General features: G+C 32.5%; 110 protein-coding genes (2 of these 110 only partly in view). 53 read left to right on the top strand and 57 right to left on the bottom strand.

Annotated features, from left to right (window positions below; all coding sequences use genetic code 11):
* On the top strand, window positions 1-1,150 hold the 3' portion of the coding sequence (locus tag V1T75_RS01895) for an MFS transporter (protein ID WP_330486959.1). It extends 146 nt beyond the left edge of the window; only the last 1,150 of its 1,296 coding nucleotides appear in the window; its start codon lies beyond the left edge, outside the window; the stop codon is at window positions 1,148-1,150.
* An 87-nt stretch (window positions 1,151-1,237) separates the two neighbouring features.
* On the opposite strand, the gene V1T75_RS01890 is transcribed toward V1T75_RS01895, so the two are convergent.
* The 5 genes from V1T75_RS01890 to V1T75_RS01870 all read right to left on the bottom strand — a co-directional run bounded on the left by V1T75_RS01890 (window position 1,238) and on the right by V1T75_RS01870 (window position 8,474).
* Window positions 1,238-2,860, bottom strand: a complete 1,623-nt coding sequence (locus tag V1T75_RS01890) for an RluA family pseudouridine synthase (RefSeq protein WP_330486861.1) — start codon at window positions 2,858-2,860, stop codon at window positions 1,238-1,240.
* Between the two features lie 105 nt (window positions 2,861-2,965).
* Window positions 2,966-4,738 carry an AMP-dependent synthetase/ligase gene (locus V1T75_RS01885; protein WP_330486860.1) on the bottom strand — a complete coding sequence of 591 codons (1,773 nt, stop codon included), beginning with the start codon at window positions 4,736-4,738 and terminating at the stop codon, window positions 2,966-2,968.
* Window positions 4,739-4,810: 72 nt separating this feature from the next.
* Window positions 4,811-6,583 carry an AMP-dependent synthetase/ligase gene (locus tag V1T75_RS01880; protein WP_330486859.1) on the bottom strand — a complete coding sequence of 591 codons (1,773 nt, stop codon included), beginning with the start codon at window positions 6,581-6,583 and terminating at the stop codon, window positions 4,811-4,813.
* A 66-nt stretch (window positions 6,584-6,649) separates the two neighbouring features.
* A complete protein-coding gene (locus V1T75_RS01875; protein ID WP_330486858.1) occupies window positions 6,650-7,351 on the bottom strand; it encodes a LytR/AlgR family response regulator transcription factor in 702 nt (233 codons plus the stop codon).
* The gene (locus tag V1T75_RS01870; protein WP_330486857.1) at window positions 7,344-8,474 is read right to left on the bottom strand and encodes a sensor histidine kinase; all 1,131 of its coding nucleotides are present in this window, start codon (window positions 8,472-8,474) and stop codon (window positions 7,344-7,346) included. Before V1T75_RS01870 ends, V1T75_RS01875 begins: the two co-directional genes overlap by 8 nt.
* 207 nt (window positions 8,475-8,681) lie before the next feature.
* Here V1T75_RS01870 and V1T75_RS01865 point away from each other — a divergent pair, with 207 nt between their 5' ends.
* On the top strand, window positions 8,682-9,563 hold the full coding sequence (locus V1T75_RS01865) for an ABC transporter ATP-binding protein (RefSeq protein WP_330486856.1): 882 nt from the start codon (window positions 8,682-8,684) through the stop codon (window positions 9,561-9,563).
* Window positions 9,564-9,566: 3 nt separating this feature from the next.
* A complete protein-coding gene (locus tag V1T75_RS01860) occupies window positions 9,567-13,124 on the top strand; it encodes a M1 family aminopeptidase (RefSeq protein ID WP_330486855.1) in 3,558 nt (1,185 codons plus the stop codon).
* Between the two features lie 38 nt (window positions 13,125-13,162).
* On the opposite strand, the gene thrC is transcribed toward V1T75_RS01860, so the two are convergent.
* The 4 genes from thrC to thrA are packed head-to-tail and all read right to left on the bottom strand — an operon-like array spanning window position 13,163 to window position 18,493.
* Entirely contained in the window at window positions 13,163-14,443 is a 1,281-nt protein-coding gene (thrC, locus tag V1T75_RS01855; RefSeq protein ID WP_330486854.1) for a threonine synthase, read from the bottom strand.
* 49 nt (window positions 14,444-14,492) lie between these two features.
* Complete coding sequence (locus tag V1T75_RS01850; RefSeq protein ID WP_330486853.1) at window positions 14,493-15,422, bottom strand: homoserine kinase; 930 nt, start codon at window positions 15,420-15,422, stop codon at window positions 14,493-14,495.
* On the bottom strand, window positions 15,419-16,048 hold the full coding sequence (locus V1T75_RS01845) for a class I SAM-dependent methyltransferase (protein WP_330486852.1): 630 nt from the start codon (window positions 16,046-16,048) through the stop codon (window positions 15,419-15,421). Before V1T75_RS01845 ends, V1T75_RS01850 begins: the two co-directional genes overlap by 4 nt.
* A 3-nt stretch (window positions 16,049-16,051) precedes the next feature.
* Window positions 16,052-18,493, bottom strand: a complete 2,442-nt coding sequence (thrA, locus tag V1T75_RS01840) for a bifunctional aspartate kinase/homoserine dehydrogenase I (protein WP_330486851.1) — start codon at window positions 18,491-18,493, stop codon at window positions 16,052-16,054.
* A gap of 424 nt (window positions 18,494-18,917) precedes the next feature.
* Here thrA and V1T75_RS01835 point away from each other — a divergent pair, with 424 nt between their 5' ends.
* A complete protein-coding gene (locus V1T75_RS01835) occupies window positions 18,918-20,132 on the top strand; it encodes a POT-type proton-dependent oligopeptide transporter (RefSeq protein ID WP_330486850.1) in 1,215 nt (404 codons plus the stop codon).
* 128 nt (window positions 20,133-20,260) lie between these two features.
* Window positions 20,261-20,656 (top strand): hypothetical protein, encoded by a 396-nt coding sequence (locus tag V1T75_RS01830; RefSeq protein ID WP_330486849.1) that lies wholly within the window; start codon window positions 20,261-20,263, stop codon window positions 20,654-20,656.
* A gap of 77 nt (window positions 20,657-20,733) precedes the next feature.
* Here V1T75_RS01830 and V1T75_RS01825 read toward each other — a convergent pair whose 3' ends face one another.
* Both V1T75_RS01825 and V1T75_RS01820 read right to left on the bottom strand, forming a co-directional pair.
* Window positions 20,734-21,912, bottom strand: coding sequence for an aspartate aminotransferase family protein (locus V1T75_RS01825; RefSeq protein ID WP_330486848.1), 1,179 nt, complete (start codon window positions 21,910-21,912; stop codon window positions 20,734-20,736).
* A gap of 5 nt (window positions 21,913-21,917) precedes the next feature.
* Window positions 21,918-23,564, bottom strand: a complete 1,647-nt coding sequence (locus V1T75_RS01820; RefSeq protein WP_330486847.1) for an OstA-like protein — start codon at window positions 23,562-23,564, stop codon at window positions 21,918-21,920.
* Window positions 23,565-23,702: 138 nt separating this feature from the next.
* Here V1T75_RS01820 and V1T75_RS01815 point away from each other — a divergent pair, with 138 nt between their 5' ends.
* The 4 genes from V1T75_RS01815 (at window position 23,703) to V1T75_RS01800 (ending at window position 28,253) form a co-directional block, all read left to right on the top strand.
* Window positions 23,703-25,133, top strand: coding sequence for a pyridoxal phosphate-dependent decarboxylase family protein (locus V1T75_RS01815; RefSeq protein ID WP_330486846.1), 1,431 nt, complete (start codon window positions 23,703-23,705; stop codon window positions 25,131-25,133).
* Window positions 25,134-25,276: 143 nt separating this feature from the next.
* The gene (gene nirK, locus V1T75_RS01810) at window positions 25,277-26,731 is read left to right on the top strand and encodes a copper-containing nitrite reductase (protein ID WP_330486845.1); all 1,455 of its coding nucleotides are present in this window, start codon (window positions 25,277-25,279) and stop codon (window positions 26,729-26,731) included.
* 83 nt (window positions 26,732-26,814) lie between these two features.
* Window positions 26,815-27,537, top strand: coding sequence for a formylglycine-generating enzyme family protein (locus V1T75_RS01805; protein ID WP_330486844.1), 723 nt, complete (start codon window positions 26,815-26,817; stop codon window positions 27,535-27,537).
* A complete protein-coding gene (locus V1T75_RS01800; RefSeq protein ID WP_330486843.1) occupies window positions 27,534-28,253 on the top strand; it encodes an SCO family protein in 720 nt (239 codons plus the stop codon). The genes V1T75_RS01805 and V1T75_RS01800 overlap by 4 nt, the downstream gene beginning before the upstream one ends.
* 55 nt (window positions 28,254-28,308) lie before the next feature.
* On the opposite strand, the gene V1T75_RS01795 is transcribed toward V1T75_RS01800, so the two are convergent.
* The 4 genes from V1T75_RS01795 to V1T75_RS01780 form a co-directional block, all read right to left on the bottom strand.
* Window positions 28,309-28,842, bottom strand: coding sequence for a DUF1572 family protein (locus tag V1T75_RS01795; protein WP_330486842.1), 534 nt, complete (start codon window positions 28,840-28,842; stop codon window positions 28,309-28,311).
* Window positions 28,843-28,874: 32 nt separating this feature from the next.
* Window positions 28,875-30,146, bottom strand: coding sequence for an adenylosuccinate synthase (locus V1T75_RS01790; RefSeq protein ID WP_330486841.1), 1,272 nt, complete (start codon window positions 30,144-30,146; stop codon window positions 28,875-28,877).
* A 25-nt stretch (window positions 30,147-30,171) separates the two neighbouring features.
* Entirely contained in the window at window positions 30,172-30,621 is a 450-nt protein-coding gene (locus V1T75_RS01785; protein ID WP_099214482.1) for a Fur family transcriptional regulator, read from the bottom strand.
* A 74-nt stretch (window positions 30,622-30,695) separates the two neighbouring features.
* The gene (locus tag V1T75_RS01780; protein WP_330486840.1) at window positions 30,696-32,912 is read right to left on the bottom strand and encodes a RelA/SpoT family protein; all 2,217 of its coding nucleotides are present in this window, start codon (window positions 32,910-32,912) and stop codon (window positions 30,696-30,698) included.
* A gap of 154 nt (window positions 32,913-33,066) precedes the next feature.
* Between V1T75_RS01780 and V1T75_RS01775 the strand changes: the two genes are divergently transcribed.
* From V1T75_RS01775 to V1T75_RS01760, 4 genes are all read left to right on the top strand, one after another.
* Window positions 33,067-34,443, top strand: coding sequence for a TPM domain-containing protein (locus V1T75_RS01775; RefSeq protein WP_330486839.1), 1,377 nt, complete (start codon window positions 33,067-33,069; stop codon window positions 34,441-34,443).
* Window positions 34,444-34,715: 272 nt separating this feature from the next.
* Window positions 34,716-35,276 carry an RNA polymerase sigma factor gene (locus tag V1T75_RS01770; RefSeq protein WP_330486838.1) on the top strand — a complete coding sequence of 187 codons (561 nt, stop codon included), beginning with the start codon at window positions 34,716-34,718 and terminating at the stop codon, window positions 35,274-35,276.
* Window positions 35,263-36,045, top strand: coding sequence for a hypothetical protein (locus V1T75_RS01765; protein WP_330486837.1), 783 nt, complete (start codon window positions 35,263-35,265; stop codon window positions 36,043-36,045). The genes V1T75_RS01770 and V1T75_RS01765 overlap by 14 nt, the downstream gene beginning before the upstream one ends.
* A 66-nt stretch (window positions 36,046-36,111) precedes the next feature.
* Window positions 36,112-37,182: a hypothetical protein gene (locus V1T75_RS01760; RefSeq protein WP_330486836.1), complete on the top strand. Its 1,071-nt coding sequence runs from the start codon at window positions 36,112-36,114 to the stop codon at window positions 37,180-37,182.
* A gap of 13 nt (window positions 37,183-37,195) precedes the next feature.
* On the opposite strand, the gene V1T75_RS01755 is transcribed toward V1T75_RS01760, so the two are convergent.
* Window positions 37,196-38,092 (bottom strand): sterol desaturase family protein, encoded by an 897-nt coding sequence (locus V1T75_RS01755; protein ID WP_330486835.1) that lies wholly within the window; start codon window positions 38,090-38,092, stop codon window positions 37,196-37,198.
* Window positions 38,093-38,215: 123 nt separating this feature from the next.
* Here V1T75_RS01755 and rpsF point away from each other — a divergent pair, with 123 nt between their 5' ends.
* From rpsF to V1T75_RS01735, 4 genes are all read left to right on the top strand, one after another.
* A complete protein-coding gene (rpsF, locus tag V1T75_RS01750) occupies window positions 38,216-38,557 on the top strand; it encodes a 30S ribosomal protein S6 (RefSeq protein WP_330486834.1) in 342 nt (113 codons plus the stop codon).
* A gap of 3 nt (window positions 38,558-38,560) precedes the next feature.
* Complete coding sequence (rpsR, locus tag V1T75_RS01745) at window positions 38,561-38,857, top strand: 30S ribosomal protein S18 (protein ID WP_028892048.1); 297 nt, start codon at window positions 38,561-38,563, stop codon at window positions 38,855-38,857.
* A gap of 15 nt (window positions 38,858-38,872) precedes the next feature.
* On the top strand, window positions 38,873-39,319 hold the full coding sequence (gene rplI, locus V1T75_RS01740) for a 50S ribosomal protein L9 (RefSeq protein WP_330486833.1): 447 nt from the start codon (window positions 38,873-38,875) through the stop codon (window positions 39,317-39,319).
* Between the two features lie 106 nt (window positions 39,320-39,425).
* Window positions 39,426-42,623 carry a TonB-dependent receptor gene (locus V1T75_RS01735; protein ID WP_330486832.1) on the top strand — a complete coding sequence of 1,066 codons (3,198 nt, stop codon included), beginning with the start codon at window positions 39,426-39,428 and terminating at the stop codon, window positions 42,621-42,623.
* Window positions 42,624-42,870: 247 nt separating this feature from the next.
* Here V1T75_RS01735 and lysA read toward each other — a convergent pair whose 3' ends face one another.
* The 3 genes from lysA to V1T75_RS01720 all read right to left on the bottom strand — a co-directional run bounded on the left by lysA (window position 42,871) and on the right by V1T75_RS01720 (window position 46,740).
* Window positions 42,871-44,076 carry a diaminopimelate decarboxylase gene (gene lysA / locus V1T75_RS01730; RefSeq protein ID WP_330486831.1) on the bottom strand — a complete coding sequence of 402 codons (1,206 nt, stop codon included), beginning with the start codon at window positions 44,074-44,076 and terminating at the stop codon, window positions 42,871-42,873.
* Window positions 44,077-44,357: 281 nt separating this feature from the next.
* Window positions 44,358-45,596: a peptidase T gene (gene pepT / locus V1T75_RS01725; RefSeq protein WP_330486830.1), complete on the bottom strand. Its 1,239-nt coding sequence runs from the start codon at window positions 45,594-45,596 to the stop codon at window positions 44,358-44,360.
* A gap of 70 nt (window positions 45,597-45,666) precedes the next feature.
* Complete coding sequence (locus tag V1T75_RS01720) at window positions 45,667-46,740, bottom strand: DUF3810 domain-containing protein (RefSeq protein ID WP_330486829.1); 1,074 nt, start codon at window positions 46,738-46,740, stop codon at window positions 45,667-45,669.
* Window positions 46,741-46,867: 127 nt separating this feature from the next.
* On the opposite strand from V1T75_RS01720, the gene dnaB reads away from it, so the two are divergent.
* Both dnaB and V1T75_RS01710 read left to right on the top strand, forming a co-directional pair.
* Window positions 46,868-48,382 (top strand): replicative DNA helicase, encoded by a 1,515-nt coding sequence (gene dnaB, locus V1T75_RS01715; RefSeq protein WP_330486828.1) that lies wholly within the window; start codon window positions 46,868-46,870, stop codon window positions 48,380-48,382.
* Window positions 48,383-48,529: 147 nt separating this feature from the next.
* Window positions 48,530-49,714 carry an asparagine synthetase B gene (locus V1T75_RS01710; RefSeq protein ID WP_330486827.1) on the top strand — a complete coding sequence of 395 codons (1,185 nt, stop codon included), beginning with the start codon at window positions 48,530-48,532 and terminating at the stop codon, window positions 49,712-49,714.
* A 93-nt stretch (window positions 49,715-49,807) separates the two neighbouring features.
* Here the strand turns inward: V1T75_RS01710 and V1T75_RS01705 are convergent, their stop codons facing one another.
* A complete protein-coding gene (locus V1T75_RS01705; protein ID WP_330486826.1) occupies window positions 49,808-50,137 on the bottom strand; it encodes a hypothetical protein in 330 nt (109 codons plus the stop codon).
* A 318-nt stretch (window positions 50,138-50,455) separates the two neighbouring features.
* Between V1T75_RS01705 and V1T75_RS01700 the strand changes: the two genes are divergently transcribed.
* Together V1T75_RS01700 and bshA are read left to right on the top strand one after the other, a co-directional pair.
* A complete protein-coding gene (locus V1T75_RS01700) occupies window positions 50,456-51,301 on the top strand; it encodes a transketolase (RefSeq protein ID WP_330486825.1) in 846 nt (281 codons plus the stop codon).
* A 150-nt stretch (window positions 51,302-51,451) separates the two neighbouring features.
* The gene (gene bshA, locus V1T75_RS01695; RefSeq protein WP_330486824.1) at window positions 51,452-52,582 is read left to right on the top strand and encodes an N-acetyl-alpha-D-glucosaminyl L-malate synthase BshA; all 1,131 of its coding nucleotides are present in this window, start codon (window positions 51,452-51,454) and stop codon (window positions 52,580-52,582) included.
* A 44-nt stretch (window positions 52,583-52,626) separates the two neighbouring features.
* Here the strand turns inward: bshA and V1T75_RS01690 are convergent, their stop codons facing one another.
* The 3 genes from V1T75_RS01690 to V1T75_RS01680 all read right to left on the bottom strand — a co-directional run bounded on the left by V1T75_RS01690 (window position 52,627) and on the right by V1T75_RS01680 (window position 53,867).
* Window positions 52,627-53,079 carry a ferritin-like domain-containing protein gene (locus V1T75_RS01690; protein WP_330486823.1) on the bottom strand — a complete coding sequence of 151 codons (453 nt, stop codon included), beginning with the start codon at window positions 53,077-53,079 and terminating at the stop codon, window positions 52,627-52,629.
* Between the two features lie 71 nt (window positions 53,080-53,150).
* Window positions 53,151-53,351, bottom strand: coding sequence for a hypothetical protein (locus V1T75_RS01685; RefSeq protein WP_124588554.1), 201 nt, complete (start codon window positions 53,349-53,351; stop codon window positions 53,151-53,153).
* A gap of 42 nt (window positions 53,352-53,393) precedes the next feature.
* Window positions 53,394-53,867 (bottom strand): hypothetical protein, encoded by a 474-nt coding sequence (locus V1T75_RS01680; RefSeq protein ID WP_330486822.1) that lies wholly within the window; start codon window positions 53,865-53,867, stop codon window positions 53,394-53,396.
* Between the two features lie 148 nt (window positions 53,868-54,015).
* Between V1T75_RS01680 and V1T75_RS01675 the strand changes: the two genes are divergently transcribed.
* Both V1T75_RS01675 and V1T75_RS01670 read left to right on the top strand, forming a co-directional pair.
* Window positions 54,016-55,071 (top strand): helix-turn-helix domain-containing protein, encoded by a 1,056-nt coding sequence (locus V1T75_RS01675; protein WP_330486821.1) that lies wholly within the window; start codon window positions 54,016-54,018, stop codon window positions 55,069-55,071.
* A 17-nt stretch (window positions 55,072-55,088) separates the two neighbouring features.
* Window positions 55,089-55,883, top strand: a complete 795-nt coding sequence (locus V1T75_RS01670) for a patatin-like phospholipase family protein (RefSeq protein ID WP_330486820.1) — start codon at window positions 55,089-55,091, stop codon at window positions 55,881-55,883.
* 23 nt (window positions 55,884-55,906) lie between these two features.
* Here the strand turns inward: V1T75_RS01670 and V1T75_RS01665 are convergent, their stop codons facing one another.
* Window positions 55,907-56,536, bottom strand: coding sequence for an SOS response-associated peptidase family protein (locus tag V1T75_RS01665; protein WP_330486819.1), 630 nt, complete (start codon window positions 56,534-56,536; stop codon window positions 55,907-55,909).
* 395 nt (window positions 56,537-56,931) lie between these two features.
* Between V1T75_RS01665 and V1T75_RS01660 the strand changes: the two genes are divergently transcribed.
* From V1T75_RS01660 to V1T75_RS01645, 4 genes are all read left to right on the top strand, one after another.
* Window positions 56,932-57,093, top strand: coding sequence for a DUF1328 domain-containing protein (locus V1T75_RS01660; protein WP_330486818.1), 162 nt, complete (start codon window positions 56,932-56,934; stop codon window positions 57,091-57,093).
* A 293-nt stretch (window positions 57,094-57,386) separates the two neighbouring features.
* Window positions 57,387-57,935, top strand: coding sequence for a hypothetical protein (locus tag V1T75_RS01655; protein WP_330486817.1), 549 nt, complete (start codon window positions 57,387-57,389; stop codon window positions 57,933-57,935).
* A gap of 167 nt (window positions 57,936-58,102) precedes the next feature.
* Window positions 58,103-58,606 (top strand): Dps family protein, encoded by a 504-nt coding sequence (locus V1T75_RS01650; protein WP_330486816.1) that lies wholly within the window; start codon window positions 58,103-58,105, stop codon window positions 58,604-58,606.
* A 56-nt stretch (window positions 58,607-58,662) separates the two neighbouring features.
* Window positions 58,663-59,550 carry a mechanosensitive ion channel family protein gene (locus V1T75_RS01645; protein WP_330486815.1) on the top strand — a complete coding sequence of 296 codons (888 nt, stop codon included), beginning with the start codon at window positions 58,663-58,665 and terminating at the stop codon, window positions 59,548-59,550.
* Between the two features lie 28 nt (window positions 59,551-59,578).
* Here V1T75_RS01645 and aroB read toward each other — a convergent pair whose 3' ends face one another.
* Complete coding sequence (gene aroB, locus V1T75_RS01640; protein WP_330486814.1) at window positions 59,579-60,637, bottom strand: 3-dehydroquinate synthase; 1,059 nt, start codon at window positions 60,635-60,637, stop codon at window positions 59,579-59,581.
* A gap of 105 nt (window positions 60,638-60,742) precedes the next feature.
* Between aroB and V1T75_RS01635 the strand changes: the two genes are divergently transcribed.
* The 15 genes from V1T75_RS01635 to V1T75_RS01565 all read left to right on the top strand — a co-directional run bounded on the left by V1T75_RS01635 (window position 60,743) and on the right by V1T75_RS01565 (window position 75,198).
* Window positions 60,743-61,906 (top strand): proline dehydrogenase family protein, encoded by a 1,164-nt coding sequence (locus tag V1T75_RS01635; RefSeq protein WP_417799729.1) that lies wholly within the window; start codon window positions 60,743-60,745, stop codon window positions 61,904-61,906.
* Window positions 61,906-62,214 (top strand): LETM1 domain-containing protein, encoded by a 309-nt coding sequence (locus V1T75_RS01630; protein ID WP_330486813.1) that lies wholly within the window; start codon window positions 61,906-61,908, stop codon window positions 62,212-62,214. The genes V1T75_RS01635 and V1T75_RS01630 overlap by 1 nt, the downstream gene beginning before the upstream one ends.
* A 191-nt stretch (window positions 62,215-62,405) precedes the next feature.
* Entirely contained in the window at window positions 62,406-64,178 is a 1,773-nt protein-coding gene (gene typA / locus V1T75_RS01625; protein WP_330486812.1) for a translational GTPase TypA, read from the top strand.
* 306 nt (window positions 64,179-64,484) lie between these two features.
* A complete protein-coding gene (hisG, locus tag V1T75_RS01620) occupies window positions 64,485-65,342 on the top strand; it encodes an ATP phosphoribosyltransferase (protein WP_330486811.1) in 858 nt (285 codons plus the stop codon).
* 88 nt (window positions 65,343-65,430) lie between these two features.
* Window positions 65,431-66,720 (top strand): histidinol dehydrogenase, encoded by a 1,290-nt coding sequence (gene hisD / locus V1T75_RS01615; RefSeq protein ID WP_330486810.1) that lies wholly within the window; start codon window positions 65,431-65,433, stop codon window positions 66,718-66,720.
* Window positions 66,713-67,789 carry a histidinol-phosphate transaminase gene (hisC, locus tag V1T75_RS01610; protein WP_330486809.1) on the top strand — a complete coding sequence of 359 codons (1,077 nt, stop codon included), beginning with the start codon at window positions 66,713-66,715 and terminating at the stop codon, window positions 67,787-67,789. Before hisD ends, hisC begins: the two co-directional genes overlap by 8 nt.
* A complete protein-coding gene (gene hisB / locus V1T75_RS01605; protein WP_330486808.1) occupies window positions 67,786-68,916 on the top strand; it encodes a bifunctional histidinol-phosphatase/imidazoleglycerol-phosphate dehydratase HisB in 1,131 nt (376 codons plus the stop codon). Before hisC ends, hisB begins: the two co-directional genes overlap by 4 nt.
* Before the next feature lie 84 nt (window positions 68,917-69,000).
* A complete protein-coding gene (gene hisH, locus V1T75_RS01600; protein ID WP_330486807.1) occupies window positions 69,001-69,582 on the top strand; it encodes an imidazole glycerol phosphate synthase subunit HisH in 582 nt (193 codons plus the stop codon).
* A gap of 11 nt (window positions 69,583-69,593) precedes the next feature.
* Window positions 69,594-70,310 carry a 1-(5-phosphoribosyl)-5-[(5-phosphoribosylamino)methylideneamino]imidazole-4-carboxamide isomerase gene (gene hisA / locus V1T75_RS01595; protein ID WP_330486806.1) on the top strand — a complete coding sequence of 239 codons (717 nt, stop codon included), beginning with the start codon at window positions 69,594-69,596 and terminating at the stop codon, window positions 70,308-70,310.
* A 3-nt stretch (window positions 70,311-70,313) separates the two neighbouring features.
* Window positions 70,314-71,066, top strand: a complete 753-nt coding sequence (hisF, locus tag V1T75_RS01590; protein ID WP_330486805.1) for an imidazole glycerol phosphate synthase subunit HisF — start codon at window positions 70,314-70,316, stop codon at window positions 71,064-71,066.
* Window positions 71,063-71,650, top strand: a complete 588-nt coding sequence (gene hisIE / locus V1T75_RS01585; protein WP_330486804.1) for a bifunctional phosphoribosyl-AMP cyclohydrolase/phosphoribosyl-ATP diphosphatase HisIE — start codon at window positions 71,063-71,065, stop codon at window positions 71,648-71,650. Before hisF ends, hisIE begins: the two co-directional genes overlap by 4 nt.
* An 18-nt stretch (window positions 71,651-71,668) precedes the next feature.
* Window positions 71,669-72,823 (top strand): class I SAM-dependent methyltransferase, encoded by a 1,155-nt coding sequence (locus tag V1T75_RS01580; RefSeq protein WP_330486803.1) that lies wholly within the window; start codon window positions 71,669-71,671, stop codon window positions 72,821-72,823.
* Window positions 72,824-72,832: 9 nt separating this feature from the next.
* On the top strand, window positions 72,833-73,402 hold the full coding sequence (locus V1T75_RS01575) for a Crp/Fnr family transcriptional regulator (RefSeq protein WP_330486802.1): 570 nt from the start codon (window positions 72,833-72,835) through the stop codon (window positions 73,400-73,402).
* A 76-nt stretch (window positions 73,403-73,478) separates the two neighbouring features.
* The gene (locus tag V1T75_RS01570; RefSeq protein ID WP_330486801.1) at window positions 73,479-74,153 is read left to right on the top strand and encodes a type 1 glutamine amidotransferase domain-containing protein; all 675 of its coding nucleotides are present in this window, start codon (window positions 73,479-73,481) and stop codon (window positions 74,151-74,153) included.
* Window positions 74,154-74,274: 121 nt separating this feature from the next.
* Window positions 74,275-75,198, top strand: a complete 924-nt coding sequence (locus V1T75_RS01565; protein ID WP_330486800.1) for an EamA family transporter — start codon at window positions 74,275-74,277, stop codon at window positions 75,196-75,198.
* A 62-nt stretch (window positions 75,199-75,260) separates the two neighbouring features.
* Here V1T75_RS01565 and V1T75_RS01560 read toward each other — a convergent pair whose 3' ends face one another.
* Window positions 75,261-76,775: a hypothetical protein gene (locus V1T75_RS01560; protein WP_330486799.1), complete on the bottom strand. Its 1,515-nt coding sequence runs from the start codon at window positions 76,773-76,775 to the stop codon at window positions 75,261-75,263.
* A gap of 150 nt (window positions 76,776-76,925) precedes the next feature.
* Here V1T75_RS01560 and yiaA point away from each other — a divergent pair, with 150 nt between their 5' ends.
* Window positions 76,926-77,414, top strand: coding sequence for an inner membrane protein YiaA (gene yiaA, locus V1T75_RS01555; protein WP_330486798.1), 489 nt, complete (start codon window positions 76,926-76,928; stop codon window positions 77,412-77,414).
* A 73-nt stretch (window positions 77,415-77,487) separates the two neighbouring features.
* On the opposite strand, the gene V1T75_RS01550 is transcribed toward yiaA, so the two are convergent.
* The 11 genes from V1T75_RS01550 to V1T75_RS01500 are packed head-to-tail and all read right to left on the bottom strand — an operon-like array spanning window position 77,488 to window position 87,320.
* Window positions 77,488-77,886 (bottom strand): hypothetical protein, encoded by a 399-nt coding sequence (locus V1T75_RS01550; RefSeq protein WP_330486797.1) that lies wholly within the window; start codon window positions 77,884-77,886, stop codon window positions 77,488-77,490.
* 42 nt (window positions 77,887-77,928) lie between these two features.
* Window positions 77,929-78,750, bottom strand: a complete 822-nt coding sequence (locus tag V1T75_RS01545) for a DUF1853 family protein (protein WP_330486796.1) — start codon at window positions 78,748-78,750, stop codon at window positions 77,929-77,931.
* 7 nt (window positions 78,751-78,757) lie between these two features.
* On the bottom strand, window positions 78,758-79,261 hold the full coding sequence (locus V1T75_RS01540; protein WP_330486795.1) for an OmpH family outer membrane protein: 504 nt from the start codon (window positions 79,259-79,261) through the stop codon (window positions 78,758-78,760).
* 58 nt (window positions 79,262-79,319) lie between these two features.
* Entirely contained in the window at window positions 79,320-80,228 is a 909-nt protein-coding gene (miaA, locus tag V1T75_RS01535; protein WP_330486794.1) for a tRNA (adenosine(37)-N6)-dimethylallyltransferase MiaA, read from the bottom strand.
* The gene (locus tag V1T75_RS01530; RefSeq protein ID WP_330486793.1) at window positions 80,229-81,044 is read right to left on the bottom strand and encodes an ion transporter; all 816 of its coding nucleotides are present in this window, start codon (window positions 81,042-81,044) and stop codon (window positions 80,229-80,231) included.
* A gap of 32 nt (window positions 81,045-81,076) precedes the next feature.
* A complete protein-coding gene (locus tag V1T75_RS01525) occupies window positions 81,077-82,174 on the bottom strand; it encodes an exonuclease domain-containing protein (protein ID WP_330486792.1) in 1,098 nt (365 codons plus the stop codon).
* Between the two features lie 33 nt (window positions 82,175-82,207).
* Window positions 82,208-82,876, bottom strand: a complete 669-nt coding sequence (locus tag V1T75_RS01520) for a YggS family pyridoxal phosphate-dependent enzyme (RefSeq protein WP_330486791.1) — start codon at window positions 82,874-82,876, stop codon at window positions 82,208-82,210.
* Between the two features lie 24 nt (window positions 82,877-82,900).
* Window positions 82,901-84,139, bottom strand: coding sequence for a DUF1015 domain-containing protein (locus V1T75_RS01515; RefSeq protein WP_330486790.1), 1,239 nt, complete (start codon window positions 84,137-84,139; stop codon window positions 82,901-82,903).
* A gap of 6 nt (window positions 84,140-84,145) precedes the next feature.
* Window positions 84,146-85,096: an NAD(P)-dependent oxidoreductase gene (locus tag V1T75_RS01510; RefSeq protein WP_330486789.1), complete on the bottom strand. Its 951-nt coding sequence runs from the start codon at window positions 85,094-85,096 to the stop codon at window positions 84,146-84,148.
* Between the two features lie 45 nt (window positions 85,097-85,141).
* Window positions 85,142-86,206, bottom strand: coding sequence for a 3-phosphoserine/phosphohydroxythreonine transaminase (gene serC / locus V1T75_RS01505; protein ID WP_330486788.1), 1,065 nt, complete (start codon window positions 86,204-86,206; stop codon window positions 85,142-85,144).
* Window positions 86,207-86,258: 52 nt separating this feature from the next.
* On the bottom strand, window positions 86,259-87,320 hold the full coding sequence (locus tag V1T75_RS01500; RefSeq protein WP_330486787.1) for an acyl-CoA reductase: 1,062 nt from the start codon (window positions 87,318-87,320) through the stop codon (window positions 86,259-86,261).
* A 70-nt stretch (window positions 87,321-87,390) separates the two neighbouring features.
* Here V1T75_RS01500 and V1T75_RS01495 point away from each other — a divergent pair, with 70 nt between their 5' ends.
* Window positions 87,391-87,741 (top strand): 4Fe-4S dicluster domain-containing protein, encoded by a 351-nt coding sequence (locus tag V1T75_RS01495; protein ID WP_330486786.1) that lies wholly within the window; start codon window positions 87,391-87,393, stop codon window positions 87,739-87,741.
* An 84-nt stretch (window positions 87,742-87,825) separates the two neighbouring features.
* On the opposite strand, the gene V1T75_RS01490 is transcribed toward V1T75_RS01495, so the two are convergent.
* The gene (locus tag V1T75_RS01490; RefSeq protein WP_330486785.1) at window positions 87,826-90,513 is read right to left on the bottom strand and encodes a TonB-dependent receptor; all 2,688 of its coding nucleotides are present in this window, start codon (window positions 90,511-90,513) and stop codon (window positions 87,826-87,828) included.
* 179 nt (window positions 90,514-90,692) lie between these two features.
* Here V1T75_RS01490 and ychF point away from each other — a divergent pair, with 179 nt between their 5' ends.
* A complete protein-coding gene (ychF, locus tag V1T75_RS01485) occupies window positions 90,693-91,784 on the top strand; it encodes a redox-regulated ATPase YchF (RefSeq protein WP_330486784.1) in 1,092 nt (363 codons plus the stop codon).
* Between the two features lie 82 nt (window positions 91,785-91,866).
* A complete protein-coding gene (locus V1T75_RS01480; RefSeq protein ID WP_330486783.1) occupies window positions 91,867-92,541 on the top strand; it encodes a DUF2461 domain-containing protein in 675 nt (224 codons plus the stop codon).
* On the opposite strand, the gene V1T75_RS01475 is transcribed toward V1T75_RS01480, so the two are convergent.
* Window positions 92,538-93,875: an MATE family efflux transporter gene (locus V1T75_RS01475; RefSeq protein WP_330486782.1), complete on the bottom strand. Its 1,338-nt coding sequence runs from the start codon at window positions 93,873-93,875 to the stop codon at window positions 92,538-92,540. The two genes, V1T75_RS01480 and V1T75_RS01475, sit on opposite strands and share 4 nt — an antisense overlap.
* Before the next feature lie 89 nt (window positions 93,876-93,964).
* Here V1T75_RS01475 and V1T75_RS01470 point away from each other — a divergent pair, with 89 nt between their 5' ends.
* The 4 genes from V1T75_RS01470 to V1T75_RS01455 are packed head-to-tail and all read left to right on the top strand — an operon-like array spanning window position 93,965 to window position 96,594.
* Complete coding sequence (locus V1T75_RS01470) at window positions 93,965-94,351, top strand: acyl-CoA thioesterase (RefSeq protein ID WP_330486781.1); 387 nt, start codon at window positions 93,965-93,967, stop codon at window positions 94,349-94,351.
* Between the two features lie 35 nt (window positions 94,352-94,386).
* Window positions 94,387-95,505: a DEAD/DEAH box helicase gene (locus V1T75_RS01465; protein ID WP_330486780.1), complete on the top strand. Its 1,119-nt coding sequence runs from the start codon at window positions 94,387-94,389 to the stop codon at window positions 95,503-95,505.
* Complete coding sequence (locus tag V1T75_RS01460; protein ID WP_330486779.1) at window positions 95,506-96,126, top strand: trimeric intracellular cation channel family protein; 621 nt, start codon at window positions 95,506-95,508, stop codon at window positions 96,124-96,126.
* A 6-nt stretch (window positions 96,127-96,132) separates the two neighbouring features.
* Entirely contained in the window at window positions 96,133-96,594 is a 462-nt protein-coding gene (locus tag V1T75_RS01455; protein WP_330486778.1) for a MaoC family dehydratase, read from the top strand.
* Window positions 96,595-96,645: 51 nt separating this feature from the next.
* On the opposite strand, the gene V1T75_RS01450 is transcribed toward V1T75_RS01455, so the two are convergent.
* Window positions 96,646-97,077 carry a hypothetical protein gene (locus V1T75_RS01450; RefSeq protein ID WP_330486777.1) on the bottom strand — a complete coding sequence of 144 codons (432 nt, stop codon included), beginning with the start codon at window positions 97,075-97,077 and terminating at the stop codon, window positions 96,646-96,648.
* Window positions 97,078-97,383: 306 nt separating this feature from the next.
* Window positions 97,384-98,595, bottom strand: a complete 1,212-nt coding sequence (locus V1T75_RS01445) for an RsmB/NOP family class I SAM-dependent RNA methyltransferase (protein ID WP_330486776.1) — start codon at window positions 98,593-98,595, stop codon at window positions 97,384-97,386.
* 61 nt (window positions 98,596-98,656) lie between these two features.
* Between V1T75_RS01445 and V1T75_RS01440 the strand changes: the two genes are divergently transcribed.
* Window positions 98,657-101,191 carry a DUF559 domain-containing protein gene (locus V1T75_RS01440; RefSeq protein WP_330486775.1) on the top strand — a complete coding sequence of 845 codons (2,535 nt, stop codon included), beginning with the start codon at window positions 98,657-98,659 and terminating at the stop codon, window positions 101,189-101,191.
* A 9-nt stretch (window positions 101,192-101,200) separates the two neighbouring features.
* On the opposite strand, the gene nhaA is transcribed toward V1T75_RS01440, so the two are convergent.
* The 5 genes from nhaA to V1T75_RS01415 form a co-directional block, all read right to left on the bottom strand.
* Window positions 101,201-102,532 (bottom strand): Na+/H+ antiporter NhaA, encoded by a 1,332-nt coding sequence (gene nhaA / locus V1T75_RS01435; protein WP_330486774.1) that lies wholly within the window; start codon window positions 102,530-102,532, stop codon window positions 101,201-101,203.
* Between the two features lie 111 nt (window positions 102,533-102,643).
* Window positions 102,644-104,167, bottom strand: a complete 1,524-nt coding sequence (locus V1T75_RS01430; RefSeq protein WP_330486773.1) for a hypothetical protein — start codon at window positions 104,165-104,167, stop codon at window positions 102,644-102,646.
* Between the two features lie 11 nt (window positions 104,168-104,178).
* On the bottom strand, window positions 104,179-104,814 hold the full coding sequence (locus V1T75_RS01425; RefSeq protein WP_330486772.1) for a hypothetical protein: 636 nt from the start codon (window positions 104,812-104,814) through the stop codon (window positions 104,179-104,181).
* 101 nt (window positions 104,815-104,915) lie between these two features.
* Window positions 104,916-105,719, bottom strand: coding sequence for a formate dehydrogenase accessory sulfurtransferase FdhD (gene fdhD / locus V1T75_RS01420; RefSeq protein ID WP_330486771.1), 804 nt, complete (start codon window positions 105,717-105,719; stop codon window positions 104,916-104,918).
* Between the two features lie 164 nt (window positions 105,720-105,883).
* Complete coding sequence (locus V1T75_RS01415; RefSeq protein WP_330486770.1) at window positions 105,884-107,065, bottom strand: THUMP-like domain-containing protein; 1,182 nt, start codon at window positions 107,063-107,065, stop codon at window positions 105,884-105,886.
* A 132-nt stretch (window positions 107,066-107,197) separates the two neighbouring features.
* On the opposite strand from V1T75_RS01415, the gene V1T75_RS01410 reads away from it, so the two are divergent.
* A complete protein-coding gene (locus V1T75_RS01410) occupies window positions 107,198-108,040 on the top strand; it encodes an outer membrane beta-barrel protein (protein ID WP_330486769.1) in 843 nt (280 codons plus the stop codon).
* Between the two features lie 73 nt (window positions 108,041-108,113).
* Here the strand turns inward: V1T75_RS01410 and V1T75_RS01405 are convergent, their stop codons facing one another.
* Genes V1T75_RS01405 through V1T75_RS01390 form a run of 4 tightly spaced genes read right to left on the bottom strand, consistent with a single transcriptional unit; the run spans window position 108,114 to window position 110,927 of the window.
* Window positions 108,114-108,800, bottom strand: a complete 687-nt coding sequence (locus V1T75_RS01405) for a hypothetical protein (RefSeq protein ID WP_330486768.1) — start codon at window positions 108,798-108,800, stop codon at window positions 108,114-108,116.
* Window positions 108,784-109,701: an ATP-grasp domain-containing protein gene (locus V1T75_RS01400; protein WP_330486767.1), complete on the bottom strand. Its 918-nt coding sequence runs from the start codon at window positions 109,699-109,701 to the stop codon at window positions 108,784-108,786. The genes V1T75_RS01405 and V1T75_RS01400 overlap by 17 nt, the downstream gene beginning before the upstream one ends.
* A 38-nt stretch (window positions 109,702-109,739) precedes the next feature.
* Window positions 109,740-110,399, bottom strand: coding sequence for a pyridoxamine 5'-phosphate oxidase family protein (locus V1T75_RS01395; protein WP_330486766.1), 660 nt, complete (start codon window positions 110,397-110,399; stop codon window positions 109,740-109,742).
* 6 nt (window positions 110,400-110,405) lie between these two features.
* Window positions 110,406-110,927 carry a DinB family protein gene (locus V1T75_RS01390; protein ID WP_330486765.1) on the bottom strand — a complete coding sequence of 174 codons (522 nt, stop codon included), beginning with the start codon at window positions 110,925-110,927 and terminating at the stop codon, window positions 110,406-110,408.
* Window positions 110,928-111,008: 81 nt separating this feature from the next.
* Here V1T75_RS01390 and pdxR point away from each other — a divergent pair, with 81 nt between their 5' ends.
* Window positions 111,009-112,496: a MocR-like pyridoxine biosynthesis transcription factor PdxR gene (gene pdxR, locus V1T75_RS01385; RefSeq protein WP_330486764.1), complete on the top strand. Its 1,488-nt coding sequence runs from the start codon at window positions 111,009-111,011 to the stop codon at window positions 112,494-112,496.
* A gap of 6 nt (window positions 112,497-112,502) precedes the next feature.
* On the opposite strand, the gene V1T75_RS01380 is transcribed toward pdxR, so the two are convergent.
* From V1T75_RS01380 to prmC, 7 genes are all read right to left on the bottom strand, one after another.
* On the bottom strand, window positions 112,503-112,694 hold the full coding sequence (locus V1T75_RS01380; RefSeq protein ID WP_330486763.1) for a hypothetical protein: 192 nt from the start codon (window positions 112,692-112,694) through the stop codon (window positions 112,503-112,505).
* Window positions 112,695-112,704: 10 nt separating this feature from the next.
* On the bottom strand, window positions 112,705-113,079 hold the full coding sequence (locus tag V1T75_RS01375) for a hypothetical protein (RefSeq protein WP_330486762.1): 375 nt from the start codon (window positions 113,077-113,079) through the stop codon (window positions 112,705-112,707).
* Between the two features lie 44 nt (window positions 113,080-113,123).
* Window positions 113,124-113,453 carry a roadblock/LC7 domain-containing protein gene (locus tag V1T75_RS01370; protein ID WP_330486761.1) on the bottom strand — a complete coding sequence of 110 codons (330 nt, stop codon included), beginning with the start codon at window positions 113,451-113,453 and terminating at the stop codon, window positions 113,124-113,126.
* A 256-nt stretch (window positions 113,454-113,709) separates the two neighbouring features.
* Complete coding sequence (locus tag V1T75_RS01365; protein WP_330486760.1) at window positions 113,710-113,964, bottom strand: hypothetical protein; 255 nt, start codon at window positions 113,962-113,964, stop codon at window positions 113,710-113,712.
* Entirely contained in the window at window positions 113,951-114,325 is a 375-nt protein-coding gene (locus V1T75_RS01360; RefSeq protein WP_125067551.1) for a hypothetical protein, read from the bottom strand. The genes V1T75_RS01365 and V1T75_RS01360 overlap by 14 nt, the downstream gene beginning before the upstream one ends.
* A gap of 37 nt (window positions 114,326-114,362) precedes the next feature.
* A complete protein-coding gene (locus V1T75_RS01355) occupies window positions 114,363-114,701 on the bottom strand; it encodes a hypothetical protein (protein ID WP_330486759.1) in 339 nt (112 codons plus the stop codon).
* A gap of 215 nt (window positions 114,702-114,916) precedes the next feature.
* Window positions 114,917-115,343, bottom strand: partial view of a peptide chain release factor N(5)-glutamine methyltransferase gene (prmC, locus tag V1T75_RS01350; protein ID WP_330486758.1) — the 3' portion only. 422 nt of this gene lie beyond the right edge of the window; the window shows 427 of its 849 coding nt (coding positions 423-849); its start codon lies off the right edge, out of view; the stop codon is at window positions 114,917-114,919.

Below are 115,343 nucleotides of genomic sequence, written 5' to 3'. Positions count from 1 at the left end.
AATGAACTGGGAGCATCCTGATAGTTTGTATAGCTATGCGTTGTCTTTTTCGTTTTTAGTAGTGGCGTTTATCTCTCCAATATTGTCGGGTATTGCAGATTATACGGGAAGTAAGAAAAAATTTATGAAGTTTTTCTGTACCCTAGGAGCACTATCGGTAATGAGTTTGTACTTTTTTGATGGAATTGATACTGTATGGATAGGTATTTTATTTACTGTTTTAGCAAGTATTGGCTTTTGGGCAAGTTTGGTGTTTTATAATGCTTATTTACCCGAAGTAGCCCATCCTGAACAACAAGATAGAGCCAGTGCCAAAGGTTTTGTATATGGTTATGTAGGTTCTGTAATTTTATTACTCATCAATTTGGCGATGATTATGTTCCCAGAAACTCTGGGAATTAGTGCAGGAATGGCGTCTAGAATTTCTTTCGTAATGGTAGGTTTATGGTGGCTTGGGTTTGCCCAAGTAACTTTTAAACGATTGCCAGGAAACGTGTATAACAAAAAGCCTGAAAAAGATTATATATGGAAAGGGTACAAAGAATTACAAATTGTGATAAAGGAGGTATTAAACTACCCAACCTTAAAACGCTTTTTAATTTCTTTCTTTTTGTTAAGCATTAGTGTACAAACTATTATTTTAATGGCTGCTATTTTTGGTTCTTCAGAATTAGGCTTGTCTTCTACGAGTTTAATTATTACCATTTTATTAGTACAAATAGTCGCAATTTTAGGAGCGATTTTATTTTCAAGGTTTTCAGAAAAATGGGGTAATATTACTGCTTTAAAAGTAACTATTGTGGTGTGGATGTTAGTTTGTTTCTGTGCTTTTATGTTAGATAAATCTCAAGAACATGTAGCAGTTTATTTTTATGGACTAGGTGGTTTACTGGGGTTGGTGCAAGGAGCAATTCAAACCTTAACACGTTCTACCTATTCTAAATTATTGCCAGAAACAGAAGATCATGCTACCTATTTTAGTTTTTATGATGTTACTGAAAAAATAGCCATTGTTTTAGGAACTGCTGTATATGGAACATTAAATTGGATTACAGGTTCTATGCAATGGAGTGTATTGTGTTTAGCAATTTTCTTTTTAGCCTCGTTTATCATTTTAAGTACACTTAAAAAGACAAAATACGTAGTATAAAATTGTGCAATATTAGCTACACAAATAATACTTAAAACTATTTTAAAATAAGTTTAAGGAATTTTTTGGCTATCTATCGCCCTGCGATTAAAAAGGTGCAGGAGCAATAAAACTTACTTGTTCTTTTGAAGTAGGGTGTATAAATGTGATTTTTTCAGCATGTAAATACAACCTATCTGCTTTTTTTCCGTACAAATCATCACCTACAATAGGAGTGTTTAGTCCCAAATTATGTGCAGCATGCACACGTAATTGATGCGTGCGTCCAGTTATAGGATAAAAGTATACTTTTGTTTTGTTGTTTAGAACTTCAACTTTTTTCCAAGTAGTCAATGCTTTTTTTCCGTGTTGGTAACACACAAGCTGTCTAGGGCGGTCGTTTAAATCTACTCTAAGGGGTAGCTCAATTTTTCCCTCATCTTCTTTTAAAACACCGTCTAATAAAGCTACATAGCGTTTTTGTATAGTTTTGTGAATAAACTGTGCCTGTAAAGCTTTATAAGTGTCTTCATTTTTTGCTATTAGTAGTATTCCAGAGGTTGACATGTCTAAACGATGCACAACTAATGGACCTGTAGCACTTGGATATAGCTTTTGAATACGACTGAACACAGCGTCTTTTATTTCTTTTCCAGCTACCGATAATAACTCATGTGGTTTGTTGATGATTAACAAATCAGAATCCTCATGAATAATTGTAATTTCTTTTTCTTTCTTTAATTGAGCAACTAACGGATTTTCTTCTACTGTAATCCCTTGTAACATATGTGTTAGAATAGGTTTGCATTTCCCTGTGCACGCAGGATAAAAATATTGATGTTTTCTTATGGAAGTTTTCAAAGGTTTTCCCCACCAAAATTCAGCCATACAAATAGGTTTTAATTGATGTTTGTATGCATATTGAAGTAATTTAGGAGCGCAACAATCACCAGCACCAGCAGGAATATTTTGGGTGGAGTCTGTAAAAACATCTAATAAGTTTTTAGTTTCTCCTCGATCGTTAAGAAACGCATACTTTTTAAATATTTCTTGTTGTGCCCAAGCTGAAAGGTTTGCGCGTTGTTGTTTTAACTCCTCAATTTGATGTTGCTTTTCTTGATACTTTTTTTTTGATGCTGCTATTTTATCGTTTAAATACACTTCATATTCACGTAAGTAAAACTCTTCATTTATGTTTAGTTGATTATTTTGTTGCCCTAGTTTTTTTCTAAGTTTTCTCCGTTGTTTAATTTTTGATTGTTCTTCAGCTAAAAGCTTTTTGTGCAGTTGTTGTGTTTTTTGATATGCTTTTTTTGTTTCAATAAAATTAGAGGAGCTTTCTAGACTCTCTATTTTATGGGTTAATTCATTAAGTCGTTCTTCTGTTGTAAGGTAGAACTCATTTGTATCTAAAACATCAAAAACAGGGGGCACAAAATGTTTGTGTTGTGTGCTTTCAGCTAGTTTACCAGAGAATGCAGCTAAATAGCCTAAGGTTCCATTTTGATCTTGCACGACTAAGACTCCAAACATTTTTCCTAGTGAGTTAGTATCCTTAGGGTTTTTAATTCCAAAATTGTGCGAAAAATCAGTTTGATTTGTTAAATATTCTTGTAATTCCTCAGTAGCTATTTGGGCTAGAGTATGAGGTGTATAATTATAAGGATAATCGAATTTTTCAGGTAATTCAATAGTAGAAACATCCGAAGAAAAAGAAATAATTTTAGTCATAATCAATTGCCTATGGACTAGTTTACGAGGTGTTCAAAGGAAATTAAGCTTTAACTATCCTGTGAATAAAAAGAAAAAGTGTTGCTTTCACAACACTTTAAACGATTAGTTTCTATAAATTTTATCGTATAAGTCTTTATACATTTCTTTGATAATATTTCGTTTCATTTTCATGGTAGGGGTAAGCTGTCCTCCGTCAATAGACCATTCTTCTTCAGTTAATTCAAACTTTTTAATAGTTTCCCATTTACCAAACTTAGTATTGGCATAGTCTACTTCTTCTTGAATACGTTCTATTACTTTAGGGTTGCTTACCAAGTCTTTGTTATCTCCTACGGTAACGTTATGTCTTTGTGCCCATTCACGTACAAACTCAAAGTTTGGTTGAATAAATGCAGCAGCCATTTTTTCGCCTTCACCAATAACCATTACTTGCTCAATAAAACGAGATTGTTTTAATTGACCTTCTAATAAAGGTGGAATAATATATTTACCTCCAGACGTTTTAAACATTTCTTTGGTACGTCCGGTTATTTTTAGGAATCCATCTTCACTTAACTCACCCTTATCTCCTGTGTGGAAATATCCATTTTGTAATGCCTCAGCAGTTTTTTCAGGATCTTTGTAATATCCTTGCATTATGTTTGGCCCTTTTACTAAAATCTCTCCATTATCGGCTATTTTAACCTCAACACCCTCAATCAATCTACCTACAGTTCCTAATCTAAAACCTCCATCACGCATATCGTTTACAGCAATTACAGGAGAAGTTTCAGTAAGACCATAACCTTCCATTACAGGCATTCCAGCAGCTGTAAATACTCTAGTTAAACGTGGTTGCAATGCAGCAGAACCAGAAACCATTATTTTTAATTCTCCACCTAAGGCAGCTTGCCATTTAGAGAAAATAAGTTTTTTAGCAATGCTTAGTTTCTTTTCATACCACCATCCGTTCGCTCCATAAGGTTCGTATTGTAAACCTAATTCTATCGCCCAAAAGAATAATTTCTTTTTAATACCTGTTAAGTCAGCTCCCTTGGCATAAATCTTATCGTAAATCTTTTCATACAGCCTTGGCACCGCAGTCATTACATGTGGCTTTATTTCTTGAGCATTTTCACTCAATTTATCAATAGCTTCAGCAAAATAGATAGAAATACCACAGTATTGATATAAATATAAAATCATACGTTCAAAGATGTGGCAAACAGGTAAGAAACTCAAAGCTCTCCCTTGACCGTATTCTAACGGAACACGTTTTTCACTGCTCAGTACATTTGAAACTACATTTTTGTGGCTTAACATAACTCCTTTTGGACGTCCTGTTGTTCCAGAAGTATAAATTAAGGTAGCTAAATCATCAGTTTGAATAGCATTTTTACGCTCTTCAACTTCATTCTGATTGCTTTTATCTTTTCCTAAATCTAAAACTTCTTGCCAGCTTTTTTCTCCTTGGATATCATCAAAAGTAAAAACTTCTTTCAGCTTAGTATTTGCTTTTATTTGATTTAGTTTTTCTAGAATAGTATCATCAGAAACAAAACAATAAGTAGCTTCAGAATGGTTTAAAATATATTCGTAGTCTTCTTTAGAAATAGTTGGATAGATAGGAACGTTTTGCGCTCCTGTTTGTAATATTCCAATATCACAAACATTCCATTCGGTTCTATTATTAGTTGAAATTACAGCGATTTTATCGTTAGGTTGTACACCTAATCGTAACAAACCTCTACTTATGGCATTGGCTTGTTTAATGTATTCACTTGTTGAAATAGATTGCCATTTTCCATCTTTTTTTGTGGTAAATGCTTTATCTAATTTATAATTTTCTTGTTGATAATAAGGAAAGTCAAAAAGACGCGTAATTTCAATCGACATATGTTCAAATTTTTGGGCTTTGCAAAGTATGAAAAATACCCCGATTGCACAAGTTGTAGTTTACTGGTTGATTTATTGAGGATTATATATTTTTTGATGCAAACTGTTGTATTTTTCTAAGATTATTTTTCGTCTCATTTTCAATGTCGGAGTTAAATGCCCCGAATTGGTGGTCCATTCATCGGGAGTTATTTCAAAGCGTTTTATTTGTTCCCACTTCCCAAATTTTTCATTGCAAAGATCAATCTCTTTTTGAATTCGTTTGAGTAGTTTCTCATCTGTAGTAATATCCGCAATTATATGATTGTGCCTTTTCGACCATTCTCGAACAAACTCAAAAGCAACTTGAATTAATGCAGCGGGCATTTTTTCGCCTTCACCAATCACCATAACTTGTTCAATAAAGCGTGATTTTTTCAACTCACTTTCTAAAGTAGCAGGAGCAATATATTTACCTCCAGAGGTTTTGAAAATTTCTTTTTTTCTATCCGTAATTTGTAAAAAGCCGTCATTGTCTAGTTCTCCAATATCTCCTGTATGGAAATAGTTATTTATAATTGATTCGTTAGTTTTTTCTGAATCTTTATAATAGCCCATCATTACATTAGGTCCTTTGACTAAGATTTCCCCATCCTCAGCTATTTTTACTGTTGTGTTTTCAATCACTTTACCAACCGTTCCTATTTTAAAACCGTTGTTTCGCATATCGGTAACAGAAATTGCAGGAGAGGTTTCGGTAAGTCCATAGCCTTCAAAAACAGGAATTCCAGCCGCAGTGAAGATTCTTACAAGTCTGGCTTGCGTAGGTGCACTACCCGCTAACATAAACTCTAAGTTACCTCCTAAAGCTTCTTTCCATTTAGAAAAAATAAGTTTGCGTGCTATAGAAAGTTGAAATTCATACCACCAGCCGTTTGTCTTATAAGGTTGGTACTCTTCCCCTAATTGTAATGCCCAAAAGAACAGTCGTTTTTTTAAACCAGATAGACTACTTCCTTTATCTACAATTTTATCAAAAACTTTTTCTAATAAACGTGGTACAACTGCCATAAAATGAGGTCGAATCTCTCGTAAATTCTCTCCAACTTTATCAATACTTTCCGCAAAATGAATTTCAAAGCCCATATATTGACAATAATAAGAGGCAGCACGCTCAAAAATATGACAAATAGGTAAGTAGCTTATCACTCTTTTTTGATTGCCTTGTAAATCGAGCCTTTTGCCTACCGCAAAGACGTTACTAACTATGTTATTATGTGAAAGCATCACTCCCTTGGGCGTACCTGTAGTGCCTGAGGTATAGATAATAGTAGCTAAATCAGATGGGTTTATAGACTCTTTTAATTCGTTTACTTTTGTTTGAAGAGCTGTTTCGTTACCAAGACTTAAGAAAGAACTCCACCCATAATCTACATCTAATTCTTCAAAAGTAAATACTTTTTTAAGTAGTGTTTGTTCTTGAATTTTGATTACTTTTTGATAAAGTTCATCATCAGAAACAAAACAATACATACTATCAGAATGGTTTAAGATATAGGCATAATCTTTTTCTGAAAAAGTAGGATATAAAGGTACATTTACAGCGCCAATTTGCATTACTCCAATATCCAGCAAATGCCATTTTGGTTGATTTACAGAAGTAATTACAGCAATTTTATCGCCAGGTTTAACACCAAGGTTTAGTAATGCCTTACTTATGGTATTGGCGTCTTCAATGTATTTTTGAGTAGCAATACTTTTCCATTCATTATTCTCTTTGGAAACTAAGCAATGTTGTTGTGGATAGTTTTCTAATTGATGATAAGGAAAATCAAAAAGACGCGTAACTGTTGAAGATATATGCATGTAAATAATTTTGAATATGCATAAATCTATGAAAATAAATGAGATAAATAAAAAAATAAAACAGTGCTAACTATATAGTTTACTAACCGTGCTTTTATAGGTTTGACCAATAGGTATTTTATGCTCGTGAATTATAATGCGATTACCTTCCACAAATTTAATTTTATCAATAGCCACAATAAACGATTTGTGTACTCTTAGAAAATTATTTTTATCTAAGATAGTTTCATAATGAGAAATCTTTTCGTGGCTCACAATCATTTCATCTGCTAAAAATAACTTTGTATAGTTTCCGTAAGCTTCTATGAATAACAAATCACTTAAATCAATTTGGTGGTGTTTTTTATCTCCTTTAATAAAAAGTCGGGTATTGGCTATGCTTGGTTGTACACTTTCCTTGTGGATTGTTTTGGTAGATATAGCATCAGATACTTTATTGACCGCTTTTACCAAACGGTCAAAGCTAAAAGGCTTTAAAAGGTAATCTATAACATTGAGTTCAAAGCCTTCAAGAGCGTATTCTTTGTAGGCAGTGGTAATAATGGTTTTTGGTGGGCTAGATAGCGTCTTTAAAAAATCCAATCCTTTTAATTTGGGCATGTTGATGTCTAAAAACATAAAATCAACCGCATGTTCATTTAAAAACTGCATAGCCTCCATAGCATTATAGCAGTTTTTTACTAATTGAACATGCGGGAGCATGCTGCAAAATTCTGTTATAATTTCATGAGCCAAAGGCTCATCATCAATAATTATATAGTTAAGCATGCTTTGGAATTTTTAATTGTGTTTTATAGATATTATTTGTGGAACTAATACTTAGTTCGTGTTGTTGCTTGCATAGCAAAGATAATCGTCGTTTTAGGTTTTGTAATCCAATCCCTTTAGAATTATTGAGTTCACTAGGATCAAAATTGTTTTCTATGTCAAAGTAAATAAAATGAACATCTTCGTATAAATTGATATGTATAAAAGCATTTTCTGCAAGTGTTTCTATACCGTGTTTAAAGGAATTTTCAAGTAAGATAATATACAGTAAGGGAGGAATATTTAAAGAGACATCGATGTGGTGATTAAAAGTAATTTCTACAGACTTTTTATAGCGTATTTTATGGAGTTCGATGTAGTTGTTTAGGTATTCTATTTCTTCTGAAACTTTTACTGTTTCTTTTTCTCCATCGTAAATGGTATAACGCATCATGTCAGATAGTTTTAAAATAACTTCTGGTGCTTGAGGGGAATTTTTGACTGTAAGTGCGTACAAGTTATTTAACGTGTTGAAGAAAAAATGCGGGTTTATTTGTGTTTTTAAGAGTGATAATTCAGTTTTAGATTTTTCTTTTTTTAACTCTTGTACCCATTTCCATTGTTCAAAAATCCAAAGAAAAAAGAAAATAGGAATAGGTAAGAAAAAAATATAGAAAGGAGTTTCTTGTTTTACTTTTAAATAAGCTTCTAAATCACCAGAAAATAATCTGAGATAAAAAAAGTATAAGAGTAATGGAGTATATAGAAGGGCTATGAATTTCCAATATTTTTTAATGAAGTTAGGTGCTAAAAAATAAGCTAACCCACACCAAAATATTATTAATAAAATGAAGGTGATTGGATTGTCTGGAAGTTTCATAAAAGAATCAATCAACACCGTAATAAACAACAGTAGAAAAAGCAAAAGAATACCCATTACTGCTTTCTTTTTCCTTTTTAAATACTGATAATTATGTATGGGTAAGGCAACAATTAGCGCCCAAAAAAGAGTGATTACGATAACTTCAGCAGGTTGATCATTTGGGATGTTTATAAAATCGACATAATCTAATAAAATGAACAACGGAATTATAATTAGAAGTCCAATAAAAAAGGCTTTGTATTTCTTTAAAAAATCAATCATACTTCAAAATTACTCATGTAAAACTGTTTTCACAATTATATTGACAAACACTATTGTTTTTTAGATGAACAAGTAGCTTTTTTAGTTGAGTTTTAGTTAGTGTTTAAATAAATATCATGTGTGTTAAAAATAAGTTGATATATCATTTTTAATTTATCAGAAAGGCAAGGTAGTGGAGATTTGCTGAAAACAAATACCTAACCACATATGAATACATTAACAATTAGAAACCTTACCAAAACATATCCTAACGGTGTTAAAGCATTAAACGGAATCAACTTAAAAATATCAAACGGTATGTTTGGCTTGTTAGGAGCCAATGGAGCAGGGAAATCTTCTTTAATGCGTACCATAGCTTCTTTACAGGAGCCTTCTTCAGGAGAGCTTGTCTTTAACAATCATGATATTATTCAAAAACCAGAGGAGATAAGAAAACACTTAGGCTATTTACCTCAAGAATTTGGTGTATATCCTAAAATATCAGCCGAAAGATTGTTAGATCATTTAGCCGTTTTAAAAGGGATAACTAACAATACAGAACGCAAAAACCAAGTCGCTTCATTATTACAACAAGTAAACCTATATCAGCATAGAAAAAAAGCGGTGCATACATTTTCAGGAGGTATGCGGCAACGTTTCGGAATAGCGCAAGCTTTGTTGGCAAATCCTCAGATAATCATCGTAGATGAACCCACTGCGGGCTTAGATCCAGAAGAAAGTAATCGGTTTTTAAATTTACTAAGTGAAATAGGGGAGAATGTGATTGTCATCTTATCTACGCATATAGTAGAAGATGTTCGAAACTTGTGTACGAAAATGGCAATCTTATCAGAAGGTCAAATTATTTCTCAAGGAAATCCGAAAGAATTGGTAGCGAGTATTCAACATGCTATTTGGACAAAAATTATTACTAAGGATGAAGTTGAAGATTATAAAACATCGTATAAGGTTATTTCTACAAAACTAGTTGCAGGTGAAACACAAATAAGAGTTTTTTCTGAAACGCCTTTATCCAATGATTTTGAGAACATTATTCCCAACCTTGAAGATTATTACTTCGCTACATTGTTTCACCATAAAAACGCCTAAGCTATGTTTAAGAAATTAGTACAGTTTGAAATCTACTATCAATTAAAACAACGAGCATTTCCCCTTTTTTCAATTTTATTTTTAGGCTTAGGATACTTTACAGGAAGTCAAGAACACGCTCCTACAGGAGTCCATTTTAATGCTCTTTATCAAGTCTATTTTCATACAGGACTTTTTACTTTAGGAAGTGTTTTTATTATTATGTTTTTTGCGGTAACAGCTGCCATAAGAGACAAACAGTATCATATGGAAGGGTTGGTTTATAGTACTTCAATAACCAAACAGCATTATTTTTGGAGTCGATTTTTAGGAACCTTTATTTTTAGTGTTCTGGCATTTTCTCCTTTTGTAGTTGGGTATATTTTAGGAAATTATTTTTCTGGTTTGGATACGGAAAGATTGGGGGCTTTTAGATTGCTTAACTATATGCAGCCATGGTTTTATATAGTATTGCCGAATATTTTTATATGTACAGCTTTGATATTTTCTGTGAGTGTATTTACCAAAAAAAGCATTGCCACCTATGCAAGTGCAGTAGGGATATACATGTTGTATTTTGTGAGTTCTATTTTTTTAAACTCACCTTTGTTAGCACAATCCGTTCCTGCATCACCAGAAATGATGTCGGTAGCTGCTATAGCAGATTCTTTTGGAATAGCAGCTTTTTTTGAGCAAACTCAATACTGGACTGCTCATCAAAAGAATACGCAGCTACTTTCTTTTTCTGGATTATTTTTATGGAATAGAGCTGTGTGGATACTTCTTTCTGTAGGAATATTGTTACTTACTTACAAGAGTTTTTCTTTTAGAAAAATAACCAAGAAAGTAAAGAAAGAAAAAACACTAAAAAATGAGACGAAACAATTCGTTTCTTACAAACCGACAGATGGAGCATACAATTTTTCAGCACAAATAAAATCGCTTTTGTCGTTGGTGCGATTAGAGTTAAACAGTGTGTGTAAAAGCTTGCCTTTTTTAGTAATTGTAGCTATGTGGTTGCTAATTGTTTTTTCTGAACTGTATGCAAATGTTGTAGAAGGACGTGAATATGGAGTAAGTATATACCCATTAACAAATCAGTTGATAGAACTTATCACAAGTCCGTTAACTCTTTTCGGACTCTTACTGCTCATCTTTTATGGTTCAGAGATTGTATGGAGAGCACATAGCGTAAATTTTAATTTACTTATGGGGGCTACTCCTACAAAGAACTGGGTGTTTTTTATGGCTAAATTTATCAGTTTATCGCTGTTACCCATGTTATTAATAGGATTAGGTGTGTTGATGTGTATCGCTTTTCAAATTAGTCTTGGTTTTAAAAATATAAATATCAGCATGTATGTCTCTATCTTTTACTATTACGGTTTGCAACTAATTATATACGCAATGTTTGCTGTATTTATAAATAGTATAGCTAAGAGCAAGTATGTAGGAATGGGAGTTTTTGGTTTGTTGGTTATCGCAAGTATGAAAGCGAGTGTTTTAGGACTAGCACACCCCTTAACAAGCATAGGTTTTATGCCCAGAGTGAGTTTTGGAGACATGACTATGTATAACAGTAACGTGACACAGTTTAATCATCTAGGACTGTATTGGCTAGCCATAGGAATCTTATTCGTTTTAATAGCTTTTAAAGTTTGGAATAGAGGAATGCTAAAAGGTCTTTTGTATAAAATGAAACAACTAAAGCAAGGTGGTAGCTTAATAGAAAAGGTATTGTTGCTAAGCTTTTCTTTATTGGTTATTGGAATTGGAAGTTTAGTATTTTACAATACCAATGTTCTTTCAGATTATCAAACGGCTAAGGATAATTTAAATTTTAGCGAAAGTTATGAACGCAGGTATAAACAGTATGAAGTCTTAGAAAAGTTATACCCAATTTCTCAAAAAACAGAAGTCGCTATTTTTCCGAAGGAAAGAAAATATACCGTTAAGGCAAACTATGTTTTAAAAAATAAGAGTAATGAAGCAGTAACTAAACTGTTATTAACTGAACGAATACCTATAAAACAAATTCATATTGAAAAAGCGCGTTTGTCTACGAAAGATACCATACATGGAGCGTATGTATTTGAATTTGAAGAAAAACTACAACCCAACGATTCTGTAGCTTATACTTTTGTTATAGAAAAAAAACTAAAAGGGTATGAAGAAGACAAAAGCATTGTTTATAATGGAACTTACATTACATCTAGGAGTTTTGAGCCTATTATAGGGTATGCTTCAGGATTGGAAATTAGGGATAAAACAGAACGTAAAAAAAGAGGATTACCAGCAAGAGAAGACGAAGACAATTCAGAGGTTCACATAGCACTTGAAGATATTCAAATTGAAAAGGTGGTATTTGAAACGGTGGTATCTACAAATAACGATCAAACGGCTATAAGCTCGGGAGAATTGCTACGAACTTGGTCTGAGAATAACAGAAACTATTACCACTACAAATCAAAAGGTAAAATATTTCCTATAATAGCCTATTTTTCTGCCAAATATGAAGTTCAAAAAACAATACACGAAGGAATAGCAATTGAGCAGTATTACAACCCTAGCCATAATTTTAATATCAACACAATAGAAAATAGTACAAAAGAAGCGTTAACATATTGCCAGGAAAACTTTGGTTCGTACAATTTTAATTACATCCGTATAGCAGAAATACCTTCACATTGGGGATTTGGTGGATTTGCGCATCCCGGAGTTATTAGCATGACTGAAGATCGTTTGTATTTGTCGGATGTACGTGATGAAAACACCTTTAATTTAGTTGCTAAAAGAACGATTCATGAAGTAGCTCATCAATGGTGGGGACATACGTTAACAGCCAAACCAGTTGCGGGTGGTTCTTTATTAGTAGAAGGGTTTGCGAAATATACAGAAGGAGTGGTATTAGAAAAGATGTATGGAAAACGCGCTTTGTATGCGTTAGCTGAAGATGCACGACGAAGGTATTTCTTAGGAAGAGCATTTGGTGAAAATATTGAACCTCCCATTTATAAAGTACAAGAAGAAGGTTATATTTCTTATGGTAAAGCGTACACAATGTTAATGGCATTGAGAGATTTACTAGGAGAGGAGCAAGTAAATCATGTTTTAAAAAACATGACAGAAAAACACCGATTAGATAGTACTCCTAAAGGACATACCATAGAGTTACTTGAAGAAATATATAAGATTACTCCAAAAGGATATCACCGCCTGGTAAATGATTGGTTTAAAAAAGTAATTTCTTACGATATAGCTGTAGAAAAAAGTTCGTATAAGAAGTTATCTGATGGAACCTATGAAGTTATCGCCACCATAAAAGCAAAACGGTTTGAAACAATGGAAAACGGAGATATTAAAGAAATTGGGATTAATGAGCCTATCAAAATAGGAATTTTTTCAACCCACCCCTCAGAAGTAAAAGACAATAGTACAGTGTTGCATTATGAGTCTAAACAAATCAACAAAGGGCTCACTGAGGTTTCATTCATCGTAAATAAAAAGCCTAATTATATTGCTATAGATCCTTACGGAACAAGAAATGATGAAAATTTAGTAGATAATATAGTTAGATTGTAAGAATAAAAAATGCCTCATATTTGAGGCATTTTTTTGTGTTAAGCATTTAAAAAATCTTTCAATTCTTGGTAAGAGCTAATTTGTATCGCTTCTTTTTGTTTGTCTATTACAGATGTTATTTGCGAAGGGATTTCAACAGTTACATTTAAAACCTCTTCAACAATATCTAAAAATTTTACGGGATGTGCAGTTTCTAAGAAAATTCCATACTCGTTTTGTAATCCGTACTTTTTCAAGCCTAAATATCCAACAGCTCCATGCGGATCTGCAATATAATTAGAGTTATCATAAATGTTTTTCATGGCTGTACGAGTTGCATCATCAGAAAAAGAAAAAGAAGAAAATGCAGCTTTTAAAAGCGCTAAATCGTTATTAAATAATTCTTGAATTCTGATAAAATTACTCGGATTTCCAACATCCATGGCATTCGATATGGTTGCTTTAGATGGTTTAGGGTGGTATTCACCACTTGCTAAATAATTAGGAACGGTATCGTTTACATTGGTCGCAGCTATAAAATGTTTGATAGGCAATCCTAGTTTTTGCGCCATAATTCCTGCACAAATATTTCCAAAATTTCCACTAGGCACTGAAAAAACTACTTCTTTATGCTGTTTGTATACGTGTTTATAAGCAAAGAAAAAGTAAAACATTTGTGGTAACCAACGCGCAATATTAATAGAGTTTGCTGAGGTTAAGGTACGATTGATATCTGCATCTAAAAAAGCAGTTTTTACCATGTCTTGGCAATCGTCAAAAACACCGTCAACTTCTAAAGCAGTAATATTTTGTCCTAAGGTTGTTAATTGCTTCTCTTGAATATCACTTACTTTTCCATTAGGGTAGAGAATGACCACATCTACACCTTTTACTCCTAAAAAACCATTAGCAACAGCACCTCCAGTATCACCAGAAGTCGCAACCAATACGGTTACTTGTTGATTTTTATTACGATTAAAATAACCTAAACAACGAGCCATAAAACGAGCACCCACATCTTTAAAAGCCATGGTAGGTCCGTGAAATAATTCTAGTGTACCGATATTTTCTTCAATAGATACCACAGGAAACTCAAAATTGATGGTTTCTTTAATGATTTTTTGTAAAACGTCTTTCGGAATTTCATCACCCACAAATTGCTTAATGGCTTTATACGCAATTTCTTCATTAGAATATTCATCAATGTTTTCAATAAACTCTTTTGATAGTGGCGTAACGTTTTCAGGAAAATACAATCCTCTATCTGGAGCTAATCCGTTTACGACAGCTTCTTCAAAGCTAACGTTGGATGATGTATGATTGAGACTATAATAGTTCATAATTTTGTGTTTGTTTTTCACTTCGACTACGCTCAGTGAACATTTTATATTAGTTAGTGTCTAAAATTTTAATTCCTTCTGTGTTGATTTTTGAAAGAATCATATTAAACTCAATTTGTTTGTCTTGGTAAGTGTTTTGTATGGTTTTGTATACATTCTCAGCGGTTTCATCTCCTTTACACAATGTGAAAATAGTTGGACCCGAACCTGAAATTCCTGCCCCTAAAGCTCCAGCCTCTATAGCTGCTTGTTTTACGTCATCAAAATGTGGAATCAGATGTTTACGAGCAGGTTCAACAATGATATCGGTTAAGGAGTCTGCGATTAATTGATAATCATTGGTATGCAATCCACTAATCAATCCGCCAACATTCGCCCATTGTGTAACTGCATCTTTTAAAGGAACTTCTTTCGGTAATACCTCCCTGGCATCTTTGGTTTTTACTTCAACTTGAGGATGGATTGCCACCACTCTTAAATTAGCAGGTACAGGAATTTTTACAATACTCAAAGGTTCGTAACTACGTACCAACGTAAACCCACCATAAATAGCGGCAGAAACATTATCAGCTATCGGAGTTCCGCAAGTAGCTTCTTCTCCTAACATTGCAAACTGAGTCAATTCAAGGAGCGAGAAGCTATTTCCTAATAATTGATTTACTCCAAATGCAGCTCCCGCAGCACTGGCAGCACTGCTACCTAAACCACTTCCTGGAGTATATCCTTTGTGAATGGTGATGTCGATACCAAAATCAACTGGATGTTTTTCTAGCATAGCTAGTGCAACTACTCCCGCAGCATTTACTTTAGGGTCAGATGGTAAATCAGCCCCGGTTATTTGGGTAATTTTGACACCTTTTGTAGTTGTTTTAGTAAAAGTCATGGTATCACCAACCGTTTCGAGCGCTAAACCTAAAGCGTCAAATCCGCAGGAAACATTAGCAACAGTGGCCGGTGAAAATATTTTTAAATAGTTCATTTTTTTGCGATTAAAAACAAGTCGGTATCACCACCTTCTTGATATAGTTTGGTGTAATTTTCTAAAATTTTGAATCCTTGTGCTTTTAGAGCATCCATCAAATATGCTGGTTCATGATAGTGAATAAACATCGAGTTTTTCCCGTCCGAACTAGCAGTGATACGAGAGTCTTTTTTGTAATCCCCAATCACGGTACTGATGTAGAGTAATCCGTTTGGAGGTAACATCGTAACAGCATCCTTTATAAGTTTTAGAGCATCCTCTTTGGTAAGATATGGAAAGCAAAATCCGAAGACAATTACATCAAAACCTTGTTGTAAACTGTTAATTTCTCTACAATCTAGCACTTTAAAAGAAGCTTTCGGATTGTTTTGTTTTGCTAAATCCACCATATTTTCAGCAGCATCCACTCCTAAAATGCTAAGTGCAGGATTGTGACGTAAGAGATACTTGGTAATCTTCCCAAAACCACAAGCTACGTCCAACACATTATGATGAGTTGATTCTAGATGTTTTAAAAGAAGGTCATAACTATGGTTGTACACGGTATCATTGATAAATTTATCTTGATACGCCTGTGCTACATTGTTATAGATTTGTATGATATTTTGATAACGTTTTTTCATATACTATTGATTTCCAATTCGTATCACATCAGCAAATATTCCAGAAGCGGTTACTTCAGCACCCGCACCAGCTCCTTTTATTTGTAGTGGATTTACAGGATATCTATCTGTAAAAAACAATACGATGTTGTCGCTACCTTCTAAATTATAAAAAGGATGGTCAAACGGAATGTGTTGTAAGCCAACACTTGCTTTTCCATCATTGAATTCAGCAACATATTTTAAACGACAATTTTTATCGGCAGCTTCTTTATATATTTGTTGAAATTGTGTCTCAAACTCAGTCAAAGAAGCATAAAAATCATCATTATTCGTAGTTTTTAAACTCTTTTCAGGTAAAAAAGCATTGTTTTCGATGTCTGAAAGTTCTAACTCATAACCACTTTCACGTGCAAGAATTAATATTTTTCTGGCTACATCCACACCACTTAAATCAATTTTAGGGTCGGGTTCTGTATATCCTTGTTCTTGCGCTTGTTGTACGACATCATGAAAAGAAATACTTTCATTAAAATTATTGAAAACAAAGTTTAAAGAACCCGATAACACCGCTTGTATTTTATGCACTCGATCACCAGAAGCAATTAAGTTTTTAAGCGTATCAATAATAGGCAAACCAGCACCCACATTGGTTTCAAACAAAAATGGAACGCTGTACTTTCGAGAGATGTGTTTTAACTTTTTATAATTGTTAAGTTCAGAAGCACAGGCTATTTTATTACACGTAACCACTCCAATATTGTTGACTAAATAGTGTTCGTATATTTCAGAAACTTGTTGATTGGCCGTATTGTCAATAAAAACCGAATTACGAAGGTTTAACGCTTTTGTTCTTTGGAAAAAAAGCTCTAAAGAACTTGCTTCTCCGTTTTGTAATTGTTCTTTCCACGATTTTAAGCTGATACCCCCTTCATTAAAAATCATTTGTTTGGAATTAGAAATCCCCACAACACGTACATTTAGTTTTAACTGCTCTTTTAAGTACTTTTTTTGTTGATGGATTTGTGCTAAAAAGCGTTCACCCACATTTCCTACACCCGTAACAAACAAGTTTAATTGTTTTATTTTTTCTTCAAAAAACTGTTCGTGTAGCGTATTCAATGCTTTTTTTGCATCTGAACTGTTGATAACCGCAGAAATGTTTTTCTCTGAAGCACCTTGGGCAATGGCACGAATATTCACGTTGTTTTTGCCTAAAGAACTGAACATTTGTCCGCTTAACCCTTGGTGATTTCTCATTTTATCGCCTACCAAAGCGATAATTGCCAAACCTTGTTCTACAATAATTGGGTCTATTTTATGACGCTCTATTTCAAAAGCGAAAGCTTCATTAATTTTTAAAGCTGCTTTTTCAGCATCGTCGTCATAAATTCCCACGCAAATAGAGTGCTCAGAAGAAGCTTGCGTGATTAGCACCACATTGATGTTGTGTGTCGATAAGGTTTCGAACAAACGTTTAGAAATGCCAGAAACGCCTACCATGCCACTTCCTTCTAACGTTAATAGCGTAATATTTTCTATATGCGATATTCCTTTTACAGGTTTTCCGTTTTCGGTAATTTTAGAAATAAGGGTTCCTACATTTTCAGCTTCAAAGGTATTTTTTATGCGAATAGGAATTTCTTTTTCCAATACTGGTTGAATGGTAGGAGGGTAGATAACTTTAGCCCCAAAATGTGACAATTCCATGGCTTCTTGATACGAAATATGTGGAATAGGAAATGCCTGTTTTACTAGATGCGGATTCGCAGTGTACATACCACTAACATCTGTCCATATTTGCAATTCATCAGCATTGACAGCCGCCGCATAAATAGCCGCAGAATAATCGGATCCTCCACGCCCTAAAGTAGTTGACTTTCCTTCTTTAGTGCGAGCTATAAATCCAGGTAATAAAGTTACTTGGTGTTTGTTATTTTCAAAATAGGCTTTACAATTAGCGTTGGTTAGTTGAAAATCAACTTGTGCTTTATCAAAGGCGTTGGAAGTGAAGATTAGCTCTCTACTGTCTTTATATACGACATCCAGTTCCTTACGAGCTATGCTTGCAATGATATAAGAAGATAACAATTCACCAAAACCACTAATGGTAGCTAAAGTCTTGGGTGTAATTTCATTCAATAAATAACAACCTTCTAATAAGGTTTTTAATTGTTTAAAAAGGGAAGTAATATGCTTTTTAACTTCTTCTTGCTGATTTTCAGGGACTAATTTTTCAATTACTTCAAAATGTACTAACTCAACTTCTTTATAGTTTTCAAGATAATTCGCATTGTTTTGAGCAGCTTGTTCTGCCGATGCAATAAGTTTATTCGTTGTTTTACCAAAAGCAGAAACCACCACAATAAGTGGACTGTTTACAGAGGCATTGGCAATGATTTGTACTACTTTTTCTATGTTTTGAGGGTTGGCTACTGAGGAACCACCAAATTTTAAAACGTTCATTTTAAAATGAATAATAAATTAAAAATAAGATTTTTTAAGCTATTTATCTGTTTTCAAGTCTTTTGAAAAAATAAATATATACGGAGATGATATGTAGAAAAATAACCCCTAAAGGGTTGTAGTAGTAATTGTAGTTGTTGTGCCAACAAAAGAAGCCGTAGTTACAGCTGGAATAGAAATGATATGTCTTTTGTTGTTAAACATTGAGCCAAATGTATACATTATGTTCTAAAAAACAAGAAAAGTTGTTGTTTTTTTGTGAAAAGCCTTTTTTGACAGTTTCTAAAATACACCTATATTGCTAAAAAATAAGAAGAATAAAATTGCTAAAAATTGCTGCTTATCCTGTCAAAATAGGAGTATACCAGTAAGTTTATTCTTTGTATAAATTAGTTGTAGGTAATTTACCAACCCAATAAACTGAATGGAAAAAATTCAAAATCAGAAACACACAAAAGAAACTCTCTACTACTCTATTTCAGGAATGTTGGAAAGAGCATCTTATTATGGATTTCGTGCTCTTGTAGTTCTTTATATGGTAGGAGAAACACTGAATATGGAAAGAACTGAAGCCTTAACGATTTACGGTTGGCTTGTAGGTTCGTTAGTTTTCTCTCAAATTATCGGAGGTCTTTTTGGAGACTTACTTATTGGGAATAAAAAAACAATTATAATTGGTGGAATTATTCAAGCAATCGGAGCTTTCAGTTTATGCATTCCTTCCACAATTGGACTTTATTTAGGTTTATTTCTTGTCGTTTTAGGTAGCGGATTTTTCACGCCAAATATCATCTCAAATTTCGGAAAAACATATCTGAATAAGACTAAACTATTAGATTCAGGATTTACGATATTCTATCTCGCAATAAATTTGGGTTCTTTCCTGGGAATTTTACTAATTGGATATTTAGGAGAAACATATGGCTACAATATCGGATTTGTAATATCTGGAATATTAATGTTAATCTCAATAATTCCTATCATCCTTTCAAAAGAAAAAGGGATGGATGAAATTGAGAAAAATGAGTTTCCAATAGGTAAAAGAATTTTAAACATCTTAATTGCATTTATTGTTGTTGGTTTATTTTGGGGATTTTACGAATTATCAAGGATTCGGACTTTTGATTTACAGTTACAATTGAGTGAAATATCAACTTTAGGTATCCTAAATCATTTATGGCAATCAATCAACTCTATTTTCATTTTACCTATTAGTATAATTGCAATTGTTTTGTGGACTTACTTTTACAGCAGTCAGTTCTTTAAATTAATGCTTGGGTTTGTTTTTGGAGTAATATCATTCGGAATATTATTCTTAATTCCAGAAGTACCGACTGAACAGCATACAGTAACTTATTTGATTTCATTACTTTTTCTTGTAATTTCGGAAATTCATATTGCACCAATAATCCATTCAATTTTGACAAAATATTCTAATCCAAAATATTTAGCAATTTTAATTAGTTTGGCATTTTTACCAACAAGATTGATTTCTTTAATTTTTGGTTTGTTTAACGATAAATTATTTGACAATCCAATGTTAGGACTGAAAATTGGAATAGCAGGAATGGCAGTTGTTGGAATTGGATTGATTGGATATGTATGGTGGAATAAAAAAACTACCTATAACACGGTATAAAATTAATTGCTAGTGCAAGCTTATTTATGAAAATCCTCGCGGATTTTCTATTCGGTTTGTATTTGCTAAATTAGGTGCTTAAAACACGCAACTAATCTAATACAAACACGTTGTGTGTAATTTGAGGAATGAGACAAACTATAACCAAAAGTGATAAAAATTTAAGAATTCTAAACAAGTTAATTGTGAACGGATTCTATAATGGATATATCGGAACTGAAAAGTTTGAATTAATGCGGAATCGTTTCCCGAACAATCACAGACTAATCGGAATTGTGAATAACACAGGGAATTATGATTTGAAATTTGACTTTAAGTCACCAATAAATATTTTAGCGAAAGTTTTACTCGGACTCGGAATTCTGATTTCAATAATTTCGTTGATTAAAGAAAATTGGATTTTGCCGATTGTGTTTGTTGTTTTCGGATTGATTATGTTTGCGGATTTCAAATTAAAAGAGAAAAAAGAAATAAATCTTTTCATGGATAAACTATTGGAATTCCACAAAACGGAATTTGACTAAAATAAAAAACTACACACAACACCGTATATGAAAAATTACTAACTTAAGATGTATAACTGTAATTAGACATATTTTAACTACAACTTATCCAACTCACTTACAATAAGATCACATCCTTTTTTTAGTTCTTCGTCAGAAATGGTGAGTGGAGGCGTAATACGAATGGCTCTTCCTTCAAAAAGTAACCAGAATAAAATTAAACCTTTATCTAAACACTTTAAAATTACTTGAGAGGCAGTTTCAGGAGTATCTACTAATAAGGCAAGCATCAATCCTTTTCCTCTAATTTCTTTAACTGCGGAATGATTTTTAAAAGCATCGCGAATAATTTTTTCTTTTCGTAAGGCTTCTTCCATTAAGTTAGAGGAAGTGATTTCTTGTACGGTAGCTAAACCAGCACTCGCAACTACAGGATGCCCACCAAACGTAGTAATATGTCCTAATTTCGGGTATTCTTTTAAACAATCCATCACTTCAAAAGAAGCAATAAAAGCGCCGATTGGCATTCCGCCACCTAAACCTTTACCTGTAATAATAATATCTGGAGTAACGTTGTAATTTTCAAATCCCCAAAATTTTCCTGTACGTCCAACTCCAGACTGGATTTCATCCAAAATTAACAAGGCACCAACTTCTTCACAGCGTTGTTTTACTTTTGTTAAGTAGTTGTTTTTAGGCTCAATAAAACCAGCACCTCCTTGAATAGTTTCTAGGATAACACCCGCTGTATTGGTAGTAATTTTTTCTAAATCTACTTCGTTGTTGTATTCAATAAACTTACTACCTGGAATTAACGGACGAAAAGCACGATTTTGTTGTTCTGCTCCACACACACTCATAGCGCCTTGTGTATTTCCATGATACGCATTTTTAGCCGCAACAATTTCACTTCTACCCGTAAAACGTTTGGCTAATTTTAAAGCTCCTTCAGTCGCTTCGGTACCCGAATTTACCAGATATACCGACGATAGGTTAGGAGGTAAGGTAGCAGCCAAGGCTTTGCACAGCTCTAATTGAGGTTTTTGTATAAACTCTCCATACACCATTACATGTGTATATTGTTCCAATTGATTTTTTATGGCTTCATTTACCTTAGGGTGGTTGTGTCCTAAACTATTGGCAGAAACTCCAGCAACAAAGTCTAACATCGCTTTTCCGTTGCTATCATAAATATAACTACCCTTAGCGTGTGAAATTTCAATCGCTAAGGGATGAGGAGTGGTTTGCCCTTGGTATTTTAAAAAATCGTCTTTCACAGAAATTATTTTAATCCTTTAAGGTTTGGTTTCTTTTGTTTTTCTTCTTTTTTGGTAGTTTCATCAATAAACTGTTTTCTCGCCTTTTTAACAACATCGAGTTGCTTTTGGGTTTTTAAAGGAGCAGTAGCAGCGTTAGTTGTATCTTTTACAAAAATATCTTCGACTGTTTTAGGCTGTTCATCACCACGCCACAAGAAACCTTTAAATTTTTTCTCACCAGGGGGGAATTCGGAGGGAGGATAGGTTTTTCCTTCAGATTTTTTAAAATAGGTAGTCTGAATTATTGCTCCATCTTCTAAAATAAACTCTATATCACTCGCAATTTCTTTGGTAATGGTTTCCAGCTTATGAGTACCTTCATTATTGTTATGATACAACGATTCTGCATTTCCTTTAACCATCATAGTCCGCAAGTCATCATCTTCAAACTTACCATAAATATTTCTTCCTTTTATTTGATTGTAATTATCTGTGTTTACCGAGTCTTGTTGAATCATGAATGCATTTTGCAATACTTTTAAAGAGTCTAACTTATTGCTCTCTTTATGAGTAAGTAGTTGGATGCTATCACCCGTTATTTGACTGTTATTAGACCATAAAATAGGTCTGTTAAACATTCTGGTTAATCCTGTTTCTTGACTTGTGTGTATAGAGTCGCATTTACCTTGTAAATCAGATTTAAATATTTTTACATTGTTAAAAATGCGAGCAATGCGTTTTTCTGGTTTTCCAGTAAGTAAAATTTTGTCGCCCGCTACATACATAGAATCTTTTTCTAATACAGAAATGGCAACGGCTCTATCAATAATAAATAAAGAATCCTTTTGTTCGTATAGTTCAGCATAATTCCCTTTAGTAACCATATGTTGTACAGTATCTACCACTTTTATATTGTTGGTTGCTGAAGCAAAACCATTACGCTTGTCATAATACAAACTATCGGCAGAAACAGTTCGTTCTTTTAAAAATAATTTTGCGCGTTTTACAAAGTAAGAAATATCAGTATTCGTGTCGTAAAAACCTCTTTCAGAATATACTTTTGTGCTATCTTTTAAATTGGTAATGGTACTTGGTCCGTATAAATAAGCCAAGTTGGTATTGGTATAATAGTCTAAATGGTCAGATTCTAAATGATTATCAGGATTAACAACTGTTACTTTAGATTGTGCCGTAAATTTTTTCTCTCTTAAAAGATAAGTTCCTTTTACGCTCTTTAAAGTGTTTTTTGTGTCACGTATGGTTCCTCCATTAGGATAGTATAATACTTGGTTGATTCTGTCAAAATGAAGCGTATCAGTTTTTAGCGTCATTTCTTTATCATTAATTTCTACGTTTCCCCAAGATTTGGCCTTTTTTGTATTTCCATTATAAGTAGCAAAATCACTGTATTGAATAATACTATCTCCTTGCTCAATAATTACTTCACCAATGGCCTTAAATAAGTTTTTGTCTTTGTAAAGTAGGGCTCTTTTACAGTCTAGAGTAGCTCCTTCGTGCGACATTTTAACTTTTCCTATCAGTATAGTAGCTCCGGGATATTTGCTTTCATCAGCAGTACTTAATTCGGTAGAAAGTATTTTGATTTTTTTGGTTTGAGAAAAACTTACAACAGAGAATAATACAAAAGTTAGTAGAAATAGTTTTTTCAAAATAATACGATTTAATGCACAAAAATAATGAAAAGAACATGCCAAAATCTTAATAAAGAAATAAAATTATCAAGATAAATAAAAGGCTGTCATTTAGTAAATGGTTAATTTTGCAACAAATTAAAAAATTATAAAGATATGAGCGCTCATTTTGATTTATCAAAAGAAGAGATGAAATCTTACGGATATAAAATAGTTGATATAATTGCTGAACATTGGGCTACTTTAGAGCAACAAAAACCTGTGGCTAGTGCTTCAAGAAAAGAAATGGATAGTATTTTCTTACAAGAAGCCCCCAACAATGGTATGCCTGCAGAAAAAGTGTTAGATTTTGTAATGGACAATGTAATACCTAACAGTACCGTTATTTCACACCCTAAAGCATATTCATTTGTACCTGGACCTAGTAATTTTATTAGTACTATGGCAGATAGTTTGGCTACAGGATTCAATATTTTTTCAGGCGGATGGATGGTGTCTCCAGCAGCAGCTGAGTTGGAAATTGTAACGATGAACTGGTTATTAAAAATGTATAATTTCCCTGTTGAAAAAGGAGGAGGAATTTTTACCAGTGGTGGTTCTATGGCAAACCTAACAGCTCTAGTTACCGCGAGACGCTTAAAATGTGGTGATGATTTTTCGAAAGCGGTAATTTATTTGTCAGATCAAGCACACTCTTCAAATATTAAAGCAATTCGCGTTTTAGGGTTTAAAAAAGAGCAAATTAGAATCTTACCAACCGATTTAGAGTTTAGAATTAGTATCAACAAATTAAAAAATGCAATAGCAAAAGACCGATTAGAAGGCTTACAACCATTTTGTTACATCGCTTCTGCGGGAACCACGAATACAGGAACTGTAGATCCTTTAAATGAAATAGCAGACATTTGTGAAGAGGAAGATTTATGGTTTCATATCGATGGAGCGTATGGTGGAGCCGCTATTTTAGCTGAAAAAGGAGCAAAAGCTTTACGAGGAATTGAAAGAGCTGACTCTCTTACTGTAGATCCGCATAAATGGTTTTATCAACCATATGAAATAGGTTGTTTATTAGTAAAAGATGCTTCTTGGTTAAGTGGTACTTTTAGTGAAAAACCAGAGTATTTACGTGATATTGAAGGAAATGAATCTGAAATTAACTTTTACGATTACGGAATTCAGTTAACAAGACGTTTTAGAGCCTTGAAGTTTTATATGTCTATTAAAACCTATGGGTTAGATGCTTTTAAAGAAGCGGTTACTTACAACATCCAATTAGCTGATGACGTAGAAAAAATGTTGCGTAAAAGTAGAAATTGGGAAATTATTTCACCAGCTACGTTGGCAGTAATTAACTTTAGATACAATCCTATTGGATTAAACCTATCAGAAAAAGAAATTGATGAATTGAATCAGAAAATTTCTCAAAAAATAATGGAATCAAGAGAAGCGTTTTTAGTAACTACAATCTTAAATAAACAAGTAGTGCTTAGAATGTGTTTGATAAATCCAAAAACAACCATAGATGATGTGAAAGAAACCTTGGAGTTGTGTCACCATTTTGGTAAAGAAATTTTAAAAGAAAAATAAATCAAAAAAGGAGCTATCAGCTCCTTTTTTTGTTTTCATGATAAAAGTCATATTTCAAAAGCATTTCTCTTAGTAGTTTTGTTTATATAAAAGATAAAAAAGTCTTTTATGTAAAATTATTAATAACTACATCAATAGAAGAGATGAAACAAGTGAAAACAATTTCAATGGTTTTGGCAGCTATGTTTTTAATGGCAAGTTGCAAGAATGAAAAATCTGAAAGTATTGCAATGAAAAGCGCTTCAGATATAGCAGTTAAAGGAACAATAGAAGCAGAATTAACAGCTCCGCCTCATGTTCCAACACCTGTTGGCAATAGATCAGCCAAAAAGTTACTGGTAAATATGGAAATTCTTGAAAAAGAAGGAACTATGACAGATGGTGTAGAATATGTGTATTGGACGTTTGGCGGTTCTGTTCCAGGTAGCTTTATAAGAACCAGAGTAGGAGATGAAGTAGAATTTACCTTATCTAATCACCCAGATAATAGATTACCTCACAATATCGATTTACATGCAGTTACAGGGCCAGGTGGGGGAGCAACTTCATCATTTGTAGCGCCTGGACATGAAAAAACATTTTCATTTAAAACGTTAAACCCTGGATTATATGTATATCACTGTGCTACTGCACCTGTGGGAATGCATATTGCGAACGGAATGTATGGACTAATTTTAGTAGAGCCTGAAGGAGGTTTACCAAAAGTAGATAAGGAGTACTATATTATGCAAGGAGATTTCTATACAAAAGGAGAAAACGGAGAACCAGGCCTACAAGCTTTTGATATGAGAAAAGCTGTAGACGAAGATGCAGATTATGTAGTGTTTAACGGAAGTGTAGGAGCCTTAACAGGAGATAATGCAATTACCGCTAATGTTGGCGAAACAGTACGTTTATTTGTAGGTAATGGAGGACCTAATTTAACATCATCTTTCCATGTTATTGGTGAAATTTTTGACAATGTGCATATAGAAGGAGGAGATGTAATTAATAAAAATGTTCAAACAACCTCTATTCCGGCAGGAGGAGCAGCAATTGTTGATTTTAAAGTAGATGTTCCAGGTACTTTTATTTTAGTAGACCATGCTATTTTTAGAGCGTTTAACAAAGGAGCTTTAGGAATGTTAAAGGTAAAAGGAGAAGAAAGTAAAAAGATTTATTCAGGAGTAAAACAAGAAGGTATTTATAACCCAGAAGGAGGTACTATTCAAGAAATGCCCAATGGTAAAGAAGATAAAGCTGTAGCTTCTAAGCAAGAAAAATCATTAGCGCAAAAAATAGCAGATGGTAAACAGATTTATACAAAAACATGTTTTGCTTGTCACCAAGCAAATGGAGAAGGAATTCCCAATGCATTTCCTCCTTTAGCAAAATCAGACTACTTAAATGCTGATGTAAAAAGAGCTATCGATATTATTTTACATGGTAAAACAGGTGAAATTACGGTAAACGGTCAAAAATACAACAGTGTAATGACCAAACAAGCGTTGAACGATCAAGAAGTAGCAGATGTACTAACCTATGTATACAATTCTTGGGGTAATAATAAAACCAACGTCAGTGTAAATACGGTAATGGAAGTAAAAAGTGCTCACTAAAATTGTAGTTAAACGTTAAATTATAAGAAATGAAAACTATTTTAAGATTGACAATTTGTATATTTTTTTTAGGCATTTCCCATATGAATTGTCAATCTAAAATGGTTGCTATTAAAGGAGGGAGTTATATTCCTTTGTATGGAAGAGATTCAGCAAGAGTTACGATTCAAGATTTTTTAATAGATGTATACCCTGTAACCAATGAAGATTTTTTACAGTTTGTAAAAGAAAACCCAAAGTGGAGAAAATCTAAAGTAATTAAACTTTTTGCAAATAAAAGTTACCTGATTAATTGGAAAAATGATACAGAAATAGGGGAGAAGCTTAACTTAAAATCACCAGTTACGAATGTTTCATGGTTTGCTGCAAAATGTTATTGTGAACAGCAAGGAAAACGATTACCTACTGTAGATGAATGGGAATATGTTGGAATGGCTAATCAGAAATTACAAGATGCAAGAACTTTAAAAACCTACAATGAATACATTTTAAGTTGGTATGAAAAACCAAGAACATTTACTAATGTTATAGGGTCAACATTTAAAAACTATTGGGGGGTGTATGATATGCACGGATTGGTTTGGGAATGGACCTCTGATTTTAATTCAGTATTGGTATCGGGAGAATCTAGAAAAGATGTTGATAACGATAGCAATTTGTTTTGTGGTAGTGCAGCAGTAGGGTCAACAGATTTAATGAATTATGCAGCTTTTATGCGGTATGCTACCCGTGGAAGTTTAAAAGCTAAATACACGATGCGAAACTTAGGTTTTAGATGTGTAAAAGATAAAAATATAGCACAATGAAAGTAGTAAAATATATAACGATACTTCTTTTTTCAATTACGTTAGTAAGTTCTTGTAAAAAAGAAAAAAGCAACACAAATTTAGCAACTGTATATGAATGTCCGATGTTTTGTGAGGGAGACAAAACATATACAGAAGAAGGAAGTTGTCCTGTTTGTAAAATGGATTTAACACAGAAAGATCAAAAAGAGGCTAAAGAGTTAGCTTTAGCTACTGATATCTCTGAAAGTTCTATATTCAATTTAGCATCAGAATGGAAAACCGAAGAGAATAAAACGATTCATTTAGAAGATTTAAGAGGAAAAACGCTGGTAATGGTCATGATTTATACGACGTGTAAAGCAGCTTGCCCCAGGTTGGTTGCTGATATGCGTAATATTGAGGCTAAAATACCTAAAGAATATAACGAAGACTTACAATATGTTTTAATTAGTATAGATCCTAAAAACGATACCCCAGAACGATTAAAAGCTTTTGCGAAAGAAAACTTTATGGATGATGAGCATTGGACTTTTTTACAAGGTACCGAAGAATCTGTTAGAGAATTTGCCAATGTACTGGCTGTGAAATACAAACAAATTTCTCCATTAGATTTTTCACACTCAAATATTATAAGTGTATTTAATCCGGAAGGGGAGTTAGTGCACCAACAAGAAGGTTTAGGTGTAGATAATAAAGAAACCGTTGCAAGTATTTTGGAAACAGTAAAAAATTAGTTGCCATATGTTTCCTATTAAAAACGTCTTTTAGGAATTTCTAAAAGACGTTTTTTTATGAGTTGTTTTTTTCAAACTGAGCCTGTATAAACTCTTTAGATTTTCCTTTAGCTATAGAAGCGGTTTGCCATTTGTCGTTTAAAATCATCTTACCTACATAAGCAATTTGACCAATGTGATAGGGAAAGTGAGCTATTTGCCTCGTAATGCTTTCAAGTAACTTAACTTGTTTATTTCTGATGAGAATAGGCTGATTGAAGTTTTCTTCATTTAATGAATCTAAAGCAGTAAAAAGACAGTTCCAACCCTTTTCCCATTGAGCAATCAATTCTTTTTTTGATAAATCATGAGTTTCAAACTCAGCATCTCTATCTCTCCACTCTTTTTCTCCATCAGAAGTAAAAAAGTCCGTCCAACGCGATAACATGTTTTCAGATACATGAACAATAATAGCAGCAATGCTGTTACTTTCTTCATTGTATTTCCAGTGTAAGTCTTTTTCTTCTAGTTGAGCAATTGTTTTATCAGCTACTTCTTTGTACGATGTAAATTGGGCAGTGATATTCTCTAAGTATTCTTTTACCATCATAAAAAAGGAGCTCTATTGAGCTCCTTTAAATTTTATCTGTTAATAGTTTGTTTTCTATCAGGTCCTACAGAAACTATTTTTACAGGTACACCCGTTTCTTTTTCAATAAACGCAATGTAGTCTAATAAGTTTTGAGGCAAATCATCGGCAGAAGTCATTTTTGTTAAATCATCTTCCCAACCTTTGAATTCTGTATAATTTACACTTACATTTTCTGGCTCAATATTATAAGGTAAGTGCGAAATTTCTTCTCCTTTATAGTTGTAAGAAGTACAAACTTTTAAGGTATCGAAACCAGATAATACATCACCTTTCATCATCATTAATTGCGTAACACCGTTTACATCAACAGCATATTTTAACGCAACTAAATCCAACCATCCACAACGACGAGCACGTCCAGTTGTAGCTCCAAATTCATGACCAACTTTCGCCATAGTAGCTCCATCTTCGTCAAATAATTCAGTAGGGAAAGGTCCAGAACCTACACGAGTAGTATAAGCCTTGAAAATACCGAAAACTTCACCAATTCTGTTAGGAGCAACTCCTAAACCAGTACAAGCACCAGCAGCGGTAGTGTTAGATGAAGTTACGAATGGATAGGTTCCAAAATCAATATCTAATAACGATCCTTGAGCTCCTTCAGCTAAAATAGTTTTCCCTTCTTTAATAGCGTTGTTTAAAAACTCTTCAGAATCAATAAACTGTAATGTTTTTAATTTTTCAATCCCTCTAGAAAACTCAGCTTCTAACTCATCTAAATCGTAATCGATTTGAACATTAAAGTAGGCTAACATACTTAAATGTTTTTCAGTTAAAGCTCTATATTTTTCTTTCCAGTTATCTAATTCTAAATCACCAACACGCATTCCGTTTCTACCTGTTTTGTCCATATAAGTAGGCCCAATTCCTTTTAAAGTAGATCCGATTTTTGCTTTTCCTTTTGAAGTTTCAGAAGCCGCGTCTAATAATCGGTGAGTTGGTAAAATTAAATGTGCTTTACGAGAAATTAATAATTTAGAAGTATAATCAATGTTATGTTTATCTAAGTTTTCTAATTCTTTTTTAAAGATAACAGGGTCAATAACCACTCCATTACCTACTACGTTTAAAGCTGTTTTATGAAAAATTCCTGAAGGAATGGTGTGTAATACATGTTTGTTTCCATCAAAAATTAGGGTATGACCAGCATTTGGGCCTCCTTGAAAACGCGCGATTATATCGTAGTTTTTTGTTAAAACGTCTACAATCTTACCTTTTCCTTCGTCTCCCCATTGTAGTCCGAGTAATAAATCTACTGCCATTTAGTGTGTTGTTAAGTGTTGTGTTTTATTTGTTGTTTCTTTTTGTTCCGTAGAAATAAAGCGAGTGATTGTGAATGTCTATATCAAAAACATCTTCAATTGTTTTTTTGATGATTTGAATTCTTGGGTCACAAAACTCTTTTACTTCGCCACTATCAGTAAGTATCACATGGTCGTGGTTTTTATCGAAGTAACTTTTTTCGTAACGCGCCATCGATTGTCCGTCAAACTGGTGTTTACGAACCAACCCGCAATCCAATAATAAATCCATCGTATTGTATAAGGTAGCCCTACTAACACGATAGTTTTTATTTTTCATTTTAATATATAAAGATTCAATATCAAAATGTTCATCAGCATCATAAATCTCTTGTAAAATAGCGTAGCGTTCTGGTGTTTTACGATGCTTATTCTCTTCTAAAAAAGAAGTGAATACTTTTTTTACAATTTCTTGATTTTCGGCTGAATTACTCATTTATATTTAAATTTTACGAAAGGACAAATTTACGTTTATTTCTTGATAAAATACAAGGATGTTAAATACGAAATTTACAAAGTATTAACGCGTTCAACTTTTTGAACGCCTTCCACTTGTTTCATGTTGTTAATTAATTTATCAAGTTGGTTTTTATTTTTTACACTTAACGAGAGTTTTCCGTCAAAAACACCATCATCTCCAGAGATATTGATACTGTGAATAAACACATCCATACTGTTAGAAATGATTTTCGTAATGTTGTTAACAATTCCTTTATTATCTATTCCTGAAAGATGCAAAATAGCCGTAAACTCTTGCTTGGTAGAATCAATCCATTTGGCAGGCATGATTCTATAAGCATAGTTTGATTGTAACGAAATAGCATTCGGACAATCGTTTTTGTGTACTTTAATACCTTCATTAATTGTAACAAAGCCAAAAACTTTATCACCAGGAATAGGAGAACAACATTTAGCTAAAGTATAATCTAATGTTTGTTCTTCTTTACCAAACACTAAAGCATCGTATTTGTTGGTAACCTCTTCTTTTTCTGATATTTCTTTGGAAGGAGAACGTCTAAAAGTGTTTTTAATGAAACCCATGAAACGATTGCTTCTCTGAGCAACAAAGTCTTTAAGTTGCGTGTTGTCTATGGCTCCATTACCAACTCTATAAAATAAATCGAAGCTCGTTTTTAGTCCAAAATAACTAGCCAATTCATGAATGATTTTTTCACTAGAATTGATTTTTAAATGGCGTAATTTTCGTTGTAAAATGGCTTTTCCTTCTTCCGCTATTTTCTTTTCTTCTGCTTTTAAGGCCGATTTAATTTTAGCACGAGCTCTGGCAGTAATCACAAAATCTAACCATCGTACATTAGGCTTGTTATTTGACGCCGTAAGTACTTCTACTTGATCGCCACTTTTTAACCCGTGACTTAGCGGAACTAACTTTCCATTTACTTTTGCTCCACGACATTTTAAACCGACATCGGTATGCACTGAGAAGGCAAAATCTAACGCCGAAGCTCCTTTAGGAAGCGATTTTAAATCTCCTTTAGGAGTAAAGACATAAATTTCTTTAGCATAAAGGTTCAGTTTAAAATCTTCAACAAAATCTACAGCATCTAAACTTTGGTTTTCTAAACTTTCTTTCAAGCGATTTAACCATCCTTCTAAACCATTTTCTTTAACAGATCCTTGTTTATATTTAAAGTGAGCCGCATAACCTTTTTCGGCTATTTCATCCATTCTTTCGGAACGGATTTGAACTTCTACCCATTTAGCTTGAGGACCAATAACAGTAATGTGCAATGCCTCATACCCAGTTGATTTTGGCTGAGAAATCCAATCTCTTAATCTGGCAGGGTTGGGTTTAAAGAAATCGGTAACGATAGAATATATTTTCCAAGCATCAAACTTTTCATCGTCAGAAGTGGGTTTGTATATAATACGAATGGCAAATTTGTCGTACACTTCATCAAAAGTTACGTTTTGTTTGCGCATTTTTCTACGGATAGAAAAAATAGATTTAAAACGTCCTTTTATTTCATAAGCAAATCCTTCTTTGTTTAAAGCTTCTTTTAAAACACTAGTAAAGCTATCAATATATTTTTGTTGGTCTTCTTTACTTTCTTTTATCTTATTGGCAATATCTCTATACACATCAGGTTCTGTGTATTTTAACCCAAGATCTTCAAGCTCAGTTTTAATATTATACAGTCCTAAACGATGGGCAAGGGGAGCATAAATATACAAGGTTTCAGAGGCTATTTTTACCTGCTTGTGAGGCGGCATAGAATCCATAGTTTGCATATTGTGCAGTCTATCGGCAATTTTAATAAGTATTACTCTAACGTCATCATGTAACGTAAGTAACATCTTTCTAAAATTCTCTGCTTGAATTGAGTAGTCTTGCTCTTGTTTTAGGTTTGATATTTTAGTCAATCCACTTACAATACGAGCGATATTTTCCCCAAATAAGCGCTCCATATCATCCAACGTATAGTGCGTATCTTCAACAACATCGTGTAATAGAGCAGCAGCAATAGATGTTGCTCCTAAACCAATTTCATCTGCAACTATTTTAGCGACAGCTATAGGGTGATAAATATAAGGTTCTCCTGATTTTCTGCGTTGTTCAGAATGTGCTTCTACAGCAATGTCAAAAGCTTTACGTATCAATTTTTTATCCTCTTCCGATAATGTTTGATATGTTCCTTTTAATAAGTTTTTATACCTGTTGGCTATCTCTTTGTTTTCCTCTTCTATCGTTACATTATAATTCATATAATAAAAACTCTTTTGCTTATTTAGGTTTAAAATAAAAGTAGTACAAAGAATTATATTGGGCAAGTTTTGTAAAGAAATGTTTAACGTAAACTTATTACTTTTACTTGCAATTAAAAAAAACAGTGAACTAGAAAAAAAATTGAAAATATAAATGATGAAAAAGTATGTATTGAACTGCCTGTTGTTATTTGTTGTTTTTCAAATGTATAGCTTTCAGGAGATTGTTGAAGAAGAGCTTGTCGTAACAGCATCGCAACAAGGAGAAGTAAAAAAAGAAGAAAAAGCTCAATTAAACTATCCTGATAGTTTTATTCCTCCAAAATATATTCAAAAAGAGGTTTATTTGGTTAAAGAAGTACCAAACCCTAAAAAGAATGGAGCTAATGGGTTTATATCAGATCCTAATAATTACATAAATGAAATTGAAGAACAACAATTAAACTTAAAGCTTTGGGAGATTGAACAAAATACAACAGCACAAGTAGCTATTGTTATTCTTAAAAGTATAGGAAAAGAAGTACCTAAAAATTTTGCTGTTAAATTGTTTGAAGAATGGGGTATTGGTGATAAAGAAACCGATAATGGATTACTTATTTTAACGGTAATAGACCAACGAAGAACAGCGTTTGAAGTTGGGTATGGCTTAGAACCTGTTTTAACTGATATTGTTTGTCACAGGATAGGAACAGATGAAATTGTACCATACTTTAAAGAAGGAGAGTTTGGTAAAGGATTATTATCTGCTGTTTCTAGAGTTCAAGAAATCATTAATAAACCTGAAATCATTGATGAAATTTTTGGACAAGACATTAATTATTATGAAGAGACAAAAACAAGTAAAGGTCCTTTTCTTATTTACTTAACTTTTTATGCTGTTTTTAGTTTGTTTATAGGAGGTTGGTTTAGTATAAAAGTAACATCAATAGATAGATCTAAAGAAGACCTCTACGATAAATACCAAGACATGAATAAGCTAGGTTTAGGTTGTTTGCTTTTCTTATTTCCATTGCCACTTTATTTTATTAATAGATACGTGAAATCTAAGCTTAAACGATATAGATTTTCTCCTCGTTTTAGTAAAAAGAACGGAAAACAACTTTATTTAAAAGAGGAGTGGAGTGAAAACAGTTTTTTAGAAAAAGCTCAAATTCTTGAAGAAAAAATTCAATCAAAAGAATATGATGTATGGGTAACAGAAGATGAAAGTGACATTTTAATTTTAGCATATGAAGGTTCTAGTAGGAAGTATACAAACTGTAAAGAATGTGGTTATAAAACCTATGGAAGAATTGGTACGAAAATTATACGTAGAGCAACGTACGATTCTAGTGGTGAAAAACAAGAAGATTATTTGTGTAAAAATTGTAATTATAAAGAAAGTAAAATAATAATAATTCCAAGATTAGAAAGAAGTAGTACTTCTTCTTCTGGTAGTTCAGGAGGATCTTCTTGGTCTTCTTCTTCCTCATCTTCTTCAAGTTTTGGAGGAGGTAGTTCTGGTGGAGGTGGAGCAGGAGTAAGTTGGTAAAGATATTTACTCGTGTTTAGGATATAAATAAGTTCAAAAGGTTAAAAACATCTAGGCTTTTTCCTGTGAAAATATTTGTAGATATAGCATAACTTTGCAGCATAATTCAGAGGAGACTCAAAAGAACTAGTCCCCCTGAAATATCATTTAATTATGGTATTTGAACCTCCGGTCTTGTAACAAGTTCGGAGGTTTTTTTTATGCTTTGGGCAACCTTTTTCCAAATTAGGGAGTCTTTATATTTGTAAGGCGATAAAACCGTAACTATTGATTTGAAAATTATTTCATTACATAACAAAGAAGCTTCACTTATCAAACAAGCAAAAAAACAGAGTAGAGAAGCTCAGCAGCAAATATTTGAGCAGTATTCTCCAAAAATGTTAGGAGTTTGTAGGCAGTATGTTAACGATTTACATCATGCAGAAGATTTAATGTTGCAAGGTTTTTTTAAAGTTTTTACCAATATTGAAAAATTTAAAGGAACAGGAAGTTTTGAAGGTTGGATTCGTAGAATTATGGTAAATACTTGTATAAGTTATTTACGAAAAAAGAATCCTGTTCAAGTATCGGATGAAGACTTTGTTTTTAATGATGCTGCAACAGAAAGCCTTGAAAACACATCGGTAGCAGATATACAAAAGTTAATAGATGAGTTACCTGAAGGGTATAAGTTAGTTTTTAATTTATATGCTATTGAAGGATATAAACATTCAGAGATTGCAGAAAAATTACAAATTTCTGAAAGTACCTCAAAGTCACAATTATTTAAAGCTCGTAAATGCTTACAAGCTAGTTACGAGAAAATTAATCAAGTAAGAAATGTCAAGCAATAATATAGATAAACATATAGCAGGAAAGCTAAAAAACAGAGAACTTACCCCATCCCATTCAGCTTGGGAAAGGTTAGAGGCTCGTTTAGATAATGAGAAAGCAGCAAAGAAAAAGAACTGGTTTTTATATGTAGGTTATGCAGCTAGTTTGGCTTTGTTAATAAGCTTTGTAGCTCTATATTTTACAGGTTCAGAGTCAAAAGAAACGATAGAAGAAGTTATCGTTACTACTCCAATTGATACCTTAAAAATTAATACTAAAGGCATAGAAAAGTTTCTTAGAAATACTGACGAAGCTGTAGTGGAAATAGAAGAAAACCAACAAGAAAAGCAATTGCTTAAAAAGAAGAAAAAGATTACCACAACTAAGAATTCTACCTTAAAAGAAAAAGATATAATCTTTAAAAAGATACAAAATAAAGAATTGCCAAAAGAAGAGGAGGTAGTAGCAAAGTTAGATAAGCCACTAGTAACAAAGAAGAAAGAGTTTAATTCAAGAGTTAGGGTAAATAGTGATGACTTACTATTTGCAGTAACACATAGTTCTGAGGAGGTTAAAGAATACTATGCGAAAAATAAAGTAAAGCGAGAAGATGTGTTAAAAACTATTGAAGATGAGTTGAAAAAGTCAAACTTAAAAATAGACCCAAATATTATTTTAGCAGAAGTTGAAAGAACGATTGATGATGAAGAGTTTAAAGGAGACTTTATGCAAAAACTAAAATCAAAAATATCAGATATTGCTGTAGCAATTGTTGATAGAAACAAATAAAGCGCTTATTAATTATCGATAATTAACCATTCCAAATTATTATCAATTTAATTTAAAATTATTAAAATGAAAAGAATACTATTATTAGTGTTGTTTGTAACAACTATTGCCCAATCTCAAGAAAAAATATTTGAGAAAGAAGTAAAGAAAATATCAATGAGTATTGATAGTATTACTAAGCAGCAAAAAGACTCTTTAAAGATGAGAGTAAAAGAGATTAATACAAAATTAGAAAAGAATAAAATAACATTTGATGAAGCAACAACATTAAAAAAAGAAGCAGCAGCCTACCATGCAGCTCAAATAGAGAAAAAAGTTAGTTTTCAGGAACAAAAACTACAACAATTGGTACAAGACAAAATTGACGGTAAAATATTTAGCAATGAAGAAGAATCACGAGAGCAAACTTTTGAAATAGCAAAATTTAAGTTCAGACTAAATTTTTCTGACAATGAAGAAGATGAAGTTGAAAGAGAAAAGAAAAGAAGAAGAAAAAGAACCACAACACAATTTGTTTTTGCTTTAGGAGCAAATAATACATTGACAGGTAGTAAACTAAGTTCTTTAGACGATTCAGACTACAAATTTTGGCAATCGCATTTTTATGAATTAGGTTTTACTTGGAAAACACGCTTATCAAAAGAACCATCAAAAACATATTTTAAATATGGTTTTTCTTTTCTGTGGAATAATTTAAGAGCCAAAAACAATCACTATCACACTGTAAATGGAAATGAAACAACCTTAAGTATGCATCCAGAACAACTTTCTGAAAGCAGGTTGCGACATGTGCAAATGACCTTTCCAATGCATTTAGAGTTTGATTTTTCTAAAAATAAAAAATATTCCGATGGAGAAATTGTAGACAGAACACATCAAAGCTTTCAAATTGGAATAGGTGGTTTTTTAGGTTTCAAATTAGGAACCCGTCAATACTTAGAGTATAAAAATGCAGAAGGAGTTACTGTTGAGGAAGTTCAGAAGAATAATTTTAATATGAACAAATATAACTACGGACTAAGTGCTTATGTAGCTTATCAAGGCATTGGATTGTATGCTAAATACGATTTAAATCCTTTATTCAAAAATACTGATACGAGAAATATCTCATTAGGTCTTCGATTTGATATTAATTAATAAAAGGAGAAGTTTAAACTTCTCCTTTTCTATTTTCTTCCCATTGTTTCCGTAAATCGGTAGAAAGTTTTCCCGTTCCATCGTGTTTCCATCCCGGAGGTTTGATAAAATACAAAAGCTTTTTACTAACAGAAGTCTTACTTTTCAACACATCGGTAAACATAGTATACCATTCAATAAAAGCAATCTTTATAGGATTATAAGTATTGATATTTGTTACCAAACCATACACAGGCTTTTCAACTTCTGGTTCAAAAGTCCCGAAGAGTTTGTCCCAAATAATAAAAATCCCTGCATGATTTCTATCTAAATATTGTGGATTGGTAGCATGATGAACTCTATGATGGCTAGGGGTGTTAAAAACTGCCTCAAACCATTTAGGCATTTTATCAATCAATTCAGTATGAATCCAGTATTGGTATAGTAAGCTAATACTCATTTGTGTGAGTATCATTAAAGGGTGAAAACCAATAATAGCCAAGGGAGCCCAAAATATAAATGTATAAAAGCTTCCAGACCAAGTTTGTCGTAGAGCAGTACTCAAATTGTATTTAGTAGAAGAGTGATGCACCACATGGCTAGCCCAAAATAGTCTACTTTCGTGTGCTATTCTGTGGTTCCAATAATAGACAAAATCTTCCGCAAATAATAAGATAATCCACGACCACCAAGTAAACGGAATGGTAAACAGATGATATTGATATAGAAATAAAAAAACACCAAAAATGATCCCTTTGCTAAGTAATCCTATAAAAACATTCCCCAATCCCATTGTTATGGATGTAAGAGCATCTTTAAATTCATAATCGTCCATTTTTATTGTAACAGTTACAATAGCTTCAATAATAACTGTTATTACAAAGAATGGAATAGCGTAGTGAATTAAGTTAGGAATTTCGGGAATATGCATAAATAAAGGCGTTTAATTACAAACATACACAAAATCATGAAATTATTTAAAGCGAAGAGTTTGTTTGTGGAGTAAAAAGCAGTATATTTGCAGGCTTAAAAATAAATTTTAAATAATTTAATTATGAATCATTACGAAACTGTTTTCATTTTGAATCCCGTTTTATCTGAAACTCAGATAAAGGAAACAGTAAAGAAGTTTGAGGACTACTTACTTTCTAAAGGTGCAGAAATGATTTCTAAAGAAGATTGGGGCTTAAAAAAATTAGCGTATCCAATCGAAAAGAAGAAAAGTGGATTTTACCACTTATTTGAGTACAAGGTAGCAGGTGAAGCAATCGCTCCGTTTGAATTAGAGTTTAGACGTGACGATAGCGTTATGCGTTATTTAACTGTAAAGTTAGACAAGCATGCTGCAGCTTGGGCTGAAAAGAGAAGAGAACGTGTTAAATCTGCAAAAAAGTAAGAAATGGCATCTATAGAACAACAAGCAAAAGGAAATAAGCAAGGAGAAGTACGTTACTTAACTCCGCTTGATATCGAAACTAAAAAAGAAGCTAAATACTGTCGTTTCAAGAAAAACGGTATTAAGTACATCGATTACAAAGATGCAGACTTCTTAATGTATTTAGTAAACGAGCAAGGTAAAATTTTACCAAGACGTTTAACAGGAACATCATTAAAATATCAACGTAAAGTGGCTCAAGCTATTAAAAGAGCACGTCACTTAGCTTTAATGCCATACGTTGGAGATATGTTAAAATAATAAAGAAGTAGAAACATGGAATTGATATTAAAACAAGACGTAGAAAACTTAGGTTTTAAAGACGATATCGTAACTGTTAAAAATGGTTATGGACGTAACTACCTAATACCTCAAGGATATGCAATTTTAGCTACTTCTTCAGCTAAAAAAGTATTAGCAGAAAACTTAAAGCAACGTGCTTTTAAAGAAGCTAAATTAATAGAAGATGCTAACAAAGTAGCGGAAACTATTAAAGGATATGAAATTAAAATAGCTTCTAAAGTAGGTTCAGGTGATAAATTATTCGGATCAGTAAACAACATAGATGTTGCTGAAGCATTAGCTAAGGCTGGTACTGAAGTAGAAAAGAAATTTATCAAAGTTACTGGAGGTAACGTAAAAAGATTAGGAAAATATAACGCTGCTGTACGTTTACACAGAACTGTTGTAGCTGACATCGTATTTGAAGTAGTTGCTGAATAGTAACTAAATTGTTAAATACATGTTAATAAAGTAGAAATCCGCTCGGTCGAGCGGATTTTTTTTATGCTTAAATTTGAGTTGTAACATAAACAAAATCAGAACTATTATGAAGAAATTACTAATTTTTTCTTTTGTTTTTTTGAGTTTATCCATCTATTCCCAGGTAACTACATCAAAAATAAAAGGAATCGTAACAGACAATCAGGGAGCACCATTGTTTGGTGCTAACATTGTTGTTTTACATGAGCCTACAGGTACCATATCTGGAGCTGTAGCTCAAGATAATGGTCGATACACCATACCAAACCTGAGAGTAGGAGGGCCATATAAAGTAACGTTTAGCTATATAGGGTTTGAATCGCAAGAAGTAACCAATGTTTATTTAACTTTAGGGAAAACAACTAATATAGACGGTGTTTTATCTGAAGATGGTGAGCAATTGGAAGAAGTTGTTATTTCTTCTTCAGGAAGCAAAGTTTTTAATAATGATAGAACAGGAGCACAAACTAGTGTGAGTGCTGTTCAGTTAAAAACCTTACCAACTATTTCTCGTTCCGCTGCAGATTTTACGCGTTTAGAACCTACTGCGAGTGGAAACTCTTTTGGAGGAAGAAACGACCAGTTCAACAACTTTTCTTTAGACGGATCTATTTTTAACAACCCTTTTGGTTTAGATTCACCAACACCAGGAGGTCAAACAGGTTCACAACCAATTTCGTTAGATGCAATTGAACAAATTTCGGTATCTACTGCACCATACGATGTTACTTTATCTGGTTTTACAGGAGCTTCAGTAGATGCGGTAACTAAAAGTGGTACCAATGAGTTTACCGGTACAGTTTATGGTTTTTATAGAAACCAAGACATGACCGGAGGGGAGATTAAAGGAGAAGAAGTTGTAAAACCAAAGTTAAGCCAAAGCCAATATGGAGCAAGCTTAGGAGGTCCAATTATTAAGGACAAATTATTCTTTTTTGCAAACTTTGAAAAAGATGACAGAGAAGATTTAGGTACAGCAGGTTGGGTACCAAACTCAGGAAGTGGTGCCATTAATGAATCAAGAGTGTTAGAAGCAGATATGATCGCAGTTCGCGATGCTTTAGCAGCCTTAGGATATAATACGGGAGCTTATGAAGGGTTTACCTACGGTTCTGAGTCTACCAAAGGAATTTTTAAATTAGATTGGAATATCAATGATAAAAATAGATTGGCATTAATTTATAATTTCTTAAGAGCTTCAAAAGAAACTCCTGCACATCCAACAGCTTTAGGAAATAGAGGACCGAGTTTTTCTACATTGCAATTTGAAAATTCAGGATACGAAATTAATAACAACTTAAATTCTTTCCAGTTAGAATTAAACTCTAACTTATCAGAAACAACAACCAATAAATTACAAATAGGCTATACGCATTTTGATGATTTTAGAAACCCCTTATCTGCACCAGCACCAGTAATTACTATACAAGACGGTAATGGTAGTAATTATATCATAGCAGGCCACGAACCTTTTTCTATTAATAACAAGTTAGATCAACGAGTTTTTCAGTTGACCAATAATATGCATTTTTTTAAAGGAGATCATACCTATACTGTGGGCTTCTCATTTGAACAATTTGAATTTGAAAATTCGTTTAACTTAACAAATTACGAGTCTTTTAATTTCGGAATTTTTCCATATTATGGCTTGTTTAGTCCCTATCCGGATGTAGCAACCTTTTTATCTGCAGCTCAACCAGGTGGAGTAGTAGAGCAGTATTTAGCAGCTACTCAAAATGCTTACGATTCATTTAACGCAAATGGAGATGGAAATGATGGTGGTTGGAAATTATCTGAATTAAATGTAGGTCAATTGGCCTTTTACGTACAAGATGAATGGGAAATGACAGATAGGTTTAAGTTAACGTACGGGGTTCGTTTTGATAAACCATTATACTTTAATACTTCTAGTTTAATTCAAAAATTTATAGATACTGATAATGGAGCAACAAGAGATAATTCAGTTTTATATTACAACCCTAATACAGGAGAAGAACAACAATTACTGTCAACTAAAATGCCTACTAACCAATGGTTAATTTCACCAAGAGTAGGATTTAATTGGGATGTAAAAGGTGATAATACGATGCAGCTTCGTGGAGGTTCTGGGGTGTTTACAGGACGTTTACCTTTTGTATGGATTGGAAATCAAGTAAGTGGAGCTGATGATGGTTTCTTCCAATTAGTAGATCCTGAGTTTAAATTTCCGCAAGTTTGGAGAACAAACTTAGGCTTAGACTGGAAGTTTGAAAATGGAATTATAGCAACTACTGATGTTTCATATACAAAAGATATTAATGGAGCTCATGTACAAAACTGGGGGCTAAGAGCACCTAGTGCTACTTTAAATACACCATTTGATAATAGAGAAATATATGACGGAAGTGATAAAGGAAATAATGCTTATGTGTTTACCAATTCTGACAAAGGTCGTGTATGGAATGCTTCTGTAAAGCTCCAAAAAACTTTTGATAATGGCTTGTATACAAGTGTTGCCTATAACTACTTAAATGCTAAAGATGTCAACTCTATTGAAGCAGAAATTACAGGAGATGCTTTTGCTTTTAATCCAGTAGTAGGAAATGCTAATAATGATGTTTTATCATATTCTAAATATGGAGACACTCATAGAATTATAGGGGTAGCGTCTAAGAAGTTCACTTACGGAGGAGATAAGTTTGCTACAACTATTTCTACATTTTTTGAATATGCTCAAGGTGGACGTTTTAATTACACTTACGGAGGAGACATTAATAATGATGGTTCTACTGTAAATGATTTATTATATGTACCTACAAGCTCTGAACTCAATCAAATGCAATTTAATGATCCTGCTCAAGCAGCTGCCTTTGAAAGCTATATCCAACAGGACGACTACCTAAGTGAAAGAAGAGGACAATATGTAGCGCGTTATGGAGCTTTAGCACCTTGGAGAGGTAAGTGGGACTTAAAGATATTACAAGATTTTAATTTTAACGTATCAAATGAAAAACAAAATACCATCCAATTAAGTCTTGATATTTTAAATGTAGGAAATTTACTAAGTTCTGATTGGGGAGTTGTACAACAACCCAATAACCTACAACCTTTAGGGGTTAGATTTCCTGATGTAAATCCTGCGAATACCAATCCGGCAAATTATGTTCCCGATTATTCACAGGCACCAATATATTCGTTTACACCAAATTCAACAAAAACATTTGGTTTCGATTCTAGTTTACTTTCTCGTTGGCAAATGCAAATAGGACTGCGTTATATATTTTAATCGTAAAGAATAAAAAAAAAACGTAAAAAACCACTCATTTTTTGAGTGGTTTTTTTGTTTTTTAATTATCTTTTTTGTAATAAAGGGGGGTTTTCCTGTGAAAACTATAAAATAAATAAGTGATATTTGTACATGTAAATAAAGATAGGGGACTTTAATTACAACGTTTTAAAATATAGTCTTTGAGGGGTTGATTATATTTTAAAAAAACTCTGACCTTACTAGGTCAGAGTTTTTAAATGTTAAGCTATAGTGTAATACTCTCTTGGTTTCGTAGAAGATCTTCCATCGTTTCCCTCTTCCTAATTAAGTAATCTTTTCCTTTGTAAATCATAACTTCGGCTGGTCTATATCTTGAGTTATAATTTGAAGCCATAGAGAAACAATAGGCACCTGCATTGTGGAAACATAATATGTCATCTTCAGATATTTCATTAATCCTTCTATTAGAGCCAAAAGTGTCAGTTTCACAAATGTACCCTACGATGCTGTAAAATCGTGCCCTTCCTTTTGGGTTCGATAAATTTTCTATATAGTGATAAGAGTTGTAAAACATAGGACGTATTAGGTGATTTAAACCACTATCTATACCCGCGAAAACAGTTGACGTTGTTTGCTTAATAACATTCACTTTTGCTAAAAAATACCCTGCTTCACTTACTAAAAATTTACCAGGTTCAAACATTAAGGTAACTTCTTTTCCGTAGTTCTTACAAAACTCATTAAATCGTGTAGATAGCTTTTTACCCAACTCATTTATGTCAGTTGAAATATCGTCTTTTTTATACGGAACCTTAAATCCACTACCGAAATCAATAAAATCGATATCCTTAAATTGTCTTGCAACATCAAATAAAATTTCTGTAGCTCTTATAAAAGTATCAATATCTAAAATATCAGAGCCTGTATGCATGTGAATTCCATTGATATGCATCCCTGTATTTTCAACAACTCTTTTTATGTGTGGGACTTGGTGGATAGATATTCCAAACTTAGAATCAATATGCCCTACAGAAATCTTGCTATTTCCACCTGCCATTACGTGTGGATTGATACGAATGCAAACAGGAATTTTAGGATGTTTTTGTCCAAACAATTCTAAAATAGATAAATTGTCGATATTAATTTGCACGCCTAATTTAGCAACCTCTTCTATTTCTTGTAAAGAAACTCCATTAGGAGTGTATATAATTTCGTGAGGTTCAAACCCCGCCAACAAACCAAGGTTAACTTCTTGAATAGAAACGGTATCTAAACCGCTATTAAGCGTATTGAAAACCTTTAGAATATTGATGTTAGATAATGCTTTTACTGCGTAATTAATTTTTACATTTTTTACTTTAGAAAAAGCAGATGTTATCTTTTTATACTGAGAAATAATCTTTTCAGTATCGTAAACATACAAAGGAGACTGATACTTATCAGCTAGCTTTAAAAGGTCTTGTCTATTCATTTACTTTAGTATTTATCGGCAAAAGTATAGAGGTGGACGATTACAAAAAATAAAATGAAAGAAATTCACAAATTTGTGTTTTTTTGTGAAATTAGGGGTTTTACGTCTAGGCAAAAGGGAATTTTCCTATAACATTATCTTGTAAAAAAGATCATATTTGCTACGAAATAAAATTAAGGGGATTTATTTCAAACAGAATGATATTTTTTTAAAGGGGTAAAAATATCATAAAAAAACTCTAGCGAAAGCTAGAGTTTTTGAGCTTATTAAAGGAAAGAAAATTACTTAAATTTTACCGCCACTTTTTGAGCAATACCAACAATTACTTCACTGGCTTTTACAATACTTTCAGCAGGAACGTATTCGTAACGCCCATGGAAGTTATGTCCGCCAGCAAAAATGTTAGGGCATGGTAAGCCTTTATAAGATAATTGCGAACCATCTGTACCACCTCGAATAGGCTTAATTAAGGGAGTAATTCCCATATCTTTCATTACTTCTTCAGCAATATCAACAATATGCATAACAGGAGTTACTTTTTCTTTCATATTGAAATATTGATCTTTAATTTCAACAGAAACTAATTTTTGCCCACGTTTAGCATTTAAAACTTCAGCTAAATCAAGCATTGCTTTTTTACGGTTGTTGAACTGATCCATATCATGATCTCTAATAATATAACTCAATGTTGTTTGTTCAACTTTACCTTCCATATGGTGTAAGTGGAAGAAACCTTCATAACCCGTTGTTCTTTCAGGAACTTCATCTTCAGGTAAAGCATTGATAAACTCACTAGCAATAAGCATTGAATTAATCATTTTACCTTTTGCATACCCCGGATGTACAATTTTACCTTGAATAGTAACTGTAGCACCGGCAGCGTTAAAGTTTTCGTACTCTAACTCGCCTATTTGGCTTCCATCCATAGTATAAGCCCACTCAGCTCCAAACTTTTCTACATCAAACATGTGAGCTCCTTTACCAACTTCTTCATCAGGAGTAAAGCAAATACGGATGTTTCCATGTTTAATTTCTGGATGTTGGATTAAGTATTCCATTGCAGAAACAATTTCAGTAACCCCAGCTTTGTCATCAGCTCCTAATAACGTAGTACCGTCAGTAGTAATAATAGTTTGACCTTTGTATTGTAATAAGTCTTCAAAATAATCAGGAGATAAAACGATGTTTTCTTCTTTGTTTAACAAGATATCTTTTCCGTCGTAATTTTCATGAATTTGAGGGCTAACATTAGCGCCAGTAAAATCTGGACTCGTATCAATATGAGCAACAAAACCAATAGTTGGCACTTCATAATCTAAATTACTTGGTAACGTTGCCATCAAATAACAGTTCTCATCTAATTCAACATCTTCCATTCCTATTTCCTTTAGTTCTTCTTCTAGAACCTTTGCTAAATTCCATTGTTTTTCAGTACTAGGAAAAGCAGGGTTGTTCGGATCACTTTCAGTATCAATAGTTACATACTTTACAAATCGGTCGATTATATGTTGTTTGTTCATTGTAGTATTTTTAAAGCCTCAAAAATAGCCATTTCTAATGTATTTTGTCAATTGAAATACAATGAAATTTTTAAGAATCCATCTTTTTAAAATAGGCTATCAATAAATCGACAACATAACTATACGATTGAATTCCTTTAGCTTGATTATTGGCTTTAAGGTAAGAATTATATCCTTTCTTCAAATACGGTTCAATTGGGTTTTTAAACTGCTTCCAGTGTACATAGGTAGCCTTGTAATCTTTATAAATACCTTTATTTACTGTTGTAGCAATTTCTTTACCTGCTGCTTTATCTCTTTTGTAAACTTGACCAATGCAGTAATTATAGGCCATACGATACCCAGAATATTTAAAATATAAATCTTTGTTGGCTGTGGAGGCTAAAAAACTTACAAAATTAGCATCGTTTTCTGCGGCCCATCCAATTTGATGTGCCATTTCATGACAGGTGGTTGCCGGATATCCCGTTTTCGGAATCATAGTATTTACTTGTGCTTCTCCGGTTATTGGATTTAAATATCCAGATGTACCATTATACGATTGAAATAAGCTAACCAATGAACTTTTTACCGAGGCAGTTTGATAGGTTAACTGTGGGTATGTTTTAGAAAGCTCTTGAAACCCGTTGGGGGCTAAGTTGTAAATTTGCTTGTGAGTATAAGGAACTACTACTGCCACAGAATCATTTTTTGTTATCTGTAAATGAATTTTGTTGAGTTCTGTTACAATTTGTTTTGTAGTTGAAATAAGCGCTTCTGTAGTGTAATTAGATTGCTTTAGTTTGAGGTTTTTAGCCAGAGGCTCTCTAAAGTAATTTAATCCCCAAAACACATAAAAACAACCGTAAATAATTGACAGTATTGCTGTAAGATTTATGACCTTAGAAAAGAAGTTTTGAAATCGTTTTTTTATTAAAAAATAGATAGATTTTAATAAAAGAAACAATACGATTAAACCAATGATATCTCCAACAGAAAAGGGAATCCAACCAAGAATAGCTCTGAAGAATTGAGAAATATACAGGTATACTCCATTGCTATAATAAGATTCTATCCACAGAGGCTTTTGGCTTAAAAATTGCACTAAAATTATTTGAATAGGCAATAATAAAGCAATTAAAATATTTTTTTTGTCGCTGCGCATGCTTCCAAAAATAAGAAAGTTATAAGGTTATCAACAAGTTAATAACAGTTTATTTACAAAAAATGTGCATAAAGAAATTTGAGTGTAGTGCCTACAAATATCATCTTAAAAAATTACATTTGCTGTCATGGAAAGAACCCAATCTCTCAAAGGAACAAAAATAGATAAAGCTAGAATTATAAGCTTAGAAAAAGGGAAGTTACCACCTCAGGCTCTAGAGTTAGAAGAGGCTGTTTTGGGGGCTATGATGATTGATAAAAAAGGGATTGATGAAGTAATTGATATTTTACATCCTGAAGCTTTTTATGATAAGAGGCATCAAGAAATTTATGCGGCCATTTATGCGCTTTTCCAAAACTCTGAACCTATTGATTTACTTTCTGTATCCAATCAGTTAAAGAAAAATGGAAAGCTAGATTTAGCAGGAGGAGATTTTTACTTAATTGGATTAACTCAAAAAGTAGCCTCATCTGCCCATATTGAATTTCACTCTAGAATTATTCTAGAAAAGTTTATCCAACGCAAACTAATTACCATTTCATCAGAAATTATAGAAAATGCATACGACGAAACTGTTGATGTTTTTGATTTGTTAGATGATGCCGAGGGAAAATTATTTGAAGTAACACAAGGAAACCTTAAAAAAGGAGCCGAAAGAGCCGATTCGTTAGTACAACAATCAATTAATAAGATTCAAGAAATTTCAACCAAAGAAGGAATGAGTGGTTTGGCAACCGGATTTACCAAACTAGATGCATTAACCTCAGGTTGGCAACCTACCGATTTAATCATTATTGCAGCACGTCCCGGTATGGGTAAAACCGCTTTCGTAATATCGATGGCGAAAAATATGGCGATTGATTTCGGACATCCAGTAGCATTATTCTCACTAGAGATGTCATCGGTACAGTTAATTACCCGTATGATTTCTTCGGAAACAGGGTTAACTTCTGAAAAATTACGTAAAGGAAACTTAGAACCACACGAATGGGAGCAGTTGAACGTAAAAGTGAAGAGACTTTCAGACGCCCCTATATTTATTGATGATACACCAGCACTATCTATTTTCGATTTACGTGCAAAAGCACGTCGTTTGGTATCGCAACACGGAGTTAAAATCTTAATTATTGACTACTTACAGTTAATGACAGCAGGTGGAGCAGGAGGTAACCGTGAACAAGAAATTTCGATGATTTCGCGTAACTTAAAAGCACTAGGTAAAGAATTGAATGTACCTGTAATTGCTCTTTCTCAGTTATCGCGTGCGGTTGAAACTCGTGGAGGAAGCAAGCGTCCGTTACTATCTGATCTTCGTGAATCTGGAGCGATTGAGCAGGATGCCGATATTGTATCATTTATTTATCGTCCTGAATACTATGGAATGACCGAATGGGATGACGACGATCATTCGCCATGTGAAGGACAAGGAGAGTTTATCGTAGCAAAACACCGTAATGGTGGATTGGATAATATTCGCTTGAAGTTTACAGGACACTTAGCAAAATTCTCAGATTTAGAAGAAGGATTTAGCAGTGAATTCCAATCGAGTATGAACTCAGGATTTAACGATGAAGTAGCATCTAGTAACTTTGCTTCACCAGAAGATGCTTTTGGTCCAAGTGACGATGATGTTCCGTTTTAATCTTTAAATAAAACTTAAAATATAACTGAATACACAATTGCTAAAAAGTAATTGTGTATTTTAGTTTTTTATATGAAACAATTTCTCTACATACTAACATTTTCCCTTTTTTCAAACACCATTTGGGCATCTTTTATTTATGTACCGATGAGTAACGAAAATCAAAAAAATCATTTAAAAGCCTATGGTATTGTATACTATGCTATAGAAAATGGGTTGAAGGCAAAATGGTTGTTAAATTATGATGGAGGTGCTTTTTTAATTGAAAATAATGAAGCAGTAGAAAAGGAATGTAAAATACGAGGTGTATCCTATCAAATTATTTCAGATGCTAAATCAGCCTTAATTTTAGAAGAAATTTCATCACCATCTAAAAACCAAGAAGCAGTAACGTTAGAAAAAGCTCCCAAAATAGCGGTGTATTCGCCGAAAGATAAAATGCCCTGGGACGATGCAGTAACGATGGTACTGACCTATGCTGAAATTCCGTTTGATGTAATCTATGATGAAGAAGTATTGAATGATAAATTGTTACTTTATGAGTGGTTACACTTACATCATGAAGACTTTACAGGACAATATGGACGCTTTTATGGAGCTTTTAGAACCGCACCTTGGTATATTCAACAAAAAAAAGATGCAGAAGCCTTAGCTAAGAAATTAGGGTATAATAAAGTATCAGAAGAAAAAGGAGCCGTAGCGAAGAAAATTCGTGATTATGTAGTAGGAGGTGGGTTTATGTTTGCGATGTGCTCTGCAACCGATAGCTTTGATATTGCTTTAGCAGCTGATGGTGTAGACATTTGTGAAGGAATGTTTGATGGTGATGCTTCAGAGCCTAATTATCAATCGAAAATAGACTTTAATAAAACCTTTGCTTTTAAAGATTTTGAATTGATTCGAAATCCTACTACGTATGAGTTTTCTTCAATAGATATGACTCGTAAACGAAGAATAAGAAAAGAAGTAGATTATTTTGTGTTAAAAGAGTTTTCTGCAAAATGGGATCAGGTACCGACCATGTTGACCCAAAATCACACCATGTTAGTGAAAGGGTTTATGGGACAAACAACATCGTTTGACCCCAATACTATAAAATCTACTATTATTGTTTTAGGAGAAAATAAAACCAATAGAGAAGGACGCTATATTCACGGAACCAAAGGAAAAGGAATGTTTACTTTTTATGGGGGGCACGATCCTGAAGATTATCAGCATAGAGTGGGAGATCCTAAAACAGAATTAGATTTGCATCCAACCTCGCCAGGATATCGCTTAATATTGAATAATGTACTGTTTCCCGCAGCTAAAAAGAAAAAACAAAAGACTTAGGGAATAGTTATATATGTTTGGAAGAAGTTATTCTTTGAGAAAAGAATAAAAAAGGAAAGTAATTTTACTTTCCTTTTTTATTTGATATAAGTATTATTCATTTTCACCAACAGGTTCTTTTGATGTGTTTAACCCAGCATTTGATGGACTATGATAATATAAATATATAGGACTCTCATTTCTTAATATATCCAATACAGCATCAAACTGTGATAAATTATAATGAACAAAAACTTGCCCTGTACTTGAATTATATACAGGTTGAGCTAAAGGAGTGTCTTCTGCAAAAAAATACGCATATCCACGATATTTTGTACCTTGATATAAATAAATACCAGCTAAAGCAACCCCAGGGTTCAAATTATTTGTTTTTCTACTAGACCATATTCTCACAGAATATTTGTCAATTTTAAATGAAGGCATAACTAAGTTTTTAATGATTAATGATTTTTCAAATTTAAAATGATTATTTTGTTTTATTTACCTGTTTTTATTGGGGTGAAAAGACTTAATAGTACTCGTTTTTTATAAAATCCGTGTACTATTGTTTGTATTTCAAATAAACAAACAAGTTCTTTGAACCACGTAAATAAAGGTTTAGTAATTATTCAATTAGAAAGGGAAAATTAAACGAAAAAGAAAACTTAACTCATATGAACCCTTTTTCTTTTACTTAAATAAAAAAGTAATTGCTCATTTTTTTATAATCAATTACATTTGTGGGCATAAAACAAAACAATAATGCCAACAACACAACAATTACAAGAGTTTACACAACAAGTTCGTAGAGATATCGTTCGTATGGTACATGCTGTAAATTCAGGACACCCTGGAGGTTCTTTAGGATGTGCAGAGTTTCTTACCTGTTTGTATCAAGAAATTATGGAGTATTCTACTGATTTTACCATGGATGGTACAAATGAAGATTTGTTCTTTTTATCTAATGGTCATATTTCACCAGTTTATTACAGTGTTTTAGCTCGTAGTGAGTTTTTTCCCGTAGCTGAGTTAGCTACTTTTAGAAAATTAGATTCTCGTTTACAAGGGCATCCAACTACACACGAGGATTTACCAGGAGTACGTATTGCTTCAGGATCGTTAGGGCAAGGTATGAGTGTTGCTATTGGTGCAGCTCAAGCAAAAAAATTAAACGGAGATAACAAAACGGTATATTCATTACATGGTGATGGAGAGTTACAAGAAGGTCAAATTTGGGAAGCGGTAATGTATGCAGCTGCTAAAAAGGTTGATAATTTAATTTCTACCGTAGATGTAAATGAAAAGCAAATTGATGGTTCTACAGATGAAGTGTTAGCTATGGGAAGCTTGAGAGCAAAATTTGAAGCTTTCGGTTGGGATGTAGTAGAAATTACAGAAGGAAATAATATAGAAGCTGTTTTAACAGGAATGGCAGAAGCAAAATCACGTACAGGTAACGGAAAACCAGTTTGTGTATTATTACGCACAGAAATGGGGAATGGTGTTGACTTCATGATGCATACACATGCATGGCATGGTAAAGCACCTAACGATGAGCAATTAGAAGAAGCTTTAGCCCAAAATCCAGAAACACTTGGAGATTACTAATTAAGAAAGTAAAAACATAAGTATCCATAAAAATGCTATTACAGTTTTGTAATAGCATTTTTATTTTATGAAAATCTTTACAAAAAAGAGTAAGTAATACCGTAAATTTACGTCTGTAACTATATTCAAAAAAATAATCAAATAAGACACATGAAAATAGGAATTGTATGTTATCCTACCTTCGGAGGAAGTGGAGTAGTAGCAACGGAGTTGGGAATGGCATTGGCAGATAAAGGACACGAAGTACACTTTATAACGTACAATCAGCCAGTTCGATTAGATTTTTTTTCTCACCGGTTGCATTTTCATGAAGTCGTTTTAGAAGAATATCCATTATTTCAATACCAACCGTATGAATTAGCATTGTCGAGTAAAATGGTAGAAGTAGTACAAAAATACGATTTAGAAGTATTGCACGTTCACTACGCCATTCCACATGCCTATGCTGCTTATATGGCAAAAAAAATGCTTCAAGATAAAGGAATTGACGTAAAAGTAGTAACCACATTGCACGGTACAGATATTACTTTGGTAGGAAGTCATCCAACCTACAAAACCGCAGTAGAATTCAGTATAAATAAATCAGATGAAGTTACAGCGGTATCTAACAGTTTAAAAGAAGATACTTTGAGGCTATTCACGATTGAAAAAGACATTAAAGTTGTTTATAATTTTATTGATGGTGAAAAATACGATAAAGCACATGAAGGAGAATGTAAAAGAGTAGCTTTAGCACAACCAGAAGAAAGAATTCTTACTCATATAAGTAATTTTAGACCAGTTAAACGTACCGAGGATGTAATTCGAATTTTTAATACGGTACAGAAAGAAATTCCTTCAAAATTACTCATGGTTGGTGATGGACCAGAACGCTTAAAAGCAGAAAATTTAACGAAAGAATTACAAATAGAAGATAAAGTGCTTTTTATGGGAAACAGCACAGAAGTAGCAAAAATACTATGCTATACAGATGTGTTTTTATTGCCCTCTGAAACGGAAAGTTTTGGTTTGGCTGCTTTAGAGGCTATGGCAGCAAGTACACCTGTTATCTCTACTAATACAGGAGGGCTACCAGAAGTAAACATTCATGGTAAAACAGGTTTTTTAAGTAATTTAGGAGATGTGGATCAAATGGCCAAAAATGCAATAAGTATTTTAGAAGATGAGGCTGTTTTAAACGAATTTAAAGAGAACGCTAAAGAACATATCAAGCTGTTTTCATTAGAGAATATTCTTCCAGCTTATGAAGATTTGTATAAAAAATGTTCTGTAGAAGCATAAATAAAAAAGGAGCGTTTCAAAACGCTCCTTTTTTTATGATTATTTTATTGAATTTCTTCAAGCTTCTTAACTAAAATAGCATCGCTCAAAATAGTATCTCTTTGCGTTTTTAAAAGCGTTGCAGTTGAATTAGGTAAGTGTTCTTTCGAATTAATAACCTCATTATATTCTTCTATAGAAGCTTTTTCTCCTCTTAGCGCTTCTTCTAAAATAGCTTCTTCATTTTCATTAGAAAAAAAAGCTTTTGTATTCATCCACGCTCTATGAACTTTTCCTGTTAAGCTTCCACCTTTTTCAGGACTTTCGCCAAAAGACATAATTTCAGATTTTAATTGTTTTCCAAACTGCTCACGTTCGCTTGCTTTTCGCATGAAAAAACTAGTCAATGTTTCACTCTTGACATTTTCAGCTGCCGTTTTATAGCCTTTTGCAGCGTCGTAGTTTTTTTCTAATAATCCGTTTAATTTATTCGATACTTCTTGTGTGTAACTATACATAAAGTTGTGTTTTAAATTACTGAGTAATTATTTTTTGGATGTTTACTCAGATACCATCTGTTTGGTAGCAATTATTGTTTCTTTATGAAAAAAGAAACCATTAAAGTTGCGATACCTATACCTAAAGTTATATATGCATTATTATTGTTTTGAGAGTTAAACTCCGCAATACCAATATCAACAGTAGCTTCAGGTGATATGATTTTATAAATCCCATAACCAATTAATATAATACCAGCTATGATTAGGAATATTTTTATTATTTTGTTCATAATATGTTTTGTTTAGATGCGTGAAATAAATGTGTAGTTAAATTAAAATTGATATCTAATTCCCAATGCAATATCTAAGTCTAAATCGTCACTGTAATCATTGACTAAGCCTAACTCTGGCCTCATATCTAAAGACATAACTAAAGGAATGTTAAAATTGTATTCAATACCTAAATCACCAGCTACCAAAGCAAAGACACCATCGTTATCTGATGAGTTATAAGAGCCAATTCCAGCACCAGCACCAACAAACCAATTAAAATTTCCATCTAACTTATAAACCCATTGATACAAACCAACAAGTTTAAATGCGTCAACATTTTTCGAGTCCCTAAAGCCTAAATCAAACTCCAGTCTATTATGCTCTTTAAGATAGTGTTGATATGAAATTTCACCCCCAAAACCATCATTGTCACCAACTCTTAATCCTAAAGCATTTTTCGAAATCTCTTGCGCACTAATACTCATTGTCATAAATACCAAAGCAGGAGTTAATATTGTTTTTAAAATGTTCATTTTCATTGTTTTAATGTTATGCTACAAAATTATAATAGTTTGGTAGTTTAGCTTTGCTCATATCTTTTCAATCTTTGCTCATATGATGAGCATAAAAAAATAAATGTTATCTAAAGCAATGAATATTATAGGCAAAAAATGTAACTTTATGACCAAAAAAAATATGACAACTATTAATATAACTGCCTCTGATACTAAGGGAACAGTAAAACAGATTCAAGAGGTTATTGGGGGAACCATAACAGAAAGATGGGGGGAGTATATTTTAAATGTTAATAGTAAACTAGCTATAGGGAATATTACTTTTTTAACTTTTGAATGGGGAGGAAGTGTACTACAGTACGACATTACTTTTTTAGACGATATCACACTTGTAATGGATGCTTCTGAATTTAATCCAATACATTTTACGTATACTTTAGAAGGACATTCTTTACACAGATTTGAGCTAGAAAACGAAAAAAGAAAGTTAGAAAAATTTCAATCGGTTATTATAACTAGTAAAGATGGAGGGTATAACTATGTTTATTTTGAAAAAAATGTTAAAATAAAAACTCATTTGATTCAAATTAACAGAGTAAAGTTTATCAAAAAACGCCTGAACGATGCTTCTTTGTTAAACCAAAGACTTTACGAAGTTTTTCATGATCAACAACATGAAAATGTTTTTGCTTATTTTGGTACCTATAACCTAAAATTGGCGAGCCTCATCAAGCAATATAATTCCATAAAGCAAAAAGGAATGATTAGAATTTTGATAAAAGAGGGGATAGTGTATCAGGTGTTATCAGAACACATGCAACAACACAATAAAGATGTAAAGAGAAAGAAAACTCCCTCAACAACACTCACAAAAAAAGAGATTAGTTTGGTTAGAAAAGTGGGGCAAAAAATACTTAAAAATGTTGCGGAAGATTACAATGTAGAAGAATTAGCTAATGAAATAGGGGTAACTCAGGCTAAGTTACAAGAAGGTTTTAAACTGTTGTTTTCAAGAACAGTTATAGAATATATTAGGCATATTCGTTTGGAAGAAGCAAGAGACCTAATGAATACGACCGATTATAATATTTCTCAAATTGTATACTCAATAGGTTTTTCAAGTAGGAGCTATTTTTCTAAAATATTTAAACGTAAATACGGAATCAGCCCTAGTGAGTTTTTAAAAAACAAACAAGAAGTCAGTGAAATTCAAATAGCATAGAAATTACGTGCGAAAATATGATTAAAGAAAAGTACCAATGTTCTCTTCAAAAAATAAAAAATTTAGATACTAAAGTTCCAATAAATTTAGTGTTAAGTGGAGGGGCAGAAAAAGGAGTGGCTCACATTGCTTTATTAGAAAAGCTAGAGGAATTAAATGTTAAAATAAATGCTATTTCGGCTTGTAGCTCAGGTTCTTTAGTTGGATCAATGTATGCTTCAGGAATGAGACCGCAAGAAATATTAAACTTTTTTAAAACTACTGAAATATTCCAGTTTTCTTGGATAACGATTGCTAAACCAGGAATTTTTAATTCGTCAAATTATGCAAGGCTAATAAACGATAAAATTAAACCAACATTTGAAGAATTAACGATACCCCTAACAGTTTCTACCACTAATTTAAACAAAGGAACCACTCAGTACTTTTACGAAGGTGATTTGTTAAAGCCAGTCTTAGCTTCATGTGCATTGCCAGGCTTGTTCAACCCAGTGAAAATAGAGGATATGCTGTATTCTGATGGAGGAATTATAGATAATTTTCCTACAGCACCGTTTAAAGATTCTGAATACCCTGTGGTGGGAAGCTATGTTGTGTATCCTTCTGAAAAAACAAGTGGAGAGTTGAATACGACTTTAAAGGTTTTAGCACATAGCTCAAAGCTTCTAATGTTGTCTTCAGAAGAACATAAGTTTTTCAACACCTATGCTACTGTTTGCTTTCCATTAGGTGAGTTTAGTGGATTTACTACGAAAGAAGTAGATGCCATTTATAAAACAGCAAAAAAATATATAGAAGAAAAAATAAGTTAACGCAAATACACAGTTTGTTTGTTTCAAGTAGCTATCTTTTGCGCTTGCAACCCAGAATCATACGGATTGTTAATTAAATAATCGATATCGTTTTGGCTTGTTTTAAAATCTAACCACATGCTTTTAAACATTTTTGGTATTTGCAAGGGCATTATCTCATACAAGTTATTAATCGTGTTAAATTCTTCTGTAGCCTTAATGTTAATCACAGTACAGGTTAAAAAACCATCATGGGTAGTATTGTATATACCAGCCACATAAAAAGGCTCTTGATTGCTTTTTTCTACTAAATAATTTTCAATTGTATTCCCTACTATTTTATGAATGTAAAAACCTGTAACAATGAATAAGCACCTCCTGTAAAGTAAAGCTTCTTTGAATAGAATGTTTTTCTTAAGATCATCCTTTCTTACATGTAAAGTATGCTTAATTTGTTGAAATTTACTCCAGTTATCGGTATAGTCTTGAGGCAAAATTCCCCAAATACCTTGCGTAATTTCATTTGGGTTTTCCATAGTAATAACGTTAACTGTTTGTTCTTTTAACCCATTAATTTTACGTCTAGGTTTATGTAAATGAGGATACTTAAAATTTAATTTAGTAAACTCTTTAATCCGTTCTTTGCTTGCTATGTTTGATAGCTTGTAGCTCATTTAATTTTAATTTATTACTGGTTAAAAATGAAAATCATAGTACTTCCTATAAATAAACAAAAGGAGGTTACCAAGAACGCAATTCTTGTTACCCTGTTATTTTGAAACATATAGCTTCTGTTTTTCGACTTTAAATTTTCTTTAATTACTTTAAAATCATCATTTTGTTTTTCCATAATAGGGGTATATTTATAGTTGTTACACCGCAAATTTAAAATCAGAATATGTTTTAGATTAATTCAAAAGAAATACTTTTTTGCTCATTTCATAATTACCATCATTTTGTAAATGAGTCAAAATCAAAATTAAATGAGGAAAGACACTACAAATCTTGTAGCTAATTTTGTGATGTACAAAAGATGTACGTTATAAATATTAACTTAAAACTTAAGAATATGTTACGTTGGACAATCACATTTATTATAATTGCAATTATTGCTGGTGTTTTAGGATTTACTGGAATCGCAGGTGCTGCAACAAGTTTTGCTAAAATAGCTTTCTTTATTTTCTTAATTTTATTTGTTGTATCGTTAATTACAGGTAAAAGAAAAGTATAGGAACTTAAAATTACTGCATAAAAATACACAAGGGCGTTTTTATGACGCTCTTTTTTTTATTTATTAATAAAACTGTTAAAGTATTATAGTAAATTTAATGGAATGGATTTTGTGAGTTGATTTTTTACGGAATGAGCAAAAAAACACATCAAATGAGTTAAGCCAAACATGATTATCCCCATACCTTTGCAGTATACAAATATTGTGGTAATCTAATTACTAATAATATTAAGATGTTAAAAAAGTACACATCTTTAAAGAAGGTTACTTGTAATTTTAAATGATATTTTAAAATGAAGAATTTAATATTAGGATTAATGTCCATAGGTACAATAATAACAATGAATGCACAGACTGAAGTGATAAAAACTACTGAAGTTAAGAAAGCAAAAAAAGTAAACGAAAAGGGAGAAGTTTATAATACTAAAGTAAAGGTAGTTACTAAGAAAGAAAAAGAAACGAAGTTTGACCCAAAACAGAAACACAAACTTAACCAAGACGTTGTAGAATCACCAATTACTGTTGATAAAACAATTATGGTAGACAACGATTCAGATGCCTTTTACGATACAAAAACAAAGGTAAAATACTTTAAGTATAAAGGAAATAAGTACGATTTTTTAATTGATAAAAATGACTTATTAATTACATACAAACTCGACGATAAAGACATTACTTCAGCCAGAGCAATAAAATCAATGAATAATAACTTTTACATTGTAGAAGGGAAAGAATTTAACGGAGTAGGTTATTTTAATAAGTACGGAGATTTTATTATAGAATATAGAAATAATGAATCTAAAAAAGTTGAATATGCAGTTTTTGAGACCTTCAAAATGTAGTACTCTTTAATATAAATTTAATGAGCGGTGAGTTGATTCACCGCTTTTTTTTGCTAAAAATATAGTCTCTACGAAATGAGCAAGAATCGATATTAAATGAGCAAAACAGCTCTATGAGTTCTAATTACTTTTGTATTGTAATTAATTTTTAATCTAACATATATAGAATGAACTATTTAAACATACAAACAGAAAAAGTATTACCAGTAGCAAAAGAGTTAAACCAATTGCTTGCTGAATACCATATTTATTATCAAAAACTTAGAAACTTTCACTGGAATATTGTAGGAAAGAACTTCTTTGAATTGCATGAGAAATTTGAAGAAATGTATGGAGATGCAAGAATAAAAATTGATGAGATTGCAGAACGCATTTTAACATTGCAATACCATCCTGTAAGTAGGTATAGTAGGTACTTAAAAATAGCAAAAATATCAGAAGAAAGTCCTTTTCAAACAGATTCAGATATGGTATTTATTTTATTAGAAGATCATAAAACACTATTAGCTCAAATGTCTACAATTATTGAAAAGGCAACAGAGGTTGGTGATGAAGGTACAGTAGATTTGATAGGAGGATATATAGCCTCTTTAGAAAAAACCAGCTGGATGTTGAATGCATGGAGTAAAAGTACAGTAGAACAATTGAAAGAAGATATTGTACTATCGTAAACAAAATAAAAAGAAACTGTAATTAACAATAAAAATAACAAAAACGATTAACCTTCATGAATTTTAGTGATACTATAGCCAAATTAAAAGAATCTGTTCAATTATACTGGAATGAGTTTATAAACCAAATTCCACAAATAATTATAGCTATCCTCATAGTGGCTATAGGGGTTATTACTGCTAATTTTATATCGAATTTTTTTAGAAAAACAATTTCTAAAAAAACAAATGATCCTTTGATGACTAATTTTTTAGCCAAAACAATTAAAATTAGTTTTAGTGTTTTAGTAATTATGGTTGCTTTAAAAATAGCAGGTTTAGGAGGTATTGCAGCTGGATTGTTAACTGCTGCAGGAGCCTCAGCTATAATTTTTGGATTCGCTTTTAAAGATGTGGGAGAAAACTTTATCTCAGGAGTAATCTTATCGTTTAACCGTCCTTTCGATGTTAATGATACAGTAATGATTGGAGATATTTTTGGAAAAGTAAAGATGATGGAGTTCAGGTTTACCAAATTAAAAACATTCGATGGAAGAGATGTTTACATTCCCAATAGTGATATTGTAAAGAAAGCGGTATACAATTATACTGAAGACGGTTTTTACCGTTTAGACTTTGTGGTGGGGATTGATTATGATGATGATATAGATACAGCAAAAGAAGTAATCATAAACGCCGTAATTAATACATCGGGAGTTATTGATACAGATGAACACCAGTGTTTTGTTACGGTAGACGGATTAGGAGTAAGTACCGTAAATTTAAAAGTTATTTTTTGGACCAAAACTAAAGAATACAAACGAGGTGCATTGGAAGTTAAAAGTGATGTAATTAAAAACGTAAAAAATGTGATAATAAAAAACGGGTTAAACATGCCTGCAGACATTACAGAGATAAAACTATATGGTTCACAAGACAGCATTCCAATTACAGTAACAAAATAAAAAAAAAGCAACCCATTGGGTTGCTTTTTTATGAATTATAATAACTAAGGCTCTCTTTAATTAAATCATCAGAAGCTTTGCTGTTTATTTTAAAATCTTCATAATCGTTGAGAAGAACAAAGTTAATTTCACCACCAATGTTCTTTTTATCATGTTTCATTAACTCAAGAATAGGCTGAAAATCTTCTTTTAACAAAGTTACTTTACCGTATATTTTAATAATAGCATCTTTTATTTCAGCAACGTTATCTTTTGGAAAATCTAATACTTTTGATGATAAATAGGCCTCACAAACCATTCCAATAGCAATAGCTTCACCATGCGTTAAGGCTTCTTTTTTGGGCTGTTCTAAAAAATAAGACTCTACACCATGTCCAATAGTATGTCCCCAGTTTAAAACCTTACGAACACCTTGTTCTTTAGGATCCTCTAAAACAACTTCATTCTTAATTTCTATTGAACGGTGAATCAAGTCAACAATATTAAGGTTGTCATTATCTTTAATTTTAGTAAACAATCGAATATCATGAGTCATTCCATACTTAATAATTTCTGCTGTACCAGAACGAATTTCTCTAGGAGTTACGGTGTGTAGGTATTCAGGATCAATAATAATTAACTCTGGATTAGCAAATACACCAATCTGGTTTTTTAAAACGCCTAAATCAACCCCAGTTTTACCTCCTACAGAAGCATCTACCATACTTAATAGGGTAGTGGGTATATTTACAAAATCAATTCCACGTTTAAATGTAGAAGCAACAAAGCCACCTAAATCGGTAATAACTCCACCTCCTAAAGTAATTAGTAAGCTCTTTCTATCAGCCCCTAATTCTGTCATTGCATTCCAAACCCCCATACAGGTTTCCATATTCTTATAAACCTCACCAGCATCAATTTGAATAATTTCAATAGGTTTATCTGTAGCAAATAACTGTACAAATCTAGGATAACAACAATCTAAAGTATTGTCATCTACTAAAATAAAAACTGAAGAATAGTTTTTTTTAGAAATTAAAGAAGTTAATTCATTATAGCCTTTTTCTTCAAAATGAATAGGGTATGTAGCTGCGTTAATTGTGGTCATAATAACAAAAAAATATAAGGCGAAATTAAATAGAAAAAATTAAAATATATCAGTCTACTCAATTATATTTGTCTCAATAAATAAAGATATAATATAACCTCGATAATGAGACTTTTTGACAATACAGAAACTGCTTTTAAATTAAAATCTGACTCAGAGTTAGAACGTGCATATTTTTTGTTTAAAATGATTCAGAGCCAACCTATGGTTCGCATAGGAACTGCGGTAACAAACTTTGCTTTAAAAGCACATTTACCAGTGGAAGGGTTAATTCGCTCAACAGTTTTTGATCATTTTTGTGGAGGAGTAAGTGAAGACGATTGCTTACCTAATATCGAAAAAATGTACGAGCAAGGTAAAGTACATAGTATTTTAGATTATTCAGTAGAAGGGAAAGAAGATGAAGCACAGTTTGATGATGCTTTAAAAATGACATTAAAAACAATTGATTTTGCTGAAGAAAAAGAATCTATCCCGTACGCAGTTTTTAAACCCACTGGTTTTGGACGTTTTGCGCTATATCAAAAATTAACTGAAGGAAAAGAGTTAACTTCAGAAGAAAAAGTAGAATGGAATAGAGTTGTAGAGCGTTTTCATACGGTGTGTAAAGCAGCAAAAACAAAAGATGTTCCGTTGCTAATTGATGCAGAAGAAAGCTGGATGCAGGATGCTGCTGATGATTTAATTGAAGAGCTAATGGAAATTTATAACCAAGAAAAAGCCATTGTATTCAATACGCTACAAATGTATCGTCATGATCGTATGGAATATTTGCGAAATTTACATCAAAGAGCCCACCAAAAAGGATATCATATCGGAATGAAAGTGGTTCGTGGAGCTTATATGGAGAAAGAACGTGAAAGAGCCAAAGAAAATGGTTATGAATCTCCTATTTGTGTTGATAAACAAGCAACTGATGATAATTATAACGAAGCAGTTCGTTATATGATGGATCATAAGAATATGGCAATTTTTGCAGGAACCCATAATGAAGATAGTTCATATTTGTTGATGGATTTAGCAAAAGAACATAATATTGCGGCTAATGATAAACGTATGTGGTTTGGTCAATTATATGGAATGAGCGACCATATCAGTTTTAATTTAGCAAAAGAAGGATATAATGTAGCAAAATATGTTCCATTTGGTCCTGTTCGTGATGTGATGCCATATTTAATTCGTAGAGCAGAAGAAAATACTTCAGTAGCCGGACAAACATCGAGAGAGTTGAACTTACTTAAAACAGAAAAAGCACGTAGAAAGCTTTAATGAATACAGTTGATGAAATAAAAGAAGCTATCTATAAAAATAAAAAAAGATTAGCTAAAGAGCTTCAAGAAAGTAGGGAGCTTGTCTTTCTTGTGAAAAAATCACTAACCACTTCATTGACAGACGAAGAAAAGGCAAAAGTAAAAGAACAAACTATTGATATTTGTAAAGCAATTCCTGCTTTTACTGTGTTTATGCTTCCTGGAGGCGCTTTGCTTTTGCCTTTACTTATAAAATTAATACCTGATATTTTACCAAGTGCTTTTAGAGCTGATGATGAGGAACTGGAAGAAACTAAACCTGAATAGGTTTAATAAATTACGTTTTTTTATCCAAATTAAGATAGAAAACCAAGACTTCAAAAGTTTTTAAAGCAAGAGAAAACTAGATAAAATGAAGTTTTTATAATGCTTTAAATAAAACATTACGATTTCATAAATAAAATTTCGTAATTCGTATACAATAAAACACTACTTTTGCAGCTTCAAAATAAGCACGAATGCAATCAATAAGAAATATTGCTATTATAGCACACGTTGACCACGGAAAGACAACCTTGGTAGACAAAATTATAGATCAAGCTAAAATTTTAGATGAGCGTAAAGAACGTACTGATTTATTATTAGATAACAACGACTTAGAGCGTGAACGTGGTATTACCATTTTATCTAAAAACGTATCAGTAAACTATAAAGGCGTTAAAATTAACGTAATTGATACTCCTGGTCACGCCGACTTTGGTGGAGAAGTAGAGCGTGTATTAAAAATGGCTGATGGTGTTTTATTATTGGTTGATGCTTTTGAAGGGCCAATGCCACAAACACGTTTTGTACTAGGAAAAGCAATTGAATTAGGATTAACTCCTATCGTAGTGGTAAATAAAGTAGACAAAGAAAATTGTACGCCAGATTTAGTACACGAAAAAGTATTTGATTTAATGTTTGCCCTAGAAGCAAATGAAAATCAATTAGACTTTACTACGATTTACGGTTCGGCTAAAAATGGATGGATGAGTACCGATTGGCAAGAACCAAAAGAAGACATCATCGATTTATTAGATGCTGTTATCGAAACTATTCCTGAAGCACCATATCGTGAAGGGTCTCCTCAAATGCAAATTACGTCGTTAGATTATTCCTCATTTAAAGGAAGAATAGCTATTGGTCGTGTATACCGTGGAGATTTAGAGAAAAACAAAGACTATATGCTTTGTAAAGCTGACGGAAGCACTAAAAAAGTTCGTATTAAAGAGTTACACGTTTTTGAAGGAATGGGGAAAGCTGAGGCAGATAAAGTGCGTAGCGGAGATATTTGTGCTGTAACTGGCTTAGATGATTTTGAAATTGGTGATACTATTGCCGATGTAGATACCCCAGAAGCATTGCCAAGAATTGAAGTAGATCAACCTACCATGAGTATGTTATTTACCATTAATAACTCTCCGTTCTTTGGGAAAGAAGGTAAGTTTGTAACTTCTCGTCACTTACGTGATCGTTTATTTAAGGAAATGGAGAAAAACTTAGCTTTGCGTGTTGATGAAACTGATACAGAAGACAAATTTAATGTATTCGGACGTGGAGTATTACACTTATCGGTGTTAATTGAAACGATGCGTCGTGAAGGCTATGAATTACAAGTAGGTCGTCCTCAAGTAATTTTAAAAGACATTGATGGAGTTAAAAGCGAGCCATACGAAACATTGTCAATAGATGTTCCAGAAGATGTAGCTTCTAAAGCAATTAACTTAGTTTCTTTGCGTAAAGGAGATTTATTAGTAATGGAACCAAAAGGCGATTTACAGCACTTAGAATTTACCATCCCATCAAGAGGATTAATTGGGTTACGTAATAAAATATTAACAGCAACAGCGGGTCAAGCCATTATAAACCATCGATTTAGTGAATATGGACCTTATAAAGGAGAATTTGCAGAAGAGTTAAAAGGAGCTATTGTTTCTTCTGAAACAGGAAAAGCTACTGCTTATGCAATTGACCGTTTACAAGATAGAGGACGTTTCTTTATCGATCCTAACCAAGAAATTTACAAAGGTCAGGTTGTAGGTGAAAATGCCAAGGCAGATGATATGGCAGTAAACTTAATTAAAGGAAAGAAGTTAACAAACGTACGTGCTTCAGGTTCTGATGATGGTGTAAAAATTGCTCCAAAAATTGACTTCTCTTTAGAAGAATGTATGGAATATATTAGACCAGATGAGTATTTAGAAGTTACTCCAGAAAGTTTACGTATGCGTAAAATTAACTTCGTAAAATAATACAAAGCTGCTTTTAGCATAAAGACTAAACCACTTGAATTTCAGGTGGTTTTATTTTTTATTAAAAATAACTTGCATAATTAAAAATAAAATGCAAATCTTTGTAGGAACAAAATAACAGACATGAGTTTTATTCAATTACATCATCATCATTTTCATACTTGCACTCAGGCGAGCTGAAAATGTATTGAATAAAGTCAAGATATATTTTAAACCCGTTTGAGTAAATCAAACGGGTTTTTTATTTCTAAGGCGCCAGAAATAAGTTGCTCAAAACGATTTACTCAAACCCATTCAAAACTAGAAATGAGTAAATTAAAAATAGCCATACAAAAATCAGGAAGACTCAACCAAGAGTCGCTACAAATTCTTAAAGACTGTGGAATCGCTATCGATAATGGTAAAGATCAACTAAAAGCCTCAGCCAGTAATTTTCCCATAGAGGTTTTCTACTTAAGAAATGGAGACATTCCACAATATTTAAAAGATGGAGTAGTAGACATAGCCATTATTGGAGAGAATTTACTAATAGAAAAAGGAGAAGGAATTCAATTTATAGAAAAACTAGGTTTTTCGAAATGTAAAGTATCCTTGGCAATTCCTAAGAATGAAGAATATACGGGAATAAACTACTTTCAGAATAAAAAAATAGCCACTTCATATCCTAATACCGTTTTAAAGTATTTACAAGAAAATAATATTCCAGCACAATTGCATATTATTAATGGTTCTGTTGAAATAGCTCCTAATATTGGATTAGCCGATGGTATTTGTGATATTGTTTCTAGTGGTTCAACATTATTCAAAAATAATTTGAAGGAAGTAGAAGTTTTATTAAAGTCGGAAGCTGTGTTAGCGGTTTCACCCCAAATAAAAGAACAACAACAAGCAATTCTCAATAAATTACAATTTAGAATTCAATCAGTACTAAAAGCCAGACAATCAAGATATGTGTTGTTAAACGCACCGAATGAGAAGCTTGAAAAAATCATCGATATTTTACCAGGAATGCGTAGTCCAACTGTATTACCATTAGCTGAGGAAGGATGGAGTTCTGTACACTCTGTATTGAATAAAAATCAGTTTTGGGAAATTATAGATGAGTTAAAAAGTAATGGAGCAGAAGGGATTTTAGTTTGCCCAATAGAAAAAATGGTTGTTTAATCGTAGGTCGATGGCCAAGGATTTAATTTCTTGTATCTGTGCTAAACAAAGTAAAGGCACGACAGTTAAAAACAAAAGAAAGAAACAGATGAAAATTATAAAAAACCCAGTAAGACAAACTTGGAATTCACTTTGTAAAAGAGCTACTTTAAGCGAAAACAGTTTGCAGGAAACAGTACAAACAATATTAAATGATGTAAAGCTTAATAAAGACAAAGCGTTAAAAAAATACACACAATTATTTGATGGAGTGTCGTTAACCGAGTTACAAGTTTCTAGAGAAGAGTTAGAAGAAGCACAAAACTTAGTATCAGAAGAATTAAAATTAGCGATACAATTAGCAAAAAAAAATATTGAAACATTTCACAACTCTCAAAAAGAAGTACCTAAAAAGATAACGACAACAAACGGGGTTACTTGTTGGAGAAAAAACGTAGCCATAGAAAAGGTAGGTTTGTATATTCCAGGAGGTACGGCTCCCCTGTTTTCAACTATTTTAATGTTGGGAGTCCCTGCAAAAATAGCGGGCTGTAAAGAAATAGTACTGTGTACTCCAACGAATAAAGAAGGTAAGATTAATGCAGCTATTTTATACACTGCTTCTTTGGTAGGAGTAACTAAAATTTTTAAAGTAGGAGGTGCTCAGGCTATAGGAGCCATGGCGTATGGAACAGAAACTATTCCGAATGTGTATAAAATTTTAGGGCCGGGAAATCAATTTGTTACGAAGGCCAAAGAATTAGTGCAACAACAAGGAGTAGCTATCGACATGCCAGCGGGTCCAAGTGAAGTGTTGGTCATCGCTGATGAAACTAGTAATCCTGTATTTGTGGCAGCTGACTTGTTATCACAAGCTGAGCACGGAGCAGACAGTCAATCAGTATTGGTAACTACTAACGAAGAAGTCGCTAAAAATGTGGAAGTAGAGTTAAAGAAACAGTTAGAAGACTTACCTAGGAAAGAAGTTGCTAAAAAAGCAATAGAAAATAGTTTTACAGTGGTTTTTAATTCTAAAGAAGAATGTATAGACTTTAGTAACGAGTATGCACCAGAACACTTAATTATAGCTTCAAAAGAGATTGAGGCATATATTGACGGAATCGTAAATGCAGGGTCAGTATTTTTAGGGAATTACAGTTGTGAAAGTGCTGGTGATTATGCTAGTGGAACCAATCACACATTACCTACCAATGGGTATGCAAAAAACTACAGTGGTGTTTCGTTAGATAGTTTTGTAAAGAAAATAACCTTTCAAGAAGTCACTAAAGAAGGAATTGAAAATTTAGGGAAAGCTATAGAGTTGATGGCGGAAGCAGAAGGCTTACAAGCACACAAAAATGCAATAACAGTTAGATTAAAAGAGCTTAACAATGTTTAATTTAGAAAAAATAGTACGACCTAATATTCAACAGCTAAAAGCCTATTCTTCTGCTAGAGATGAATTCAAAGGAGAGGCAGAAGTGTATTTAGACGCGAATGAAAATCCATTTGGAAGCTTAAATCGCTATCCAGACCCACAACAAACAGCTATTAAAAAACGATTGTCTGAAATTAAAGGTGTAAATGAGAATCAAATCTTTATAGGAAATGGAAGTGATGAAGTAATCGATTTGGCTTTTCGAATATTTTGTAAGCCAGGGAAAGACAAAGCATTAACTTTTACACCATCTTATGGAATGTACAATGTTTCTGCGACCATTAACGATGTATCGTTAATAGAGTTACCGTTAACAGAAGATTTTCAGATCGATATAAACAGCCTAGAAACATATTTAGCTGATGAAAGCTTAAAGTTAATCTTCATTTGTTCACCTAACAATCCTACTGGAAATTGTTTTACCAAAGAAACAATTGAGTTTATTCTACGTAACTTCAAGGGAATTGTAATTATTGATGAAGCTTATATTGATTTTAGCACTAAAACATCTTTTATAAATCAATTAAAAAACTATCCCAATTTAATTGTAAGCCAAACGTTTAGTAAGGCTTGGGCTTTGGCTGGTGTAAGAGTAGGAGTCGCCTATGCAAATTCTACCATTATAAATTTATACAACAAAGTAAAGCCCCCCTATAATGTAAGTGCCTTAAACCAAAAAGCAGTTTTAGAGAAGCTGGATAATATAGCGCAGTTTGAAATAGAGAAAAACATCATTCTCAATGAAAAAGAAAAATTAGAAAAGGAGTTACAAGAAATTGAATTCATTAAAAAAGTATATCCTTCAGAAGCTAATTTTATTTTAATAGAGGTAACCAATGCTACTGAATTGTATAATCAATTAGTCGCTCAAAAAATTATTACGAGAAACAGGAATGGTTTGGTACATAATTGCATACGAGTTACTATAGGAAGCGAAAAAGAAAATAAACAATTCATAAAGGCATTAGAAAAATTGAGTGTTACACCAAATAAAGTTAACAAAGGAACTTTAAACTTTAAAAGACAATGAAAAAAATACTATTTATAGATAGAGATGGTACCTTAATCAAAGAACCAGCAGATGAACAAACAGATTCATTTGAAAAACTACAATTCTATCCAAAAGTTTTTCAAGGGTTGAGTAAGATTGCTAAACTCGATTTTGAACTAGTGTTGGTAACAAATCAAGACGGATTAGGAACAGAGGTATATCCAGAAAATACCTTTTGGTCTGTACACAACTTTGTGATGAATACCTTGAAAGAAGAAGGTATTGTGTTTTCAGAAGAAATTATTGATAGAACCTTTGCGAAAGACAATCAACCTACCAGAAAACCCAATACAGGTTTACTCTCCAAATTCTTTTCTGAAGAATATGATTTGAAAAATTCTTTTGTTATAGGAGACCGTTTAACGGACGTAGAATTGGCTAAAAATTTAGGAAGCAAAGCAATTTACATCAATGATGAAACGAATTTAGGAACTGATGAAATTACTGTAAAAAGAGAGGAACTAGATGATTTTATAGCTTTAGAAAGTAACGATTGGAACACGATTTATGAATTTTTAAAGTTAGAAGACCGATCTGCTTTTATAGAGAGAAATACCAATGAAACTCAAATAAAAATAGGAGTAAATTTAGATGGAACAGGAAAAAGTGACATTGATACTGGCATAGCCTTTTTTGATCATATGTTAGACCAAATAGCACGTCACGGTCAAATGGATTTGACTATTCAAGTAACAGGAGACTTAGAAGTAGACGAGCATCACACCATTGAAGATACTGCGATTGCTTTAGGAGAAGTGTTTTACAAAGCATTAGGAAATAAACTAGGGGTTGAACGTTACGGTTTCTGCTTACCTATGGATGATTGCTTAGCACAAGTAGCCATTGATTTTGGTGGAAGAAATTGGTTGGTGTGGGAAGCAGATTTTAAACGAGAAATGATAGGTAAAATGCCTACAGAAATGTTTTATCACTTCTTTAAGTCGTTTACAGATGGCGCAAAATGTAATTTGAATATCAAAGCAGAAGGAACGAACGAGCACCATAAAATAGAAGCCATTTTCAAAGCTTTTGCCAAAGCTATAAAAGTAGCAGTAAAAAGAGAGGCTGATAAAATGATTTTACCATCAACCAAAGGAGTTCTGTAATCAATTACGAATTAAAAATTATGAATTACTCAATAGTATGAGAAAATAATTTGTAATTAAAAATTCATCATTTATAATTAAAATATGATAGCGATTGTAAAATACAATGCAGGAAATATCCGGTCGGTACAAAATGCGTTAACACGTTTAGGATACGAAAGTGTTATTACCGATAACCCAACAGAAATAAAAGCAGCAGATAAAGTAATATTTCCTGGGGTTGGAGAAGCAAGCTCAGCCATGCGATATTTAAAAGAACGAAAACTAGACGAGCTACTTGTTTCTTTACAACAACCTGTACTGGGAATTTGTTTAGGCTTGCAATTAATGTGTACCTCTTCTGAAGAAGGAAATACGAAATGCTTGGGGATTTTTGAAGCACAAGCAAAGCAATTTCCACCCAAAGAAAAAGTTCCTCATATGGGATGGAATAATTTTTCAGAATTAAAATCGGCTGAAATACTAAAAAACATAACTCTAAATAACGATGTATACTACGTTCATGGGTATTATGCAGAAGTGTGTAAAAACACCTTAGCTATCTGTAATTATATTCTTCCGTTTAGTTCCATTATGCAGCGGGATAATTTTTACGCAATGCAGTTTCATCCAGAGAAATCAGCAAATGTTGGAGAGGAATTATTGAAAAATTTTTTAACATTATAAAAGAGATTAAAATGAGAATTATCCCTGCGATAGATATAATAGAAGGAAAATGTGTTCGGCTAACTAAAGGCGATTACAACACCAAAAAAATATACAATGAGAACCCATTAGAAGTTGCTAAAGAATTTGAAACTAACGGAATAGAATATTTACACGTTGTTGATTTAGATGGAGCCAAATCTAATCGGATTATAAATCACAAGGTTTTAACACAAATCGCAACAAAAACGAACTTAAAAGTTGATTTTGGCGGCGGATTAAAGTCTAATGAAGACGCCCGTATCGCATTTGAAAGCGGAGCAAACCAGATAACAGGAGGGAGCATAGCAGTTAAAGACCCAGAAACTTTTATTAAATGGTTCACTACCTATGGAAAAGATAAAATTATCTTGGGAGCCGATTGTAAAAACAGAAAAATAGCTACCAATGGGTGGTTACAAACAGTTGAAATTGATGTTGTTGATTTTATTAGTACATATCAAGAAATTGGCATCACTAATACCATCTGTACCGATGTGGCTAAAGACGGGATGTTACAAGGAGCTTCTTTAGATTTATATTTAGAAATTTTAAGCAAAACTTCTGTCAATTTAATAGCGAGTGGCGGTGTAGCCAATATAAATGACTTATACCGATTGAAAGAAATTGGCTGTGAAGGAGCTATTGTAGGTAAAGCTATTTACGAAGGAAACATTAGTCTAAAAGAATTGCAAAAATTTATAAACTAGAACATGCTAAAGAAACGAATTATTCCTTGTTTGGATATTAAAAACGGACGAACTGTAAAAGGGGTCAATTTTATAGCTATTAAAGATGCTGGAGATCCCGTTGAGCTGGCAAAACAATATGTACAACAAGGAGCAGATGAATTAGTTTTTCTAGATATTACAGCAACACTAGAAAATAGAAAAACCTTAGTTACATTGGTAAAAACAATCGCTCAAGAAATTAATATTCCTTTTACTGTTGGTGGTGGTATTAGTACTGTTGAAGATGCAGTAGCCTTAATACAAGCAGGAGCCGATAAAGTAAGTATCAATTCTTCCGCAGTAAAAAATCCACAATTGATTACCGATTTAAAAAATCGATTTGGAAGTCAGTTTGTTGTGGTTGCCATTGATACTAAAAATGTAAACGGAGAGTGGAAAGTGTTTACAAAAGGAGGCACTTTTGAAACTGAGTTCGAAACGGTAAGTTGGGCTAGAGAAGTAGAAAAATTAGGAGCAGGCGAAATTTTATTAACCTCTATGAATAGTGATGGAACCAAAAGCGGATTTGATATTGATGTAACCAAAGTAGTGAGTTCTTCTGTAAATATTCCTGTAATTGCGTCAGGTGGAGCAGGAACAGTAGAACACTTTACAGAAGTTTTTACAAAAACTCAAGCTAGTGCTGGGTTAGCAGCGAGTATTTTTCACTTTGGAGAGATACCAGTACCCATACTAAAAAGCGAATTAAAAAAACAAAACATTCCCATACGATGAATATAGATTTTACAAAAGGAAACGGACTAGTTCCAGTCGTAATTCAAAACAACACTACTATGCAAGTGTTGATGTTAGGTTATATGAATGAAGAAGCCTTTCAAAAAACACAAGAGGAAGGCAAGGTTACTTTTTATAGCCGAACCAAAAAAAGGCTGTGGACAAAAGGTGAAGAATCAGGAAATTTTTTGTGGGTAGAAGGTATTCAGGTAGATTGTGATAATGATACGTTATTGATAAAAGTTAGCCCTGCTGGACCAACCTGCCACAAAGGAACTACTTCTTGTTTTGCTGAAGAGACTTCGAAAGGTTTTTTATATTCCTTAGAAAGTATTATTTCTGATAGAATAGATAATGATGTCGAAACATCGTATACAAATAAGCTTTACAAGAGAGGGATTAATAAAGTAGCTCAAAAAGTTGGAGAGGAAGCTGTTGAAGTAGTTATTGAAGCGAAAGATAACAACGATGAATTATTCAAAAATGAAGCAGCCGATTTGTTATATCACTATTTAATTTTACTAAAAGCCAAAGGGATTAATTTAACGGATATTGAAGAGACTTTACAAAGTAGAGTAAAATAAAGGTAGTATTTTTGCACTATGAAAGAAGCCTTACATCAATTATTTATCGAGTTTCAAAACAGCATACAAAAAAACGATTTTGTAAAGCTAACGCTCAGTAAACCTATTCGGAAAAGTGATGACTTATCGAATGTATATGTTCGTCAAATTACACTAAGAGGAGAAACACATTTTCAGTTTTTATACCGATATACAACAAACGATCAAACAAAAAACTATTCGTTTGAAGAGTGTATAGAAGAATTAACTCATTTACTTTCAGTGAAATTTAGGGCAGCAAGCTTGTTTACGTTGACAAATGATTTATTGGTGTTTGTTTCTAAAAAGAAAAAAGTAAGTTATAAAACTACACAGCCTAGTTTTAAGAACAAATTACCTGAAACTCATGATAAGCCTAAGGAGAAAAGAGCTAAAAATAGTGATTACTTATGTTTTTTAGGAATAACATCTAAAGAAGGAAAAGTAATTCCTAAAATGGCCGATAAATACCGTCAAATTAACAAGTATCTTGAAATAATAGAAACTCAAATACAATCGGTAAAACTACCTAAGCATATCCATATTGTTGATATGGGATCGGGAAAAGGATATTTAACTTTTGCGTTGTATGACTATTTGGTTAATCAAAAGGGGTATGAAGTAAGCATAACAGGGATTGAATTACGAGAAAATTTAGTTGATTATTGTAATGATATAGCAAAGAAATGTGGATTTAAAGGACTGCTTTTTGTAGCCCAACCAATTCAGGATTATGATCGTCATAAAATAGATATTTTAATTGCTTTACATGCTTGTGATACTGCTACCGATGATGCTATATATAAAGGCTTGGTGTCAAAAGCGGAGTTAATTATTTGTGCTCCGTGTTGCCATAAGCAAATTCGTCAACAAGTTAAAGGAAAAGAGCAGGAGAGTCCGTTGTTAAAATACGGTATTTTTAAAGAACGACAGTTTGAAATGGTGACCGATACCATACGTGCTTTAATTTTAGAAAAAAATAATTACAGTACGAAGGTTTTTGAGTTTATTAGTAACGAACATACACGTAAAAATGTAATGTTAATTGGTGCCAAGTCGTCTAAAAAAGTAGATAAGAAACGTATTGAAACTAAAATTTTAGACTTAAAAGAAGCTTACCAAATAGAGCAACACTATTTAGAGAGCTTGCTATAATATTTTGTAATGAGCACCTCTGTTAGTAATGTATTTAAAGATTTTCAGCTAGAAAAGGATGAGTTAAAAGTAGTTGAGCGTATTTTTTCAGAAGTATCCTATACAAAAGGAGAAGTCATTTTGCACACCAATGAAAAAGTATATTACCAATACTATGTAGTAAAAGGTTGTGTACGAACATTTTTTATGGATGCTAAAGGAAAAGAGCACACCATACAGTTTGCTATTCACGATTGGTGGATAAGTGATTATATAGGATATTTTTCAGAATCAACCTCTGTACTTACCATTGAGTGCATTACAGAGGCTACTGTATTAAAAGTAGCTAAGAGTGATTTAGATGATATTTATGAAAAAGTACCTAAAATAGCGCATTTTTTTAGAAGAAAGTTAGAACGTTCAACGGTACGATTTCAAAAGAGGATTTTGAATAACTTGGTGTTATCAGCCAAAGAACGGTACCACTTGTTTTTACAAACTTATCCAAATATAGAGCAGCAAATTAAAAATTATCATTTAGCATCCTACTTAGGTATAACCACCGAAAGTTTAAGCAGAATACGAAAAGAAATTCCTTAGTTTCTTTATTACCATAGATCAATTTTTTTTCAATTTTCATATGCTAATTTTGAGCTAACTTAAAAAATAGAGATATATGAAAAAAGTAGTATTTGTTCTTACCAGTCACGATGAACTAGGAAGTACAGGAGAAAAAACAGGGTTTTGGATTGAAGAATTTGCGGCACCTTATTATTTACTAAAAGATAAAGGAGTAGAAGTAACTTTAGCCTCTCCAAAAGGAGGTCAGCCACCAATTGATCCAAAAAGTAATGAGCCAGATTTTCAAACACCTGCTACACTTCGTTTTAATAAAGATGAAGAACTTCAAGCTGTATTGGCAAATACAATGAAGTTGAACGAAGTTAACGAGGTTGATTACGATGCAATTTTTTATCCTGGAGGACACGGTCCTTTATGGGATTTAGCTGAGAATAAAGATTCTGTGACTTTAATAGAAGCTTTTTATGCTAATAGTAAGCCAGTAGGAGCTGTTTGCCATGCACCTATTGTATTAAAAGAGGCAAAAGTAAACGGAGAACCTTTAGTAAAAAATAAGAAGGTAACAGGTTTTTCTAATACAGAAGAAGAGGCAGTGCAGTTAACTTCAATTGTACCATTTTTAGTGGAAGATGAACTGAAAAATAACGGAGGAATTTATAGCAAAGCAGCAGATTGGCAAGAATATGTAATTGAAGATGGAAATTTAATTACGGGACAAAACCCAGCGTCATCAGCATTAGTTGCAGAAAAATTATTTGCTAAATTATAGTTGCCTAACAATAGGCGCTCAAGGAAAAAATCGCTTACAAATATTGATAAGCGATTTTTTCTTTTTCAAGAATAAATAAAAAGGTTTTATTGTATTTTTAACTCCTTTCAAAACAAATAAAATGAAAGAATCTAAACCACTAATAATAGCTGCTTTTATTGCTATTTATGTTATTTGGGGATCTACCTATTTACTAAATAAAATTGTTGTAACTGAAGTTTCTCCATTATTATTAGCTGCTATCCGTTTTTCTATATCAGGAGTATTAATTATGTTAATTGCTAAGTTTTTAAAAGTGCCAACTAAAGTAACCAAAAAGCAACTTTTAAACTCAGGAATAGCAGGTTTTCTCTTTTTAGTGTATGGTAATGGAATGTTTGTTTGGGCTTTAAAGTTTGTCGATAGCGGTTTCGGGGCTTTATTGGCAGCAACACAACCCTTGTTTGTTTTGTTATTACTACGCTTAATAGATGGGAAAAAGATGCAACGTCAATCTATTATAGGGGTAGTTTTAGGAATTATAGGAATGTATTTATTAGTAAGTCAAAATGAAATAGCAACTTCAAAAGATATGCTGATAGGAGTTTTTATGATCTTTTCTTGTGTCTTAAGTTGGAGTTACGGTAGTGTATTTGTGGCAAAAGCAACACTTCCTAAAAATTTCTTTGTTAGCACAGGCTATCAAATGCTTTTTGCAGGTGGATTACTTTTTATTGCCTCGCTGGTAGTAAAAGAAACGTGGATCTCTCCTTTAAATTGGTCTTTTAAAGCACAAGGAGCTATGTTTTTGTTAATTGTTTTCGGAAGTATTGTGGCGTTTACTTCTTTTAATTATTTATTAAAAATTGTTCCAACAGAGAAGGTGTCAACATCAGCATATGTAAATCCTGTGGTAGCTTTATTTTTAGGATGGTATTTTTTAGATGAAACCTTAACAATACAATCTGTTATTGCCTCAATTGTATTGTTGTCAGGAGTTTATTTTATTACATCAAGAAAGCGAATATCAAAATTGAAAGTAACTTCTAAACCCCAAAAAGTATAAACAGTTTAACTTTGTACACTTAGCGAAGAGCTTGTTTTTAAATACTTTAAAAATGGAAGATTTTAGTGTTGGCTTTGTAATTTTACTTCTTTTATTAATGCTAAGGTAACTTCATAAATAGGCTGTTGTATCATCTTACTTTTTAACCAAGCATAGAAACTCATCACAAAAATATCTTCTTGTTTCGCTCCAACAAAAACAAATGAGTTTTCAACCAAGTAGAAAAAGTCAGGAGTGGTTACGGTGTCTGGATTTTTATAATAGTGCTCTACTAATTTTAAAAATGTGATGACTCTTTTTTGATTGATCTCTAATAAAAAGGGAATATACTTTCGTTTAAAACTTAGTAACCTAGATTCAAATAAATCTATGTTTTGTAATTCTAAATGCAATAGAATTTCAATTAAATTCTTTTTTACAGTCCATTCAATTCCAACTTTATCTATATACCACTGATCTGAATGATAAAAGGTATGGTGCAATTGCAACGCTTTCTTAAACTCATTACTTTGAAAATAAAAAGTAATGAGACTTAATTTTATTTCTAGCACCGTTTTTATATCAGAATGCTTTTTTTTCAAAACAGTTTCTAATAGCCTCGTTGCCGTGTCTTGATGGTTCGTGTAATTATAATTTAACGCCAATAAAAGCGTGTAATTCAAATAAAAACTAGTAAAATACTTTTTTTTATTCTGTAGCATATAAGTATGCATGCTATTTAAGTACTCCACAGATTCTTTGAATTTTTTGTTTCTAAAAAATGTATTGGCTATTAAATACAAAACTCTAATATGATAAAAAACCTGTTTTTCTTTGCCTTTTTTTTTATTTAAAATGTGATAAGTTTCAGTTAAAAAGATTTCCGTTTTTAAGTAATCATTATGAATAAAGGCAGAAATATTGATTATACTAATTAATTGATATAGAGATTTAAAAGATACGTCTTGTTGTATATTAATTTGATGCTCTTTAAAAAGAGCATCAATCAACGATTGAAAATTCAAACCCTGTTTATATGAATTTACTTTTAGTGTGTCTCTAACTTTTGCACATACAATATTTAATTCTTCTTCTAAGAAAAGATTTCTTTGGTTTTCTTTAAAAGAGAGAATCGTTTCATTTAAATTAATACGAGAATTGGTATGTGCATACTGAATTTTAGTGTGGTATATTTCATTTAAAATAGGGAATAGTTGCTGCTCTTTTGCAATAACTTCTGCTTTGTCTAAAATTTTATAAGCAGCCTTGTAGTTTTTATGAAATAAAAAATCTCTAGCAGCTAAAATATATTTAATCAAAAGCATGTCTATTGAATTTTCACCTTGAATTCTATTATTGGCTACAAAATCAATTAATGATTCATACAAGCGTTGTTTAAGGGTATAAAAGGCTTCTCTTTTTTGTGCCCCATACAATTCTTTACAAATGTGCTGTGTGGAAGTTTTTCCCTTTTGAGCTAGTTTAAACAATTGAATATTTTTCGTGTCTGTCCTTTTGTTTCTCTTTTCTAAAAAGACGATAAAACGTTGTTGTTCTTTTAAAGAAAAAGAAGAAATAACATGGTATAATTCTTTCATTTAATCGTTATCTATCTTGCTTATTTTATTAGTAAATATAGTATTTTATTGTTTTTATGTTTAGATTATATCGTTAGGTTTTAATTAAAAATGTTTTTAGTAATGATGCAGGATGATGCATTTTTGAGGTATAATTAAAAACCAAAAGTTATGAACAATCAATCAGCTTGGTCATCAGATCAAAATAAGAAAACAAAAAAAGAAAATAAGAAGCTCTTAAAAGCATACAATCAGAAACCTACTTCGGCGTACATTGGAGCTTCGTGGGTAGCTTTATTCATAGGAATTTCTTCTTATTGTATTGGTTTATGGAATGTAGAAATGGAGCTTAATGAGAAAGGGTATTATTTTACAGTGTTACTTTTTGCTTTATTTTCGGTAATATCTGTACAAAAATCAGTAAGAGACAGATTAGAAGGAATTAAAGTAACGGAAATTTACTACAGTATTAGTTGGTTTACAACCATTGCTTCTATCATTTTATTAATAGTAGGGTTGTGGAATGCCAACTTATTATTAAGTGAAAAAGGGTTTTATGCGATGTCTTTTGTGTTAAGCATTTACGCAGCAATTTCTGTGCAAAAAAACACCAGAGATATAGAGTGTATAGAAAAAAGAGAGGAGAAAGAAGAGATTTAATATCCTCAACTTTTACAGCAAAGTAAAACACTTAGGAAACTATTTTCTAAGTGTTTTTTATTCTTAACAAGAACTATATTCCATTCCCTGATAAGTTAATTACCAATTCCCCCATCTCGTGCCTTATTATAATGATTCCTTTTCTTGTACCTAATTGAGTAGGAGTAAAAATAACGTTAAAATAAGTAGCTTTTGTTATACTTGTACCTATTGATAGACCTTCAACCTTAAAGTCTTCACGGTGTTGACCTTCAACTTTTATTCCAGTAATCCTTAAATCTAAGTTACACCCATTTATTAGATTAACTTCTATATACTTACTCGAATAAACTTCAGCTTCTAATTTGTAATAATCATCTTGAAAAGTTATATCAGTATCAATACAAGAAGGAGTGTCATTTTCTGCTTCTAAGCAAGATGTGAATGAGATTAAAGTAAATAGAAGTAAAAAAGAGAATTGAAAATATTTCATAGTTTTTTTAGTCAGCAAATTTAAAAAGTTATTCGAAACACACTAATGATTCCACCAAACCATAAAAAACTTAAAAAGTTCGCCATTTGGTTTCTTTAGCCAACAAAGAGGAGCATTTTCTTCATTTAAAAATTGTTGAAGTTTATTTTGAAAGGCTTCAAAAGTCAACCAATTAATATTTGAGTGTGGATTTACTAACCAGTTATGTTTAGTTGGAATATAGAATTTACAATCGGAAAATTGCGGTAACTCGTTCGGGTAGATATAAAACCCATAAATACACTCATTATTTAGTTGTTTAAAGTTTTTTCCAAAGTCTTTTAAAGGAACAAATAATTGTGCTTTAAAATATACTTGTTGTATTATTTCATCTACCCCCAACTTTAATTCATCTAAATAAGTTTTAGTATGATTGGAGTAGAGTAATGGTAATTGTTTTTCTTGAAGTTTTGTTAGCTTTTGAATAAGAGAATCACGTCGGTTAGGACCAATCCAATGTTCAATTTCAGAATTTCCAATAGTTGCATCATACAAATAAAACTTATATATAATTTCTAAATGAATTGGTTTGTTTTCTTTTAAGAGTAAACAATCTAATTCACCCACGGTAATTTTTTTTTGTTGAATTTGAATGTTTTCTGCAAGAATTGAAATACTAGCATGTTGGTTTAACTCAAATGAAACAAAGCGTTCAACCAACTTACCTAGACGTAGTTTTTGTGTGATTTCTTGGTTAAACGAAGTGGTTTGAGTTATTGAAATAGGGAATTGTTCTAAATTAAAAACACCTTTTCCATACCATAGAAAAGGTGTTTTAAAAAATCCTTCGTATTGTAATTGTAAGTCTTTTTGTTTTTGGTGCATAAAAGATTTACTCTTTAATTCCTAGTGTATCCAATACTAGTTTGGTAATGTCAAAACGCTCATCTATATACCCAAACTCGTTTCCTGTAGTGGTTAAAATTTGCGTATAACCATTTGCTTTTGCTACTTCTGCTATTACCTCTTTTAATTTTTTATATAAAGGGCGTAAACTCTGCTCTCTTTGCACTTGCATCATAGTTGTTCCATTCTGACGGAATTTACTCATTTCTAACTCAAGTGTTCTTAATTCTTGGATTCTGGCTTTTTTATCCTCTTCTGTCATTAGCTTTTCTTCAGCCTTAAAAGAATCTACCTTGGTTTTATATTCTGTAGCTTTTATTTGAAAACTAGAATCTAGTTTTTTTCCATAATTTTCTACTCGCTGTAAAACTCCTTTCATTTGCGGCATTTTGCTAATGATTAATTCACTATCTACCGTTCCAACTTTGGTTTGAGCATTTGAAAATCCAATAAAAAATATGGCTAATATAAAAGTGATGTTTAGTTTCATGTATTTCTGTTTTTTGACAAATATAAAAAAGTGATGTTTGTGGTGTTCTTAAAAAGCGTTAAAGTTTATTTTCTATAGTTCTTATAATATTTTGAACCTCTTCTTGAAAATCAAACCATAAAATGTTAGCATCTTTACGAAACCATGTTCCTTGTCGTTTGGCAAACCTTCTTGAATTTTTCTTTATTTCTTCAATGGCAAATTCTTTAGTAAAATAGCCTTCGAAATACTCAAACAGTTCTCTATAACCTACAGTTTGTAGTGCGTTTAGGTTTTTATGAGAGTGTAGTTTTTTAGCTTCTTCTATCAACCCTTTTTCCATCATAATATCTACACGACGATTAATACGGTCGTACATAATTTCTCTATCGGCAGCCAGTCCAATTTTTATAGATTGAAAATTACGAGGAGTTTTTAGTTTGTTTTTAAAAGAACTATATGTTTTTCCTGTGCCAATACAAATCTCCAAGGCGCGGATTAATCGATGTGGATTATCAATAGCAATGGTATTATAAGCTTCAATATCAAGCTCTTTTAATTTGTTTTGAAGGTGTATTATTCCTTTGTTTTCTAACTCAGTCGTTAAATCTATTCTTATTTGTGTGTCTACATCAGGAAAATAATCCAAGCCTTTTAAAACAGCATCTACATACAAGCCACTTCCGCCCACCATAATTTGAATTGAACTTTTGGTAAACAATTGGTCCAAGGTTTTTAATGCTTCTTTTTCAAACTGCCCTACAGAATAATCTTCAAAAATACTTCTGTTTTGGATGAAGTGGTGTGGAGCAGCAGCTAGTTCTTCAAGATCTGGAACGGCTGTTCCTATGGTCATTTCTTTATAAAATTGACGTGAATCACACGAAATAATATCACAATTAAAATGTTGAGCTAGTTGAATACTTAGCGCTGTTTTACCAATAGCTGTAGCCCCAACAATGGTAATTAAGGTGTTTTTTTGTGACATTTAGTTCAATTTTGTTCCGCAATGATAACAAAAATCTGCGTCATCTTTATGGCCATCATAAGAACAATTAGGGCAAGATTGAGTGTTAAGGTGTACGTTCTTTTTAGTCATTTCAGAACTTACAATTCCCGTAGGTATTGCAATAATAGCGTACCCAATAATTACCGTAATACTTGCAATAAACTGTCCTAAAGCGGTTTGGGGAGCAATATCTCCATAACCAACAGTTGTAAGTGTTACTATTGACCAATAAATGCTTCTCGGAATACTTGTAAAACCGTTTTCAGCTCCTTCAATGAAATACATTACGGATCCTAAAATAATACAGATAATCAACACAAAATAAAGAAAGACTCCAATTTTAGCTTTACTAGCATTTAAAGCTTTTATTAACTGATTAGACTCTCCAATATATCTTGAGACTTTTAAAATTCTAAAAACCCGTAACAAACGCAATGCTCTTAAAGCAATTAAACTACTATGTGTGCCCACAAAAAAGAAGGTTAGGTACATAGGAATGGTAGACAGCAAATCTATCATACCATAAAAGCTGAAAATATACTTTGTAGGTTTTTTTATTGAAATAATTCTCAGAATATATTCAATAGAAAAAAAAATGGTAATTATCCATTCAGAAACGTATAAGAAGTCATGATGTTTGTTATCAAAACTTTCAATACTTTCAAGCATAACCAGTATAATACTTGCTAAGATTGCAAATAACAAGATGATGTCAAATAATCGACCCGCAGGGGTATCTGCTTCATAGATTACTTCGTGTAATTTTTCTCTCCAATTAAGTGCTTGATTACCCAAAAGATTAGTTTTTTGAATGCTTTATAGCAATATTACAAATTATTTTCAACTTGTAATCGCACTATTTTAAACACCTTGTTTTTTAGTAAATAGTTTTTAATGATGGTTTTCGCAAGCTCTTTATGTTCGATAGGAGTGAGCATTGATTTTAGAATAGACAACTGATGTTCTTGAAAAGCAAGATTGGTGTAAGTATAACCCATAACTTCATTTTTTTCAATTAAAATTACGGCGTGCTCTTCTGGAATTCTACCTTTATCAATAACAAGCATATTGTCGTGATTAAAGCTTTTGTCTGTGAGCTTTCTTTTTCTTATAATATTGTACTTAGGTTTTAGTTTTTCAAGTTCTAAATGGTATTTTAAACGGGTAAAAAGCATATTTCCGGTTTCTTCATAAGAAACCTTGCTAACTCTTTTAATTACTTTTAGCGCTTTTCTAGTTTCTTTTAAAAAGAGCTTATTGGTTTCTTGTTTTATGTTTTTACCTCTGCCTACAAAAATGATTGTTCCTTCGTGATTATGGACATAAAAAAGACCTTCTTTTTCAGGCAAACTATCTAATATTCGTTGGATGCGAAATTTTTCATGTCTGTTATCAAAATACTTTATAGATTGTTGGATAATACCTTTTTCAACATCCTTATCTATCAATAGCTTGAATAATTGTACCGTGGCCAATGCGTCACCTGTTGCTCTATGACGATCAGACATAGGAATTCCTAAAAATTTACAGAGTTTCCCAAGGCTATGAGAAGGAGATTCGGGGATGAGTTTTTTACTTAAAGTAACTGTACAGAGTGTGTTACGTTTGTACTGATATCCTAATCGATCAAATTCGGTACGAAGAATGCGATAGTCAAAATTAGCATTGTGTGCTACGATAAAGCAATCTTGAGTTATTTCAACAATTCTTTTTGCTACTTCATAAAACTTTGGTGCATTTCGCAGCATTTTATTATTAATTCCAGTAAGTTTTACAACAAACTCCTGAATTTCTCTTTCTGGGTTTATTAGGCTAATGAATTGATCTATAATTTGATGTCCGTCATATTTATAGATGGCAATTTCTGTAATTCCTTCTTCGTTATATTTTCCTCCAGTAGTTTCAATGTCTAAAATAGCGTACAAATCTCTCCCTTTTTTAAGCTGGTCTATGTAAATCTAAGCAATATAATTTCTAACTCCAAAAATAGAGCTTCCTATTCGTACCATGGTACTGCCATTTTTTATGGCTACTTCATAATCACCACTCATTCCCATAGATAGTGTTTCTAAATTAGGATAGCTTTCTTTATTCTTATTAAAGAAATTAGCTAGTGATGAAAATTCCTCTTGTAATTGCTCTTGGTTATCTGTAAAAGTTGCCATCCCCATTAAACCTACAATTTTTATATTTTCAAGTTCTTTTAATTCTTCTGAAGCTAAAATATTTTCAATATCTTCAAAAGGTAGTCCAAACTTGGTATCTTCTTTGGCTATCCTAGCTTGTAACAAACAATTGATAACTCTATTATGCTTTTTAGCCTGTTTGTTTATTTCTTTTAATGTTTTAAAACTATCTACACCATGAATTAAATCAACAAAGTGAGCCATGTATTTTACCTTATTACGTTGTAAATGACCAATCATATGCCATTTTATGTCTTTGGGTAATTCATCATACTTAGCTACCATTTCTTGTATCTTATTCTCACCAAATACTCGCTGACCAGCATCGTAAGCTTCTTGTAGGTCGGCAATAGGTTTGGTTTTAGAGACTGCAACTAAGGTTACATTTTCTGGTAGTGTTGATTTTATTTTTTGAAGATTTTCTTTAATTCCTGTAATCATAATAATTGTTTATCGGACCTTACACTAAAACTCGTAAATAGTTAAAGCACTTCTTAATTTAGGTTCTATATAGGTTGTTTTTGGAGGCATCATTAAACCAGCATCAACAATAGTTTTTAGTTCTTGAATATTGGTAGGTAACATTCCAAAAGAAACCTTAAACTCACCACTATCAACCTTTGTTTTTAATTCTAATCCGTCAGATTTATCTTGAGAATATACAATCTTAGAAGCATTTCTAATATCTTCAATTCCTAATATAGGTTCTAAAACGGTTGTGTATAAAATATAAGCATCTAATTCACTTAAACAGTCGGAAAACGCATAAGCTGACTTACGTAAATACAAGGCATAAAATTCACCATTCAAATACATGCTAAAATGGTGTTTCTCTTTAGGTCTGTACAACTCCTGACCTCGATTCTCAATTCTGAAATGAGTATCCAATTCTATTAAAAGTTCTTCAGGAGTCAATCCGTTTAAGTCTCTGATAAATCTATTGAATTCATAAATTTTTACCTGACTTTCAGGTAATAAGTAACTCATAAAAAAATTATACTCTTCTTTTCCTGTATGCTTAGGGTTATTTTCTGCTAAGTTTTGTGCTAACAAGCATGAAGATGTTGAACGATGATGTCCATCAGCAATATATAGCGTGTGAACTTTTTTGAAAGCTTCTGCTATTTGCTCTACATCTTTCGTCTCTTTTATAACCCATAAAAAATGTAAATCTCTATCAGATGTAGAAAACTCGTATTCGGCTCTTTCTTTCTGATATTTTTTTACAATAGCATTAATTACATCATTGTCAGGGTAGGTGAGTAGTACTGGTTCTGCATTAAAACCTGTATTTTTTAAGTAGTTTTCAAATAGCAATTCACGTTCCTTTAACGTGTCTTCGTGTTTTTTAATTACTTCATTATGATAATCTTCTACAGAAGTGGCTGCAATAATTCCGCAGAAATGATTGTTTGGAGTTATTTTTTGATATATGTAATAGGCAGGGATTTCATCTTGTTTAAAGACTTCATTCTCTTTAAATTCCAAGTAGCGATTGTGTACCAATTTAAAACGTTGTTCTCCTGTTACATCTTGTTTGTGATATTTATACCCAGGATTAATTACATGTAAAAAAGTGTACGGATTAAAATCGAGTTTGGCTCCGATTTCCGCAGGGGTATAAATTTCGTACGATTTAGAAGATACTAAAGCAACTTTATCGCGGGTAGCTCTAACAGCTTTAAACGGTTTTACAATTGCCATAGGTAATTAGCTTAATAATTCAATAATTTTATTGGCAAGCTCAATACCAGCTCTTTCTTGTGTTTCAATGGTAGAAGCACCAATATGAGGAGTCATTGATATCTCTGGGTTCATTAATAGTTGAATTTCAGGTCTTGGTTGGTTTTCAAAAACATCTAATCCTGCATATTTAACCTTTCCACTTTCAATAGCCTTAATTAAAGCTACCTCATTTAAAACACTTCCATGAGAAGTGTTTATAATTCCTACCCCAGTTTTCATTTTATCAAACAAAGAGGCGTCTATTATATATTCTTCTTGTGCAGGAAGGTGTAGGGTTATAAAATCTGATTTAGACAGTACATTATCGATTGTTTCAGTTTCAATAAAAAAATCTACCGATTGACCATCAAAAAAAGGAATTGTGATGGTTGCATTATCTATTTCTGCATCAGTTGTTATTACTTCCATACCTAAAGCCAGTGCAGTTTTTGCAACTTCTTGTCCTACGCTATCAAACCCAATAATACCTAATGTTTTACCTCTTAGCTCCGTTCCTTGCGAGTACTGCTTTTTTAAGGCATTAAAGCGCATATCTCCTTCTAAAGGCATTTCACGATTTGATTGATGTAAAAAACGAACCATTCCGAATAAATGTGCAAAGACCAATTCTGAAATTGAAGTTGCCGAAGCCTCTTCACTATTCACAACATGAACTCCGTTGTTAATTGCATAATCAACATCAATGTTATCCATTTCGGTTCCTAAGTAAGCAATAAGTTTAATACTTGGACAAGCATCTATTAATTCTTGTTGTACTTGAGTAGTATTTCCCACTACAATAGCATCAATAGCATGATCGTTTATATAATTTTCTAGTTGCTCTTGCGCCACTTTTGTAATTAAAACTTCAAAGCCTTTGTTTTCTAAAGCTTGTTTTCCGCTAGTGGAAATTCCATCATTCACTAATATCTTCATCCTTATTTTTATATTAAAATGTCATTGTAAAAAATGACGTTGTATCTAACTTATTCTTTCTAATTCTTGCATTACATCTACTAAAGCCTGTACGCTATATAGAGGCAAAGCGTTATACATACTTGCACGATAACCACCCACACTTCTATGTCCACTCAATCCATTAATATTGGCTTCTTGCCACATTTGATCAAACTTAGTTTGTAAATTTTGATCAACGAGGTTAAAAGTTGCATTCATATGGCTGCGATCTTCTATAGCAGCGACACCATTAAACAAAGGGTTTCTGTCTATTTCACTGTATAGTAAATTCGATTTTTTCTCATTCACTTTTTCGATAAATTCGATTCCTCCTAAATCTTTCAACCACTCTAAGGTTAACATGGAAGTGTATACTGCAAATACAGGTGGTGTATTAAACATACTATCCTTGTTGATACATACTTGATAATTTAACATTGAAGGAATTTGACGCTCTACTTTACCTAAAATAGCTTCTTTAATCACCACAAGTGTAGTACCGGCTGGTCCCATGTTTTTTTGAGCTCCTGCATAAATCAAATCAAATTTTGAAAAATCCAATTGACGAGAAAAAATATCAGAACTCATATCGCATACCATAGGAACTGAAGTTTCAGGAAAACTTTTCATTTGTGTTCCGTAAATAGTATTGTTACTAGTACAGTGAAAATAATCTACATCTGTTGGAATAGTATAAGATTTGGGGATGTAGTTGAAATTTTGATCTTTTGAAGAAGCAACTTCTACCAAATCACCAAATAATTTAGCTTCTTTTATGGCTTTATCACTCCAAGTTCCTGTATTTAAATAAGCAGCTTTTTTATTTAGCAAATTGTACGCAACCATTAAAAACTGCATGCTAGCTCCACCTTGTAAAAACAATGCTTTATAACCTTTGTTTTCCAACCCTAATAATTCTAAGGCTAAACTTCTCGCTTTTTCAATTACCTCTACAAAAGGCTGGCTTCTGTGTGATATTTCGATTAAAGATAAGTTGTCATTATTAAAGTTAATGATTGCTTCTGAGGCTTTTTTAAGCACCTCTTCAGGTAAAATACAAGGTCCTGCACTAAAGTTATGTTTTTTCATTTGTGTTGTTGTGTTTTGCTACACAAAGGTGCAAATTTATATAGAGACTCTTTTAAATTTTAGCTAAAAAATCTAGAGTATTTACACCATCGGCATAGTCCCATAACTTTGGGTGTTGTGTTTGCCCGAATGCTATTTCATTTTCAACAAAATTATTGGCTACGATACACTGAATTTGCGCTCGGTCTTCCCATAATTTAATTTTTAAATCGTCTGTATTGTCGTAATACTCGTAAAAAACAGAAGCAATAGGAGAAGCATAGCTCTGATCTTCTTTAATCATTAAAAAGCCGTTTTCTAAGATGTCAAACTCACTCATTAAGTACACCGCTTTGTTATAATCGTAGTTATTAGCGTACTTGATATTATTGATAATTTCGTGTTGCTTGTACATACCGTTGAAAAAAGCATCAAAATTATAGCCTTTCGGAATGAACACTTTAGAAACAGAACGACAACCTAACCCGAAATAACGAAAAACATCTTCGCTTAAGTTTTGCAATTGAGCTTCAGATTCGTTTCCTGTTAATACAGCAACAGAATTTCTGTTTTTTCTGATGATACTAGGTTTATCTTTAAAATAATATTCAAAATAACGGGCTGTATTGTTACTGCCTGTGGCAATTACGGCATCGAAACCTGTTAATTTTTCTTCAGTAAACGTGATTTTTCCTTTTAATTCAGGGGAAACATATTCTAAGTATTTTGCTAAAAAAGGCAATAAATGTTTATCGTTAGACGATTGCTTAACCAATACGGAGTGTCCAGAAATTAGTACAGATAAAAAGTCGTGAAAGCCTACTAAAGGGATGTTTCCAGCCATAATAACGGCTACTAATTTAGGGTTGTTGTTGCCTAGTTTTTCGGTAGCTACCCATTGAGTTAAGTTTTCTGAGGTGAGTGCTTTTGCCCAATTTTCTATAGAGAATAATATGTTTTCTCTGGTAAACCAGGTGTTGTTTTCTCCCGCTATTTTTAATTGGTGTTTAAATCCATCAAAAAATAACTCATTATATTCTACAGGTTCTTTTTTTTCTATTTTTTCTTGAGAAAATTGGCTTAAAAATTCCCCTAGTTTATGAAAAGCGTTAATTCTACTTTTTATACCATCCATTTATTTGGTTCTAAATTAAATTGGAACTATTTTTGCGATTGCAAAGTTACAAAACTGAAAGAGATTAATTATGGCAATTATAATAACTGATGAATGTATAAACTGTGGGGCTTGCGAACCTGAATGTCCAAATACAGCAATTTACGAAGGTGCAGATGACTGGAAGTATGCTGATGGGACTGATTTAACAGGAAATATCGTTTTACCAAATGGCAAGTCTGCCAATGCAGATGAAGATCAAGAACCAGTTTCAGATGAAATTTATTACATCGTTGTAGATAAGTGTACGGAGTGTAAAGGTTTTCACGAAGAGCCACAGTGTGCGGCAGTTTGTCCTGTTGATTGCTGTGTTCCTGATGAAGACAATGTAGAAACAGAAGAAGAGTTATTAGCAAAACAACGTTTTATGCATAACGATTAATAAGTGCTGGGCTTCTAGATTCAAAAAAATAAAAAAAAATCCTGAGAGTATTCTCAGGATTTTTTGTTTTACAAATAACCAGTATTAAAGTTTAAATCCTAATCTAGTAAAGAAATAAGCACCGTCTGATCCCATTTGCACAGAATCTGCTAACCCACCTTGGTCTGTCCATCCATCAAATTGCGGAGTAGGATATACATTAAAAATATTATTTCCTCCAATGGTAAAGGTTATTTTATCGGTAAAAGCATAGCTCAAGCTTAGGTCTGTGGTAATTTTACTTTCATAAGTGTCGGTTGCAACAGCGTATAATGCATCTGCTTCTGCTTGTGTGGTAGCAGGTGAATCTACCCACTGAAAATCTTGTAATTGGACTTCACTAAACTTTGTAAAGTTTAAAGCAACATCTAGTTTTTTATATCCATATCCAAGGTTTAAACCGAATTTATGATCTGGAGCAGCAGCTTTTAAATAAGCTTCAGAAAAAGGACTGAAAAAAGTAAACCTGTTTAGGCTTCCATTTTTTATTTTTTCAATTTTAGTATCGTTAAAGTTTCCTACCAATCCTACATCTATTCTATGATTTTCAAAAGATTTTTTATAGTTTAAAACAAGGTCTAATCCTTGAGTTTTAGTGTCAACACCATTGGCAAAGAATTGCGCAGCATCAACGCCTAAATTCAATCCTGATGCATCAAAGTTATCTGTTAAAATAATGCGATCATCAACGGTGATAGAGTACGCGTCTATCGTTGCCGTAAAACCGCCAATTTTATAGGTAAACCCTAAACTTGCATTGAATGCTGTTTCTTCTTTTAATTGCTCTATTCCGAAGGCTCTAGTTACAGTGCTGTTATTAGCCGATAATAATGATGGAAGTGATTCACCATTAACAATATTGGTAAACTTTAGATTATAATATAATTGCGCTAAAGAGGGAGCTCTAAATCCTGAGGAAATAGATCCTCTCAGGGTTAAGTTATCACTTGGTTTAAATCGTGAAGCCAATTTAAAATTAAACGTACTACCAAAATCACTATAATCTTCAAAACGAATAGCAGCTCCAACTAAAAACTTTTCTGTAAAGTTAAATTCAGAATCAAAATAAACTCCTACATTACTTCTTGAACGGTCCACTTCATTGTCTGGTCCGTATCCGGGAAATCCTTGTGAGCCACCTGACAGCTCATCTCCATTGCTATCTACCGCTACTGGTTGAACAGCTGGGTTTGTCATCAAAACTCCGTTGTCATCATACAGTCCATAAGAAGCTTCTTCGCCTGCAAAAATGATAAAGTTTTCAGTTCTATACTCTAAACCAAAAGCAAGGTTAACTCCACTCATTAAATCTTCTAAATACTTGGTAAAATCTAATCCAGTTGTATTTTGTGATAAGCTATGACCTCCAGCATTAAAGTCGGTAGGAGAGGCATCTTTTAAAGAAGCATTGTTTGAATCTTTGATGAAATAATGGAATTTATTTTCTCCGTACGTATTATTAAAATCAATTTCCCAACCGTTGTCTAATTTATGTTTAATTCCTGCAGAAACAGAAATATCAGTAATATTAGAGGTAATTCTTGGTGTAAAACCATTTGGATGTATGCTAGGAACACTTCTATTATCACCTTCATCAAAACTATCTCTTGAAAAAGCATACGCATCAGTATCTCTGTAGTTTCTACCTCCAAAAGCATATACTTCTGTATGGTCGTTAATAGGCAAACTAGCGTTGACCATAAAATTGAATCCATCTATAGCAGCGCTACCATATCCTTTTCGCCAAGAAAAACCTGGTCGTAGCGTTCTTTCTTTTGACAACAATTCGGTAGTAAAGTTTACAAAACCTCCTTTATCATTTAATTTTGCTCCGTAGTTTAAATCTAGTTTAAAGGTTCCTCCATCAAAACTTTTATTTTCTCCATCTAATCTATTCTTTCCTTCTACGTTGTATAGCGTTTCGCCAGTTGCTTCTGCCCATCCACTTCCTATGGCTGTACTGTAAGCTCCATAACCTAGACTTCCAGAAACGCCATCGGTATCGTCTTTTAACACGATGTTAATTACCCCAGCAATAGCGTCAGAACCGTATTGTGCCGAAGCACCATCTCTTAAAACTTCAATCCTTTTAATAGCAGCAGTAGGAATGGCATTTAAATCCGTTCCTGAATTTCCACGTCCGCGTGTTCCAAAGATATTTACAAGGGATGATTGATGACGTCTTTTGCCATTGATAAGAACTAAAGTTTGGTCTGGCCCTAAACCTCGTAAAGAAGCGGGTACAATATGGTCTGCTCCATCTGAACCTGATTGCTTTGTTGCATTGAAGGAAGGAGCGGCATATTGTAGAATATCATTTACTTCTACTTTTCCATTTTTAGTTGCTAAATCTCCCACATCAATTATATCAACAGGTACAGGAGTGTCAATAGCTGTTCTTTTAGGATTTCTAGATCCTACAATAACAACTTCATCTAACTCTAACCCTTCCTTTAGAATAATATTAAAATTAGTTTTTCCATTAATAGGAATTTCTTGTGTTTCAAAACCTGAAAAACTCACTATTAAAATTCCGTTGGTATTGACGCTCAGAGCAAACTCGCCATTAAAATCTGTAGAGGTTCCGTTTGATGTTCCTTTTTCTATAATATTAGCTCCAGGTAAGGGTTCATTGTTTACATCTTTTACAGTTCCTTTAATTAGTGTTTGTGCTTGTAACATGTACAATCCACTAAAAAATAGGTAAATAATAAGAAGGGTACGTTTTTTCATGTAAAAAAAAATTTAAATTAATTTCTTAAAAGTAGTAAAAATTCAAGTTAAATCTTAAAAAAATGTTAAAGCTATACGAATGCAGACAAAAAACAACTTTAAATGAATAGTAAATAATTGAAAGTTTTAGAAAGCAAAGCACTATATTTGCACTCGCAAAATTTCAATAAAACAATAGAATGAAAGCTGGAATTGTAGGATTACCAAACGTAGGGAAATCAACCTTATTTAACTGTTTATCTAATGCAAAAGCGCAGAGTGCAAACTTTCCGTTTTGTACCATTGAACCAAACTTAGGAGTAGTAAACGTACCAGATACTCGTTTAGAAAAGCTAGAAGAACTAGTAAATCCTGAAAGAGTGTTGCCTGCAACAGTAGAGATTGTGGATATTGCTGGTTTAGTAAAAGGAGCTAGTAAAGGAGAAGGTTTAGGGAATCAGTTTTTGGCTAATATTCGTGAAACAGATGCTATTTTGCATGTATTGCGTTGTTTTGATAATGATAATATTGTGCATGTAGACGGTTCAGTAGATCCTATTCGTGATAAGGAAACTATTGATATTGAGCTTCAATTAAAAGATTTAGAGACTGTTCAAAAACGTTTAGAGCGTGTAAAAAGAACTGCTAAAACAGGTAATAAAGAAGCTCAGGTAGAATTAGAAATTTTATTGAAAGTAGAAGCTACTTTGTTAGAAGGAAAATCTATTCGCTCTATTGAGTTTACAGAAAAAGAAGAAGAATTTGTAAAACCACTACAGTTTATTACAGCAAAACCAGTTTTATACGTGTGTAATGTTGATGAAGGTTCAGCTGTTTCAGGAAATGCATATGTTGATAAAGTTAAGGAAGCTGTAGCACATGAAAATGCTGAAGTTATTGTATTAGCAGTAGGTACGGAAGCTGACATTACAGAGTTAGACGATTATGAAGAACGTCAAATGTTCTTAGCTGATATCGGATTAGAAGAAGCAGGAGTTTCTCGTTTGGTTCGTTCGGCTTATAAATTACTAAACTTACAAACGTACTTTACTGCAGGTGTAAAAGAAGTAAGAGCTTGGACTATTCCGGTAGGAGCAACTGCACCACAAGCGGCAGGAGTTATTCATACAGACTTTGAAAAAGGGTTTATCCGCGCTGAGACTATTAGTTATGATGATTATGTATCATTCGGTAGTGAAGCTAAGGTAAAAGAAGCTGGTAAAATGAGAGTAGAAGGTAAGGAGTATATCGTGAAAGACGGTGATATTATGCACTTTAGATTTAACGTATAATTTTTACTTTATAAAGCTTAAACTCCACTAAAATCTAGTGGAGTTTTTTTGTACCTTAGAAATTCTAAAACGCTTACTTACGATGCAACTAGAAAAACAAACATTTCAATTCTTAAAGGACTTAAAAGAAAATAATAATCGTGAATGGTTTACTGAGCATAAAGCACAATTTACAGCAGCCCAAAATAATGCAAAAGCTATTTATAAGAAGATTGAAGAAAACTTAAATAAACATGATGAGATTGATAAATTTAAGTTGTTTAGAATTTACAGAGATGTGCGTTTTTCAAAAGATAAAACGCCTTATAAAACACATTTTGGAGGTTCTTTTCATAGAAAGAAGCCAGCATTAAGAGGAGGGTATTATTTGCATGTTTCTCCAGGAGATAGTTTTGTAGCTGGTGGATTCTGGGAACCAAATAAAGAAGATCTTTTACGTATTCGTAAAGAGTTTGAAGTAGACGCTTCTGAAATTAGAGAGATTTTAAAAGAAAAGAACTACGTACAACATTTTGGAGGTAAACTAGAAGGAGATGAGCTTAAAACTGCTCCTAAAGGGTTTGATAAGGAACATCCAGACATCGATTTGATTCGTAAAAAAGGCTACATCGCTATTCAACGTTTTTCTGATAAAGAAGTGTTAGCTCCAGACTTTTTAACAAAGGTAAATGATGCTTTTAAAGCGTTACGTCCGTTTTTTAATTATATGAGTGATGTGTTAACCACGAACTTAAATGGAGAAAGTGTTTTAGATTAATTTAGGTGCAATCTCACTTCTCTTTTCAAATAAGCATAGGTAAGCGCAGTAGATAAAACATCTGCTATAGGAAAAGACATCCAAACACCATTTACGCCATAAAATTTAGGAAGTATATACACTAAAGGAATTAGAAAGAACCCTTGTTTTAAGAGGGTTAACAATAGTGCGGGCAACGCTTTACCTGCTGCTTGAAAATAAGCAGACCCGATTAATTGAGTAGTTATTACAGGAGTTGCTAAAAAAGCTACAATTAATGCATCAGGAGTGAGTTTTAATAACTTTTCATCTTCAGTAAAAACCCCCACTAATTCAGTTGGAAATAACATGATCATTATAAAAATTAAAACAGCAATACCGGTGCCAAAAAGGATGGATGTTTTTATAGTTTCTTTTACTCTTTTAGTATTGTTAGCTCCATAATTGTATCCTGCAATAGGTAAAAAACCTTGGGTAACTCCTAAAACAGGAAATAAGGCAAATAACATAACCCTATTGATAATACCATAAATGGCAATTGAAATCTCACCACCATATTTAAAAAGAGAGTAGTTTAAAACAATAGTTAAAATACTTATGGTTCCTTGTCTTACTACTGTTACACCGCCTAAAGAAACAATCTCTTTTACAATAGAAAAATTCAATTTAAAATATTTGGGAATTATTTTTAATTCAGTCTTTTTTGAAATAAAAAACCAAAGAATAAATATTCCACTAACTGCATACGAAATAGAGGTAGCCAAACCTGCACCGTACATTCCTAAGTTCATAAACTTAATGAAAATGACATCTAAGAAAATATTAGCAATGGCAGGGAAGAGCATGGTAAGCATCGCATAATTGGGTTTGCCAACTGCTCTAACAACAGGATTACCCATCATAGCAAAAGCCAAAAACGGAACACCCCAAACAATTACATCGAAATACTCAGTAGCAGGTACTATAATGTTTCCATTGGCTCCAAAAAGCCTTAAAATAGGTGTGCTGAAAAATGTTCCTACAAGCACAAATAAAACAGATAACGCGATGGTTAATGAAATTTGATTCCCAAAAACTTCAAAGGCTTTATCTTCTTTATTAGCTCCTAAGGCTCTAGAAATTATGGAGCTTCCTCCAATTCCGACTCCCATACCAATCGACGAAATTAAAAAAGCAATGGGGAGTACTACAGTAATTGCCGCAATAGCGAGTACACCAATCCATCTCCCCACAAAAATGGTATCTACAATCATATTAATCGACATGACTAAAATACCAATAGAAGCAGGAATGGCTTGTTTTAAAATAAGTTGACTAATGCTTTTCGTACCCAGATCGTTGGCAATTGTATTCATGCTGACTAAATTAGTGTGAATTATTCATCCAAAAGAAAAACAGCGTTAGATTTAAGTAATAATTAACATCAATCCTGTAAGTTTGTCATATGAATTTATTTGAACAAAAGCATATCGTAACTCCAGAAGAAATAGATGAATACAACCATGTAAACAATGTGGTATATGTACAATGGATGCAAAACATTTCAGATGCTCATTGGAAAGAACTTTCTAAAAATGTTAAGAACATCGATTATGTGTGGTTTGTTATCCGACATGAAATTGATTATAAAAATCAAGCTGTATTAGGAGATGAAGTAACACTTAGAACATGGGTTGGAAAAACAGCAGGGATAAGATCGGTACGTCACTTCGAAATGTATAGAGGCGAAACGTTATTAGTAAAATCTGAAACTACTTTTTGTTTGTTAGATGCTAACACAAAAAAGCCTAAAAGAATTACGAAAGAAGTAACAAACTTATTGTTACCGTAAAAGAAACAATATCTTTGCACTTATAAATTTATAAAATGACAACATTTACCGCATTAGGAGTACGAAAAGAATATGTTAAGGGATTGAAAGAGTTAGGAATAACAACTCCTACTGAAGTACAACAAGAAACCATACCTTATTTACTTGAAAATAATTCAGATTTTATTGGGTTAGCACAAACAGGAACAGGTAAAACAGCTGCTTATGGTCTACCTATTTTACATAAAATAGATACTTCAAAAGATACTGTTCAAGCGTTAATTTTATCGCCTACAAGAGAACTGGTACAACAGATAAAGAAGCAACTATTTAAATTTACAAAATATGTGGATGATACAATTTTTGTAGAAGCAGTGTACGGTGGAGAAAAAATAGAGCGTCAAATAAACAATTTAAAAAGAACGACACATATCATTGTCGCAACTCCAGGGCGTTTGATTGATTTAATAGAAAGAGGTGATGTAGACTTAAAAAATATTAAAACCTTAGTACTTGATGAGGCTGATGAAATGCTTAGTATGGGGTTTAAATTAGAATTGAATCGCATTTTAAAATATACTTCTGGTACTCGTAAAACATGGTTGTTTTCGGCAACCATGCCTGAGGAAATTCGAAGTATTATAAAAAAATACATGAATGCTTCTGCAAAACAAGTTGAAGTAAATAAAAATGTATTGGTGAACGCCAACATTACGCATCAGTTTGTAACAACTACGATTCCTGAAAAAACAGGAGTTATTATTAAGTTTTTGGAAAAAAGACATGCTGAAAGAGGAATCATTTTTTCAAGAACCAAAGCAGGAGCTCAAAAACTAACGAAAGAGTTACAAGAAGATGGTTTTTCGGTAGAAGCTCTTGAAGGAGATATGCAACAAAAAGAACGTGATAAGGTAATGCGTGCTTTTAAAAATGGAAACCTACAAATATTGGTGTCTACAGATGTTTCAGCCAGAGGAATTGATGTTCAAAACTTAGCTTTTGTTATTCATCATCAATTACCAGAGCAGTTAGAATATTATACACACCGTAGCGGTAGAACAGCAAGAGCAGGAAAAAGAGGAGTTTCATTAGCATTAATTCTTCAAAATGAAAGAAATCGTTTAGCTGAAGTTGAAAGAACACTACAAATACAATTTTCTGAAATATCAATATAAATGGATGTAATTTACGCCATAGACATTGCAGGAACCTTCGCTTTTGCCATTAGTGGCGCATTGGTAGCGATTAGAAAAAAGTTTGATGTTTTTGGAGTCATTATCATCGCTTTTGTGACTGCTGTAGGAGGTGGAATGACAAGAGATGTGCTTATTAATGCACACCCTATAAACTGGATTGGAGATATCAATTACATCTGGACTATTTTAATAGCTGTAGCAGCAACTTTTTTATTTCGAAGTAAAATAGCTCCATTAAGAAAAACAATGTTCTTATTCGATACCATTGGTATAAGCGTATTTACCTTATTAGGTGTTCAAAAAGGACTCAGTTTTAATTTGCATCCGTTTGTAGCTTTGGTTATGGGAATGTCATCTGCCGTTATGGGAGGAGTGATTAGAGATGTGTTAACAAACGAAATTCCGTTAATTTTTCATAGAGAAATATATGCATCTGCATGTTTAGCAGGAGGAATAGTATATTTATTATTAGCTCCTTTAGAAATGAATGAAGATTTGCTATTTGTTATTTCTGCAGGTATCATTGTTATTGTAAGAACAATTGCTGTACAATATAAATTGGAACTTCCTCGTATAAAAAAAGATGTATTTGGTAAATAAAAAAACATGAAAAAATTAGTTTTTGAAAATTTAGAAGCACTTTCTAGTATAGAAGGAAAACAATTGCCAGTAGGAGAGTGGTATACTGTAACACAACCAATGATTAATGATTTTGCAAATGCTACATTAGATAAACAGTGGATTCATATCGACACAGCAAAAGCAGCTAAATATTCTCCAACAAAAACAACAATAGCACACGGATTTATGTCCGTTTCTATGTTGTCGGAACTCATATCTAAACAATTTGAAGTAAAAAGTGTAACTATGGGATTAAACTACGGATTGAATAAAGTTCGTTTTCCTAATCCTGTGCCTGTAAATAGCGAATTACGTTTAATCAGTGCTGTTAAACTAATAGAAGATTTTCAGAATGGTAAAAAACTAACCTTTGATTGCACAATAGAAATAAAAGGACAAGAAAAACCTGCTTGTGTTGCCGAATTTATTTTTGTTCTTTTTGAATAAAAAAAGCTGCCTTATGAAAGACAGCTTTTAAAGTTTTATATTGTCTTAGTATTATGACAACCAACCTTTCGCTATTGTTTTTTTAGAATACATCAATAAAAACACACCTATAACAATTACCATTATAGGCATTACAATACTTCCTGGTCCATATACTTCAGCCGCTCTACTCATAAATAAGTTATACGACATTTGAACTACGATAGCTATTAGTGAAAGTAAAAACATTGGTCTTGCTAACTTTTTTCTCATTAATAAAAAAGCACTACCAATTAATCCACCAAAAACGGCAATTGCAAAAGCAGCAGTAACCCAAGTAGGAATATTTTCGTATAAAGCCCTTTCCGCCTCAGGTAAAGCGGCTCTGACTTCATCGGTCATATATGCTTGACCAATGTAAGACATAACACCTAGTCCATTCCAAACTAAGGCTGCAACACCAATAATCCAAAAAAGTGTAGTGGGTTTGTTTGAATTTGTCATAAAATATAGTTTTTAGTTAGTTACTGTTAAATGTAGTTATAAATAACTCAAAATCCAAGACAGACTGTAAATCAGAGAGTAGTGTAGGCATAAAAAAGAAAGTAATTAGCTAATAAATAATAGGGCTTCTTAAAATAATGTTAAAGACTAATAATTAATGTAACGAGATTAGAAAATAGTCGTCATATAAACATATAATTACTTAACAAGTAATGTTTAGTGATTAGTTAGTTTTTAATAGTTGATTGAAAGGAAAGGCTCGAGATATTATCCCGAGCCTTTTTTAGTATATTTTATTTTTATAGCTTACTTTCTTTCTAATAAAGCCATGTAAAATCCGTCGTAACCAGATGTATGCGATAGTACTTTTTCGTCTTTTACAAACTTAAAATCTTTCCCCGCATCAGAAGCTAAAAAGAACTCAACTTGTTGTTGATTTTCAGATGGCAATACCGAACAAGTAGCATATACCATTTTTCCACCTGATTTTACCATTTTAGAATATTGCTGCAACACTTCTTGTTGAGTACCACGAATTTTATCTAAAAATTCAGGTTGTAACTTCCATTTACTATCAGGATTTCTTCTAATTACTCCTAAACCAGAACATGGAGCATCAATTAAAACTCTATCGGCTTTCCCTTGTAACTTTTTAATTACTTTGGTAGAATCAATTACACGAGTATCAATATTATGAGCTCCATTTCTTTTCGCACGTATTTTTAGTTTTTTCAATTTACTTTCGTAAATATCCATTGCAATAACTTGTCCTTTGTTTTTCATTAAAGAAGCTAAGTGCAAAGTCTTTCCACCAGCCCCAGCGCAAGTGTCTACGACCTTCATTCCAGGTGCTACGTCTAAATAAGCAGCTACTAATTGAGAAGAAGCATCTTGTACTTCAAAAAAACCTTTTTTAAAGGCCTCTGTTTTAAAAACATTCGCTCTTTCTACTAATTTTAAAGCATCGTCATAGCCTTTGATAAATTCAGTGTCAATTCCTTCAGAAGCTAACTGTTTTTGTAAATGAGCTTTGGTTGTATTTAACGTATTTGTACGTAAGATAACCTCTGCTTGTTTGTTTAAAGCAGCTATTTCTTTGGTCCAAACTTCTTCACCTAATTCTTGTACACCAACTTCATCAATCCAATCAGGAATAGATTCTCTAAATTTTCTTATTTTTAATAATTCATCAAACTTACCTTTGATTCTTCTTGTAGGAGTAGGCTCTATCTGATTCCAATCAGGTAATTGAATTCCTTTTAACACACACCAAACAGCAAATAATCGCCATAAATCAGGACGAGAATACGGTGCTTTTACATTTGCTATTTCTGCATATAAACGCTTCCAACGAACCACATCATAAATAGTTTCTGCAACGAACTTTCTATCACGTGCTCCCCAGCGTTTATCTCTCTTCAGCGCTTTTTCAACAGCTTTATCTGCATATACATCTTCATTAAAAATATCGCGTAAGCTATCAATAACCGCGAAAACTAAATTTCTATGTAATCTCATTTGATGAATTTAAGAGTGCAAAGATAGTTGATTTTAATGGCTTTTTGTATTTTCGTTCTTAATGAATTTAAATAACCCCGTAACATATATAAAAGGAATTAGTATTGCTAGAGCAGAGTTGTTATTTAGCGAGTTAGGTATTAAAACGTGTAACGATTTATTGCACCTTTTCCCGTATAGATATATCGATAAAACACAGTTTTATACGGTTAATCAGTTGCAACAAAACCCCGCTGAAGTACAAATCGTAGGGAAAATAACAGGAGTTAAAACCGTAAAGCAAAAAAGAGGAAGTAGGTTGGTAGCTACTTTTTCAGATGCTACAGGTACTATGGAGTTGGTTTGGTTTAAAGGGGTTAAATGGATTAAAGATAGCTTAAAAGTAAACGTTCCCTACGTTATTTACGGAAAACTAAATTGGTATAATGGCACTCCTAATATGCCTCATCCAGAAATGGAAACCGTAAAAGAATACAAAAGCAAGCTGCAAATGGCGATGCAACCGGTATACCCATCTACTGAAAAACTAAGCACCAAAGGAATAAGTAACAAGGTCATGCGTACCATGATTCAAAACTTGTTTCAACAAGCATATAATGAAATTGAAGAAACTTTTCCAGCTTATTTTATTGAAGAACATCAGTTTTTAGGTAAAAAAGAATCACTATTAAATATTCATTTTCCTAAGAATCAAGAATTATTAACAAAGGCTCAATATCGATTGAAGTTTGAAGAGTTATTCTTTATTCAATTGCAATTATTACAAAAAAAACTCATCCGAAAATCAAAGTTAAAAGGCTTCGTTTTTGAGCATGTAGGAGAAGAGTTTACCAATTTTTACAACAATCATTTACCTTTTGATTTAACGGGAGCTCAAAAACGAGTACTGAAAGAAATTCGTAAAGATGCAGGGTCTGGAGCGCACATGAATCGATTACTACAGGGAGATGTAGGCTCTGGAAAAACGATTGTAGCGTTATTGACTATGTTGTTAGCTATTGATAATGGATATCAAGCTACAATTATGGCTCCGACAGAGATACTTGCAACACAGCACTATAACGGGATAATAGAATTATTAGAGAAAACCAACATAAAAGTTGAGTTACTTACAGGATCTACTAAAACAAAAAAACGTAGAGAAATTCACGAAAGTTTAGAAGATGGTTCGCTGCATATTTTGATAGGAACCCATGCTATTTTAGAAGATAAAGTACAGTTTAAAAATCTTGGGATTGCTATTATTGATGAGCAACATCGTTTTGGAGTAGCGCAGAGAAGAAAGTTGTGGGAAAAAGGAAGCCCAACCTCAGTCCTTCCCAAAGGGAAGGGAGAAGAAGTTCGTAAAAAATATATGACAGCTCGTCCTTCAACATATAAACTTTTAAAAGAACTACAAAAACAACGTAAAAAACAGACAACACCTGCTGAGCGAGTTTTATGGGGAAGTTTAAAAACAAAACAATTAAACTATAAATTTAGAAGACAACATATTATTGATGAATTTATAGTTGATTTTGTTTGTTTAGAGAAAAAACTCATCGTTGAAGTAGATGGGAAATATCATGAAACTCCTGAACAAGAAGAAGCAGACAATTTGCGTACAGAAATTTTAACTGATTTTGGATATAAGGTAATTAGATTTACAAACGAAGAAGTTATTGGCAACATTGATAATGTTCTAGAAAACATAAAAGAAACTTTAAAAAGCCTCCCTTCAGGGGAGGTTGGAGGGACTGTTATTCCTCCTCATATTTTGGTGATGACTGCGACACCTATACCAAGAACATTAGCAATGTCTGTTTATGGTGATTTAGATATTTCTGTAATTGATGAATTGCCTCCTGGACGTAAAGAAATTAAAACTGTACATCGTTATGATAGTAATCGATTAGGTGTTTTTAAGTTCTTGAAAGATGAAATAGCTAAAGGACGCCAAGCCTATGTGGTATATCCGTTAATTCAAGAGTCTGAAGCAATGGACTACAAAGATTTAATGGACGGATATGAAAGTATTTCTCGAGAGTTTCCCTCTCCAAAATATCAAATAAGTATTGTTCATGGACAAATGAAACCCGCTGATAAGGATTATGAAATGGAACGATTTGCCAAAGGAGATACTCAAATTATGGTAGCTACTACAGTTATTGAAGTAGGGGTAAATGTACCAAACGCCTCTGTAATGGTTATTGAAAGTGCTGAACGTTTTGGGTTAAGTCAGTTACACCAATTACGAGGTAGAGTAGGGCGTGGAGCTGAACAGAGTTATTGTATTTTATTATCGAGCTATAAATTGTCTTCTGATGGAAAAACTCGATTACAAACGATGGTAGAAACTACAGACGGATTTAAAATAGCTGAAGTAGATTTAAAACTTCGGGGCCCAGGAAATATTATGGGCACACAACAAAGTGGTGTGTTAAATCTTAAAATAGCCGATGTGGTTAAAGATAGTCCGATATTACATGTAGCGCGTAAAGCTGCTATAAATTTACTTCAAGAAGACCCTAATTTGTCAGAAACAAAAAATTCCAGCTTGTTAAAAGCTTATGAGAAGCTTAAAAAAACAAGTGGAATTTGGAGTCATATAAGCTAGCACAAAGTACTAGCTAGAACTTAATATTTTTTCGTTATTAGTGGTATCATCACTTTTATTAAATCTCAAAATTGTATATCCAATGATTGCAGAAATAAGAGAGCCTAAAAGCACACCAATCTTAGCAGAACCTAAGAATTCGGGACTCTTAGCAAAAGCTAAACTAGCAATGAATATTGCCATGGTAAAACCAATTCCTGCTAAAAATGACACCCCAACAATATGCTGAGTATTTATTTCTTTAGGAACTTCAATTATTTTAAGTTTTTTAACCGTAGTAATAACTGTGGTAATTCCAATACTATTTCCTAAAATTAAACATAAAGCTATATTAATTATTAAGGAAGTATCTAAGTTGGCATCACCATCTATTAAAACTCCTGCATTGGCCAAAGCAAAAATTGGAATAATCGCATAGGCAACTAAATCATGTAATTTGTGCTCTAAAAGTTGAAGAGGAGATTGGTAATCTTCTATCCAGTGATCTAAGTTGTCTATTTCAGCAACTTGCTCTTTTGATAATATTGGTTTCGGAGCAACTTTCGCGTTTTTAATATTCTCCATAATTTGTGATAAATTAGCTATAAACTCAGGAGTATGTACTTTTTGTCTAATAGGTACAGCAAAAGCCATTAAAATACCTGCAACTGTTGGGTGTATTCCTGCTTTTAAAAATAAAATCCAAATAACCGCACCAAACATAAAAGTTACGTAGTGAGAATAAAAACCTTTATGAGCAATAAAATAAAGAAAAGCTAATAAGCCTATAGCAATTGATATTAAAGTAATATCTATACTAGTACTATAAAATAATGCAATTACTAGAACAGCACCTATATCATCAACAATAGCAAAAGCGGTTAAAAAGACTTTTAAACTTAATGGTACTTTTTTACCTAGAGTATTTAAAACAGCTAGAGAAAAGGCAATATCTGTAGCCATAGGAACTCCCCATCCATGACTTGTATCAGGGTTTTTGTTTAAAAAAAAGAAGAATAAAATAGGAAATAACATACCACCAAGCGCTCCAAAAAGAGGAAATGCTAGTTTTTTGGTAGAGTTTAATTCTCCTATTAAGAATTCTCTTTTAATTTCTAATCCAATTAAAAAGAAAAATACAGCCATTAAACCATCATTAATCCAAAGTATCAATGGTTTGTACAATTCAAGGTGTTCAGATTTAAAACCTATTTTGTATTCCCATAAGGCATTGTAACTGTCTCTAAAAGGAGAGTTTGCCCAAATAAGGGCTAATAAAGTAGCTGCCAACAATAAGATACCACTAGCACTTTCAGTTTTTATAAAGTTTTGAAGTGGAGATATAATTCTCTTTTTTATCATGTTTATATATAGATTGTAACTTACTTTCTTTACTTCAAAAAAGTAAGGGTATTATTTTTTTGTTTCAGAAAGCGAAGATAATTCATCAAACTTTAACGAAAAGTTAAATTATTAAAACTTTTTAACACTTAAGAAGGAAAAACGATACGAAATACCTAAATTTAATTGAGTATTACTTAAACTTCCTCCTCTAGCTTTCACATAACCTGCTCCTAATCTTAAACTTAAGTTATCAGCAAGCTTTTGATTAATTCCAACACTAGGTTTAACAATTAATCCTTGTCCTGTACTAATACCTCCACCACCAGCAGCACCTCCTAAAACTTGTGCAAAAAGAGAGGTTTTACCATTAAAGAAGTCATTTGTTTGCACTCCTAAACCTACAATTCCCTCAGCATAAGCTCCTGCGTTACCAAAGTTAGCAAAAGAAGTTTGACCTGCCGCATATAAATACTTGTTTAAGAAAAAGTTTAGCTGTAATGATATTTGATGCATATTTTGATCAAAGCCACCATCTCTAGCTGCGTTTAAATATAAATCTTGTTTAATAATTGCGTCAAACCCTTTAAACGTTCCTTCTGAAAATTCGTTTTCATCAGATAAAACACCGTCTCTATCCATATAATATTTTAAGCCAAAACCAAAGGTCGAGGAAACGAAATGAGCATCCGGACTCATTAAGTACCCTTTGTTGATTGATGCATACACATTGTCAAACAGCTTTTGTTCTATAGAGAGATCTGGATATATTAAAAAGCCTCCTTTGGTATCTACACCGCCACCGCCACCAGCACCTACTCCAAATTTAGCTAAAATATTTGTACGATTTTTATTCATTGACAAATGATAACCTCCTCCAAGAAAAACATCCATGTATCCTGCTTTAATTCCGTGATAAGCACCATCTGCTTTAACGAAAAAGAAAAAATCATCTCTAAGATAAGAATTTAATTCAAAACCTGCTAAACGGATTGTATTTCCTTTATAAGAACCTTTGGTAACTTTAGCATTATTTAAATGAACCAGCAATGAAATTCTATTGCTTAAAGTGTTCCAAGAAGTGTTTTTTAGGGCTTCTACAGAAAAAGTAGTTTCTCTGTCTTCAAATCTTACAGTTTTAAATGATAGAGGAATTTGTACTGCCACATTTAATTGGCTACTATTAATGGTACCTCCATCAAAAAAGTCAACATAACTGTAGCCTGCTGTTGCAGAAAAGTGTTTAAAATCGTATCCTAAATTGAGGTGGGGAAGTATAAAAGCACCTCCGCCATCAGGAGCTGATGCACCACCACCGCCACCAAAGTGAATTCCTGCATCCATAAAAAGTTTATCGGTTATTTTCTGTTGAATTCCTGCATTTACACCTAATGTAAAAAAACCTCCTCTAATACCTCCTACAGCTCCATATAACCCCACTCCTGCATAACTCCAGTTATTTAACTTTAGGTTGTAATGAACTCCTGTATAGTCCATATTTTGCTCTCCTTCAGGCATTTTAATCGATAAAAAATCAATTTGACCAAATCCTAACTGTGTTTTTTGTTCAGGAACCGTACTTGTTTGTGCGTAAAAAAAATGAACACTCATTAGTAAACTTACTATGAGTGCTCTTTTAAAAATAATGTTAAGCATTAAATTGTTATTTAATTATGTATTTTTTGGCGTTTTCCGTTTATATATGAAGCTACAAAAGCATCACTAAATCCTATTTTTATTAATTCTTTTTGTAGGTCTTTAGCTTCACCTAATGTGCTAAATAAACCTAGAGAATACTTAAAGTAGCCATTCTCTGTAGTAACTGTTGAAGGAATAACTTCTGAAGATAATAAGGGGTATTTATTTTCTGAAAGCACTCCAATTTGAACAGAGTAGATTGTTTGGCCGGCTGTGTTTTCGGCAACCTCTTCTGCAATCGTTGCTGTATTTATATCAGAATTAGATGAAAAATTACTATCTGGTTCATCAGTGTTTCTAGCTGCCCTAGCTTGCGCTCTGTTTATACTATCTAAAACCCTGTAAGCTTCTTTCTTTTTTACCGCTTCAATGTCTATGTTATTAATAGCGCTACTACCGCCATTTGTGTAAAAATAGTATGCAGCTCCTAATGAAAGGCCTAATAGAAGCCCTAAGAAAATAGGCAAAGTTTTTGAGCTCTTTTTTAGTGCCGCTAATTCTTCTTGTGTGCTACTTAATTCGCTTTCTGCTTCTTCTCTTTTTAATTTAGCGTTGTCTAAGTCTTCTTGCATTAACTTAAACTTCTCTTCTTCTATAAAAGGCATAAGTATGTAGATTAATTAATAGTTATTAAAAGCACTAAAATACAAATCTTTTTTAATACGCGTGTTTTAAAGAAAATAATAGGGCTTTTAGTTGATGGTTTCTATAACTTATGTGGGGTAGAATAAATGGTCATTTTGTTATTTCTGCTAAAACCAATAAGGAAAATACCAAATTCTTTAGCAAAATCTACGGCTAAAGAAGAGCAAGCAGAAACTGCAATTATTATCGGTATTTTAGCTAAAAAAGCCTTGGATACAATTTCATAAGAAACGCGTCCGCTAACTAACATATACTTGGTTTCTTTTAACTTGTTTTGGTTAATTAGGTCACCAATACATTTATCTACCGCATTGTGCCGACCAATATCTTCTTTAATGGTTAACAGCTCTTCTTCTTTGTTAAAAAGAGCACAAGCATGACTGCCACCTGTTGTTTTAAATAAAAATTGTTTATCACTCATTTTCAAAAACATACGCCTAATTACTTCAGTTAATTCTTTAATGTTTTCTTTGGGAGTGTTTTTTAGTGTTTTACCTTTAATTTTTAAATCGCTTAGCTCTTTTTTTCCGCAAATACCACAAGAAGAAACAGACAAAAGGGTACGTTTGTTTAAGTATCCTTTTCCTAATTTTTCTTTTGGAAGATCGATGTTTAGTATTGCAGAAAAATCTTTTTCATTTTTAATGATTTCTACTTTTATATCATCTTGTTTTTTATAAATGTCTTCTGCATACAGTAAACCTCTTATCAGTTCTTTATCGTTACCAGGAGTTCTCATAACAACAGTATACGGTTCTTTATTGATGTTTATTTGTAAAGGGGCTTCTATAACAAGAGTATCATCAAACTTTTCTAATGAGTCCATAGAAAGTTTAATAGATTGGTAGCTTTGTGTTTGTTTCATGATAAAAGCAAATGTATATAAAAAAGTGAGTAAAAAGAAAAGCCTTGATTCTTAAAAATCAAGGCTTTTAGTATGTTTTATTACCCCTAAACAATAAAACATACTTTTCGATAGGGGCTTCTATCAATTAGGTAAACGACAAATTTTAGATAATAGTATACGTACTAGTTGATTTTTGTACAGCTAATAACTATGAATTCGTTGTGAAGATTTGTGGTAAAAAAAAGGTAGGTATTTCCTCCATCTTTTAATTTTGTTTCCTTTCTAATTTGAGCCACAGTTTTAGGAAAATTACGTGTTGTAATATTTGCTTTGGTATCAGTTATCTGTTTTTTTATCTTTTTTTTATTGTAAGCAAATACGTTGTTAATATTAAAAATTCTGCCAGGAAAATCTTTAATTAAATTATCTGAAGTATAGAGATGAGAGTGTTGGTGTAGTTTGTTTACTTTTTGTTGGCTCGCCACTTGGTTAAACCCTCCAGATTTTAAAATAGCAGCATTAGGTTCGTAGAGGTATTGGAGAGGTGTTGAATATTCAAAATTGAGATCGGAACCTAATTCAAAACAAAATTCTTGAGTATTGTTTTTCAATATGTTAGATGTTGTTATTTTAACCGATTGTTTGGTTTTTTTTGTTAGTAAAAAAAGAAGCTCTTTTACCTCGTTATTCACTGCGACCACATGAATTTCAGTTACATATTTTAGCTCGTTAATAGTTGAAGTAATGTCTAGAATAGGAGAGTTTTTAATAAGTATTGTATTCGATTTTTCAAATAAAAAATCTAAATTTTTAGGTACATTAGGTAAACAATCACTGAGTAAAAAAACTTTTCCTTTTGTATCATTTCTTCGGGAAGGATCGATATAAATACAGTCAAATTTTTCAGAAGATTTTTTTAAGTACTCCAATCCGTCTGTAGCTAGAGTTTTGATATTCGAAACGTTCATTTGCTTATAATTATGCGAAACTATTTCTGAAAGTTCTTTGTTTATTTCACAGTGCAACACCTTTTTAAATTGCTTGGAAAAGGCATAGCAATCTATACCAAAACCTCCTGTGAGGTCGATTAAGGAATTTCCATTGACTAATTTAGACTTGTATTTTGCAGTTACTTCAGAAGATGTTTGCTCTATGCTTAGTTTTGGGGGGTAATAAATGTTTTTTGTATGAAACCAGGTAGGTAATTTTTTTTCTGATTTTTGTTTAGCTATAATTTGATTGGCCAATTCTTGTATAGAAATATTTTTAAAGGGGCTTCCTTTAAAAATAAATTGTTCTATGTTAACTTTTAAGTTGTTATTAATATAACTCTGAGTTTCAGTATGTAAAATATTTGTATTCAAAAAAGAAGTGTTTTAAGAGCGCTTTTGACCGCAATAATACTAATAATTTAACAGTTATAAAGTCTTGTTAATCCTAGATTTTTACTACGTTTGTTTACTTATTATCAATTTAAAGTTAACAAATAATTTATTATGAAAAAAAGTATTTTAATGTTTGCTATGATGTTAGCAACAGTAAGTGCAAGTGCCCAATTTTATGTTTCTGCTAGTGGAGGATATTCAATATCTAGTGCAGGAGTAAGGTTTGGAACAGAAACAACCACTGCTGGGGTAGAGAACACTTACGGTAGTTATGGTGAAGGGATGCATACTCAACTAAGAGGGGGGTATTTTTTTAATGACACTTTTGGTGTTGAAATTGGTGTTGGGTATTTAAATGGAGCGGATCAAACTTCTGTTTTAGTAGATTTACCAGCACAAGCACAGTATATTAATATCGAGGCTAGAGGAAAGGCTTACGGTGCTTCAGCTTCTTTAGTGTATAAGTTTACAAACAATATTTACGGTCGTTTTGGAGCGTTAATTAAAGTAGGTGGTAGAACTGAATCTGATGGAAACATAAACATCGCATTATCTCAAACTGAAATGTTGAATGTAGATTATACGCAAGACTATAAAGGAAGACTTCCTTTAGGTTTTATTGGAGCTGTAGGGTATAAGTATGACTTAAGCAATAAAGTGTCTATTTTTGCTGAACTAGAGTATATGGGAGTTAGTGTAACAAGAGACTCTTCTGAGATTACTGAATTTTCTGCAAATGTTAATGGTCAGCCAAGATCTATAGAGCAGGTTAAAGCTATTTTTGCAGCTCACCCAGAGTATGCTGCTTTGGCTCCTGTGTTTAATAAAAATATTGAGTATGTAGATGAGTTACCTTTAGGTGCTAATCCAGCTGGAGAAAAACAATTATCTCAAAAGGTTCCTTATTCTTCTTTTGGAATTAATATTGGAGCAACTTTTTATTTCGGAAAATAATTTCTGTATTATATAAAATTAAAAGAGCAGCAAAATTGCTGCTCTTTTTTAGTGTTTTTAAGTTTCAATAATGTTAATTATAAGCTTTTACATTTCCCATATTTAGTGTGCCCACTGGCATTTCATGCTTTGTCGGTAATATTGCCCCAGATTCTGTTGTTATCCAATCACTCCAAGTGGCTTCCATTCCACCAGTAGGAATTATAGAAACCCACATTTTATAACTAGTTGGTCGACCGTTTTCCTCTAAAATCCATAAATAAGAATCGCCTGGTGTTGACCCTCCTGTAGTATAAGTAACTAATAAAGCTTCTTTACCTTTGTAGGATACTATTCGGCGCTGAATTCCGTTCTCGAAAACTTTGTAAGGAGCTACTAACCAAAAGCTATCATTGTTAAAATAATCTATTGCTTTTTGTAGTATTTCGTTGTTGTTCACTTGCTTTTCATTCACTAATACAATGCTTTTTTCAGGTGTTTTTGTAAACAAAGTCACTTTGTTGGCTTCCCAAGATACTTCAACTATATCCTTTTCTTTATCCCATTTATAAAAATGCTTTCCTCTAAAACTCCATTCAATAAAACGAGTGTTTTTATACGCTTCATAATCCAATGCTTTAAGCATTTTAGTAGCCAAAGCATCTGCCTTAGGACCTTGCTCACCAGTAGGAAGACTTTCGTTATTTTTAAAATAAAAAACAGCTAATACAATAGCGCTAATTAGCAATAGTGTTCCTAATATTTTAACTAATTTCTTCATTTTTGATTATTAATTGTTTAATTCCTAGGGCTAGTTCATCTGCAGCAGCAGGATGGTTTCTAAACCAAAGTTCGGGTTCTATTAATTCGAGTTCTGCAATAGCTAATTTACCATTATTATCAGTAAAAACATCAACACGTGCATAAATAGGAGTTTCTATGCAGGCTTTTACGGCGTTTTCAGCAAACAAAATTTCTTCATCGGTAGGTGTGTAATTGTGCACTGAACCTCCAAAATCGTCTTGTACTCTAAAGTCTCCTGATTTGGCTGTTTTTAAAACAGCATGCGTAAACTTACCGTTCATAACCATTAATGAAATTTCTCCTTTTTCAACTATTTGGTACTGAAAAGGTTGAATAATCATAGCTTCTTTATCAATTAGCGTAGAAAAAGTCTCTTCGTATTCGTGTATATTCTCTAAACTGATTTTATAAGTGTGCCTCGCAGTACCTGAAATACAGGGTTTTAAAACAAAATCGTTTAAATTATACTTTTGAGAAAGTTCTTGTAATGTGGTTTGAGTACTTTTTTCAATGAAGTAAGACTCACAAATATGCACTCCGTTTTGTTGTAAATCTTGTAGGTAGTGTTTATCAATATTCCAGCGAATAATTTTTTCTGAATTTAATAGAGTTGTTTGTTTACTAACGGTATTTAGCCATGTTGAAAACTCAGAAAACCGATCAAAATAATCCCAAGTAGTTCTAAATAAAATATATTTAGTGGTAGTCCAATTAAAAGTAGCATCATCCCATGAGAGGCGATCGACTGTTAATCCTTGGTTTTCAAGTGCTTTTTTTACGTAATTATCTTCATCTAACACATTTTGAATATAGTTGTTAAGCTTTGGAGGGTTTACATACCTCTTATCTGTAAGAATAATAACATCATATTTTTTCATAGATGCAATGTAACGTTATTTTTAGAGTTATAAAGTGCTTATTTATGCATATTATAATACTCTATTACGTGATTAGGTACTTTAATATTTTTTTGTAGCTTTTCATCTGATATGGGAGCTAGCGCAATTTGTTTTAATGGAATTAGTCCTGCCCAAATAGGTAACGTTTCGTCTTCGGGTTCATCGCTAACTCCAACATCTCTAATTTTTGCAGAAGCAGTTTTAACGGTCATTTCTACTACCAATGTTCTATCAAGTTCTTCAGGTTTCATTGGTCTAATATCATTCCAACGGCCCTTCATCATATGTTCCATAAAGCAATGCAAAGCGGCTTCTTTTTCTTTAGGCTCTTTAATTTTTTTTACTGAACCGAACAATGTAGCAGACCTATAGTTTACAGAATGATGTAATCCTGAACGCGCGAGAACTAATGCATCTAAATGCATTACTGTCATACTCATTTCTCCAGCATCTAAAAGCGATAACAACATCCTATTCGCTTGTGAGCTGTGGAGGTATATTTTATTTCCTTTTCTGCCGTAAGCCATCGGTAAGGAAATCGCTTTTCCTTCATAGGTGTAACTTACAAAACCAATAAACCCAACATCTAAAATAGCGTTGATTTTTTCAACATCATAAACGGCTCTTTTTTGCCCTCTTTTAACTCTATTAAGTTTTGATTTTTGATATTCTTGCATGAAATTTTATTTTAAATAACGTTCTTTAATAATATCCATATGCCAAATACTATGTCCTAGCAAAATAAAAGCACAAGCCCTTGCTGAGATTGGTGAATTGTTGGCAATTCCTATGTTGCATAAATTTTCATAAGAAATGCTATTTAGTAAGTTGATTGAATACAATCGAGTTGTTGTAAATTCTTCTAAGAGACTATCTATTGTTTTGTTGTGTGCACCAGAGGGATTTATGTATGTGTTTTGATTAAAACCTTCCAAAGGGGTCATATCTTTCCTAGCAATTCGAAGTAGGCGATACATAAAAATACGTTCGGTGTCAATTATGTGTTGTAATACTTCTTTTATACTCCACTTTTGTGGTTGATACCGATATTCTAACGTGTCTTTTGGAATAGATAAAAAAAACGTTATTACAGCTTCTTTGTCATTTTCAAATCCCTTTTTTAAAGAAGTTTTGTCTGGTACTTTAGATATATACCTAGCGTAAAATTCATTAAATTCTGTTGGTTGTAGTTCTTGTTTTTTCATTACTTAGATTATTTGCCTATCAAATGTAGTATATTTAAGGTCTATTCAATTAATCCAGATTTAATATAATAAATAGTCCAGATGTTTCCTTATAAAACTGCATTAAAACTAAGTAAGAGTCTTAAAGAACCATTGTATTTACAGTTAGCAAATCAATTTATATTGCTAATTAGAGAAGGAAAACTTATGCCTGGAACAAAATTATTGGGCTCAAGAACATTAGCTGATTTGCTGTTGATACATAGGAAAACAGTGGTTGCTTGTTATGAAGAGTTGATGTTACAGGGCTGGGTAGAAACTATTCCTAAAAAAGGAACGTTTGTTAATAAGAGCTTACCTCTTATTCAAAAAATAACATGGGTCAATGCTCCTAAAACATTGAAAAAACAGCGTTCGGGATTTGCTTTTTATGAAAACAATCATCTGTTAGAGAAAAAAACGGAAAAGATAGAAGGGGTTATGTATATAAATGATGGTACGTCAGATACAAGGCTTGCACCAACAGAAGAAATTGCTAGAATTTACCGAAAAATAGCTTCAAGAAAGCATGTTTATACGTTTTTAGATTACAGTACAACACAAGGAAATGAAAAATTACGAGAAGTGCTGGCTGTGTATTTAAACACTTCTAGAGGGATGGAGATCTCTAAAGAAAATATTTTAATTACCCGTGGTAGTCAAATGGGGATGTGGTTGTCTTCTCAATTGCTTTTAAAAGAAAAAGATGTTATTGTGGTTGGTGAAACGAACTATTCTTCTGCCGATATGACCTTTCGGCATCAAAAGGCACAAATTAAGAGGGTTTCAGTTGATGAAAACGGTCTTGCAATTGATCAGATAGAAAGATTGTGTAAGGAGCAGTCTGTAAAAGCTGTTTATGTAACTTCACATCACCATCACCCCACAACGGTTACTTTGTCGGCTGATAGGAGAATTTACTTATTAAACTTAGCGGAGAAATATAATTTTGCCATTATTGAAGACGACTATGATTATGATTTTAACTATAATCATGCTCCAATTTTACCATTAGCAAGTCATGATATGTCTGGAAATGTCATATATATAGGTTCTGTTTGTAAAACGGTAGCACCTGTTTTTAGGGTTGGATATTTGGTAGCTACCGAGGATTTTGTAAAAGAAGCCGCGAAATTAAGAGGTTATGTTGATAGGCAAGGAGATGCTTTGTTAGAAGTAACTTTTGCCGAATTTATTAAGTCTGGAGATTTAGATAGGCACATACGAAAAGTAATGAAGGTATATTTACATCGTCGAAATTTATTTTGTAAGCTGTTACAAAAAAGATTGGGCGCTTATTTTCAATTTGAGCTGCCAAAAGGAGGGATGGCTATTTGGGTTGAATTGAATAAACAGTATTCTTGGAATGAAGTAGCAAAAGAAGCAAGGAAGTATAAACTTGAAGTAGGAGAGTGGAAGCGATACGATTTAGCCAATAAAAAGCACAACGCTATACGAATTGGCTTTGCAAGTTATAATGATACGGAAATAAAGCTGTTAATAGAACGGTTAGTACTAACATTTAAGAGCATAAAAAAAAGTGCCTATTAAGCACTTTTAAAACATATCTTTAACTAAATCATTCATACTGTCGTATTCTTTAAATAAGAACCCGAAAAAGTCTTTACTTTTCTTTCCTTCTGATGTTAATTCACCTTCAGAGAACCTACATTTACGAAACTCTTTAAGCGTTTGGTTTAGGTGTTTTTTTAAAGGCTTGTCTATAGATAAATGATTCGTGTTTTTCACAGTTATATTTTTATAATGCGTTATTTAACTCTACTTTATATTTGTTTAATAAAGCTTTAGTGATTCCTAAGTTAGCTTCTTTTGAATCTACAGCTAAGTAAACAAAATAAGTACCACTAGGTGCAATATTGATAATGTGTACTTGGCTAGATAAAGTAATCGTAATATCTTGAATTTCTTCATTTAACCCTAATGCTTCAATAGCTTTTAATTTAGCTTTAACAACGCCTAAGTTATAAGCAGAGGCTAAATTTGGATCAAAATCAGGGTTAGCTGTAAATGAATCATACGCTTCACCAGAACCTACATCTGTTATTGAAACAGCAACAAACCCAGGAACATTATTTTTTAAGTTTTCGATAAAATCATTGATAATTTCTTTCATTGTAAATAGTTGTTATAATAATTAATTAAAAAAAGACTCTGTATTTATTGAAGGGTTACACTTTTAAGTGTTAGTTTAATCATAGCTACTTTAGAAACATCATCAGCCAACAGACAAACAATATGATTGTTGTCGTATTTGTTTATAACTACCAATCCTTCGTTTGAAGTTAAAACTAACTGATTAAGGCTTTCAGATTCTAAAGCATCTTGGAAAAACTCATGAGCCATCGTTACAATGACGCTTGCCATTGCTGCTACATTATTTTCTTTAGAAATATTATAAGAATCAACTACTTGTCCATTAGAGTCAAAAACGATTCCTTTATCAGCTTCTGACTCTTCTATTAAAGTTTGTAAGTTTACTTCCCCCATTAAGTATGACTATTCTTTTGTTTTTACGTCTCCCTTCTCTATTTAGGACACCCTTTTTTTTAAAGGGTCACAAAAATAAGACGTTATTTCATTATTTTTTTTCAGAAATGTTTCTTTGTGATTTTTTTAACAGTTTTATCTGTGTAAAAAACAACTAGTTAATAGAGAACTAAAGTACTGCAAAATTTTATACATATGGTTGTTTTAGGGACTTGGAAATAAAAAAAGACTAGATTTTTATCTAGTCTTTTTTAAGTTAATCGTCTTTTGTTTTTTGTTTTTTAAATTTTACCAAATCGAGAACATTCTCAAATCTAGGTTCAAAAAAGAAATCATAAACAGCATTTTTTAAATCGTTAACATTGTTTATGTTAGGAGCTTCATTATAATCGATAGCTGACTCATTTAACAACACTTTAGTTTTGTATTCATTTTGAAAAAAACGTATGTATTTTTGAAACTCACCATCGATATTTATTTTTTTGATATCAATAGCTTTATAAGACTTCATTTAATTCTGCTTTATATTTTTTTAGCATTGTTCTGGTAAGCGCTAAATTAGCTCTGTTAGAATCAACAGCTAAGTAAATAAAATACTCTCCGCTTGGAGACATATCTACAACGTGAATATGATTATCAAGTTTAAAATGAATATCATTAAGGTTTTCTTTTAGACCTAAGATGTCTATAGCTTTACGCTTAGCATTTATAATTTCTACATTATAAGCACAAGCTAAAGCAGGGTCAAAATTTGAGTCGGCAGAATCGGATGCTAAAGATTCTCCTGAAGCTATTTCAGCTACACTAATTGCAATATACCCAGGTATATTTTCTTTTACGTTTTGAACTAAGTCGGTTAGGATTTTTTCCATAAATTCCGGGGGTTTAGGTTAGGTTAAGTAATAATTATTAAATGTTAATAGTATTTGTTTCTTTTTTAAACATTAAGTTTAAAAGGCCTATGTTGGTGTTTTTATCAGCTAAAAAACACAGTACATATTCTTTGTATTTAAATAACAAAAGGGCTTCCTTATCTGACTTTAAAATCATTTCATTTAATGCTGTTTTAAAGAATAGATTAAAAAAGTTGCTAGACATGTTAAAAATAACAGCATCAAAAGCGGCTATTTTGTCTTTGATTTCTACCAAGTCGTTATCATGAGGATAAAAATCGACAATTTTCCCTTCGTTATCAATAAGATAAATGGCAGTAGTTTTAGTTTCTAAAAGTAATTTTTGTAAATCCAATTTTTATCTAACTTTTACAGCTAATATAAACTTTTTTATTGTTGAAAAAAAACTTTAAAAGCTGTTTGTGTTAAAAAAAAGTATTTTTTTTGTTAAAAAAATAATTAAAAAAAACAATTTAAGCTTTTCTGTTAAGTATTTTTCAATAAAAAAAAACTCTTAAAGACAGACTTTTTGGGTTGTTATTTACTTAATGTAATCGTACATTGAGGAGTTTACAAAGCTGCTTTAATCATTCGGTCATTTCCAAATAAGTCTTTTCGAAGTTCAATTTGTGTAAACCCTTTACTTGTTAGCATAGCAACCGTTTCTGAACCAAGATATTGGTTGATTTCAAAAAATAGAAGTCCGTTTTCTGATAGGCTATTTTTAGCTAAACTGGCAATTTTTTTATAAAAAAGTAACGGGTTGTCATCTGCAACAAACAAAGCCAAGTGTGGTTCGTTTCTCAATACGTTATTCTTTATTTCTACTTTTTCTAATTCACGAACATAAGGAGGGTTCGAAACAATAATGTCAAACGTACTGCTTAGTTCTTTAGTCTTTAAAATATCTTGGCTTATAAAAGAGATTTCAACTCCATTCAATTTTGCATTCTGTTTTGCTATGTTTACAGCTTCTTTAGAAACATCAATAGCGCTT

The sequence above is a fragment of the Tenacibaculum sp. FZY0031 genome (assembly GCF_036350695.1).
Taxonomy (GTDB): Bacteria; Bacteroidota; Bacteroidia; order Flavobacteriales; family Flavobacteriaceae; genus Polaribacter.
This window is presented reverse-complemented; position numbering and strand designations above follow the sequence as displayed.

Excerpts from the sequence above, each read along its gene's own strand:
- V1T75_RS01890 (WP_330486861.1), bottom strand. The coding sequence starts at position 2,860 with ATGACTAAAATTATTTCTTTTTCTTCGGATGTTTCTACTATTGAATTA.
- V1T75_RS01885 (WP_330486860.1), bottom strand. The coding sequence starts at position 4,738 with ATGTCGATTGAAATTACGCGTCTTTTTGACTTTCCTTATTATCAACAA.
- V1T75_RS01880 (WP_330486859.1), bottom strand. The coding sequence starts at position 6,583 with ATGCATATATCTTCAACAGTTACGCGTCTTTTTGATTTTCCTTATCAT.
- V1T75_RS01875 (WP_330486858.1), bottom strand. The coding sequence starts at position 7,351 with ATGCTTAACTATATAATTATTGATGATGAGCCTTTGGCTCATGAAATT.
- V1T75_RS01870 (WP_330486857.1), bottom strand. The coding sequence starts at position 8,474 with ATGATTGATTTTTTAAAGAAATACAAAGCCTTTTTTATTGGACTTCTA.
- V1T75_RS01865 (WP_330486856.1), top strand. The coding sequence starts at position 8,682 with ATGAATACATTAACAATTAGAAACCTTACCAAAACATATCCTAACGGT.
- V1T75_RS01860 (WP_330486855.1), top strand. The coding sequence starts at position 9,567 with ATGTTTAAGAAATTAGTACAGTTTGAAATCTACTATCAATTAAAACAA.
- thrC (WP_330486854.1), bottom strand. The coding sequence starts at position 14,443 with ATGAACTATTATAGTCTCAATCATACATCATCCAACGTTAGCTTTGAA.
- V1T75_RS01850 (WP_330486853.1), bottom strand. The coding sequence starts at position 15,422 with ATGAACTATTTAAAAATATTTTCACCGGCCACTGTTGCTAATGTTTCC.
- V1T75_RS01845 (WP_330486852.1), bottom strand. The coding sequence starts at position 16,048 with ATGAAAAAACGTTATCAAAATATCATACAAATCTATAACAATGTAGCA.
- thrA (WP_330486851.1), bottom strand. The coding sequence starts at position 18,493 with ATGAACGTTTTAAAATTTGGTGGTTCCTCAGTAGCCAACCCTCAAAAC.
- V1T75_RS01835 (WP_330486850.1), top strand. The coding sequence starts at position 18,918 with ATGGAAAAAATTCAAAATCAGAAACACACAAAAGAAACTCTCTACTAC.
- V1T75_RS01830 (WP_330486849.1), top strand. The coding sequence starts at position 20,261 with ATGAGACAAACTATAACCAAAAGTGATAAAAATTTAAGAATTCTAAAC.
- V1T75_RS01815 (WP_330486846.1), top strand. The coding sequence starts at position 23,703 with ATGAGCGCTCATTTTGATTTATCAAAAGAAGAGATGAAATCTTACGGA.
- nirK (WP_330486845.1), top strand. The coding sequence starts at position 25,277 with ATGAAACAAGTGAAAACAATTTCAATGGTTTTGGCAGCTATGTTTTTA.
- V1T75_RS01805 (WP_330486844.1), top strand. The coding sequence starts at position 26,815 with ATGAATTGTCAATCTAAAATGGTTGCTATTAAAGGAGGGAGTTATATT.
- V1T75_RS01800 (WP_330486843.1), top strand. The coding sequence starts at position 27,534 with ATGAAAGTAGTAAAATATATAACGATACTTCTTTTTTCAATTACGTTA.
- V1T75_RS01795 (WP_330486842.1), bottom strand. The coding sequence starts at position 28,842 with ATGATGGTAAAAGAATACTTAGAGAATATCACTGCCCAATTTACATCG.
- V1T75_RS01790 (WP_330486841.1), bottom strand. The coding sequence starts at position 30,146 with ATGGCAGTAGATTTATTACTCGGACTACAATGGGGAGACGAAGGAAAA.
- V1T75_RS01785 (WP_099214482.1), bottom strand. The coding sequence starts at position 30,621 with ATGAGTAATTCAGCCGAAAATCAAGAAATTGTAAAAAAAGTATTCACT.
- V1T75_RS01780 (WP_330486840.1), bottom strand. The coding sequence starts at position 32,912 with ATGAATTATAATGTAACGATAGAAGAGGAAAACAAAGAGATAGCCAAC.
- V1T75_RS01775 (WP_330486839.1), top strand. The coding sequence starts at position 33,067 with ATGATGAAAAAGTATGTATTGAACTGCCTGTTGTTATTTGTTGTTTTT.
- V1T75_RS01765 (WP_330486837.1), top strand. The coding sequence starts at position 35,263 with ATGTCAAGCAATAATATAGATAAACATATAGCAGGAAAGCTAAAAAAC.
- V1T75_RS01760 (WP_330486836.1), top strand. The coding sequence starts at position 36,112 with ATGAAAAGAATACTATTATTAGTGTTGTTTGTAACAACTATTGCCCAA.
- V1T75_RS01755 (WP_330486835.1), bottom strand. The coding sequence starts at position 38,092 with ATGCATATTCCCGAAATTCCTAACTTAATTCACTACGCTATTCCATTC.
- rpsF (WP_330486834.1), top strand. The coding sequence starts at position 38,216 with ATGAATCATTACGAAACTGTTTTCATTTTGAATCCCGTTTTATCTGAA.
- rpsR (WP_028892048.1), top strand. The coding sequence starts at position 38,561 with ATGGCATCTATAGAACAACAAGCAAAAGGAAATAAGCAAGGAGAAGTA.
- rplI (WP_330486833.1), top strand. The coding sequence starts at position 38,873 with ATGGAATTGATATTAAAACAAGACGTAGAAAACTTAGGTTTTAAAGAC.
- V1T75_RS01735 (WP_330486832.1), top strand. The coding sequence starts at position 39,426 with ATGAAGAAATTACTAATTTTTTCTTTTGTTTTTTTGAGTTTATCCATC.
- lysA (WP_330486831.1), bottom strand. The coding sequence starts at position 44,076 with ATGAATAGACAAGACCTTTTAAAGCTAGCTGATAAGTATCAGTCTCCT.
- pepT (WP_330486830.1), bottom strand. The coding sequence starts at position 45,596 with ATGAACAAACAACATATAATCGACCGATTTGTAAAGTATGTAACTATT.
- V1T75_RS01720 (WP_330486829.1), bottom strand. The coding sequence starts at position 46,740 with ATGCGCAGCGACAAAAAAAATATTTTAATTGCTTTATTATTGCCTATT.
- dnaB (WP_330486828.1), top strand. The coding sequence starts at position 46,868 with ATGGAAAGAACCCAATCTCTCAAAGGAACAAAAATAGATAAAGCTAGA.
- V1T75_RS01710 (WP_330486827.1), top strand. The coding sequence starts at position 48,530 with ATGAGTAACGAAAATCAAAAAAATCATTTAAAAGCCTATGGTATTGTA.
- V1T75_RS01705 (WP_330486826.1), bottom strand. The coding sequence starts at position 50,137 with ATGCCTTCATTTAAAATTGACAAATATTCTGTGAGAATATGGTCTAGT.
- V1T75_RS01700 (WP_330486825.1), top strand. The coding sequence starts at position 50,456 with ATGCCAACAACACAACAATTACAAGAGTTTACACAACAAGTTCGTAGA.
- bshA (WP_330486824.1), top strand. The coding sequence starts at position 51,452 with ATGAAAATAGGAATTGTATGTTATCCTACCTTCGGAGGAAGTGGAGTA.
- V1T75_RS01690 (WP_330486823.1), bottom strand. The coding sequence starts at position 53,079 with ATGTATAGTTACACACAAGAAGTATCGAATAAATTAAACGGATTATTA.
- V1T75_RS01685 (WP_124588554.1), bottom strand. The coding sequence starts at position 53,351 with ATGAACAAAATAATAAAAATATTCCTAATCATAGCTGGTATTATATTA.
- V1T75_RS01680 (WP_330486822.1), bottom strand. The coding sequence starts at position 53,867 with ATGAACATTTTAAAAACAATATTAACTCCTGCTTTGGTATTTATGACA.
- V1T75_RS01675 (WP_330486821.1), top strand. The coding sequence starts at position 54,016 with ATGACCAAAAAAAATATGACAACTATTAATATAACTGCCTCTGATACT.
- V1T75_RS01670 (WP_330486820.1), top strand. The coding sequence starts at position 55,089 with ATGATTAAAGAAAAGTACCAATGTTCTCTTCAAAAAATAAAAAATTTA.
- V1T75_RS01665 (WP_330486819.1), bottom strand. The coding sequence starts at position 56,536 with ATGAGCTACAAGCTATCAAACATAGCAAGCAAAGAACGGATTAAAGAG.
- V1T75_RS01660 (WP_330486818.1), top strand. The coding sequence starts at position 56,932 with ATGTTACGTTGGACAATCACATTTATTATAATTGCAATTATTGCTGGT.
- V1T75_RS01655 (WP_330486817.1), top strand. The coding sequence starts at position 57,387 with ATGAAGAATTTAATATTAGGATTAATGTCCATAGGTACAATAATAACA.
- V1T75_RS01650 (WP_330486816.1), top strand. The coding sequence starts at position 58,103 with ATGAACTATTTAAACATACAAACAGAAAAAGTATTACCAGTAGCAAAA.
- V1T75_RS01645 (WP_330486815.1), top strand. The coding sequence starts at position 58,663 with ATGAATTTTAGTGATACTATAGCCAAATTAAAAGAATCTGTTCAATTA.
- aroB (WP_330486814.1), bottom strand. The coding sequence starts at position 60,637 with ATGACCACAATTAACGCAGCTACATACCCTATTCATTTTGAAGAAAAA.
- V1T75_RS01635 (WP_417799729.1), top strand. The coding sequence starts at position 60,743 with ATGAGACTTTTTGACAATACAGAAACTGCTTTTAAATTAAAATCTGAC.
- V1T75_RS01630 (WP_330486813.1), top strand. The coding sequence starts at position 61,906 with ATGAATACAGTTGATGAAATAAAAGAAGCTATCTATAAAAATAAAAAA.
- typA (WP_330486812.1), top strand. The coding sequence starts at position 62,406 with ATGCAATCAATAAGAAATATTGCTATTATAGCACACGTTGACCACGGA.
- hisG (WP_330486811.1), top strand. The coding sequence starts at position 64,485 with ATGAGTAAATTAAAAATAGCCATACAAAAATCAGGAAGACTCAACCAA.
- hisD (WP_330486810.1), top strand. The coding sequence starts at position 65,431 with ATGAAAATTATAAAAAACCCAGTAAGACAAACTTGGAATTCACTTTGT.
- hisC (WP_330486809.1), top strand. The coding sequence starts at position 66,713 with ATGTTTAATTTAGAAAAAATAGTACGACCTAATATTCAACAGCTAAAA.
- hisB (WP_330486808.1), top strand. The coding sequence starts at position 67,786 with ATGAAAAAAATACTATTTATAGATAGAGATGGTACCTTAATCAAAGAA.
- hisH (WP_330486807.1), top strand. The coding sequence starts at position 69,001 with ATGATAGCGATTGTAAAATACAATGCAGGAAATATCCGGTCGGTACAA.
- hisA (WP_330486806.1), top strand. The coding sequence starts at position 69,594 with ATGAGAATTATCCCTGCGATAGATATAATAGAAGGAAAATGTGTTCGG.
- hisF (WP_330486805.1), top strand. The coding sequence starts at position 70,314 with ATGCTAAAGAAACGAATTATTCCTTGTTTGGATATTAAAAACGGACGA.
- hisIE (WP_330486804.1), top strand. The coding sequence starts at position 71,063 with ATGAATATAGATTTTACAAAAGGAAACGGACTAGTTCCAGTCGTAATT.
- V1T75_RS01580 (WP_330486803.1), top strand. The coding sequence starts at position 71,669 with ATGAAAGAAGCCTTACATCAATTATTTATCGAGTTTCAAAACAGCATA.
- V1T75_RS01575 (WP_330486802.1), top strand. The coding sequence starts at position 72,833 with ATGAGCACCTCTGTTAGTAATGTATTTAAAGATTTTCAGCTAGAAAAG.
- V1T75_RS01570 (WP_330486801.1), top strand. The coding sequence starts at position 73,479 with ATGAAAAAAGTAGTATTTGTTCTTACCAGTCACGATGAACTAGGAAGT.
- V1T75_RS01565 (WP_330486800.1), top strand. The coding sequence starts at position 74,275 with ATGAAAGAATCTAAACCACTAATAATAGCTGCTTTTATTGCTATTTAT.
- V1T75_RS01560 (WP_330486799.1), bottom strand. The coding sequence starts at position 76,775 with ATGAAAGAATTATACCATGTTATTTCTTCTTTTTCTTTAAAAGAACAA.
- yiaA (WP_330486798.1), top strand. The coding sequence starts at position 76,926 with ATGAACAATCAATCAGCTTGGTCATCAGATCAAAATAAGAAAACAAAA.
- V1T75_RS01550 (WP_330486797.1), bottom strand. The coding sequence starts at position 77,886 with ATGAAATATTTTCAATTCTCTTTTTTACTTCTATTTACTTTAATCTCA.
- V1T75_RS01545 (WP_330486796.1), bottom strand. The coding sequence starts at position 78,750 with ATGCACCAAAAACAAAAAGACTTACAATTACAATACGAAGGATTTTTT.
- V1T75_RS01540 (WP_330486795.1), bottom strand. The coding sequence starts at position 79,261 with ATGAAACTAAACATCACTTTTATATTAGCCATATTTTTTATTGGATTT.
- miaA (WP_330486794.1), bottom strand. The coding sequence starts at position 80,228 with ATGTCACAAAAAAACACCTTAATTACCATTGTTGGGGCTACAGCTATT.
- V1T75_RS01520 (WP_330486791.1), bottom strand. The coding sequence starts at position 82,876 with ATGATTACAGGAATTAAAGAAAATCTTCAAAAAATAAAATCAACACTA.
- V1T75_RS01515 (WP_330486790.1), bottom strand. The coding sequence starts at position 84,139 with ATGGCAATTGTAAAACCGTTTAAAGCTGTTAGAGCTACCCGCGATAAA.
- V1T75_RS01510 (WP_330486789.1), bottom strand. The coding sequence starts at position 85,096 with ATGAAGATATTAGTGAATGATGGAATTTCCACTAGCGGAAAACAAGCT.
- serC (WP_330486788.1), bottom strand. The coding sequence starts at position 86,206 with ATGAAAAAACATAACTTTAGTGCAGGACCTTGTATTTTACCTGAAGAG.
- V1T75_RS01500 (WP_330486787.1), bottom strand. The coding sequence starts at position 87,320 with ATGGATGGTATAAAAAGTAGAATTAACGCTTTTCATAAACTAGGGGAA.
- V1T75_RS01495 (WP_330486786.1), top strand. The coding sequence starts at position 87,391 with ATGGCAATTATAATAACTGATGAATGTATAAACTGTGGGGCTTGCGAA.
- V1T75_RS01490 (WP_330486785.1), bottom strand. The coding sequence starts at position 90,513 with ATGAAAAAACGTACCCTTCTTATTATTTACCTATTTTTTAGTGGATTG.
- ychF (WP_330486784.1), top strand. The coding sequence starts at position 90,693 with ATGAAAGCTGGAATTGTAGGATTACCAAACGTAGGGAAATCAACCTTA.
- V1T75_RS01480 (WP_330486783.1), top strand. The coding sequence starts at position 91,867 with ATGCAACTAGAAAAACAAACATTTCAATTCTTAAAGGACTTAAAAGAA.
- V1T75_RS01475 (WP_330486782.1), bottom strand. The coding sequence starts at position 93,875 with ATGAATACAATTGCCAACGATCTGGGTACGAAAAGCATTAGTCAACTT.
- V1T75_RS01470 (WP_330486781.1), top strand. The coding sequence starts at position 93,965 with ATGAATTTATTTGAACAAAAGCATATCGTAACTCCAGAAGAAATAGAT.
- V1T75_RS01465 (WP_330486780.1), top strand. The coding sequence starts at position 94,387 with ATGACAACATTTACCGCATTAGGAGTACGAAAAGAATATGTTAAGGGA.
- V1T75_RS01460 (WP_330486779.1), top strand. The coding sequence starts at position 95,506 with ATGGATGTAATTTACGCCATAGACATTGCAGGAACCTTCGCTTTTGCC.
- V1T75_RS01455 (WP_330486778.1), top strand. The coding sequence starts at position 96,133 with ATGAAAAAATTAGTTTTTGAAAATTTAGAAGCACTTTCTAGTATAGAA.
- V1T75_RS01450 (WP_330486777.1), bottom strand. The coding sequence starts at position 97,077 with ATGACAAATTCAAACAAACCCACTACACTTTTTTGGATTATTGGTGTT.
- V1T75_RS01445 (WP_330486776.1), bottom strand. The coding sequence starts at position 98,595 with ATGAGATTACATAGAAATTTAGTTTTCGCGGTTATTGATAGCTTACGC.
- V1T75_RS01440 (WP_330486775.1), top strand. The coding sequence starts at position 98,657 with ATGAATTTAAATAACCCCGTAACATATATAAAAGGAATTAGTATTGCT.
- nhaA (WP_330486774.1), bottom strand. The coding sequence starts at position 102,532 with ATGATAAAAAAGAGAATTATATCTCCACTTCAAAACTTTATAAAAACT.
- V1T75_RS01430 (WP_330486773.1), bottom strand. The coding sequence starts at position 104,167 with ATGCTTAACATTATTTTTAAAAGAGCACTCATAGTAAGTTTACTAATG.
- V1T75_RS01425 (WP_330486772.1), bottom strand. The coding sequence starts at position 104,814 with ATGCCTTTTATAGAAGAAGAGAAGTTTAAGTTAATGCAAGAAGACTTA.
- fdhD (WP_330486771.1), bottom strand. The coding sequence starts at position 105,719 with ATGAAACAAACACAAAGCTACCAATCTATTAAACTTTCTATGGACTCA.
- V1T75_RS01410 (WP_330486769.1), top strand. The coding sequence starts at position 107,198 with ATGAAAAAAAGTATTTTAATGTTTGCTATGATGTTAGCAACAGTAAGT.
- V1T75_RS01405 (WP_330486768.1), bottom strand. The coding sequence starts at position 108,800 with ATGAAGAAATTAGTTAAAATATTAGGAACACTATTGCTAATTAGCGCT.
- V1T75_RS01400 (WP_330486767.1), bottom strand. The coding sequence starts at position 109,701 with ATGAAAAAATATGATGTTATTATTCTTACAGATAAGAGGTATGTAAAC.
- V1T75_RS01395 (WP_330486766.1), bottom strand. The coding sequence starts at position 110,399 with ATGCAAGAATATCAAAAATCAAAACTTAATAGAGTTAAAAGAGGGCAA.
- V1T75_RS01390 (WP_330486765.1), bottom strand. The coding sequence starts at position 110,927 with ATGAAAAAACAAGAACTACAACCAACAGAATTTAATGAATTTTACGCT.
- pdxR (WP_330486764.1), top strand. The coding sequence starts at position 111,009 with ATGTTTCCTTATAAAACTGCATTAAAACTAAGTAAGAGTCTTAAAGAA.
- V1T75_RS01375 (WP_330486762.1), bottom strand. The coding sequence starts at position 113,079 with ATGAAAGAAATTATCAATGATTTTATCGAAAACTTAAAAAATAATGTT.
- V1T75_RS01370 (WP_330486761.1), bottom strand. The coding sequence starts at position 113,453 with ATGGGGGAAGTAAACTTACAAACTTTAATAGAAGAGTCAGAAGCTGAT.
- V1T75_RS01365 (WP_330486760.1), bottom strand. The coding sequence starts at position 113,964 with ATGAAGTCTTATAAAGCTATTGATATCAAAAAAATAAATATCGATGGT.
- V1T75_RS01360 (WP_125067551.1), bottom strand. The coding sequence starts at position 114,325 with ATGGAAAAAATCCTAACCGACTTAGTTCAAAACGTAAAAGAAAATATA.